A 115,343-nucleotide genomic window follows, 5' to 3' on the forward strand; every position below is an offset into this window, starting at 1 on the left:
GGTTTTCTACCTTAACCTCGGTCGCGGCGTCCCGTGGATTTTTGGCCTGTTTGTGGTCTTCACCGTGCTGCTTAACTATGCGCTGAAACGAACCAAATGGGGACGCTCGATGTTTGCCGTTGGCGGCAATCGTGAGGCCGCTCGTCGTTCAGGAATCAATGTGCGTGCCATCTACATCAGCGCATTTATGCTCTGTTCAACCCTGGCGACGCTGGGCGGGATCCTTGCAGCCTCCCGATTAGCTTCCGCCAGTCAGCAAGCGGGCACAGGCGACGTCAACCTTAATGCAATTGCTGCCGCTGTCATTGGTGGCACCAGCCTGTTTGGTGGGCGGGGAAATGCCTATTCCGCGCTGCTGGGCATTATCGTTATTCAGTCCATCTCCAACGGCCTGACACTGCTTAATCTGCCCTCATCACTGCGCTACATGATCACCGGCGGCGTGCTGGCCATTGCTGTCATTGTCGATTCTCTCGCCCGGCGCTCTCGTGTTAATCACGGTCGCGCTTAAATAACGCATTCCTACAGGAGAAATAACCATGCTTAATTCACTTGAAAATAAAGTTGTCGCCATCACCGGGGCGGCTTCAGGAATCGGTCTGGAATGTGCCCGAACTTTTTTAGCCGCTGGCGCGAAAGTGGTACTGATTGACAGGGCGCGTGAGCGGCTAGAACAGCTGACAAATGAACTGGGTGAAAACGCGTTTCCGTTGGTAATTGATCTGCTTAAGCCGCAAGAAATATCAGGCATGTTGCAGGGCATTTTGGATGCGGCTGGCGGCCTGGATATTTTTTACGCCAATGCCGGAGCCTATGTGGGGGGCCCGATTGAGGAAGGCAACCCCGATGAATGGGACCGCATGTTGAACCTGAATATCAACGCGGCCTTCCGTACCGTTCATGCAGTACTGCCGCACATGATTGCGCAAAAATCGGGTGATATTCTCTTTACCAGCTCGATTGCCGGCGTTGTACCCGTGATCTGGGAACCGATTTATACGGCGTCGAAATTTGCCGTGCAGGCTTTTGTTCACACCACGCGTCGGCAGGTAGCGAAACATGGCATCCGCGTTGGCGCCGTTTTGCCGGGCCCGGTTGTCACCGCGCTAATCGATAACTGGCCAAAAGAAAAGTTAGAAGATGCACTGGCGAACGGCAGCCTGATGCAGCCGAAAGAGGTGGCAGATGCGGTACTCTTTATGGTGACTCGACCACGTAATGTCACAGTACGCGACTTGGTTATCCTGCCAAACAGCGTTGATCTTTAACCCTGTGATTCAGGAAAAGGAGAGCGTATGGGCAGCAAATTACAGGATAGCGCAGCGGATAATCGCGTCATGATTGGAGTCGATGTCGGCACCACCAGCGCGCGTGCTGGCGTGTTTGACCACTCCGGCGAAATGTTGGCAACCGCAAAACGCGAGATTACCCTTTTTCGCGCGCCCGGACATATCGTTGAGCAGTCGAGTCGCGAGATTTGGCAGGCTGTTTGTGCCGCAGTGAAAGAGGCGATCCAGCGCGCGGCCATTGATCCTCAGCGGGTTGCCGGTATCGGTTTTGACGCCACCTGCTCGCTGGTGGTGTTGGATGCCGCCGCTAAACCGCTGGCAACCAGCGACAGCAACAATGACGATCGCAATGTCATTGTCTGGATGGATCATCGGGCCACCGCTCAAGCGGAGCGTATCAATACGCTGCAACATCCGGTATTGCGCTATGTCGGGGGTAAAATCTCGCCAGAAATGGAGACGCCAAAGCTTCTTTGGTTGAAAGAGCATCGCCGCGAAACCTATGACAAAACCTGGCAATTTTTCGATCTGGCCGACTTTCTCACCTGGCGCAGCAGCGGCGATCTGGCGCGTTCCACCTGCACCGTGACCTGTAAATGGACCTATATCGCCCACGAAAAGCGCTGGGATGCAGACTATTTTCGCCAGATCGGGCTTGAAGAGCTGGCCGATGAGCAGTTTTCCCGCATTGGTCAGCAGATTGTCGAACCGGGCACTTGTTGTGGTAAAGGGCTGACACAAGAAGCGGCGGATGAAATGGGATTACCGGTCGGCACGCCTGTCGCTGCCGGGATGATTGATGCCCATGCCGGCGGTATCGGTACGGCAGGCGCCAAAGGCAGCGCCAGCCATAATCTTGCCTACGTATTTGGTACTTCATCCTGCACCATGACCACCACCGAAGCGCCGGTATTTATTCCTGGCGTTTGGGGACCTTATTTTTCTGCAATGGTGCCAGGAAAGTGGTTAAACGAAGGCGGGCAGAGTGCCGCTGGAGCAGCAATTGAACAATTGTTAGCGTTTCATCCGGCAGCTCGCGAAGCAGCAAATAGGGCGAATCAGCGTGCTGTTTCGTTACCGGTTTTCCTGGCCGACTTAGCGCTGGAAAAGTACGAGAACGCCTCGGCAGCGGTAGAACATACCCAAGGCATTCACGTTGTTCCTGAATTCCTTGGCAACCGCGCACCCTTCGCCGATCCTCACGCGCGTGCATTGATTGCGGGTTTAGGGATGGAAAACGATCTGGACAACCTGTTGTCACTCTACATTGCGGGCATTTGCGGCATTGGTTACGGGTTGCGACAGATCATTGATGTTCAGGATCAAGCCGGGGCAACCATCGAAAATATTGTCATCAGCGGTGGCGCAGGCCAGCATCCCTTCATTCGACAACTGCTCGCAGATGCCACCGGACACAAAGTGATTGCCACTAAAGCCAGTGAACCAGTGCTACTGGGTGCTGCTATTCTCGCGGCTTTTGCGGGCGGCATGGTTTCATCAGTCAGTGAAGGCATGTCACGTTTTACACACGTCGCCAGTGAATACATACCAGAAACGCATTATCGCGAGCGCCACCAACTTCGCTATGCTACCTTTCAACGCCTTCAGGAAAATGCACGGCAGTTGGAAGGTTAGCGGTGTGTATCTCTACGCGTTATTAGCCAATCATTCATGCCGTCTTGCTGGAGTTTAGCGCCAACCTCAGCGTGGCATCAACAAGCCTGTTTGCCCCGCTTCAGTACCTACTACAGTGAGACACACATGTTATTACGCCCCATGACAGCGGATGAGTTTGCGGTTTACCAGTTACTGTTTATTGATGAATATGCCAATGACCTCGCCGCCAGCCGGAACTATTCACCCGAGGAAGCCTTACAGCGTGCAACCGAATCCATTGATTTTTCACTGCCTAAAGGCGTAGAGACCGCAATGAACCGGCTTTGGTGCCTGGCGTTATCAGCAAGCGACGACCCGCCAGTAGGTTACTTATGGCTGGCAATGAAGGGTCAATCCGCCTGGATTTGTGATTTCTTCATCTACCCTGAAGGGCGCGGAAAAGGCTATGGCCGTGCTGCATTAGAAAATCTGAGCCACCAATTAGCGCTGGAAGGTATCGCGGAGATCGGTTTACGTGTTGCGCCGACCAATGCAGCGGCCAAACATCTTTATGAGAAACTGGGATTTTCAATAACAGGCATTAATATGTCGAAGCGATTGACGTGTTAAGCTATTTTTCACCCGACTCAGCATCATCATTCCGCTAAACCATAGCGCTTATTTAGGCCAGGACACCGATGATAATTGTCCAGATCTCCGATATTCATGCAGCGCCCAACAACGACAACTTGTCACGATTGGAGCGTATTCTGATGTGGTTGGATTGTATTGATGTAAAGGTCTTGGTTATCACCGGTGATTTAATTGATGACGACTGGACGGAGGGTTATGAGCAAATTTCAGCCCTGCTTAAAAATAAAAATTACGCCATACTCATCTTGCCCGGTAATTCTGATCACCCTGCGCTCATGCGCGCTGTTATTAAATCACCCTATTGGCACGATGATGTCGAACCCCTGCATTTTGCCGCGGATTTTGATGCGGTACGCCTCATCGGGCTTGATACCACCCTTTCCGACTCCGCTGCAGGTGGCTTAACCGAGCATCTCCCATGGTTAGAAAAAAGCTTATCAGCCGAAGGTCCTGCGACATCAATAGTGTTTATGCACCATCATATTTTCCCCAGTGGTATTCCAACGCTGGATCAGATCATGTGCCGCGATGCAGCAAAGCTTGAGGCCTGTTTACGCACTCATCCTCGAAAACCTGTCGCCCTATCATCAGGACATGTTCATCGTCCTGTCGCCGGCATTTTTTCAGGTATACCTGCTTATATTTGTGGCTCGGTTTGCCCGGCAAATCCAGTATGGTTTGGCTCCGAAAAAGTTCCTCCCGTTACCGACTCTTCCTCTTTTATGCTGCATTGTTTTACCGATGGCACGTTAGTCAGCCATTTTATTAATTTTTAAGTCTCCCGTTTCGCTACCGGCTATTTTTTAATCTTAAGTGGCACGTTGGTTATAAGTTATATCCGAAGCAATGTGTGCAGGTGTGAACACTTATATTACTATTCAGCGATTACCCAAACTGAAGGAAGTTGTTAAACATGAAAGGTCTGATATCAGCGTTGCTCGCCTGTTCCGTTGTGCTGCTGTCTGGTTGCTCGCCGGATAAAGATAATAAAGTTAAAGTGGCGATTAATACGGGGCCCGATCAGGCAATCTGGGAAGAAGTACAAAAAGTTGCCAAAGATAAATACCAGCTGGATGTCGAGGTGACTTCGTTTAACGACTATGTGCTGCCCAACGAAGCGCTGAATAACAAAGATGTTGATGCGAACGCCTTCCAGAGTCTGCCTTATTTAGAAGATCAATCTAAAGAGCGTGGTTATAAGTTTGCTGTCGTGGGTAAAACCTTTGTGTTCCCGATTGCAGCTTACTCGCACAAAATCAAAAACATCAGTGAACTGACAAACGGTGCGACCATTACCATTTCCAATGAGGCCACCACGCTGGGCCGCAGTCTGCTGCTATTACAGGCGCAGGGTTTAATTAAACTCAAAGACGGTGTGGGTTATTTGCCAACTTCACTGGATATTATTGAAAATCCAAAAAACCTGAAGTTGGTTGAAGTGGATACACCGCAGTTGACCCGCACGCTTGACGATCCAAACGTTTCCTTGTCGATTATTAATACCAACTTTTCGGCGCAGGCAGGCTTGTCCGCCACTCGCGATGGATTATTTATGGAAGGCCCAGATTCACCTTATGTGAATGCGCTGGTGTCACGTGAAGACAATAAAGAGAGTGACAAAATTCAGAAATTGAAAGCCGCGTTGCAATCTCCAGAAGTGTTAAAGAAAGCAGAAGAAGTCTATAAAGGCGATGCTATCAAAGGCTGGTAATGTTGTATTACGGGTGAGCCTTAGCTCGTGATGAATGGCCGCAGCAGAGATGCTCGCGGCCATTTTTTATGCACCAGACAATGATTCACACAGAAGCGAGCCATGCAACGAATAATTTTTAAACAACCCTCAGCCTATTATTCTGCGAATAAGCTTGGTTATTCTTTCCCATGAGGTTTTTCACGTCTAATCGCAGGCGTTAGCTCTTTTTTAAGGACATTTATAGACAAAACGGATGAGGCTTCTGTTAATGTAGGCGACTAAAGAACACAGATTCTGGAACAGAGCATGCTGTCAACAATCATCTATCGCAGTCATCTCAGTGATGACGTTGCCATTAAATCTCTCGAAGCGTTAGCCGTTAAAGCCAATAAAGTTAACGAGTCGTTTGGTGTCACCGGCATTTTGCTCTTTAACGGCACCCACTTCTTTCAAGTATTGGAAGGCCCAGATGCAGCAATAAATAAAATTTACGATCGCATCTGCGAAGATCCTCGTCATCATAATCTGGTTGAATTGCTGCGTGATTACGCACCCTTCCGTCGCTTCGGTAATGTCGGCATGGAACTCTTTGACTTGAGAGAGCATGACAAAGCGACCGTGCTTCAGGCGGTTTTAGATAAAGGCACCTCAAAATATCAACTCACTTATGAAGATCGTGCGCTGCAATTCTTGCGCACTTTTGTCGAATCTCGAGAAAAAGAAAACTACTTCGAGATCCCACCGGCGAGTGCCTGGGAGTTTATCGTTGATGATCAACCCGCAATAGAAAGAGAGATACCGCTTTCCATTGCTGAAAATTACAGCTTTGCCTTCCAGCCTATTATCGATCCGCTTTCACAGCGTATCGTCTCGCTTGAAGCCTTAATGCGAAACGCCACTGGCGGTTCTCCGCGTGAATTTTTTGCTCAACATTCCCAGGAAGCGTTTTATCGGTTAGATCTCGAATCTAAAAAACTCGCTTTTGCGCTGGCTAATAGGCTAGACGTTCAAGGACTGACGCTTTCTATTAATTTGCTGCCGATGTCGTTGGTTATGGTGCCCAACGCCGTTGATTTCTTGCTAAATGAAATTGCAGCAAATGGCTTAGTCCCAGAGCAAATTGTGGTTGAAGTGACCGAAAACGAAGTCATTTCACGCGCCGAAGAATTTGACTCTGCTATCAAGCAACTGAAAGCGGCGGGCATCAGCCTGGCAATTGATGATTTTGGTGCGGGATCTGCCGGGCTGTTATTGCTCGCACGCATTCAGCCGGACAAAATCAAAATTGATCGTGACATCATCTGTGATGTACACAAAAGTGGACCTAAACAGGCTATCGTCCAGGCAATTTTAAAATGTTGTTCTGCACTGGAAATATCAGTGATTGCGTCAGGCGTTGAAAAGCCCGAAGAGTGGATGTGGCTGGAAGCGGCAGGCGTCTGTTATTTCCAGGGTTCACTCTTTGCTCCACCAAAATTAACCGGCATTTCAGCGGTGGCCTGGCCTGAATTAAAATAATGTTCATTGCCCTTGTCAGGATATCGGATGCGCTGACAAGGTTTTCCGCTTATGACTCAACTATTTTGAGCATAGTGAAAAAACATTTCCTTTCTCTTCACGCTTCCCTTAAAAATTTCCATTCTTGTTTTGACTCTCTCGCCTCGCTTATTTAAACCATGTTCATTTCCTGACCAAATAAATGCCGAATCGAAGCAGCACCTTATTTCTTACACTACGCTTTAACTTCATCGCCTGTTACGCAACAGCTTGTCTGTTAATCAATCAATATACGTGTGCGATAAACAATTCGCTTTATTTGAACAGCGCTGATTTGCTTGTGCTGCCACGAAAAACAATTTAACCCCTGTAAAAGGAGACCTTATGTCAACGAAAAATCGTCCACAGCCTCCCTTTCCAGAGCAACAGCTGAGCTGGCCGGGTAACACCGCCGAGATGCAGCCGCTGCCCGATCACGGTGAAAACAGTTACAAAGGTTCTGGTCGCCTGGCTGGCAAAAAGGCAATTATTACCGGTGGTGATTCCGGTATTGGCCGTGCGGTTGCCCTTGCTTATGCACGAGAAGGCGCAGATGTGCTGATTTCCTATCTCGATGAACATGAAGACGCGCAGGAAACCGCCCGTTTGGTCGAACAAGCGGGGCAAAAAGCGGTATTGGTGCCGGGTGATATTACCGAAGCCGAAATCTGTAAGAGCATTGTCGATAAAGCGGTTGAAGCCTTTGGTGAGATCAACATTTTAGTGAACAATGCCGCCTTTCAGATGACGCGCCAGTCACTGGATGAGATTAGCGATGAAGAATTTGATCGCACCATGAAAACCAATATTTACGCCATGTTCCGTATTACCAAAGCTGCGGTGCCGCACATGCCGCCGGGCGGCTCGATCATCAACACAGCTTCTATTAACGCCGATCAGCCCAAACCACTGTTAATTGCCTATTCAGCCACCAAAGCCGCCATTGTTAATTTTTCGGGCAGCCTGGCCGCGCTTTTGGCTGAAAAAGGAATCCGTTCGAATGCTGTGGCGCCCGGCCCCATCTGGACGCCGCTGATCCCAACCACCATGCCGACTGAGAAAGTTAAAGATTTTGGCAGTGAAGTTCCCTTAAAACGGCCTGGTCAGCCCGCAGAACTGGCTTCCAGTTACGTCATGCTAGCAAGCGATGAGGCAAGCTATATTTCAGGTGCAACGATTGCTGTAACCGGTGGCGTCGCGGTGATCTAATGCCACACGTTCAGCGCCTGCTTAAGGCAGTAAGCAGGCGCTTACAGAAGGAGCTGAACCATGAAAGCCTATCCTTTGTCACTCTCTTTACCGCTGGCTTATCACGTTTTTGGCGGTGATCTGATTCAAACCCGCTTGGGTAAAACAGGCTTGCCCGATAAACGAATCGCTGAAACCTGGGAAGTCAGCGATGTTGATGGCATGAACGCTATTGTAACCAACGGCGAGTACGCCGGACTGACCTTACGCGAGCTGACGCAGCGCTATCCCGATGAAATGGTCGCACCCGGCTGGGTTGGGCCTCATTTCCCCCTGCTAACCAAATTTATAGATGCGTCACATAGGTTGCCGGTGCACCTCCACGCTAACGACACCGCCGCGCAGCAGCTTGAGCAGCAGCCCAATGGTAAAACCGAAGCCTGGCATATTTTATGGGCAGCTCCGAATGCGTCATGTCTGGCTGGCATTAAACCCAATCTTACGCCTGAAGAGGTTCGCTCCGCCTTACTGGCTGAAAAGTACGATGAGGTAATGGTGCGTAAACCGGTCAAAACCGGCGATACCTTTTACATACCCGGCGGCATGCTGCATTCATTCGGACCCGATACGCTGATCTATGAAATAGAACAAACCTCCAATATTCAGCAGCACGCCATGCCGTGGCGAATGGAAGATGGCAGCGAAATTTCTCGGCCAGAGCGAGAAAAAAATATTGATGCGCTAATGGCAGAACTTCGCCCGACGCTGACAACTGAACCGCAGCCCGGTTTAATCATTGAAGAAACAGCAAACATCTCCCGTCTGATGTGCTGTGCTGGCCCCTACTTCGCACTTGAGCGGTGGAAAATTGCCACAGCTTATGAATATGCATTTAACGGGACGCGCATTTTTTCCAACCTCGGTGATCCTCTTCATATTGAGGCCGCAGGCGAAAGTTACACCTTAGGACGCGCGGAGACGCTGCTCCTGCCCGCTGCTTTAGCCAATATTCGCTTGCAAGGCACAGGTGAACTTCTGGTGGGTTATCTGCCGAACATGCAACGTGATGTCGTTGAGCCGCTAAGCAGGCAAGGTTACGACCAGCAAACCATTGAGCGCATGGGTGATATTTTGGGCAAAAAGCGCTAACGAGATACGCGGGCTCAAATCAATCGGTTCCAAAATAGCGATCACTTATGCTATGGGCCGAAAAAAGTTATCCACAGAAAATGGGGATAGCCTGTGTATGGATGCGTATGAATGGTAACGCAGCAGGCACAAACAGGCTTTATGCATGCCCCAAAACCGCGTTTTTTACGGGGCTGTATTCAAAGCACCTCAAGATTTAACGTCAGCGCCTGCACTTTTCAATGCGCTCACTTCTTAACCAGTCTCGCCGTGGGTTTTACGGTTAAAAAACCGAACCAACCTCTGTAACTCGCTTCTCAGGCCGCCTTTGTAATGAAGTTTTACTCTTTTTTCGAACCCTCTTTTCCGTTCTCCGCCTTCTCTTTATTCAACACAGTAAACCTAACGCTGTAAAAAACCGCTTATAACTAAAAATTCCATTAACATATTGGTATTAACAAAATCCGCTAACGCGTTGTTATGAATCAAAAAGAAATGGAGCCTTCGAATTTAAGGCGCGCTTTTCGTGCTTTATTAATAAGTACATAACATAAATTTGACATTTTTTACGGTCAAATACTCAGCAACATATTGATTCATAATAAAAACTCATAAAACTGCGCCCGCAAAATTAATTATTGAGTCCCACAACAAAAAGTCCTATATTGGCCGCGCTTTTTTAATGAACGGTTCACTTTTTATTCAATTATTCAACTGAGACCTAACCTGACGTCTTGGTTGTAGGAGAGATATGATGACGGATAAAGTCCGTATTGACAGTGTAGATGCGCATTCATTAAACCGTAATAATGAGACTTATTTGGCCAGACAGGCTGAATTTGAATCAAACGTCAGAAGTTACCCTCGCAAATTGCCCTTAGCCATCGCCAAAGCACAAGGCGTATGGATTACTGACGTTGAAAATAAGCAATACCTCGATTGTCTGGCCGGCGCAGGAACACTGGCGCTGGGTCACAATCATCCTGATGTATTGCAAAGCATCCAAAATGTCATTACCAGCGGCTTGCCGTTACATACCCTCGATTTAACAACACCGTTAAAAGATGAGTTTTCAGCTTATCTGCTCTCGCTGTTGCCAGGCCAAGGTAAAGAGTATTGCCTGCAGTTCACCGGTCCATCGGGTGCCGATGCGGTTGAAGCAGCGCTGAAGTTAGCGAAAAAACACACTGGCCGTACGGGTGTGATCAGCTTCTCTGGCGGTTATCACGGTATGACGCACGGCGCACTTTCCGTGACCGGTAACTTGTCACCGAAAGAAGCCATTAACGGCATGATGCCTGAAGTGCAGTTTATGCCTTACCCGCACCTTTACCGTTGTCCGTTGGGCATTGGCGGTGAAGCAGGCGTGAAAGCCTTGACCTACTACTTCGAAAACCTGATCAACGACGTGGAAAGCGGCGTTCGTAAACCGGCTGCCGTCATTCTGGAAGCGGTTCAGGGCGAAGGCGGTGTGAACCCAGCACCTGCAGAGTGGTTGCAACGTATTCGTAAAGTGACTCAGGAGCACGGCATCCTGTTGATCATTGACGAAGTACAAGCGGGCTTTGCGCGTACCGGTAAACTGTTCGCCTTTGAACACGCAGGTATTGAGCCAGACATCATCGTGATGTCAAAAGCGGTGGGTGGCGGTTTGCCATTAGCGGTTCTGGGCATCAAAAAACAGTTCGATGCGTGGGAGCCTGGCCATCATACCGGTACTTTCCGTGGCAACCAGTTGGCCATGGCTACCGGCCTGACCACGCTGCGCTACCTGAAAGATAACAACGTTGCCAGCAAAGTCGCTGAGCAAGGCGAATGGCTGAAAGGCAAACTGGCGGACCTGCAGAAACGCTATCCAGTGCTGGGTAACGTGCGCGGTTTGGGCTTGATGATCGGTATTGAAATGGTCAAGCCAAACGAAGCGAAAGATCACATGGGTTGCTTCCCGGCTGATGGCGAACTTTCCGCGCTGGTGCAGAAGAAATGTTTTGAAAATGGCCTGATCCTTGAGCGCGGCGGCCGTCACGGTAGCGTGCTTCGTCTGCTGCCATCGCTGCTGATCACCAATGCAGAGCTGGAAATCTTTATCGATAAGTTTGAAAACGCCCTGCTTTCCGCTGGCGTCAAACCGGTTTGAGTGGAGTGAATTCGATGTCCCGGTTAAATCCCATTCTGGCTGCCTCAGCGCAGAGTACCGAAGCGTACCAGCAAGCGATTGAGCAGAGCAGCCAGGCCGTGGTTAAGTGGCTGCAACAGCCTGAAATGTATCAGGGAAAATCTGTTGCAGAACTGCGCGACCGCATTACGCTGGATTTCAATCCGCAAGGCCTGGGCAACCAGGCCGCCATTGAGCGTGCGATTGAATACTTCCTGAAAGACAGCTTGTTAGTGCACCATCCGCAGTGCGTGGCGCATTTACATTGCCCAAGTCTGGTGGTGAGCCAAGCCGCTGAGGTGATGATCAACGCCACGAATCAGAGCATGGATTCCTGGGATCAAAGCCCTTCCGCTACCATCATTGAGATGAAGCTGATTGAATGGATGCGTACTCAGGTTGGTTATCAGCCTGGCGATGCAGGCGTGTTCACCAGCGGCGGTACGCAAAGTAACCTGATGGGTTTGATGCTGGCGCGTGATGCGTTCTTTGCGCGTCAGGGTCACTCCATTCAGCAGGATGGGTTGGTTGGTAATCTGCGTAAGATCAAAGTGTTCTGTTCTGAGAACGCACACTTTTCGGTGCAGAAAAACATGGCGCTGCTGGGTCTGGGTTATCAATCCGTCACGCTGGTGAAGACCGATCGCTTTGCGCGCATGGATCTCAACGATCTTCGCGAAAAAGTGGCGCAGGCGAATGCCAACGGCGAGCAGATTTTGGCTATCGTTGCCACCGCAGGCACCACTGATGCTGGCGCGATTGATCCGCTGCGAGACATTGCTGCGCTGGCTGCTGAACACAATATCTGGGTACATGTTGATGCAGCATGGGGCGGCGCGTTGTTGCTGTCTGAAAAATACCGCGATTATCTGGACGGCATTGAGCTGGTGGATTCCATTACGCTGGACTTCCACAAGCAGTTCTTCCAAACCATCAGCTGCGGTGCTTTCTTGCTGAAAGAGGCGCGCCACTATGAGTTGATGCGCTATCAGGCGGCTTATCTCAACTCTGAGTTTGATGAAGCACAAGGCGTACCTAATTTGGTATCCAAATCTTTGCAGACCACCCGCCGTTTTGATGCGTTGAAACTGTGGATGGGCCTGGAAGCGTTGGGACAAAAGCAGTACGCCGAGATCATCGATCACGGCGTTACGCTGGCGAAGCAGGTTGCGCATTACGTTGCTGAGCAAGCTTCACTGGAACTGGTGATGCAACCGCAGTTAGCCAGCGTGCTGTTCCGTTATCGTCCCGCTTCACTGGCAACGGCTGACGACGCTGCCATTGCCTTGCTGAACCAACGCATTGGTGATGCGCTGCTGGACTCTGGCCGCGCGAATGTCGGCGTAACTGAATTTGATGGCGTAACCTGCCTGAAAATGACGTTACTGAACCCGACAGTGACCTTAGAGGACATTCAGCTGCTGTTGGCATTAGTAGAGAAGACGGCTGAGCAGCTGCAAACCGCGTAATTTGCGTTAACGAAGAGATAAATAAAAAGCCGATAACGTTTTGTTATCGGCTTTTTTATTGCTGTGTAAGTGCGTTAAACGCGCGTCCTATATTTCATCATCCAGATCACGCAGATGGTCATCTTTACGTAGCGTCATCAATGCCGTAATGCTGACCAGCGCAGTTGCCATCACATACCAGGCAGGAATATCCAGATTACCGGTTTGTTTAATCAACCCGGTGATGATCAGTCCCGCGCAGCCAGAGAACACCGCATTTGAGAGCGAATAAGCCAACCCAAGGCCGGTGTAGCGTACACGCGTGGGAAACATCTCCGCTAACATAGCCGGTCCCGGCCCCGCGAGCAGACCAACAATGGCACCCGCAATAAAAACCACCACGCTTTTGATCAACAGCGTGGAGGATTGATCCTGCAATACGTGTAACAACGGCAAGGCCAACAGCAGTAATAACACCGCAGCGAATACCATCACCGATCGCCGGCCTATTTTATCGCTCAGCATGCCAGCGGGAATAATAGTGGCAGCAAAACCCAAATTAGATATTACCGCGATCAACAATGCTGTATTGAATCCGGTATGTAAGGACGATTGCAAATAGGTAGGCATGATCACTAAATAGGTATAACCCGCTGCTGACCAAACCATAACGCGGCAAATCCCGATCATAATCGTTTTTAGCGTATCGCCAAGATTGGCTTTTTTCTGCGTCAAAACAGGCTCTGTTTTTTGCTTAATAAAAGTAGGCGTCTCTTCCATATTGACGCGCAGCCATAACGCCACCGCACCCAGAGGTAAAGCAATAAAGAAAGGAATGCGCCAACCCCAACTTAGCATCTGCTCAGGGCTTAACAGCACGGAAAGCAAGGCGACAATGCCCGCACCCGCCAGCAAACCTAGCGCAACGGTAAATGATTGCCACGCACTAAACAGACCGCGTTTACCGCGTGGCGCAAATTCTGTCATCAATGAAACTGCGCCGCCATATTCTCCACCCGCAAACAAACCTTGCAGGATACGCAAACCGGTAATGATCAACGGCGCAGCGATACCGATGCTGGCATAGGTGGGAATGAGACCAATAGCCGCCGTGGCCAGCGTCATCATGATCAGCACCACGATTAAGGTTGGTTTTCGCCCTATTCGATCGCCGATGCGGCCAAAAACAATGGCACCAAGCGGTCGGAAGAAAAAGGCAATCGCAAAAGAGGCATAGGTAAGAATAATGCCGGTTAGTTCCGCTTCTCCCGCCAGGCGAAAGAAGTTTTGCGCAATAATTGTGGCCAGGAAGCCATAAACCGCAAATTCATACCATTCAATAAAGTTACCGACCGAACCGGCAATTAATGCGCGCTTTTGTGATGCGATAATATCAGCAGGTTGAAGATGAGAACTCATGGTGAAGCGATCCCTTTCGACAATTCATCAGTGCCTTACCAATACCACAACCCAACGATGAATGCCTGCCAGCGAATGACAGGGTTTTATTTCACTCTAGCCCCGTGGGTTGGCTGCAAGACGTTTTGGGGCAACCCGTGACGCGTGCGGTTTACAGCGTTTAGCCAGCCATATTGTGCCTGTCCGGCCAATTGACATTGATTTAAACCTGCTATCAAATGCGCCATCCTCTTTGCTGAACCGTTGTTATGAACAAACCGACTCTTCCTGGCTTTCTCTTTAGCTTGCTGATGCTTTCCACCAGCGCCTCTGCCACGCAATATAATGTCTGGTATGAAAGCAACGGTGTGCGTACCGGCATGACGCAAACCCCTGATGAACAACCCGTGATGATTAGCATCGCTTTTCCCGGTCATGCGCAGTCAAATATTATGATTTCGTATAGCGCGAATGAAAAATGCACCAACAGTGCCAACACCTTTTCTTTGCCGGTTGATCACACCACTTTTGAGGTCGATTACCGCTGTACCCTAATCGATGAAAAATCGAGCGTGCAGCATTTCACTATTACTAATGCCAAAGCCGTTGCTTACCTCTACGGAAGGTTACAGGCGGGATTTACCGTGGTGCTGCAACGCAGCATCAAAGTTTATGTCGCTAATTTTACCTATCCAAAACAGGGTTCCTCACCCGATTTTTAAGACTTCTCCTCACGCTTTTAATCGCAAATCTTGCACATCCGCACGCTGACCGTTAGGGTGTGCAAAATTTTCTGACATCGCTGGATACACCATGACTTCTCACACTTCAAAAGATCCCTTGCACGGCGTTACGCTAGAAATGCAGGTGAATAGCCTGGTTGCGCATTATGGTTGGGTTGAGCTGAGCAAACGCATCAACATCAACTGCTTCAAAAGCGATCCCAGCGTGAAGTCCAGCCTGAAGTTTTTACGCCGAACACCTTGGGCGCGCGCAGAGGTTGAAGCGCTTTATCTCGCTTCGCTGGATGAAGTGGATGATGTAAAAGAGGATGCACCGGATGAATCGGCTGAGGATCCTTGGTCGAACTGGCGCGGCAACCAAGAGTAATTGCGGGATAAAGACAAAAAGGGCTGGTTTAAAACCAGCCCTTTTACTTTTTAATTCGCGGCATCAGCAATGATTTATCATCCGCGTATCCGCATCATTAATGTTTACGCGAGATTACAGCGCCATGTCGTGTTGCGCGTCTGCCGCTTTATGCTCAGTGGCTGGGGCAGCTGGCGCGTCCGCGGTTTTGCCCGTCATGTTAATCACCGGCGGTTTGGTCAGTTGCAGCGTTGCTGCGGTGTCATCCCAAACGCTTTGCGCCAGTGCCGCATCGTCGTTCAGCTTTTTGCCGTAGCTCGGCACAAACTTGTGCACTTTTTCCTGCCACTCTGGCGTTTTAAACTGTTCTGGGAACAGTTTCTGAACCACGCTCAGGGCGATCGGTGCTGCAGTTGAAGCACCCGGTGATGCACCCAACAGTGCCGCAACGGTTTTCTGCTGATCGGTCACAATTTCGGTGCCCAATTTCAGCACGCCGCCTTTGTCTGCATCTTTCTTGATGATCTGTACGCGTTGACCCGCCTGGATCAGTTTCCAGTCTTCTTTCTTAGCGTTTGGATAGTACTCTTTCAGCGCCTCGAAACGATCTTCTTCGCTCAGCATTACCTGACCAACCAGATATTTGACCAGGTCAAAGTTATCCAGACCCACGTGCGTCATTGGCACGACGTTTTTGGTGGTGGTCGTGCTTAATAGATCAAACAGCGAACCATTTTTCAGGAACTTGGTTGAGAAGGTCGCAAACGGCCCAAACAGCACAACCTTTTTGCCATCCAGAAAACGTGAGTCCAGATGCGGAACAGACATCGGTGGCGCACCTACAGAAGCCTGGCCATACACTTTTTGGTTGTGGCGGTTAGCCAATACTGGGTTTTCTGTTACCAGGAATGAACCACCGACCGGGAAGCCCGCGTAGTTATCCGCTTCAGGAATACCGGTTTTTTGCAGCAGCTTCAGTGCACCGCCACCTGCGCCGATGAAGACATATTTCGCATCAACCTCACGCTCTTCACCGCTCTTGCCATCTTTGATGGTGACATGCCAGGAGTTGTCGCCGTTGCGTTTGAAGTCGGTAACTTCAGAAGAGGTTTCCAACTTGAAGTTTTCATTCTTCTTCAGGCTACCGATCAGCTGACGGGTGATTTCACCGTAGTTGACGTCGGTACCTACTGGCGTCCAGGTTGCGGCCACTTTTTGTTGCGGATCGCGGCCTTCCATAATCAGCGGAGACCATTGCGCGATCTGCTTATGGTCAGTAGAGAATTTCATGCCCTGGAACAGCACAGTTTTCTGCAGTGCTTCATAGCGTTTGCTCAGGAATTCAACGTTATCACCCCAAACAAAACTCATGTGTGGCGTTGAGTTGATGAAAGAGTGTGGATTATTCAACACACCGCTTTTCACCTGCGCAGTCCAGAATTGACGAGAAATCATAAACGCTTCGTTGATTTCCAGCGCTTTGCTGACGTCGATTGAACCGTCTGCACGCTCTGGCGTGTAGTTCAGTTCCATGTTCGCTGAGTGGCCGGTACCTGCATTGTTCCAGCCATTAGACGATTCCAGCGCAACACCGTCGAGTTTCTCAACCATTACCTGTTTCCAGTCTGGTTGCAGCTCTTCAAGCCAGGTGCCTAATGATGCACTCATGATGCCGCCGCCAATTAACAGGACATCGGTTTTTTCTGGTGTGGTTGCAGCTTGCGTGGCAGATGTCACTAATAAAGCCAAAAGGGAAAGCGAAGGAAGTACTTTTGTTGATTTAATCATTACGGTCTGCAATTTAACGGTTGTGGTTAAAAAAAGTCCGCGAAGTTTAAAATATTGTTACTTATTAGTTGATTTGTTTTTAGTTAATTAATTAAAAAACAATGCCACTTATTTATTTAGTTACAAAATAATGTACGCTGTAATGCGTCACTTTCTTTGGTTAAGACGAGTCTTATCCCTGTTAAGCTGCAACGCAAGCCTATACTGATGAAGGTTCATCGCGTATGTTTCACAACGTTAAAATGAACTCACCCTTTTACTTTGAAGCATTGCCATGAACCCCTCTTTGCCGCGTAAACCGGGACGTAAACGTCCAATGAAACTTAGCACCCTGACCACGCTAATGATGGTGGCAGTGATCTTTACGGTGCTGCTTAGCGTTCATCTGCTCTATTTTATTCAGATAGATAATTTCACCCGCTCCCACGTCAAAGATAAAGCGCTGGCCGTTGCGCGCACCTTAGCTGACGATCCGCAAATCCAGCGAGGGTTAACACTATCTGCTGACCAGAGCATGATTCAACCTATCGCCAAAGCCGTACAAAAGCGCAACGATTTATTGTTTGTGGTGGTGACTGACATGAACGGCATTCGCCATTCGCACCCCAACACAGCCTTAATTAATCAGCGTTTTAAGGGCGCTGATTTGCTACCCGCCTTGGGCGGTCATGAAAATATCTCGGTCAATCACGGCACGCTGGTGGAGGCATTACGCGTTTTTACGCCCGTCTTTAACGCGCAGCATCAGCAAATTGGCGTGGTGGCGATCGGTATATCGCTTAGCGATGTGTCGGCGCAGATCTCTAAAAGTCGTTGGAATATCTTCTGGACCATTTTGCTTGGCGCTTCGGTGGGATTACTTGGCGTGCTCATTCTTGTCAGGCGACTGAAAGGTATTTTGCTGGGTCTGGAGCCTCATGAGATTTCCAGCTTGTTTGAGCAGCGTCAGGCGATCCTCGATTCGATCAAAGAAGGCGTGATTGCCGTTGATGAACAGGCGCGCGTTACGTTGATCAATCAGGCCGCGCAGCAATTGCTACGTGAAACAGCCATTGAAGCCCCGCTTAGCGGCGATCGCGTGCCCGAAAACTCCCTGATGCTGAATCATTTGCGAGACGCGCTGCATGGCGGCAAAGCCTGGCACGATGAAGAGTTGAACGTGCGGGGTCGGATCATGATCAGCAATACCGTGCCGGTTCGTAGCCGTGACCGCATTATTGGCGCGGTGTGTACCTTCCGTGACAAGACCGAAATCAGCCAGCTGATGCAGCGTCTGGACGGCATGGTAAACTATGTCGATGCGCTGCGGGAACGCTCCCACGAATTTATGAATAAGCTGCATGTTATTCTTGGCCTGCTGCATATGAAAAATTATGCGCAGATGGAAGCGTACATTTTAAAAACCGCGAATAATTATCAAACGGAGATTGGTTCGCTGCTACAACGCATCAAATCACCGGTCATTGCTGGCTTTCTGTTAAGTAAAATAAATCGGGCCTCGGATCAGGGACATCGTTTGATGCTCAGCGATGCCAGTTATCTGCCTGACAGCGGCAGTGAACAGCAGGTAGCGGTATTGATTACTGTTATCGGGAATTTGATCGAGAATGCGCTCGAAGCGTTGGATCAACAACAGGAAGGTGAGATACACCTGCTGTTGCATTACCAGCGTGGTTGGTTGTCGTGTGAAGTGAGTGACGATGGGCCGGGCATCCCGGCTGAGATTGAAACCGCTATTTTCGAGAAAGGGTTCTCCTCAAAAGGCGATGATCGTGGCGTGGGCCTGTTTCTGGTTAAACAGCAAACAGAGAGCCTTGGCGGGAATATCAGCGTCGAATCAGAACCGGGCGTGTATACCCAATTTTTTGTACAACTCCCGTGGGATAAAGGAAATAAAGTTTCATGATCAATGTGTTAGTGGTTGACGATGATGCGATGGTCGCAGAGCTGAATCGCTGCTATATCGGCCAGGTTGCAGGGTTTACTTGCTGTGGAACCGCGTCGACCTTACAACAAGCGAAAGATCGATTAATGCAAACCGATCCACCCGTGGATCTCATCCTGCTGGATATTTATATGCAGCAGGAAAACGGTCTGGATCTGCTGCCAGAATTGCGCAGCTCTCAGCGCCCGGTTGATGTCATTATTATCTCTTCAGCGGCCGATGCAGCGACCATTAAAACATCGCTGAACTATGGCGTGGTGGATTATCTGATAAAACCGTTTCAGTTTTCGCGCTTTGAAGAAGCGTTAACCAACTGGCGGCAAAAACGTGTGCAGATGGACAACCAACACTATTATCAGCAAGCAGAGCTGGATCAGCTGATTCATGGTAATCCTCCCGCCACCAACGAACAAAAGCGCTTGCCCAAAGGGCTTACCCCGCAAACGCTTCGCACGTTATGTCAGTGGATTGATGCGCATCCCGGAACGGAATTTTCCACCGATGAGCTGGCAACGGAAGTCAATATCTCGCGCGTATCTTGCCGTAAATATCTGATCTGGCTTGCTGAAATAAATATTCTGTTTACCACTATTCATTACGGTGCCACCGGCAGGCCGGTTTATCGCTATCGTCTGCAAGCGGAATATCACTCTTTACTCAAGCATTATTGTCAATAAAACAGCTCAACTGATATTGATGATCCAGCAGCTCAAAATTGAAGTGGCGTTGTGATGAGCAGATAACGCGCTGATCACGGGTGACGAAAATGGCTTCTATGTCAGCGTGTTCGGCAAGATACGCGATGCCCTTTTCGACACCCATGCCATACAACAGCGTGGTATAGATATCGCCATCAATTGAACGATCAGAGATTATGGTCACGCTCAGTAATTCATTGTTCAGCGGATAGCCCGTTTTAGCATCCAGAATGTGATGATAAATTTGGTCATTAACCTGGAAATAACGCTCATACACGCCTGACGTCACCACTGATTTATTCACTACTGTGATCACACCAATCAACGCATCGGTTGCGGCAAAAGGTTTTTTGAGGCCAATCGCCCAACCTTGTTGATCAGCCGGCTCGCCCAGGGTTTGTACGTTGCCGCCCAGATTAATCAATCCGCGCGTAACGCCTTGCTGGCGCAGAAAGCCCTGCACGCAATCGGCGATATAGCCTTTTGCAATCGCGCCAAGATCAATCTCCATTCCCTCTTTCGCTAAAAATACGGAATGCGTTGATTCATCCATTATCACGTCATGCGGCTCACAGCGCGTCAGACAAGCCGACAGTTCGCTTTCTGGCGGTACACTGTTGCCCTGAAAACCAATCTTCCAACATTTTACGACCGGGCCGATGGTGAAGTTAAAAATGCTGCCGGGTAGCAAGCTGACTGCTTTGGCACAGCGAATCAGCTCGAAAACACGCGGGTTAACCTGAACCGGATGCTGACCTGCAGCCAGATTGATATTCATCACTTCCGAGGGCGTGCGGTTTACCGTAAGCAGATTTTCCTGATGCTTGATTAAACGGAAAACATCTCTGGCCAGGGCTTCATTATGATCGAAGAGTTTGAGCTGAATGGGCGAGCCCATTAATACAGCGGAGTAAGCATAGACTGCGTCGCTTGTTGACATGATCGCCTCTGCTTAAGCGTTGAAAAGCGCTGTGCCCATATTGTCATGGGCACAGCTAACGTTTAACGTCGGGCGAAAGCCGCAGCGTTACGTCCCGCCAGAATACCGAAAATGATAATATCTGCCACCGCGTTACCGCCAATGCGGTTAGCACCGTGGATACCACCGACCACTTCACCCGCAGCCCAGGCACCGTTGATCACCTGTTTTTGGCTGTCCAGCACGGCGGTATCAGGATTGATCGTCACGCCGCCCATCGTGTGATGCACACCTGGCGCGATGCGAATCGCATAGAACGGGCCTTCATTCAGCGGATGGCGCAGCGCAGTAGTACGGTTGAAGTCTTCATCTTTCTGCTTAATCACAAACTGATTGTAGCGATCCAGCGTCGCTTTTAAGGCGTTTTGATCCATATTCAGCTTCACCGCCAGCTCTTGCACAGTTGGCGCGCTGTTCACGAATCCTTTGGCAATGTATTCGTCAGCGGCTTTATTGTTTTGACGAACCTGTTCATCAAAGATAATCCAGGCACTTTTTTCCGGTAACGCGATGATCTCTGCAGAGACTTTGTCGCGCGTTTCCATCTCATTGAAGAAGCGTTGCCCCGCCTGACTGACTAAGATGGCCCCGCCGCCACGAATGGACTCAGAAATCAGATAAGACGTGGTCTGCTCAACGGTAGGGTGTATTTGGATTTCGCCCATGTCCACGGTATCTGCCCCGATGCGTTGCAACATAGCGATACCGCTGCCGGTGGCGCCTTTATGGTTCGTTGTAACAAAGCCATCCAGCTCAGGACGATACTGAACCACCATTTCGCGGTTTGCGCTGAATCCGCCCGTCGCCACAATCACGCTTTTCGCATACAGGATACGGCTGTCGTTGTACTCATCAACAACCTTCACCCCAGCAACCGCGCCGTTTTCATACAGGATTTCAGCGACTGACGTTTCTAACAGCACTTCAATGTTACGTTTATTAATGTTTTTAACCAATCCGCTGATCAAGAAGCCACCCACCGCAGAGCGGTCAGCAGGACGGTGCGTACGGTCAATACTCATACCGCCTGTGATGGTGATATCGTTCAGTTCGATGCCGTGATCAGCTAACCAGTCAATCGCTTCAGGGGCCAGTTCAACAAATTCTCTTAACAACACCGGATTGTTTTTGAATTTGCCGCCTTTAAGGGTTTCTTCATAGAACAGCTCTTTGCTGTCTTCAATGCCCCTGAGTTTCTGATAACGGGTTTCCGCTGCGTTCATGCCAACGGATGCTTTGATGGTGTTGCCCCCGATGGTAGGCATTTTTTCAATAATGACGACGCGCGCGCCTTCATCACACGCCTGAATCGCCGCAGCCAGACCTGCACCCCCGCTGCCGACAATCACCACATCATAGTTTTGTGGTGCCGCAGGATTACCGCCCTCCTCAATCACGTGCTCTTTGCTGGAGGTGGCCATGGCGCGAGAAACCGCTTTTTTCAACGCTTCACTTTGCGTAGTTGCCCCGGTGATGGCATCCACATGTGGGCTGTTTGCCACCAACATGCGGGTACGCAAGCTTTCAAAGGTGGTGGTGAAATCAACATCCAGCGAATCATCAGGCACCAGCGAAATATCGGTAATACGGTCGGTATCCAGCGTGACGTTGATTTTCAGCTTCAGCGCTTCCGCCTCAACTTTTTCCTGATAAACGCCCGCTTTGTATTTGCGACCGCTGTCGCTGACGTCACGAATCATCGCGTCCACCAGCGAGAAGCGCCACAGCGGCTCAGGAATGTTCAGTGCCTCGCGCTGGGTGCTGTCGATGTAAAGTTCAAGCTGCTCATTATTGATAATGCGGTCAGCCCAGTTGGGATAGGCGATGCAGGCTTTACCCACCGCGACCAAATCAAAACCGTGTTCCAGCGCAGATTCCGCATCCGCTTTGTTCAACACGCCGCCGACACCGATCACCGGCACTTTCGCCAGCGTTTCAGAACGCATGGCGCGGAACTTGGTGATCAATGGTGTAGGATCGCTGGTATCAACAATGGAAGGTCGCAGCAGCTGTCCGACGGAGAAATGCACATAATCCAGCCCGCGCGCCGCCAGTTTTTCCAGCAAATACATCGTGTCGTCAAAACGAATGCCGGGCACTTCGAGCTCTTCTGGCGAGAATCGATAGCCAATGATGAAGCCTTTGTGCGCGAAGCGGTCTGCCATTTTGTGAGTAATGTCGAGTACTTCCAGCGGAAAGCGGGCGCGATTGTCGCGACTGCCGCCCCACTTGTCATCACGCTGGTTGGAGTTTGGCGAGTAGAACTGCTGGATGAGATAAGTATTTGCGCCGTGAATTTCTACGCCATCAAACCCGGCCTTGATGGCGCGGTTAACGGCATCACCAAATTTGGTGATCATCACGTCGACTTCTTCTGCTGTTAACGCTTGTGGCGTCGTCGCCCCTTCACGCGGTGCGGCGATGGCGCTTGGCGCTACCGGCTTTTTGCCGCCGATCAGCTCGGGTTCGACCATGCGGCCGCCGTGGTAAATCTGCAAAATGGCGAGTGAACCTTCCGATTTGATCGCGTCAGCAATGCGCTTTAATCCAGGTATTTTGTTGTCGCTATCAATGCCGATAGCGCCGGGAAACGCAGGGCCTTTGGTGTCAATAAAACAGCATTCAACGATCACGGTACCAATGCTGCCTGCGCGGCAACGATAATACTCCACTAATTCGCTGGTGACGGTTCCATCATAAAAACCGGTGCAGGTCGTCATGGGTGCCATGACAAGACGATTTTTAAGCACGGCACCGTTTGGCAACGTAAGAGGATTGAGGATCGGGGTGAGCGTATTCATTTATGATCGACTCCAAAAATTAAAAAACCTTGAATTCTTTTGCGGACGCTATTTCTCAAAGAATAAAGTGGTCCGATGTCATGCTGTAAATATACCAATTTCTTTAGCTATATAATCGATAAATTTAGTTTTTTAACTTTTTAATTATTTGGAGTTAATTATTGCTGTTTTGCTAAAATAATATTTGACTTAATTGTTAACCATAGGTTGACAAAAATCAACCTTTCATTTACAATTTAAATATATACTTATAAAACAATAAGTTATAAATAAGTAAGACCATACAAAAATAAAGTCTCTGGCTAATCTCAGCCTGCAATAGATTTAATGCATCTAAAATTCACGTTATAAAGAATGAAGCCTGTTAAAAAAGAAAACGTCATTAATTATTTCTTGATCTAGATCAAAATCATTAATTATATAAATCGCAAAATATTCTCATCCACCCAATAAAGAGCTTCGCAGCAATTGGGAAATAAAAAATGAAATACTTCACCTGTCGCGATTAAACCGCTAAATAATCAGAAAAGAAACTAAAGTAAATGTTAGCGAACTATCGTGGCGTAAACCGCATCCTTATCAACTTGTAGACCAAAACTATGAAACCACTATCAACGATGAGTGAACCCCCAAAAGCAGCACCTGCTGCAACCGGGCAAAAAAAACGCTATATCATGTTGTTTCTTCCTGTCTTAGTCGCTGTTCTGTTACTCCTCGTTCCGGTCCCTGCGGGACTTGAACCTCACGCCTGGCATTTCTTTGCTATTTTCGTAGGCGTCATTATCGGTTTGATCTTTGAACCGCTGCCCGGCGCGGTCATTGGGTTAACCGGTGTGGTGGTCATCGCCCTGTTTAGCCAATGGCTGCTGTTTAGTCCGGCAGAACTGGCTGATCCGACATTCAAAACGGCAACGCAAGCCTTTAAGTGGGCGGTCAGCGGATTCGGCAACTCAACCGTCTGGTTGATCTTCGGTGCCTTTATGTTCGCTGCGGGTTATGACAAAACGCAGTTTGGTCGTCGACTGGCGTTGATTTTAGTGAAGTATCTGGGACGTCGCAGCCTGACATTGGGTTATGCGATTACCTTCGCTGACCTGCTGCTCGCACCGTTTACGCCGTCTAACACCGCACGCAGCGGCGGCACTATTTATCCCATTATCGCTAACCTTCCTCCGCTTTACGGCTCTAAACCCAACGACCCAAGCGCCCGTAAAATTGGCTCTTACCTGATGTGGGTTGCTATCACTGCCGCATGTATCACCAGCTCTATGTTCTTATCCGCCTTAGCCCCTAACCTGCTGGCGCTGGCGCTGGTAAAAAGCATTATTGGATTTGAAATCTCTTGGGGAACCTGGTTCCTGGCCTTCCTGCCGCTGGGTATCTTGCTGATTTTAACCATGCCTTTACTGGCGTACTTGTTCTATCCGCCAGAAGTCAAAATCAACGATGAAGTACCGCGCTGGGCCAGCAGTGAACTGGAAAAACTGGGTCGTCTGTCACGCAACGAAATTCTGTTACTGATCTTCGTCGTCTGCGCACTGCTAATGTGGATTTTCGCAACAGCATGGATTGAACCGGCTATGGCTGCGCTGCTGGTGGTAGTACTGATGCTGTGGACCGGCGTCCTGAACTGGAACGACATCACCAGTAACAAACCGGCCTGGAACACCTTTGCCTGGTTTGCCACGCTGGTCGCGTTAGCGGATGGTTTAGCACGCGTTGGATTTATCGCCTGGCTGGGTAAAGAAGGTGGGCATTTGCTGAGCGGCTTCGACCCACAAGTCGCGGCGGTAATGCTCATGATCGCCTTCTTCTTACTGCACTACCTGTTCGCCAGCACCACTGCACATACCACCGCGTTGTTACCCGCCATGTTGACCATCGCGGCCTCAATTCCAGGTATCAACATGCCCGTCTTCTGTCTAATGATGGTTACGTCGTTGGGTGTGATGGGCATTATTACCCCATACGGCACCGGCCCAAGCCCGATTTATTACGGTAGCGGCTACCTGCCAACCAAAGATTACTGGCGCCTGGGCACTATTTTCGGTGCTATCTTCCTGGCCGCCATGATGCTGATTGGTTATCCGTGGATGGTGTGGATGTTCTAAAAGCGCGATACAAAAGCGTGTAGATCAACGGCTTGTATTATACCATTCCAACACTTGCCAGCCCGTCGTCTCCTCGGCGGCTGGCAAGATAATAAAAGATTTCATTCTGCCAATGGTGTTGTTTCTTCTCCGACAAGAGGGAGAACGAAGCTGCAGATCATTAAGTGAGCATAAAATGTCGAATAAGCCTTTCTATTATCAGAACCCTTTTCCACTTACCCATGAAGAAACTGAATATTATCTGCTGAGCAGCGATCACGTTTCAGTTGCCGAATTTGATGGTCAGGATGTATTGAAAGTCGATCCTCAGGCGCTTACCCTGCTGGCCCAACACGCGTTCCATGATGCCTCCTTTATGTTGCGTCCTGCGCATCAGCAGCAAGTTGCCTCAATCCTGCACGACCCGGAAGCCAGCGAAAACGATAAATATGTGGCGCTGCAGTTTTTGAAAAATGCTGAGATTGCCGCCAAAGGTATTTTGCCCACCTGTCAGGACACCGGCACCGCGATCATCATGGGTAAAAAAGGTCAACGCGTCTGGACCGGCGGTGGCGATGAAGCCGCGCTGTCGCAGGGCGTTTACAACACATTTATTGAAGACAACCTGCGCTATTCACAGAATGCTGCGCTGGATATGTATAAAGAAGTGAATACCGGCACCAACCTGCCCGCGCAGATTGATCTCTACAGCGTGGATGGCGATGAGTATAAATTCCTTTGTATTGCAAAAGGTGGCGGTTCGGCCAACAAAACGTATCTCTATCAAGAAACCAAAGCGCTGCTTGCTCCGGGCAAGCTGACAAATTATTTGGTCGAAAAAATGCGTTCGCTGGGCACCGCAGCCTGCCCGCCTTATCACATCGCGTTTGTGATTGGCGGCACTTCCGCTGAAAGTACCCTCAAAACCGTGAAACTGGCCTCAACGCATTACTACGATTCTCTGCCCACTGAAGGTAATGAGCACGGCCAGGCATTCCGTGACGTGCAGCTTGAGCAGGAATTACTGGAAGCGGCGCAAGGTCTTGGTTTAGGCGCACAGTTTGGCGGCAAATATTTTGCTCACGATATTCGCGTGGTGCGTTTACCGCGTCATGGCGCATCCTGCCCGATTGGCATGGGCGTATCCTGCTCTGCCGACCGTAATATCAAAGCGAAGATTAACCGCGACGGTATCTGGATTGAAAAACTCGAAGACAATCCCGGCCAATATATTCCCGCAGAACTGCGTCAGAAAGGCGAAGGCAATGTGGTTAACGTTGACCTTAATCGTCCGATGAATGAGATTCTGGCCCAGCTTTCTGAATACCCGGTTTCTACCCGCGTATCGCTGACCGGCACCATCATCGTGGCGCGTGACATTGCTCATGCCAAGTTGAAAGAGCGTATCGATAACGGTGAAGGTTTACCGCAATACATCAAGGATCATCCGGTCTATTACGCGGGTCCAGCCAAAACGCCAGAAGGCTATGCTTCAGGTTCGCTTGGCCCAACAACCGCAGGTCGCATGGACTCCTACGTTGACCTGCTTCAGGCGCATGGCGGTAGCAAAGTGATGCTGGCAAAAGGCAATCGCAGCCAACAAGTGACGGATGCGTGTCATAAGCACGGCGGCTTTTACTTAGGCAGTATTGGTGGCCCGGCAGCGGTGTTGGCTCAGCAAAGTATTAAAAGCCTGGAATGCGTTGAATACGCAGAACTGGGAATGGAAGCGATTTGGAAAATTGAGGTGGAAAACTTCCCTGCCTTTATTCTGGTCGATGATAAAGGCAATGATTTCTTCCAACACATTGAGCGCAATCTGTGTGCGAAATGCGTTAAGTGAAGGAATGAAGCCGATGCTGTCTAAACGTCACCTTTGACGGCAGACGGCACAGCCTGATTTGCTAAAAAGGTCTGAGTCCAACTCAGACCTTTTTTATTTCTTCCTGATCATTCATCGCTATTGAGCCATCTCATGACCCGAGGGTGTTCAGCCGCAGTCAGACGCTGAAAAGCGGGCAGCAGCGCTTCAGCGGCATCTTCCAGCGCACCAATCAATGCTTGCGCTGCGACCGGTAGCTGTCGATTTTGCTGCGTGATAACGCCAAAGAAATAGGGAATATCCTCTTCCAGCGGAACAATCGTGACGCCTTCCAGCGGAATACCCCATGCCGTTACCGGTTCAAGAATCGCCACGCCCAGCCCGGCGCGAACGCAGGCAAGAATATTGGCCGACGAATTGGTTTCAATCATTTCATGAGGCGCAACCTTGAGTTTTTTCAGCGCCTTTTCGAAACGGCCTCGCAAACGTAGCGGATTCAAGGGTGCAATGAGACGACGTCCTGCCAGGCAAGTCAGCGTAAGCTGCGGCTCTTTCGCTAAAGGATCATCATGGCGTAGCGCAACCACACAGCGCGACTGCCCAATCCAGTGTAAATCCATCGCATGGTGTTCCAGCGGCAGGCTGCAAAGGCCGATATCCGCTTCGCCCGTAATCACCGCGTGCGCCGTTTGCTCGGCAGATTCGCTAATAATCTGCACTTTGTTTTGCAGATCCAATGTTGCCAACGCCTGGGGCAGCAGCCCGGCGGCCAAGGCAGGTGTCGCAGCAATACTCAACGGGCGATGCTGTTGATGACCAATTTCTTCCGCACGTAGCCGAATTTGTTGCAGTGATTGCAGCGCTTTTTGCACATATTGATGCAGTTGCAACGCTTCTTCACTGGGGTGAATACGCGGTCCATTACGGATAAAAAGCAGATATCCCAGCGACTGTTCCAGCTCTTTAATCAAGCGCGTAACAGCGGGTTGAGAGCGGTTTAACGCTTTGGCCGCAGCCGTGACGCTGCCGGTAGAAATCACTGCGGCAAAGGCTTCCAGCTGTTTCAAATCCAAATCATGTAACGTTGTCATTCAGAAAACATGTCCTGACGAAAAGAATTCACGGCAATCATAGGGTAAACCATCATTTTTGTAGAAATCCTGCGACGACCCTTACCGCTTGATGGCGAAAGAATGTGAGTTTACCGCTGAAAGCGTTACAGCCCGACACCTGCCGGGCTGTAACAACGTTGCGTTAAACAGGGGTTAACCCCATCAGGTTCTGACCCTGAGCGCTGCTTCAATTTTATCGGCGGCTTTTGTCACGATGTAAGCGATAACCATGTAGAACACCACCGCAATCGCAAAGGCTTCGAGATAATAGAAATTTAATGCTGCAGTCAACTGTGCCTGCGCAAAGATATCAATCACCTCAATGGCGAATGCCAGCGAAAGTGCCTTCATGATCACCATGAATGCGTTTGCCAGGTCAGGAATAGCCGCGACGATAATTTGTGGAAATAGCACGCGTCGAAACAATTGCGCTTGGGTATAGCCTAAAGAGTGAGCTGCATCAGCCTGACCAGCGTCAAAAGAGTTCAATGCGCCCTTCACCACTTCAGCCTGAAACGCTGCAACACAGGCTGTCAGCGCGACAATAATGATCACCCAGTTCGGCAACGAATGCGCATTCACATCAACGCCAAACATCGACGCCACAAAATGCAGTGCGGGCGGCAAACCGTAGTACGCAAGGAAAATCACCACCACCATCGGAACGCCTTTAAAGGCGATCTTGTAAGTGATGACCAACTGTCGCAACACCACAATGCGTTTGTGTTCAATGAACGCAAACAGGCCGCCAACCAGCGTTGAGAAGAGAAAAATCGTCACCGCCATCGCCAACGTGACAGGCACCGCCTCCATAATGCTGAGGAAGTCCGGCAGCAAAACGTCAATATCGAACATAATTATGGCTTCCCCTTTAGACGTTTGCGGTGAATGTGATCTTCGCTGACGCGGTTTTCGAGGTGTATTTCGCATGGCGAAGCTCGAAGAAACGCACAATGATCCAGGCGATCAAGCACAGCAATGAGTAGATACCAGCCAACACCAGATAAGTACCAAACTGATATTGGTTGTAGTCGCGTTCCATAATCAAATGCGCCGTTGCCATCACATCCGCCGCGCCGATATACATCACCAACGCCACATTGTGGATCAGGTAAATAATGGCGTTGCCGTAACCCGGTAAAGCAATGTGTACCGCCTGCGGTCCGATAACACGGGTAAGCTTTTGGCGAAAGGTATAGCCGAGGCTGTCGGCGGCATCATGCTGACCGCGCTCAACCGCCAAAAATGCTGGACGCATCACCTCAGACAAATAGCCGCCGTGGTAAAGACTCAATCCCACCATTGAGGCTGTTGTCGCCGAGAGGAAATCGTCCATCCCAAACAATCCTGTCACCAGCGGTAAACCGTAAAACGCCACAAACAGTTGCAGCACCACGGGAACACTTCGGGCATAGGAGACATAGAGATCGGCCAGCTGGCTAATTACCGCAATCCTGCGTACCCGGAATGTTGTCGCCACCAGCGCCAGCACAAAGCCGACGAGTAAGGCGACAAACATAATGGCGAGCGTCAGCGGCAAAGCCGAAAGTAGCTCGGGAATCATGGAAGAGAGATCCACTTGAAACACTCCTGATTAAAAATTCAGCGTTTACCTGTCATCATCGACTCTGTGATGTTAAGCGGATCGATTACTTCATGTACCGAACAACGTCTTCGCCAAACCATTTCTGTGAAAGCTTATCCAGCGTGCCATCATCTTTCAGCTCTTTAAGCGCCTTGTTAACGTCATCGTTCAGCGCTTTGTTTTCATCTGATTTATGAATCATCACGTAGGTGTTATTGATTGATACCGGTTCGCTCGCTTTGATCGCCAGTTTCTGATTATCAATCACCGTCTGCTCACCCAGGTTAGAGGGCAGAATCAGGGCATCATATTTGCCGCTTTGCACTTCTTTCAGGCGATCTGGATAAGGAATACCGGCGCTTGAGGCTTTAATAGTAACTTCATCGCTTGGGTTCTCTTTCTGCCACTGAGTAACAAATTTATAGACGCCGCCACCTGCAGTTACCGGCACGATTTTCTTGCCTGCCAGATCTTTCATCCCGTTGATGTTGCTGTCTTTACGGCTGTAGATCTTCATCAGACTGGCACCGATTGGGCTATCTGGGATCAGGAACTGTTTGCTGCGCGCAGGCGCTTTGTAATAACCGCCGGAGACCATGTCATATTTGCCGGTAACAAGGCCGGTTTCTTGTGCCAGATCGGCGGCCCCCTCCATTACAAATTTGTACTGCGGCAGTTTAGCGTTGACCGCTTTAAGTACATCCGGCTCATAGCCTTGTGGCTCAACGCCGATAGCGCCCCATGACAGCGGCTTAGATTCTGCCGCCGTGGCAATTTTAATGGTACGCACGCTATCTGCGTAGCTAAACCCAGCGGTGGTCATTGCCAGGGCAACGATGCCCGGCATAGCGAGGCGACGTAATGTGGTTTTGATTGCAGGCATGTCTGTCTTTCCTTTTTAGTTTTTAGAGTACGCGTTCTGAACTGAGGAACTGAGCCAGTCGCGGTGTCGCAGGGTTGTCGAAAATCTCGGCTGGGCTGCCTTCTGCAGCGACCACGCCCTGATCCATAAAGACAATGCGGTTTGAGATACTTTTTGCGAACTGCATTTCATGCGTGACCAGCAATGACGTGATGCCTGAAGACGTCACTTCTTTGATCACTTTAAGCACTTCACTGACCAGTTCAGGATCCAATGAGGAAGTCGGCTCATCAAACAGGATCACATCGGGGCGAACCGCCAGCGCACGCGCAATACCGGTGCGCTGCAACTGCCCGCCAGAGAGCTGAGAAGGATAGTGATCTTGTTTGGCAGACAACCCAACGCGCTCCAGCTCCTGCATCGCAATGTCGCGCGCCTCTTCTTTAGACTTGCGTTGCACCACGACCAGCGGATCCATCACGTTTTGAATCACCGTCATGTTCTTGAAGACGTTGAATTGCTGAAACACCATCGCCGTTCGCAGGCGAATAGCGTTGATTGCCGCTTTGTTGGTGGATTGATAATCCATGCGGATTTGATCCAAGGCGATGGTGCCGGACGTTGGCTTCGCCAGATAATTGATACAGCGCAGCAGCGTGGTTTTCCCGGTTCCGCTTGGGCCGATGATTGATACCACATCACCGCGTTTTACCGAAAGATTGACGCCTTTGAGTATCTGGTTGCTGCCGTACGACAGTGTAATGTCATTGAGTTCAAGCATGGTTATTGACGCCCTTTTGCGTGAGAAACTCTGTTTAACGCGACTGAATTTGCCCTACCTGGCCTAAATAATGCGAATGGCAGAGAGGCGGCCAGCGTGTTCACCCTTAGGAAGGGGGTCAGATGCGTAGCCAGCGCCTTCGCGATTCGAACGGTGACGGGAAGAAAGATCACTTTTCGATCTCTGCATGACCGAGCACATGCATCAGGCGATTAGCCCAACCGAAAATCGAAATAGCATGAATCAGGTCGAGTATTTCGTTGTCGTCCAGGCCTTCTGCTCGCAGCGCGTGAATATCTTCTGGCGTTGCCTGTGACGGTGTCACCGAAAGGCGACGGGCAAAACGGTAAATAGCCGCATCGCGTGCGTTAAGCGTTTCGGGTTTATTGAAATAGAGCGCGCTGACCACTTCATCGCTTTTGGTCAGTTGTGCATGACGGCGGGCGTGAACAACCGCGCAATATTTGCAACCATTGACGATGGAAGCGCCTAACGCACCCAGCTCACGGTCAGCGCGCGCCAGGCCGCCTTCGACATACATGATCGCGTTAAATAACTCGGTGCGGGCCACATAGCTGTCCGGGTCATGTGCCAGCGTGCGCACATATTCTGAGACCTTCTTGTTAGAAGGCGTCACCTTCATCGCATTAAGTTGCTCGGGCGTGGCCTCGGCAAGTTCAACCGGCGCGATATAGGGATGCCAGGTCAACGGTTTCAGGCTAACTAAGGGGATCATGCTGACCTCATCAGGCGTAAGCCAGCCGCAACGCGTGTCTGGAAATTCACAAATGCAATCAGTTCAGAGAGCGCGACAATCTGGGCATTATTCAGGCCCGCCTGCTCGAGACGCGCAATATCATCTGCTGCTGCCTGATCTGGCGTCACCGTCACCAAATCAACATGGCGCGCAACGGTTGCCAACGGCTCAGGTAATTCTTGCGTGCCTGCGGCCAGCGCCTGCAATGTTTCTGTCGGTGACAGCGCGGTAAGCTGCGCGCCATATTCAGCGATCAACGCCTGATCTTCATTAAGAGCAGCAATGCGATGCGCTAACGCAATACGCAGATCGGGCGCGAGTCCGTGATCATTTGCGGGTTCAAGCACTGAAAGCCGACATTGCTCTGCGCCCGCTACAAATTCTGGGCGGAATCGGCGTGCACGGAAAAGCGCGTCTTCCAGTGAAAGCCCAGCGGCCTTATCAATAGCGTCGATCACAACGCATTCTCCTGTTTAATTAAAAGGGTTGAATCAGTCCATTCGTCGCCCTGAAGTTCAGGGATGTCGTAAGCGACCAGGTTGGAGAAATGGGTTTCGACATCTTCGGCAAACAATGAGGCGGTGATGCCGCGCACTAACCGCTCGGCTCCGGCACTCACAGCGGGAATATCACCTGAAACCTTGCCGTGTGTGAGCATCGCCGCATCGTTAAAGCAGTAGACGTGCGCCAGCAAGGGGCAGGAATCTGCAACGCGTTGCTGGAACTCAAATGCCGGGCCGAGATCGGGCGCTTCCAGCATATTGCTACGGGGCTCGCCCATATCTGGCGTGTAGCGACCATCAGCCCAGGTACGAATGTGCGGCGCAAGGGCAGCGAACTCCGCACGTCCGCTGAAATCATTTGAGAAACCCGTAGCTGCAATGAGAAAGTCGTAATGCATCGCCCCTTGTGTGGTTTCGATCAACAGACCTTTCTCATCTTGGTGAACCGCAACAATGCCGCAATCCAGCAAGAAACGGGCATTGGCATGGCGAGATACGCGCAGCGTCGAGGCGCGAGGCGGCGGCGTTTGCGTTGTCGCGGTGTAGTCGACAAATTTCCATTTCCACTCATCAGGCAATTGATGCATTCCGTGCACCACGCCCTGGCTACCAATGCCGGTCATTTTATTGATACGCGGCATCGCTTTTCGGCGGATCAGCATATCAACAGAACCTGCCCCCGCTTCAAGTGCAGTGGCCGCATTGTCCATAGAAGAAGCGCCAGCGCCAATGACGGCGAGACGCTTACCTTTCAAGGCAGCGAAATCGATCTCATCGGCTGAGTGCGCCCAGAACTGATGGTCAATGCCTTGAAGGAATTCAGGCACAGCAAAGCCGCCTAAACCCGAGCGGCCTGTCGCCAGAACCAATCGACGGGTATAAACACGCCCGGTTTCTGCGCCTTCAATATCTATCGCAATCAGATCGTCCACGAAGGCAATCGCGGTCATGCGCACGTTGTTCTGTACCGGCAGATCCAGCACGTTGCGATACCAAATCAGATAATCCATCCACTGATCTTTGGGAATTTTGTCCAGTGCTTGCCAGGCTTCCGCTCCCCACTGCGCGGTAAACCAGGCGCGAAACGTGAGTTGAGGTAAACCCAGCGCGGGGCCATGCAGGCTTTTGGGTGAGCGTAGCGTTTCCATGCGCGCAAAAGTGATCCACGGGCCTTCGCGACCCGCAGGTGCGGCATCATAGGCAACCACATTGTTAATGCCGCTCAGCACCAGCTTTGCTGTGGCTGCCAACCCGCACATGCCAGCCCCAATAACCACAACATCACGCACCGCATTGCCTTGGTAAGTCCGCTCGGGCACCCACGCTTTGGCGGGCAGTTCAAGGAATGTCAGGTCTTGCTGGAGCTGGGCTTCAAGCGTGGCAAGGCCACTTTGCCCTGCTGATGTTGTATGCGTCATTGAATGGGATCCCTTTCTAAACTGACATTGGTTAAGCCAGATCGCGTTAAGTAAAACAGCGAATAACCTACTGATAGTGAGGTTTTTTATTATTGATAAATTGCATTATCAAACACTCAACATCCAATAAATGGATAGTAAACAGCAAGGTTTTGGATAATCCTCTTCGCTATTAAAAGAGTCAATAATGTCGGTCACTTATCAACCAATGAATTTCTTATATCTTATTGCGAAATTGATATAACGCCATTTTACTCGCTTGAGCTTTTATAATTTGCAGTTAGCAGGTTGAGCTGAAAAGATGACGGAATAATTAGCTGAGGTAATATCTTTTAAGAGAGGAAATCGGCGTTAGCCGTAAAGCGTGGGGATGAAATCAGGAGTAAACGCACGGTATTCAGCGCAGAATAAAGCAAAACGGGTAACGCATAATGCGTCACCCATTGCGCTATATATCAACTGCTTATAGGACTATTAACGTCATGACAGCTTGTCAGGCACGCTGCCAACAGACAGCCCGCGAATAACGTCATTACTGCGGAATCACTTTCTCTTCTTTCAGCTTATCGAACAGCTCGGTGAATGAATCCAGCGAGCTACGATAACCGGTAAAGCCCGCTTTCCGGCTTTTGCTCATATCAGTGAACGCTTCCATTGGTCGGCCTAGATCTGCATCGGTGTGCCACCACGAAACCAGTTTGTTGATATCGGTTTCACGCAGCTGATAACGGGTAGCGATCTCTGTCCATGCCGCTTCTGCTTCCTGCATACGGTTCTCCAGCGGCATGATCTGCGCCGGATAATCCGCCGCTTCAACACCAAAATAAGCAGCCAGACGCGGCCACATCCAGTTCCAGCGGAACACATCACCGTTCACCGAGTTAAAATCTTCGTTAGCCGCTTCAGGCGATGTCGCGGCCCAAAGCAGCTGCTCTGCCAGCAAACCTGCATCCGTCACATCGACTACACCGTTCCACTGTTCTGGCGAACCCGGGAAGATGAATGGCCAACCTTTCTCACGGCACAGCGTGGCGTAGACGGCCAGCGTCTGACCCATGTTCATCGCATTGCCCAATGCGTAACCTACAATGGTGTGCGGACGATGCACGCTCCAGCGGTAATCATATTTTTCCGCACCCGCAAACACTTCATCTTCCTGCGCGTAATAGAAGTTATCAACCGGCTGACGTCCCTGCTCTTCACGGAATGGCGTGACCGGCACCGCGCCTTTACCGTAGGCTTCGAACGGGCCGAGATAGTGTTTTAGTCCGGTGATCAGTGCAACATGCGCGCCTTTTAGGCGATCGCCTAACGCTTCGATCACGTTACGCACCATCGCACCATTGACGCGGATATTCTCTTTTTCAGTGTCCTGACGTGCCCAAACGCTGAAAAACAGGGCATCCGGCTTCACATCTTTCAATGCTTCGCGAACGGCAGTTTCGTCAGTTAAATCAGCGGTCAGGCTGGCGCAACCTTCTGGAACGGCACCGCGTCCCCGCGAAAGGCCGCTGACCTGCCAGCCTTCATGCAATAATTTTTCTGCCAATGCACGACCATTAACCCCACTGATACCGACAATCAAAGCGTGTTTCTGCATTTCAATTCTCCTCATTTTGCGTATTTACTAGCTTAATAGAGAATTTAAGGCTTATCTGTGTCATTTTTTCACAGCATTCCCAACTTGAGTTCATCAATCTATGCACGATCAGCGTTTAAAAGACATTATCCCGTTCGTTGCCAGCGTAGAGCGCGGCAGCTTTACTGCCGCAGCCCAGCGTTTGCATGTCACAGGTTCAGCCATCAGTAAAAGCGTCAGCCGACTTGAGGCACGACTGGGGTCGCGCCTGTTGGAGCGCACCACACGCAGCCTGCGCCTGACTGATGCCGGAACCGCTTACTACCAGACCTGTATCCGTATTATGGAAGAACTGGCGGAAGCTGAATCAGTATTAGCCGCGCAGCGCACTATTCCATCCGGTCGCTTGCGGTTGGCAATGCCCAATACCTATGGCCGATTAAATGTCATGCCGCTACTGATCCCGTTCTGCCAGAAATACCCCGAACTGGAATTAAGCCTTAGCTTTTCGGATCGCGTTGTTGACCTGTTTGATGAAGGCATTGATGTGGCTATTCGCATTGGTGAAGTACAGGACCTACCGGAATCGTTGGGATTTCGCTGCATCGGCCGGGAACGTATGGTGTTTTGCGCTTCGCCGGATTACCTCATTCAGCAAGGTCGGCCGCAGAACGAAAGCGAATTGCTGCAACATCGCGCCATTCTTTACGAGCGCGTGGATGGCTCCCCCAAGCCCTGGTTGTTTATTAATGAGGAGGGCTATCCCACCTGGCGAACGCTACCGCATCGTATGGCGCTTGGAGACGTTGATGCGCAAGTTCAGGCCGTCTGTGCCGGATTGGGCGTGGCGCAAATGCCATCATGGTTGATTCGCCGCGCGCTTGATAACGGTGATTTGGATGTGATATTACCCGACCTTCAGCCGGATGGATTGATGCTGACATTAGTCTGGCCGCGACGTAAGCAGCTCTTACCGAAAGTGGATGCGCTGTTAGGGACGCTGGCGGCGTTAGTGATTCGTTGAAAGCGCTCTTTTGCGCATGTTGTCAGGCGTGAGGGAGCGTGTTAATCGCTTACCCGCTGTGGGGAGTAATTCCTTCACTATCCCCAATAAAGGGATATGAGTTAACGCTCCCGACAAGGGCAAAAAGTCTTCTATTGATAAAATCCTCCCTCGGCACTTCATCACTTTAGCGGCGGTTTATTGCAGAGAGCGTAATAGTTGCGCTTTACGCTGACGTTGGTCACACCAGACGGTAAATATTCCCGCCAGGGCAACAATAGACGCGCCCATTAACGTTGAAGGCCCAGGCAGGCTATTCAGGAACAGATAACCAATCACCATCGACCACACCAGCGTGGTGTAATCAAATGGCGCTAATAATGAAGCATCGGTGTAGCGCAAACTCATCGTTACCAGAATTTGGGCCATGCCACCAAAGAAGCCGCAGCCAACCAGCAGTAATAGATGAAGCGGTGTAGGCATTTTCCAGCCAAACAGCGCGCTTGCCAGACCAATCATCATGGTCATTAACGAAAAATAGAACACAATGGCACCGGGTTTTTCGATGCCGTTAAGAAAGCGAATTTGTACGTTAGACGTGGCAGAACAGAGAGCAGCGATCAGAGCAAACAGCGCGCCTAATCCAGCACCGGTTGCCTGGCCTTCCGCTGCAAAAAAAGAGCCGCTAGCGGTCAGGTTTGCCGAAAGCATAATAATGATGCCGGAGAAACCGACGAGAACAGCCAACCAGCGGGATAAGCGCACATTTTCCTTCAACAGCAACGCCGCCATAATCACCGTAAATAGCGGCGCAGCGTAGCTAATGGCTGTGGCATCAGCCAGAGAAATATATACCAGTGCCATATAGTTAAAATACATGCCACCGGTACCGGAGAAGCCGCGAATAAGATGACCGAAGATATTTTTGGTTTTTATACTTTCAAGCACATTACCTTGAATCTTTAGCCAAATTAATAAGGGAATTAATGCCACAAACGATCGGAAAAATATCACTTCACCCGTGGGGATATTACCTTGTAATGCTTTTACGCACGCCAGCATTAATGTCGCACACAGGGCTGAAGAGATTTTCAGCAAAACCCCAAATCTGGCATTCATTTTATCCCCTTCAATAACGTTCATTCTCAGGCGCAGCCATTTCCCACACCAGGATCGGGATTACCATAGGGCGCAGCCGCTAAGAGCCGATAAGATAATTTTGTTCTGCCCGGATAGTTTTTGCTTATCACGGCGGCGTGAAGCGCGCTTTGATGGTCATATAATTAGCCTATCTCCCGACACTGTTTACCTCTTACCCTCCACCAGACAAAGTCGATATAGTCCAGAAATGTCGTCATAACCGAACTAATAACAGTGACGTTTTACGCCGTCAGGCTATATCGCCTGCTGCGCAACATCAGCCATGGGAAATGCACAATGACTTTGAAAAAATACGTCTGTTTGGCAATGGCCTTACCGTTAACCTTATCGGTCTTACCGGCCAAAGCCGATCTGTTGTCAGACATTCAATCTCAGGGCGAACTTAAATGTGCCGTCTATTCCGATGTGCCACCGTTCTCCGCTCCCGATCCTAAGACACGTCAACTCGTCGGCATGGATGTTGATCTCTGTAACGCGCTGGCTAAACAGATGGGCGTGAAATTGCAACTGATGCCAACCTCAATTGAAGCGCGTATTGCCGTCATTGCCACCGGCCGCGCGGATGTCTTGATTGCCAACCTTGCTTATACCAAGACCCGCGGTAAGCAGATTCAGTTCAGCGACCCGTATTACGTTGCCAAAGAAATGTTGCTGGTGAAAAAACCCAACGCAGACAAAATGCTGGCAGATTTCAAAAACAAGCGTATCAGTGCCACCAAAGGCACCACCTCTGAGCAATCCATTGTGCTGAAAGGCGGCAAACCGCTGACTTTCCAGGATGCAGCTTCAGCTTTCCTGGCGCTGGAACAGAACAAAGCGGTCGGCTTTGTGACCAACACCATGACCGGCATCAAGATGATTAATCAGGCGAAAAAAGAGGGTATCGACCTGGCGATGATCAAAGAGCCGATGGCGCTGGAACCAATTGGTATCGGCATGAAGCGTGATGAACCGGCGCTGCTGGCTAAAGTCAATGACAGCCTGAAAGCCATGGACGATGACGGTACTATTGATAAGATTTGGGCCACCTGGATTGGACCAAACACTGAATACAAAATGGTGCGTGAGGAGCGCGTACAACCGCTTGCCAGCCTGAAATTCGAAGCCCTGGAATAACCGATGGATCGCTTGTCCAGAGAAGTGGCGTATTCCGCAACGGATAGTCCGGCAACCCTGTCAGAAAGCATCCGGCTCTCGACCATGGGCAGTCGCGCCTGGCTGATAGAAGCGCCAGGTGCGTTTGACCTCCCCGCTCAGCGTCGTATCTGGTCGTTGGCGCGTATCCTGGCGAGCAGTGAAGATGTCGAGTCGCTGATCCCAGGCGTAACCAACTTACTGGTGCTGTTTCGCGCCACGCCCGCCGATCCCGACGTCATCCACCAGCGCTTGCGGGTCAGTTGGCAAGCGGCGCAGGCGATACATCCGCAGGGAAAATTAATCGAGATCCCGGTCTGCTATGGCGGCGAACACGCTACCGATCTGGATGCGGTTTGCCGTCATACGGGGTTGTCAGCGAAAGAGGTTATACGCCGTCATTACCAAGGCAGCTACACCGTTTTTGCCTTGGGTAGCGCACCTGGCTTTGGTTATCTGCATGGCCTGGATGCTTCCCTGGCGACGCCGCGTAAAAAAGTGCCCTCCCTGAACATGCTAAAAGGCACTGTAACCATCGGCGGCCCACAAGCGGGTGTTTCAGTCCTGACCGGACCCAATGGCTGGAATGCAATTGGCTATGCAGAACTCGACGTGTTTGATCCCTTGTCAGACGTTCCGGCCTTAATGGCACCGGGTGACAGCATAAGGTTTGTGCCAGAGAGGATTGAACTGTGATAATCATTGAAAAAACCGGCGCGCTGAACACAGTGCAAGATCTGGGCAGACGTGATTATCGCCACCTTGGGGTATCGGTAAGCGGCGCAATGGATACGCTGGCGCTGCGTGCCGGTAATCTTTTGCTGGGTAATCAAGAAAATGCCGCGGCGATTGAAATACAAGTTTTTCCTTTTCGGGTACGTTTTCAGGCTGACACCGCCATTGCTCTAACCGGCGCTGATTGCCGTGCTCAACTCGACGGCGTTGACTTACCGCCGTGGTGGGGCTGCAACGTTCGAAGCGGGCAGGTACTGGAATTGCGCTACCCGCGCCATGGCGCACGCGGCTATCTCTGTGTGGCGGGCGGCATTGATGTTCCTGTGGTGATGGGATCACGCAGTACCGCGCTGCGCGGTGGCTTTGGCGGTTTTGCTGGCCGTCAGCTCGAACGCGACGATGTACTGACATGGGGTGAAAGCCAGACACCAGGCTTACCGGAGAGCGGGATTGGCATCGAACCCCCCTCTTCTGCTTTGCGCCACGCTTTCCCGTTGAACCGCAGCGGCCAGCGCCTGATTCGTGCCATTCCCTCCGGTGAGTACGCGCTATTTTCCGCAGACGCTGAACGCTTTTGGCAGCAACCATGGCAAGTTTCACTTCAAAGTAACCGCACCGGCTATCGCCTGGCGGGCGAACCGATTTTACCGTCAACGACTGTTGAGATGCGCTCTTACGGTTTGATTCCTGGCATTGTGCAGGTTCCTCCCGCTGGCGAACCGATTATCCAACTCAGTGATGCCAATACGGCGGGCGGTTATCCGAAAATTGCCTGTGTAATTGAAGAAGATCTCTGGCAGCTGGGGCAAGTTCAGCCGGGTCAGTTTATCCAACTCATTCAGGCCACACATCAGGATGCCATTGTTGCCCATGAAGCGATCAATCACTGGCTGGCGCGCCTACGCGTCTGGCTGCTTCCGCTCAAACGCGTCGTGGGACATTAATTTTTAACAGGAGAACAGCATGAAGATCGATGTGAATTCCGATATGGGCGAAGGTTTTGGCGTCTATCAGCTGTGCGATGATGAGGCTCTGATGAAGGTGGTCTCTTCCGCCAATATCGCCTGTGGATTCCATGCGGGCGATCCGGCCATCATGACGCGCATGGTGCGGCTGGCAAAAGCGCGCGGGGTGGGTATTGGTGCGCATCCCGGTTTGCCAGATCGCCAGGGTTTTGGCCGCAAAGAACTGCCTTTTTCACCCGATGAAATTTGCCAACAGGTGATCTATCAGCTGGGCGCGCTGAGCGCCATTGCCCGCGCTGAAGGTACGCGAGTTTCGCACGTCAGTTTCCACGCAGCGATGGGCAATATCATTAACCGCGACGAATCGCTGGCGATGCAGGTCATGCAAGCCATTGCACGCCTCGATGCTGAATTGATCATTTTTTCACAACCCGATACCCATACCGAACGCGCGGCTCTCGCCGCTGGCTTAAAAAGCCTGACGCTGTTTCTTGCCGACCGCGCTTACGATAAGCACGGCCAATTGGTGCCGCGTAGCATTCCCGGCTCGGTGATCAAAGATGATGCAGCCGTGCGCGCTCGTGTGCGCCAATTTTTGCAAGAAGGCACGGTAAACACCTTTGACGGCACGCTGCTACCGCTTCGCGCACGTTCAATTCTGGTACACAGCGACACGCCGGGTTCGGTCGAACTGGCCACGCTGGTACGCAGTGAAATTGAAGCCAATGGCGCAGAAGTTGCCCCAGCGGCGTCCGTTTTAGCGGAGTAATTTATGAATATTCGGCGGCTGAAGTCTTTTATCACCATTGTCGATATGGGCAGCATAACGCGTGCCGCCGATGCCTTACACATCGCGCAACCTGCACTGAGCCAGCAACTGGTTGCGCTTGAGGAGCATTTCAAGCGCAAGCTGCTGATTCGTAGCCAGCAAGGCGTGGTTCCGACTGAGGCGGGTAACGTCCTTTATGGCCACGCTAACGTCATGTTACGCCAGTTTGCTCAGGCCGAGCTGGATGTGCTGGATGCTGGACAAGCCCTTTCGGGTCGCGTTTCGGTAGGGCTTGCTCCTTTCAGCATTGCCGCCACGCTGGCAATGACGTTGCTGACAGAGATGCGCCAGCGCCATCCTGGCATTTTGCTGCATTTGGTGGAAAGCGTGGGTCAGGCTTATAGCGAACTCGTCGCCAATGGGCGGTTGGAAATGGCGCTGCTGCATGGTCGAGGCGGTATCAAAGGGCTGAATTACGAGCCGCTGGTTCAGGAAGAGTTTTTCTTTGTGGCACACGCTAATTTTGACTTTGATGATGATGGCGGCCCGCTTCAGGTTAAACAGCTCAGCACTTTGCCGATGCTGCTTCCGCCTGCGTATAACTTTGTCCGACGCGCTATCGACGAGGCTTTCAGCCTGAATAATATGTCGATTAATGTGGTCGGTGAACTGGAAGCGGTGAAAAGCATTGCCCGCGGCGTCGACGCCGGTCTGGGTTGTACCATCATGCCAAAAGCCATTGCAGAGCGAATTCAATCAGAATCACGTGACGTGGTCATCCGTTCTTTGGCTGGCCCGGCGATTAACGAAACGCTGTCGCTGTGCATCTCCGATCGCACGGCACTTTCTGAGCCGGCGGCAGCGGTGCGTGAGCTGCTGCTGGAGTTAACGGCAGGATTGAATTAATGGGGCACATTATGTGCCCCGACAGAATTACAGCATCGCCTCTTTGCGGCAGTTAATCAGCAGCTCCGCTACCGACAAGTTGTTTGGCAGCCGCAACAACAGCTCCACCATCTCAGCAAGATCGTCCGGTTGCGTCATCTCTTCACGACTGATTTCTGTCTCGCCCAACGTCATATCAGTCGCGATATAACCGGGGCAAAGTGCGGTGGCGCGTACGCCGTGATCCCAACACGCCTGACGAATACCGTGAGTGAGTGCCACGACGGCAAATTTGGTCATGGCGTAACCGACATTACTCCCTACTCGACGTCCGGCCAGCGAAGCGACATTAATCACTCGCCCTTCGCCGCAGTCGATCAAAAATGGCAGCGCAGCACGGCTTAGCCGCAGCGGGCCTTTGACATTGATCTGCCACATATCATCCAGCGCCGTTTCGTCCTGATCCATCACCTGTACGCGCGGGTTGATCCCGGCACAGTTAACCAGCGCATCCAGCCGTCCCCGTTGTTCAAGCGTGTCAGCTACCCACTTTTCACCGGAGCCGGCCACGCTGGCGTCGTAAGAAAAGAGATGCAAATTAGGCTGTGGCGCTAACGCAGAGGGATTGCGGACGCCAGCAGATACAATAAAACCGGCCTGAAGCAGGCGCTGTGTAATGGCTAAACCGAGGCCGCGCGCGGCCCCAGAAACCATCACCACACGTGATGATGCAGTCAACATGCAAACTCCTTAGTGGCAACCGGTACAGAACGTAGTAATGCGATCACAGCCTGTTTGCAGACGCTCCATGCTGGTGGCATAAGAGAGGCGGAAATAGGGACTCATGCCATACGCCGCGCCTGGCACCGTCACCACATGCTGTTCTTCAATTAGCGCCATCACAAAGTCGGCATCGTTACTGATTGCCCGGCCACCCGCCGTGGTTTTGCCCACGAAGGCAGCAATATTAACGAAAAGATAAAAGGCGCCCTGCGGCGTATGGCAATGCACACCGGGAATGCTATTAAGGCGACCCAGCACATAATCGCGGCGTTGACGGTAAATCTCAGCGCGCTCTTTAAGCAGATCCTGCGGGCCATCCAATACGGCCACCGCCGCAGCTTGCGTAAGCGTGGTAACACCGCCACTGTTTTGTGTGTTGACGTTGCTCATCGCCTTGATCAAGGGCAGCGGGCCGCCGCAAAAGCCTAAGCGCCACCCCGTCATTGAATAGGCTTTTGAAACACCGTTAACGGTAAGTACCCGGTCATACAAACGCGGTTCTACCTGCGCCAGCGTCCAAAATGTTACGCCGTCGTAGATCAGATGCTCGTAAATATCGTCGGTGAGGATCCACACCTGTGGATGACGCAGCATCATATCGGCGATGGCCTGCATCTCTTCACGCGTGGCCACTGAACCGGTTGGATTGCTGGGGTAATTGATCAGCAGCCATTTGGTATTTGGCGTGATGGCAGCATCAAGATCGGCAGCCAGCGGCTTGAAGCCGTTCTCTTCATGGCATGCCACCGGCACAGGTGTTCCACCCGCAAATTTCACAATATCGGCATAGCTGATCCAGGATGGCGTGGGGATCACCACTTCATCGCCAGGATTGATGGTCGCCATCATCGCATTGAAGATGATTTGTTTAGCCCCACCCGCCGTCAGAATCTGGCTGATATCGTATTTTAATTCGTTATCACGCAAGAATTTACGTTGAATCGCGGCACGCAGTGCGGGTGTGCCGTCGGTAGGAGGATAACGCGTATCACCTGCTTTAGCGGCGGCGTAGGCAGCGTCGATCGCATGGTCTGGCGTCGGGAAATCGGGTTCTCCGGTAGAAAGACCGACGACATCAACCCCTTGAGCGGCAAGATCGCGCGCCTTTTGGGTCATTGCCACCGAGGCAGAAACGGAAACATTTTTTAAGCGATCAGCGATATCAGGCATGGTAGCGGTATTCCAGGTTGCAAAGTCGGCTTGAAACCGCGCGGAATATCCGCCTGGCAGGCATTCGCGCAGTGTGATGTTGTCAACAAAGAGGCAGAAGGTGACTTCCGCTGAGCATAAGTTGCAGGGGGCGGGCACAGTTAATAGTGCTTTGTTGTGGCGACATAACACAAAGCAATAGTTAACTTGCGATGCAACGTCACTGTGATTTTTATCGTCAAAGCGACGGCGAGAAAGGCGAGCAATGAAAATAGCCATAGCGGGAATGCATAGGCGTATCGCGAAAATGTATTGGGTGTTTATGGCGTAATCATATTAACGTTTTGTGACGCCCAAAATAGAAATTAAGCCTTTTAATTTCAATAAATTATAATTCCACGCAATTCTCTACCCTACATAAATCCTTATTGCCGTCTTGCCTTCACCTGACGGCCTTAGCGCCCTTGTCTGGAGGAAGTATGATGGCTGACATCTCGACGCCGTTGGTGCAGGTTAGAAAATTCCGGGTTTGGCAGTCACCCGCGTTGTTAATTATTCCGTTGCTCGCCTTTCAGTTGTTTTTCTTTTTCGCACCGGCTATCCGGTTAATGTTATTTAGCCTGATGACCCAAACGCCGGAAGGCAATATAGGTGCCCCGCTCACGTTCAGCCATTACCTGCACTTTTTTAGCGTCGCGCTGTATAGCGATGTGTTGTGGAATACCTTGCGTATCAGCGTCATTACCGCGCTGATCGCCTCAATACTGGCTTATCCGGTTGCTACCGTACTGGTGCGAGGACAAGCCTGGGTAGCACGCATCATGACGTTAGTGATCATTGCGCCGCTGGCGGTCAGCGTTGTGGTGCGCGCGTATGGCTGGCAACTGATTTTAAATAATGGCCCAACCGGTTTACTCAATTACGTGTTACTGCATTTAGGACTTATCGATCGGCCAAACGCCCTGATGTTCACCGACTGGGCGGTGATTATCGGTTCACTGCATATTTTCTTTCCGATGATGGTGCTGCCGTTGGCCTCGGCACTGGGCAAAATCGATGCCAATCTGCCCTTTGCTGCCCGCACGCTTGGCGCACCTGCCTGGCAAGTTTTCTTTCGCATTACTCTACCGCTGAGTCTGCCCGGATTGGTGGCAGGCATGACGTTGGTGTTCTCACTGGCGGCAGGTTCCTATGTCATTCCTGCACTGATTGGCGGGCCGCGCGCGCAAATGCTGGGCAACCTCGCCGAGCAGCAGATTGTTGCCGTGTATGACTGGCCGTTCGGCGCCACCATCGCCACCATTTTGGTATTTATCGTCATCGCCGTGAACACCTTGTCGATGAAGCTATTGGGTGGGCGTCGTCTGCCGGGAGCCAATACATGATCCCTCGCCTGCAAGGATTAAGCGGTTGGCTGCTTTATGGTTTTGCTGCCGCCATGATGGTGTTCATCCTGACGCCAATCTTACTCATCATGGTTATCTCATTCTCTGATGGCTATTTTGTCAGCTTTCCGCCGACCGGTTTCACGCTCGACTGGTATAGCAAGGTTTTGGGAAATCAGGAGTTTATCGATGCGCTGTTGTTCAGCACGCTGCTCTCTTTAGGCACTACCGCGTTATCGCTGCTGCTCGGTGTGCCTGCTGCCATCGCGCTGGTAAGAGGCAACCTGCCGTTTGCCTCGTTAGCCAAAGGGTTGCTGCTTTCGCCGCTGATCTTCCCGGTATTGATTACGGGCCTGGCGCTGCTGCAGCTCTTTACCGGTTACGGCTGGGGCAACGCCAAACTCAACCTGCTGCTGGCGCATACCGTAGTGACAACGCCCTATGTGGTACGCACCGTGATCACCAGTCTGGAATTAGTCAATCCCAGTCTGGAAGAAGCTGCCCGCACGCTCGGCGCGACGCGCTGGGCGACATTTTATCGCGTGGTGTTGCCGCAAATTGCGCCTGGCGTGGTCTCCGGCGCCATTTTTTGTTTCATGGTCTCCTTCGATAATTATCCCGTCTCCATGTGGTTGGCGGACTCCGAAAACACGCCAGTGCCGGTGGTGCTTTATCGCCAGATTGGCACGGTATTCGATCCGTCGGTGGCCACCATGTCGACGTTGATCATCCTGCTGGCCACCGTGGTGGTGGTCATGCTGGAAAAAATGGTTGGCCTGCGTCGCGCGATGGCCGCGTAACTGTTCACCTCAGAGGAATCACTATGACATCCATGAAACGCCGGACGTTTATCAAAGCCGTGGCAGGCGCAGCGCTGCTGCCTTACATCCAGGTTAAAGCCAACGCCGCCGATCGTGTATTGCAGGTTGGCGTCTATAACTCCGCGCAGGGCGCACTGATCAAGCAAAAAGTCCTGCCTGATTTCGAAAAAGAATATCATTGCAAAGTCTTGACCACCGAGGGCGCGACGCTGGCGAACATTGCGGCTTTGCGCGCGACCAAGGCGAAGCCGGTGTTCAGCGTGATGTCGATGGATGATATCGGCATACCGCAGGCAAAAGCGGAAAACCTGATTGAGCAATTGCCCGCAGAAGGCATCCCAAATCTTAACAACGTCTTTGATCGGTACGTACTCAGCGACCGCTATGGCGTCGGCTTTTCGGTCTCAATGGCTGGTCTGTTTATTAACCCACAGATGAGCCAGCCGATTGCCAGTTACAACGATATTTTCAATTCTCACTATGCGCATCAGATGATCCTCAACACGCCAAAAAATACCCAGAGTATTTTGATGCTCATCGTGGCGGCGTCGCTGGCGACCGGCAAACCGTTTCAGGAAGCGCAATACGATATCGATAAAGCCTGGGACAAACTGGCAGAGCTGAAAAACAACGTCATGACGGTGTATGACGGCGAAGCGCAGGTCATGATGGTGGCGCAAGGGCAAGCCATGATCGGCGGCATCGAATACTCCAAAGCCATTTACCCACACACCAAAAAGGGCATTCCGCTGGATATGATCTTCCCCAAAGAGGGCGCGTTTACCGGTATCAACGGCCTGGCCTTGGTGAAAGGCGCTCCGCAGCGGGAGTTGGGCCTGGCGTGGATCAATCGTCTTTTGGAACCTTCGGTACAGAAAATGTTGGCAGAGGTGACACTCAGCGCGCCAACCGTGCGTGGCATTGAGTTTGACGAGGCGACACTGAAATATCTGGCTTATCCCGAAGCCAAAATGCAGCAACTCAACCTGTTTACGCCTGACTGGACCTCTCTCATCCCGCGCCGCGCCGAGCTGCTTGAGCGTTACAACCAGACCTTTAATGCGTGAGGATGACAATGCAACGATCTTTTGACGTTCAACTCGACAATCTCAGTAAGTATTACGGCAAAAGCATGGCGGTTGAGAACGTCTCATTGACGGTCAATGCTGGTGAAATTCTTGCCCTGCTGGGACCCAGCGGCTGCGGTAAAACCACCTGTTTACGCATGGTGGCGGGATTAGTTACACCGACCTCCGGCGACATTCTGGTCGGGGGTCGTTCGATTCTGGACACCGCCGTCCATCGCCGTAATATCGGCCTGCTGTTTCAAAACTATGCCTTGTTTCCCCACATGACTGTGGCGGAAAACGTCGCATTTGGATTGAAAATGCGTGGCATGTCGCGCAGTGATTATGACGATCGGGTAAGGAAAGCGTTGGATATGGTCCAGCTCACCTCTTTTTGCGATCGTTTCCCGGCGCAGCTTTCAGGCGGTCAACAACAGCGTGTTTCACTGGCGCGAGCACTGGTGATTGAACCCGATATGCTGCTGCTCGACGAACCTTTGGGTGCACTGGACAAGAGTTTGCGTGAAAGCATGCAACTGGAAATCCGCCAACTGCAACAGCGTCTCGGGCTTACCACAATCATGGTAACGCACGATCAGGATGAAGCCTTGACCATGGCCGATCAGATCGCCGTGATGCAGGGCGGCCGACTCGAGCAGCTGGCCTCGGCGACCGAAATTTATCAAAAACCGGCCACCGCTTTTGTCGCGGGTTTTATCGGTGCTTCGAATTTCCTCTCTGCCCGCCTGGTGCGCCGTGACGCTGAAGGTAGCGAGCTACAAACAGCAGATGGCCTGAAACTTTCCGTAGCAGGCGCACCCGCTGCCGACAGCGCATTGACGGTCACTATTCGTCCAGAAGCGATTCGCCTACAACCGCTGACACCGCAGACCGCCCGCGCTTCCCATAACGGCGTAATAGCTGAAGTGGCGCAGGTGATTTATCGCGGTTTCATGTTGCATTACGATCTGCGATTACCCAGCGGAGAAAAACTTATCGTCTGGAAGCAGACACAAGGCGAACCGGGCAATCCCGCATTTGCTCCTGGCGAACAGGTTTATGCGCATTGGTCACGAGAAAGTAATCATGTCATCAGTGGCTGAGACAGGGGTTTTGCACTTAAAGAGTGCATGCCGCCGCTGTGGTCAAAACGGGCCGCTGCGTTAAGCACGTAATGCTACTGATGCTTATGGATAAATAAGCACTCATTTGCACACGTTGGCACTGATCTTGCGTGTATCAAGCTACACGTTATGAAATGAGTATGTGCTTATGAATCTTCGCCGCTTGAAATACTTCATTAAAATCGTGGATGTCGGCAGCCTGACGCAAGCTGCTGACATTCTGCATATCGCGCAACCCGCTTTAAGTCAGCAGTTGGCGACACTGGAAGGCGAGGTCAATCAACAACTGCTGATTCGCACCAAACGTGGTGTGACGCCTACCGAGGCCGGTAAGATTCTGTATGCCCATGCGCAGGCGATATTGCGCCAATGCGATCAGGCGCAGAGCGCTATCGACGGCGCGGGCCTGGAACTATCCGGGCATGTTTCCGTTGGTCTCGCGCCGGGAACGGCGGCACAACAACTGGCGCTGCCCTTGATGGCCGAAGTGAACCGTCAGCATCCCGGCATCGTGCTCTATTTCAATGAGAACTTCGGCACTACGCTGAGCGAACTGATTATGAATGGACGCATGGACATGGCAGTGATTTATGACAACCGCAATATTCATGGCCTGCGTTTTATTCCCTTGATGAAAGAGGATTTGTACTTTGTTTGTCCTAACAGCATGGGCAAGCCGGTAAAGGAAATGACGCTGGCTGATGCAGCGCGTGATGATCTGTTCCTACCGCGCATCTATAACATCATGCGTAAAGTGGTGGACGATGCCTTTATTCAGCAAGGCCTGAGCTACCGCGTTAAATGCGAGATAGAGTCGCAAACCACGCTCAATGCCGCGCTTGCAGCGGGTATGGGTTGTACCATCATGCCTGAATCCGCGGCACGCGGTATGGTGAAAGCCGCTGACGCCTGGATGGCAAAAATTATCGAGCCCGATGTTCAGACCTCGCTCTCCTTCTGCATGTCCGATCACCTGCCGCTCTCGCAACCTGCCGAAGCGGTGAAAACCATTCTGCTGTCACTGATGGCGCGACGCACCACCGACAACCGACCCTTGACGCTGGTGGGATAATAAGACGCGCTTATTGCCGCAAAGCGAAACCCTCTTACTCGCGGTGATGGACATCGCGCTAGAGTGGCAATATTGCGCATCCCGGCGCGTGCTGCCGGTGAGGCGCTGTATCACTAAAATCGCCTGCGATGGAATGGATATGGAAAAAAACCTACTTGCCCTCAAAGAATTACGCCAGGTTGCGCAGAAAATGCGCACCTCTGGTTTGCGTCTGATTGAACTGAACGGCAAAGCATGGTCCGTACGACTTAAATTCGACGAAACCTGCGCTCAATTACCCCCTACGCCCCAGCCTGTTTTGTCTGCAACAGATGTTGCACCAACCCGTGTCTGCGCTCCGATGCCGGGAAAAATTATCTTGCAGCATCCGCTTCAGAATGTGGCCTATGCCCAACCGGGACAAACGGTGAAGCAGGATGAAGTATTGGCGCTGCTGAGTGTTGGTGGCTTCTACTTACCGCTGCGCAGCCCGATCAACGGAACGGTGCTGGCCGTCTCCGTAGATCAGGAACAAGCAGTGGAATATGGCTGCGAGATAGTCAGCGTGAGCGCGTCAGCCGGGGTTTTTGCATGATGCCCTCAAAATAAGTCAACGGGCAGAAAGACGGCAAGTGCGTTCTCTCCAGGAGATTACATAAAACAGTGACTGGGATGGGCGAACGCAGCAACGTGAAGTATGGCGGGTCTATAAGAGAGCCTTATTGCCTCACACCTTTAATGTCTTATACCCGCTGCGCATAACTGAATAGAGTCAGAAAACACCACAAAAACGGCAGCGCGATAAGCCACGCTGCCTTAACAGGAGAGGCACAATGCCATTTTCAGATTATAAAGTTGCGCTGGTGACTGGCGCATCCGCCGGTATGGGCGAAGCCATCGTTGAGCGTCTGTGTCAGGAAGGCATTACCGTTCATGCCGTGGCGCGTCGTAAAGAGCAACTGGCCGCGCTGGCCGATCGCACCGGCTGCATTCCTCATGCAGTTGACGTTAGCAATTTGGCAGCCCTGACTGAACTGTGCCGTGACTTGCAGGTTGATATTCTGGTGAACAACGCAGGCGTCTCTCATCCAGGTTCGATTCTGGAAGCGGATGAAAACGTGATTAATACCCAAATCGACGTCAATTTGCGTGCCGTGCTGCATCTTTGCAGCCTGTTAGTGCCAGGTATGATGAAGCGTGACCGCGGGCATGTCATCAACATCACCTCCATCGCTGCTATTTATAACTTCAACGGTAATTCGGTCTATCACGCCACCAAAGCGGGCGTACATGCGTTGTCTCGCCAGTTGCGCGTTGACTGCTATGGCAAACGCGTTCGCGTAACAGAAATTTGTCCAGGTCGCGTCGCCACCGATATTTTTGGCAACGTTTCTGGTGATCATGAAGAAGCACATCGTCGCTTTATTGAAGGGTTTGAACTGCCGCAAGCTAAAGACATCGCCGATTGCGTGGCGTTTGCCCTGTCAGCACCGGTGGCGGTCAATATCGGCAACATTGAAATTACGCCAACACTTCAGGTGCCGGGTGGACTCTCAACCATGCGCCCAGATGATGCAGTCGCTTGATTGACTGACTAAGAGGAACAACCATGGCACTCGATTTCTCCGCCGTAATGACGGGCCAATTTGGCCAGATGATCGTAAAGGGTGCGGTAGTCACTCTGGAGCTGGCGTTGGGTGCCTGGCTGCTAGCCATGTTCGTTGCGCTGATTCTGGTTGCGGTGCGCCTGTCGCCAAGCCGGTTAGCACAATGGGTAGTCGCTGCCTATGTTTCGTATCACCGTAACGTGCCCACGCTCATTCAATTAATGATGTGGTATTTCGCTATTCCTACTCTGCTGCCGGAATCGGTGCAGATGTGGATCAACGACTTCAACGCTGAGTTTCTCTTTTCACTGTTTGCGCTTGGACTGTGTCAGGCGGCCTATTTCTCTGAGGATATCCGCAGCGGTTTGCGGGCCATTCCAGACGGTCAAAACGAGGCCGCTCGCGCACTGGGAATGGGTTACGTCCGCGCCCTGCGTTCGGTGATCCTGCCACAAGGCATCCGAAATGCGTTACCCGCCATCATCAACCACACCGTATTGCTGTTTAAAAATACCAGTCTGGCGATGGTGATTGGCGTGGCAGAGCTGACCTACGCGACAAAAGATATCGAAAATCAGACCTTCCGTACCTTTGAAGCTTATCTGGTCGCCACGGTAGGTTATCTGGCCTTCTCACTGATGTTGATGGGCGCAGGTGCGCTTCTGGCGCGTCGCTTCCAGCGTGTGTATGCGAGGTAATCACGATGTTTGACGTTTTCACTATCCTGCACGACAACGGCATGCTGTTACTGATGGGACAGTATCCTAACGGCCCGCTAGGCGGCGTACTCTGTACTTTGCTGATCTCCTTGCTAGCGGTGTTGTTTGCCTTTCCGGTCGGTGTCCTTCTCGGCTTAGCCCGGCTTTCGCCGTGGCGCTGGCTGCGTTGGCCCGCTGCCTGCTGGGTTTACCTGCTGCGCGGTATCCCGCTGATGATGGTGGTCTTCTGGACCTATTTTTGCGTTCCTTTATTGATTGGTCACAACATCAGTGGCTTCACCACCATGCTTTGCACGCTGGTTATTTATGAGAGTGCCTATATTGCTGAAATCGTCCGCGGCGGTATTCAGGCCCTGCCACAAGGGCAGTATGAAGCCTCTCGTGCGTTGGGGATGGGCCACATTAAAGCTTTGCGAATGGTGATCCTGCCTCAGGCCTTATTCAACACGCTGCCAAGCCTGGTAAGCCAACTGGTTTCAGTCATCAAAGACAGTACCTTGGGTTATGTCATCAATGTTCCTGAGCTGACGTATGCCGCTAATCAGGTGAGTAATCAGTTGCTGACCAAGCCTTTTCAAGTCTTCGCTATTGTGGCGGTGAGTTACTACATCATCTGCTTCAGTCTGACCTGGCTGGCAAACCGGCTGGAAGCGCACATTGCCGATAAACGCCGTAACGAACGCTCGGAACGTGGCGACCTCGCTGCACCGAGGGTTCTCACTCATCCTCATCTCAATAAGGAGCTGTCATGAGACCCATGATTATGTTCAACCAAGTGAACAAGTGGTACGGCGAATACCAGGCGTTAACCAACCTCAGCGCGGAAATTAAAACCGGTGAAGTGGTTGTGGTATGCGGCCCATCAGGTTCGGGTAAATCAACCCTGATTCGCACCGTGAACCGCCTGGAACCGATAGAGCAAGGTGAAATACTGTTTGATGGAACGGATATTCACGGCACCAGCACACGGTTGAATCAGTTACGTACGCGTATCGGTTTTGTCTTCCAAAACTTCAACCTGTTCCCTCACGTTTCCGTTATAGAAAACATCATGATGTCGCCGATGAAAGTGTTAGGCGTTAAGCGTTCTGAAGCTAAAGAGCATGCGGGAGAATTGCTGGAGCGCGTGGGACTTTCCCATAAAGCTAACGCCTACCCCGCGCAGCTTTCTGGTGGTCAGCAGCAGCGCGTGGCGATTGCGCGCGCATTAGCCATGAAGCCGCCGGTCATGCTGTTTGATGAACCCACCTCTGCGCTCGATCCCGAAATGGTCGGCGAAGTGCTCAATGTTATGCGCGGTCTGGCGCAGGAAGGCATGACCATGATGTGCGTCACGCATGAGATGAATTTTGCTCGCGACGTGGCGGATACCATTTGGTTTATGGATCAGGGGCAAATTCTTGAAAAAGCCACACCAAAAAATTTCTTCACTGCTCCACAACATCCCCGCGCGAAAATGTTTTTAAGCGATTTGTTAGCGCATTAAGGGATAAATCCTTGTCTGTCATGATGTGCAGTTTTGATATTCAGAACTGCACATCAATAAAAAAATAGATAGATTTGCCTCCCGTCATACATTCCGTCTTTCATTCTACATTCCTCCCGGTGGCAAATAATACCAATGAAGAATAGTTCCCGTTGTTTATTAAAAGGGTGAAAATAAAACACGCTTTTATGATTTATAAATAAACCGCTCAAACGCTTATTTATTATTCACTTCGCCATATTTCGTAACAAACTGACCTATCTTTTTACCTGTTAAACTTATTACGGCCTTCTCTGAAGCTTATGCTGCACTTTTTTCTGCACCTAGGTGCAGAAAGTATTTGCATACGCCTGCTCGAGTTAACATAATCTCAACACGGTCTTAATGGTTGTCGAAAAGTCCATACGAATACATAACGTCAGTCACGTTGTGAGCAGTATGCGCTACAGAAAGTTTCTTTTCGTTTTCGTTTGACGTTCAATGTCGGTAACGGATGCAAACATGACTCAAGCGAATCTATGACAAAAGAAACCAAAACGCCGAAAAAAACGAAAGCCAATGCTAGCGCAGTGGCAAAACTCGCAGGTGTATCAAAATGGACAGTATCGAGAGCATTTACACCCGGTACCTACGTTGCGCCGGAGACCAAAGAGAAAGTGATGAAAATTGCGGCTGAGTTAGGATATCGCCCTAATTTACTGGCGCGCAGCTTGACCAAAAAAAATACGCATATCATTGGTATTGCTATAGATGAGTTGAAAAACCCTCATTCAATGCAGGTGCTAAATGCGGCAACCAAGGCGCTACAGGCAAGAGGTTATCTTGCGCTAGTGCTGAATATTACTGCCGGTGAGAATTATCAATCGGTGATACAAATGGCCGATCAGCTACAGGTTGATGGCATTCTGTTTGTTGCAAACGATCTGAGTAATGAGCTTCTCGATATCGCTCAAAGCCTTCACTCTGTTCCGTTGGTGCAGATATGCCGTAACAGTGAAGATCACCGCAAAATTGAAGTCGTCAATGTTGATGGTTATCAGGCGGGTCGTGAAATAGCCGCATTGCTGCTTGCTCAAGACTATACGCGGTTTGGCTATATGAAAGGGCCTGACACTGAATCCAGTCATCTGCTTCGTATGGACGGGTATCAAACAGAACTTGAAGCACATAACTGTAAAGTCGATGTTTTGCTCATTGCTGGCGGGTATGAGCGTAAGCTCGGTTATCAAATGATGGTGGATTATTTAAACAGCACACCCGTAGATAAGCGTGTTGATGCCTTGTTCTGTGAAAACGACATTTTAGCTATTGGCGCATTGGAAGCGCTTTATGAAACTGGCAATTTCCATAGCATCGCTATTGTCGGTTTTGATGGTATTGAAGAAGCCGATTCACCTGTGTGGGCGTTAACGACTTATCACCAAAACGCAGAAACGCTGATTATGGAAGCGATCAATCGACTGACTGAAAATAAGTCTTCACCCGCGAGTGAATGGCAAAGAGGAGAACTCATTATCCGGCGTTCTCATCTTAAGCAATAAAAGAGCAAGCCAGCTTGCAGTAGCCTCTAACGCTACTCGCAAGCTGTGTTTACAAAGCAACCCATTACGCACAAATAGGTTTGACTATTATTACGTAATGATCTCAGACCTAAATTAAAAAACAAAGAATTCGTATTTAAACATTACTTTTCATTTTTAACATTTAACACACCAGAGGTATCACCATGCTCAATATCATCGCATTAACCTAAGCCCTTTTTAAAATAATAGACGAAAGCGTTTAAATAACTTTTGGTCCCCCAAAAGCGCTCGCTAACGTCTCAAATAAATGATGACGCGCCTGATTACCGTGTTTTTAACAGGGTTGGTTTTCTATTGCCAATCTTCAGGGAAGTTCACTTATTCATTGGGTGAATATAAGTCGTGCTGGCAAGCATTAAGGAAATGGATATGAATCGTAGAGAAGCACTCTTTTCACTCAGTTCACTTGTGGCGACGGTAACGTTAGCGCCAAAGCTGAGTGCCAAAGAACTGCATAACGTTCCGCTTGAAACTCATTTAACTTCAGATGCTGTACCGTTACCGGCAATGACGGGCGGCTATCGGGTTCTGACCAATGAAACAGACAGAAAAAACCTGACGGCCATTTTTGATCGTCTTATTCCTGCTGACGATCATGGCCCTTCGGCCTGTGAAGAAGGGGCCATCGAGTTTATAGACGATCAGCTGGCTGGCGATTACGGTTCCGGCGCGGCGCTGTATCTGCAAGGGCCTTTGCGTCCGGAAAACGAAGAAAAATTAATGGGTTCGCCACAGTTTTTGTCAACGCCGAGAGAGCGTTATTTGACAGGTCTGCAAGCGTTGGAAGCCTGGTCTCAGGTCAATCATCACGCTTCATTTCATACCCTCAATGCAGAACAAATCGATACCTTTCTCACCATGATGGAAGCAGGGAAAATTTATCTTGGCAAGGAGGTGAACAGCCAGGCGTTCTTTGAATTAATGCTGCAAAACGTACGTGAGAGTTATTTAGCTGACCCGCTTTATGGTGGCAACAAAACCATGGCTGGCTGGAAGATGATTGGCTTTCCCGGTGCACGTTACGACTACCGCCAATATGTTGACCGTCGCGGCGAAAATTTGAAGTTAATTCCTGTAAGCCTTATTCCAAAAGATTGATTGTCGGAGCAGAGTAAATGTCACAAATAAGAAATAAAGCCGACGTCGTGATTGTCGGATTAGGCTGGGCGGGTTCCGTCATGGCAGAAGAGTTAACGCGTGCCGGACTGAACGTCGTCGCGATTGAGCGCGGTGCCTGGCGTGATACGTCAACCGATTTCCCGGTTGCCGTGGATCCTGATGAACTTCGCTGGCATACACGCCGTCAGTTGTTACAGCCGATGAGCGTTGAAACCACCACTTTTCGTAACCATAGCCGGCAGGATGCCGCTCCCGTTCGTGACTGGTCAGCCTATCAGTTTGGCTGGAACGTCGGCGGTGCAGGTACACACTGGGCCGGAATGTCATGGCGCTTTACGCCTTGGGATTTTGAAGTTGCGACGCAGACCCGCGAACGCTATGGCGCCAGTAAAATGAAGGATTTGCAGCTGCAAGACTGGGGTGTGACATATGCTGAAATGGAACCTTATTACGATCGCTTTGAGCGCATTGCTGGCACTTCCGGCATTGCAGGTAATCTAAATGGTCAGCCGCAGCCAAATGGCAATATCTTTGAGGGATCACGCAGCCGCGACTATCCAACGCCCCCCCTCAAAGATACGCACTGGTTGAGAAAGTACCGCACCACCACAGCAGGTATGGGCTATCACCCTTTCACCATTCCGGCTGGCAACCTGTCCCAATCCTATGTTAATCCACTGGGTGTCACCATGGGCCCCTGCACCTACTGCGGTTTTTGTGATTTCCACGGTTGTGGCAACTTCAGTAAATCTTCTCCTCAAGCCTGTATTCTTCCGGTGTTAATGCGTCGTCCAAACTTTAGCGTGTTGACTGAAACCGAAGTGTTGCAGGTCATCAAACATGAAGATGGAAAAACAGCCAAAGGCGTTCGCTTCATCACCAAAGAGGGTGTTGAAGGTTTTCAGCCTGCCGATGTGGTCTGTATCACTGCCTACCAAATGGACAATGTGCGCATGTTGCTGCTGTCGCAAATTGGTGAGCCATATAGCCCAGAAACCGGTCGCGGTACGATCGGACGCAACTACAACTATCAAAGCTGCTCCTCAGTCACCGGTTTCTTTGATGGTGAGTTTATGAATCCCTTTATCGGGGGTGGTGCGTTAGCGGTACAAATTGATGACTTCAATGGCGACAATTTTGATCACAGTCACCTCGACTTCATCGGTGGTGCCGGGATCATGGCCTATAACACTGATGGCCGCCCTATCCAGCATATGAACAGCCTGCGTGAAGGAACAAAACGCTGGGGAAGTGAGTGGAAAGCAGGCTATGCACGTGACTATCAGACCGCTGCCACCGTGTTTTGTCAGGGCACATCAATGCCGGTGCGCGGCGCTTACCTCGATCTCGATCCTGTCTATAAAGACCGTCATGGTCGACCGCTGCTGCGCGTGACCTTCGACTGGAACAGTAACGATATCAAAATGGTGAACTACGTTACCGAAAAAGCCAAAAGCATCATGAAGGAAGCGGGCCCCACCACCACCATCTTTGAACGCCAGACAGACAGCAGCTGGAATCCCTACTTACAAGAGAGTTCACACACCATTGGCGGCGCGGTAATGGGCGCAGATCCCCATACCTCAGCAGTGAATACTTACTTGCAAAGCTGGGATGTCCATAACGTGTTTGTCGTTGGTGCATCAGCTTTTCCTAATAACGGCGGCTATAACCCGACCATTACCGTGGGCGCGCTGGCTGTTCGTGCTGCTCAGGCCATCCATCAGATGTACATCAAAAATCCTGCTCCCTTGGTGAAAGCATAATCATGAGTACAAAAAAGAAAATTGGATACAGTCTGGCGGCGCTGGCCGTTCTGGCGGGGATCGGGGTGTTCGGCAAATTATGGCTGGTGATGGACAGCTCACGCTCTGATGTTGCTGATAATAAAACCGTGTTGGCTGACTATCGCAGTTCAGATGCAGAGGCCATTAAGCGCGGCGAATACGTCATGCGTCTTAGCGATTGCGCAGCCTGTCATGAGCAAAGTTTTGCGGGCGGATACAAAATTAATACGCCGTTCGGGGAGCTTAAAACTTCGAATATCACGCCAGACCGCGAGACCGGTATCGGCAACATGACCGAGCGCGACTTTTTCAATGCTGTACGTCTCGGCCGTGGCGATAAGGGTTTCCTCTATCCTGCCATGCCCTATACCGCATACGCCAAATTAAACGATCAGGACATGCATGATCTCTGGGCCTATGTCTCAACACTCAAACCGGTAAACCATAAGATTGATGAAAATGGTGGGATGAATTTCCCGTACAACATTCGTCTGGCGATGGCGGGCTGGAACCTGCTGTTTTTTGATAACAGCGGTTTCAAGCCTGAAAGCCTTAAAACAGCGTCAAGCAGCGATCAATTGGACCTGATTAATCGTGGAAAATATTTAGTTGATGGGCCAGCGCACTGTAGCGTTTGTCACACGGCGCGCAATGCGCTGGGCGGGGAAATCAGCAGTAAATATTTACAAGGTGGGGCGCTCGGAGATTGGTACGCACCCGACATTACCCCTAATGCACATAGCGGTATCGGAAGCTGGAGCAATAAAGAGATCGCTGAATACCTGAAGACGGGCTCAGATGGCAAGAGCGTCGCAGCCGGGCCAATGGCCGAAGCGGTTGAACACTCCATGCAATATTTCCGCGACAGCGATTTACAGGCCGTCACCGCTTATCTCAGAAGCCTTCCTGCATCCGACACGCCAGCCCCGAAGGCTTTTGTGATGGATGAAACACGTAAGAAGAACGCAGAGCTGAGCTTTGAAGTGAACTGTACCGCTTGCCATGGTGTGCAGGGCGAAGGGATCAGCGGCATGGTACCGGCGTTTGCGGGTAATAGATCAATGCTCAATAATCCGACTAACATGATAAATTCCCTGTTAAACGGTGCACGAGCTGCCAACACCGCAGACCGACCTACCGCAGCCGGAATGCCCTCTTTCGACTGGAAGATGAATGATCAACAGATGGCCGACATTCTCACCTATGTCCGTACGTCATGGGGTAATCAGGGAACGGAAGTGACGGCAGCAGACGTGGCGGCAATGCGTAAACAAACGGCGGCAAAAGAGAAACTCACGGCACCAACGTTAAAATAAGTGGCGCAGCCAGCCGCAATCTCGCTTGCGGCTGGTTTGTTTTGCAGGTGCCGGGTGTGCGTTACGCCTTTCGTCTGGCGGTGTGCTGGTCTAATTCGCGGTTAAATTGTTCCGCGCTCAGGTTATCCTGCAGCGCTTGCAGCAAGAGCTGCTGTTGCGTTTTTGGCACCAATCCACCTACCGGCGGATCGGTATCCAGATTAGTTGGGAAAGAATAGCCGCGCGCCGCAACGGCAATCACGGCATTGCGCGTTTCTTCCGAAAGCGTGCTGCCTTTGAGTGAGGGATAAATCACTTTAAGGATCTGCTCATGATTGACTTCCTCCATGGGAACGCCAAACGCCGATGAGATTTGCAGCAAGTTCGCCGTTCGTACGACATCGTGCGTCGAATTATTGCCTGCGGCATGGAACAGCGCCGGGTTAAAGAATAATCCATCCCCTTTGCGCAGCGGCAGCTGGACATAATTTTCATTAAAGAAATCGACAAACTCTGGGCGACGGTAAGCGATATAGCCCAGTTCATACTGATGCGACCACGGCAATAATCGCGTTGGGCCTGATTCGAGTGGCATGTCCGTATGGGCGACGGCACCCTGTAACGTCAAATATTGCGAAAGAATTTGCGCGGGAACAGGAAATTCAGCGGCAAAGGCGCTTTGTTGAAAACCCAAATGATAATCACGGTGCGCCTGTTGCGCTTCGCCACCAGGACGAACCTGATTAACCTGCGAAGTCATGCGCCAGGCTGGCCCTAACCACGCCTGGCAGATCAAACCCAGCGTGGTATTGGCATAGTAATTCGTGAACACGTGTGGATTAGCTTCAGCCAGTTTTTGCAGAGCATTCCAGATGCGACCATTGTTGCCAGCTTTTGAAAAGTGGTCAGCCTGTACCTTGGACTTAGCCTCCTCGTGCATAATCTCTTCAAAAACCTGAGAGGCGCTGTCAATGATTTCAGTATCGCTATAGAGCCCCCGCACCACAAAAACGCCAGGCCCATAGGAAAGCGCCTTGTGTAACTCACTCAGCACCCGCTTTTTGTCTGTTGCTGCAATTTCGTCAAGCACATGCCGATCGTAAATCAATACATCAGAGGTGACTTCGCTGGCCAGCGGATAGTCGGCGCGGTCGACATGTTGGGCACAAAAAGAACTGAAATCTTCAACTGAAACCTGATCTTCATTCACGAAATATTGAGATGTCATAGCAACCTCATTTTTGACTGTTGTAGGGTACGTTTTCTGCCTCATGCCATTCTAAAGCAGAAGAATTCCTTTCCAGGTTAGCAGTTACATTGCGTTAACAGAACCTCAAAAAAACCTCACAAAACCCTCATGTGATCGCTGCCCTGTTTCATGTCAAAACGGATCGCCACGCAAATGTGCTCTCTTGTGGTGCTACACGTATTTAGGTTTCATCCAGACCGAACCCTGTTCATGGCTGTCCACAACGGCATCGACGAAAGCCACGCCTTTTAATCCATCATAAATTTGCGGTATTACGTGGGTATTCTCTGTGAAATTGCGCTTTTCATCGCGCAGCCGAAGAATTGTCGCGAAGCCTTGGTAGAGATTTGAAAAGGCCTCAATGTAGCCTTCGGGATGACCGGGCGGCGTACGAGTGCGTGCTTTCGTCAAGTCGTGGAGCGTATCCCGGCCACGTTTGATAATCTGGCTATCGCCCTCCAGCGAGGTATAGAGCAACTCGTTAGGCTGCTCCTGAAACCACATCAAACTGCCTGTTTCACCAAAAACGCGCAAGCGTAAAGCGTTAGAGCAGCCGATAGCGACTTGTGATGACCAAAGCATGCCCCTTGCGCCACCTTCGTAACGGATCAGGACGTGTGCGTTATCATCCAATGCCCGGCCTTCAACGAAGGTAGCGAGATCGGCCAGTACGCTTTCGGCCTGCAGGCCAGTGACATAGCTGGCCAAGTGATAAGCATGCGTGCCAATGTCTCCGATTGAACCGCCCCGCCCATTCTTCTTAGGGTCAACACGCCATGCCGCTTGTTGATTGTTTTTAAGCTCAATGCCTGTCGCCATCCATTCCAATGGATATTCAACCTGTACCGTGCGGACTTTGCCAATCAGTCCTGCTTCGATTTTGCTCCGGGCTTCCATCACCATGGGATAACCGGAATATGTATACGTTACCCCTAAAAATCTTCCGGTACGCTGCACGACTTCAGCCAGAGCCTCTGCATCATCAAGCGTGGTGGTCAGCGGTTTTTCACAGATCACATCAATGCCAGCGTCAAGACAGGCGCGGGCGATAGGATAGTGGGTAAAATTAGGCGTGCAGATGGCGATGATGTCCACGCCATCTTCGCGCGTGCTTTCAGCGGCAATCATCGTCTGATAATCCTTGTAAGAGCGCTCTGCTGCGACAAAATTCTGTGCAGCAAAAGCATGCCCACGCTCAGGATCCACATCAAATGCGCCAGCCACTAATTCATATTGATTATCCATTCGGGCAGCGAATCGATGAATACCGCCGATATAAGCGCCTTCACCGCCGCCCACCATGCCGAGCCGGATGCGGCGACCTTTCAATGGCTGTTTATTCATGACACTCTCCCTAAATTCCAATGATTTTTCTGTTTAGCGACTGATCTGCATAGGATTTGCAGAAATCATCAAATGATCGTTCTGTCACATGAATGATCTTATCGTTGATGAAAAGCGCGCCTTCGCGTGCACCATCTTCTGGATTCTTGAAGCAACACTCCCACTCAAGTACCGCCCAGCCGTCAAAGTTATAGCCTGTCAGGCTTGAAAAAATGGCAGTGAAATCAATTTGCCCATCTCCTGGAGAACGGAACCGCCCCGCGCGGCTCGTCCAGGGCTGATACCCGCCATAGGCGCCGGTTTTCCCATTGGGACGGAACTCTGCATCCTTGACGTGAAAAGCTTTAATACGTTGGTGGTAGTGATCGATGAAGGCGAGATAATCAATACTTTGCAGAACAAGATGACTGGGGTCATACATCATATTGCAGCGTGAATGATTGCCCGTTTTTTCCAAAAAGCGTTCAAATGTCAGGCCATCATGCAGATCCTCAGTAGGATGGATCTCGTAACAAACATCGACACCCTGTTCGTCAAATGCATTGAGGATTGGCATCCAGCGTCGGACCAGTTCATCAAATCCCTCTTCAATCAGACCCTCGGGCCATTGCGGATAAGGATAAAGAAACGGCCAGAGCAAGGTGCCTGAAAAGGTCACATGCTTATCCAGCCCTAACCGGCGTGACGCTTTTGCAGCCAGCTTTAGCTGCTCCGTTGCCCAACGTTGGCGCTCCTCAGGATTGTTTCTGAGCGCAGCTGGCGCAAAGCTATCAGCCGGCAAATCAAAAGCAGGATGCAAGGCCACCAGCTGACCTTGCAAATGGCTGGCGAGGTCGGTCAACGTCAGACCATATTCATTCAGGACACCCAGTATCTCATCGGCGTAAGTCTGGCTTTCAGCAGCCCGATGAAGATCGATTAGGTTTGTATTCCAACTGGGGATCTCCACGCCTTTAAATCCTTTTTCTGCCGCCCACGATGCCATGCCAGCAAGCGTATTAAAGGGTGCACTTTCTCCGGCAAATTGCGCCAGAAAAACGCCAGGACCTTTAATTGTTTTCATAACCACTCCCAATTAAAAAAGATGCACCTGCTCTATTAACAGGTGCAAAGACACAGGGAAAAGCATTCAATTTCTTTCACTTATTACGAGTTAAACTCATTTAAAAAACGATGAAATGAAAATTCAACTCCAGGTTGAAAATATAATTACATCGCTAGTCAAAAATCAGCACAGAATAATTCATTGATATTAATTATTGGACGTCAGAAAATTTTTATAATTTTCTGACGTGATAACCTGATAAGGAATCCAGGTGTAGGTTTCGACTTTCTTTTTATCCAGCAGCGCTCGGGTTACTTTAACCGCACCCGTTGCTTGCCCTTTTGCATCCTGAAATATAGAGAGCGCCATTTTTCCATTCTGAACGAATTTCAGGCCATCTGGCGTACCGTCAATTCCTGCAATAAGAATATTTTTCTTTTTTGACTGCCCTAAAGCAAGAATAGCGCCTATCGCCATTTCATCATTATTTGCGGCAATAGCATCAATGGGCGTTGCGTTCAAAAGCCAGTTGGAAACCACATCTACTGCTTCATTGCGTTGCCACTTAGCCGTTTGTTTTTCAATGACTTTCATATCCTTATGCTCTTTAATCACCGCTTCAACGGCACGCGTTCTTTCGCGCGCCTCTTCAGTAGATAACGCCCCCATGATAATCGCGACGTTGCCTTTATAATTCATCATTTTAGCCAACGCTTCCATCTCCATTTTCCCACCCAGCGCTGAATCTGAGCCAACGTAGGCCATATTTTCGGGGAGTTTGACTTCGGGTTTGCGGTTAACAAACACCAGCGGAATATTGGCACTTTCGGCCGCCTTGATCATGGGTGCCACGCCTTGCGTGTCAACAGGATTGAGAATGATGGCATCAACCCCCTGATTGATGAAGTCATCAACCTGCTGTGCTTGCAGGGCAACGTCTCCTTTTGCATCAACAAACTGGCCGTCCAGTTGTTGCTGTTTTAGCTCTTTATCCATCTGCGTACGCAAGATTGAAATAAAGTTAAGATCAAAGTTGGACAATGCAACGCCGACTTTCATCTCTTTAGCTTGGGCAGAAAAAATCATGCCGGCAGCAATACCGGTAATGGCAATGCGTTTAATGAGATTCATTATGTCACCTGTAGGTTGAGGATGTGCTTTCTGTATTTATTTTCCGGTTATAGTGATGCTTCCTGCAAAAAGACAATCCCTGGCTCTTTCCCCGGCAAAAGAAGTTCATTAAATTATCCGATAAAGGATAACGGTAATCGTTTCCTGATAAATAAAGAGTCGCATCACAGCCTAAGGTGCGATTAATTAATCAATCTGTCATAGCATTAGGTGCCGATTTTTACGTTGAAAGTGGCCCACGTTAATCAGTAAAAAGCGCTCATGATTAAAGCGTTATTTAACTAAGACGTCTCAAGTAGATAAACGCAATTTTTATGAAGATTATTAATCCTGCGTTCAAGTTCTTTAACGCCGTAATTTTCAATTTCTTCATACATGCTCAAAATCTCATGTTTACAATGTACCCGGTAACGCTTACTTCGTTTTTGCTCTTCCAGCCAGGAGAGTAGCGCTGCTTTTATCTCAGCTTCATTTTTACGAAGCGGATCGTTTCTTTCTTGCCAAATGGCCAGTAAGAAATGGCGATAGAAACCGGTTATCTCTTCCATCTTCTCTACATTTTGCATACTAAAAAGACCAGACTTTGCGGGCAGCCAATCGAAATCGGCTGCCTGATTTAAATCACAGAGGCTGTGCCGGAGCCGGCGAGTTTTCATAGCCTCCCCAGACGGACTGGTCATAATTGACCACTGAGCCCGTCATGAGTCCTGACTGTTCACTTGCCAAAAAGACGACGGCGCGAGCAACTTCATGCGGATCAATCAAGCGCCCAAAGGGCAGATCGGCTGCCGCTTTTTCCAGCCAGTTATCCTCCGCACCATGATATTGCTTCATAATCCGATCTTCGCCTTCGGAAGCCATCCAGCCAATATTCAGTGCGTTAACCCGAATATTGTTGCGCAGCGTGGCAAACGCGGTGTTGCGCGTCAGTGTCGCCAGTGCACCTTTTGATGCGCAATAGGCTGAAATGAAAGGCTGCCCGGCCAGCCCAGACATAGAGCAGATATTCACAATGCTGCCTTTCACTTCTGTGCGTTTCATCAGCTTCACGGTTTCTTGCATCAGGAAAAACGGCCCGCGTACATTCGTCGCAAACATTTGGTCAAACAGCTCTGGAGAAGTGTCGATAATTGTCCCGCGGTCGGTCATTGCGCCCGCATTGACCAGCACATCAAGTCGGCCAAAATGCGTTTCGGCGGTTTTGATCGCTTTGCGGCAGTCCTCAACGTTTGTCAGATCCGTTTTGACAAAATGTACGGCACACTCTGGGCTGGATAACTGTTCAGCCACTGCGGCTCCCTTCTCGGCATTACGACCACACAAAATCAGGCCCGCTGCACCAGACTGTTTAAACTCTTTTGCAATTGCCGCACCTAAACCCTGCGTACCGCCGGTGATTACGGCAATTTTTCCATCAAGAAAATGAGTCATTCGTCTTCTCCTTCAGTGAGAACATAATTTGCCTGAGCCAATGCCTTTATCAGACTGGCATAGCCGATTCTTGCGTATTCCAGCGGAGGCGCCAGTGCAGGATCCTGCTCAGCCTCCACCACAAACCAGCCTTGATAACCGGTTTTTGCCAGCTCGCTGACGACCTTATCAAAGTTGATGCAGCCATCACCGGGCACGGTGTAAACCCCTTTAAGCACTGCATCCAGAAATGAATCGCGCTGCCAGTCCAGCGCGGCAAGAACCTCGGCACGAACATCCTTGGTATGTACATGGTTAATGCGATTCGCATGCTTTTTCAGGATGCTAAACGGATCGGCTCCGGCGAAAACCAGATGACCGGTATCAAACAGCAGTCCCACTGACGGGCCGGTATGCGCCATTAACAAGTCGATGTCGCGCTCATCTTCAATAGCCGTTCCCATGTGATGATGGAAAGCCAGCGGGACACCAAACTCAGCGCAGTAGTCAGAAAAAGCTGTCAGCTTTTCACCGTAGCGTTGAATTTCGCTCTCGGTTAAGCGACGACGTTGACTGAGAGGAACATCCTGACGGTTTTGAATCGTTCCGGCCGTTTCGCCATACACAAGGCATGCCGCGCCGCAATCTTTAAACAGTTGCAACTGTGGCGTTACTTTCGCGATTTCACTCTCCAGGTCGTTATCCAGCAAAGTGCCGGAATACCAGCCTGACACTAATTGCAGGTCATATTCAGCCAGCTGTGGGCGAAGCTCTGCGCTGCTCAACGGAAATTTCCCGCCTGTTTCAACCCCTGAAAATCCTGCTTCGCGACTCTCTGCCAGGCAAGTCGATAACGGTGTATCACCCCCCAACTGAGGTAAATCGTCATTTGACCAGGCGATGGGAGCAATGCCCAGTTTGGCTTTTAAAATCATGGTTCTCTTTCCTGATTAGGTTAAATACCAATCCGCTGTTTTTTGCGGGCTTCTTCTTGCTCCCGTCTTGCTTCCATCACACTCTCCCGGGCGCTGACTTCGGGTACGCCAACATCCCACCAGGCATCGCCTGGTGTCCATTCATGCGGATGAGTGTCAATGCAGATAACTGTGGTGCGATCGTTGGATTTAGCCCATCCAATGGCGGTTTCCAGCTCATCAAGGTTGCTGACTTTACGTGCCAGTGCGCCCATCGACTGCGCATGCGCGACGAAATCGACGTGAAAGGGTTCTTTTACTTTGCAATCTTTAAGCAGATTGTTGAATGACGCGCCGCCTTTGGCATTTTGCAGTCGGTTAATGACCGCATAGCCGCCGTTATCGCACACCAGCAGAATCATCTTGTGACCGGAGAGCACCGTTGAATAGACATCGGAGTTCATCATCATGTAGGTGCCATCCCCGATCATGACGAAAACATCTCGCTCTTCTTCAATCATGGCGGCACCCCAGCCGGCGGAAATCTCGTATCCCATGCAGGAGAAGCCAAACTCGCAATCAAAGGTACCAGGCGTTTTTACTTTCCACCCTTTGACTAACTCACCTGGCAACCCCCCCGCTGCGCTGATGACATAATCCTCTTTCGCTGCACTGGCATTTACCACGCCAACCACCTGCGCATAAGTTGGAACGCCGTCAGGGGTGATGGCCCGCTCTTGTTTTTCTGCAATTAGATGATTCCACTCGCTGAACCATGCCTTTCCTTGTGGAAGCCACGCGGGATCGGCCTGATAGCTGCCTAATGCTTGATCGAGTTCAGACAAACCTTCTCGCGCATCGCATACCAACGGAATGGCAAAGTGTTTGTTGGCATCAAAGCGTGCTGCGTTGATAGCAATAAATTTTGCTTCATGTGAAAAGACTGACCATGAGCCGGTTACAAAATCCATCAAGCGGGTGCCGACAGCGATAATCACATCTGCTTTTGCTGCCAGCGCATTAGCGGATGTTGAACCCAGGATGCCAATCGGGCCGGCATGTACCGGATGATCGTGAGTGAAAGCGCCTTTACCCGCGATGGTTTCAACCACGGGAATGCCGCGTTCTTTAGCGAGTTTTTCTAATGCCGCTTCCGCTCGCGAGTAACGGACGCCGCCGCCAGAAATAATCAGCGGATTTTTGGCTTGTTGCAGCAGTGCAACCGCTTTATTCAGCAACTGACTGTCCGGGCGTGGACGTGGAATGTGGTGCACACGGCGCTGGAAGAAGGCTTCGGGAAAATCCCACGCCATCTCCTGAACATCCTGACAAAGACCGATAAAAGCAGGCCCGCACTCGCCAGGATCCAGCATGGTTGCAACTGCCTGCGGCAGCGAAGAGACGATCTGCTCCGGCCAGGTTATACGGTCCCAATAACGCGTTACAGCTTTAAACGCATCGTTAACGGTATGCGTTGGATCGTTAAAATGTTCAACTTGTTGCATAACCGGATCGGGATGGCGTTGAGCAAAGGTATCACCGCAGAGCATTAAAAAAGGCAACCGGCTTACATGTGCCACGCCTGCAGCTGTCAATAGATTCGTCGTTCCCGGCCCGATTGACGCTGTAACCACCATAATCTGCTGGCGCAGGCGCGCTTTGGCGAACCCCGCCGCGGCGAATCCCATTGACTGTTCATTTTGGCCGCGCCACGTTGGCAGCACATCCTGAACACTTTCAAGGGCTTCCCCCATGCAGGTCACGTTGCCATGACCAAAAATGCCAAACACACCAGGAAACAGCGGGACTTCCTGATCATCAATCTCAGTAAACTGGTTACTGAGATAGCGCACAATGGCCTGTGCAGTGGTGCAACGATACGTCGACATAATATCTACCTGCTGTAAGGCCCGTCGGTAAGAACAGGCGGATTGTAGGAATTTATGTTGCTATAAAACTTTATGCGCAACAAATGTTGCATTCCGGGGCGTAGCTTCCCTGTTGGGAAGCGGGTTCGGGCCGGTAATCAGGGAACTATTTTGCTGGCGTCTTTTTAAATTCTTCTACCCGTAAAGTACGCTCAGTGACCGTTTCAATCCTTGGCTGCTCTTCTTCCGGGTGCATCGCCGAAGCCACTGCGAGTGCGATGCACTGAACTAAACACACCGGCGCGGCCAGCGAACGGGAGAAGCTGTACTCTTCCTCTGGAATGGTGAAAAGTACCGAGGCATTTTTGGCTAACGGTGATAGCACGCTGTCGGTAATAGCGATCACGGGTATGCCTTTTTTCTCAGCAATGTCAGCAATATTCATCACTTCTTGCGCATAGTGGCGAAACGAAACGGCAATTAACGCATCGTTTGCTGTCATGTTCATGGCCATATGAGGAGCAAGCCCGCCCGGCATATCCAGTAATACCACTTTGCGGTTAAGCATGGTCAGCAGATAACGCATCAACATCGCAACGGGTTCGGAACGGAGCTGACCCGCAATAAAGATGGTTTCGGCGTTTTTCAGATAGACCGCGCTTTGATCTAAGTCAGCTGCCTTGATGCTTTCCAGCATGCCCTGAAGCGTCGCGATATCTCTAACGACCAGACTGTGCAGAAATCCTAAACTTCCCTGCTGCTGGTTTTTTTCTAAATCATTTTCAAGTGCAACAATACGCTCGTTGTAGCCAGGTGCAGATGTTGCCAGGCGCGTTTGAAATACTGACTGCATCTGCTTGAATCCGCTGTACCCCAGATTTTGAGCAAATCGCACGAGCGTAGAGGGGTGCAGGCCGCATTTTTGCGCTATCGCATTAATCGATTCCAGCGCAACGGCATTTGGATTCTGCATAATAAAACGCGCCACCTGTTGAAAACGCTCTGACAAATGGGGATATCGCTCAGTGATATCGTTTACCACTTGTTCATAATTTTTGTGCGGTGGCCGCTGCAGTTTTTTTTCTGCATCTTTACGACTAGCCATGACAACGTGCCCTCAATACTCAATCAAAAAGTCATTTTAAACTGAGAATCAGGGTGCTTTCTCAGTAAATGTATGTCCTGCTCAGTTGACACTTCTGCCCGCTCACCACATCAAGTTATAGCAACTAAAATTGCATTTCAATTTACCTTGCAATTGAAATTTCAAATTACGTGATCTGATTCTTATATTTAGCATAAACATTCGCCTCTCCAGTGCATCAAAACATCCTTCGCAACAAAAATTGCAAGCAAATTTAATCATTACTTTCAATAACATAAAAATTATTCTCCCTTAAAAACCTGACTCAAAAACTCAAAAAAAGCGCATTGCAATTTTTATTGCAGCGATCTAATCATTGCAACTAGATTGTTAGCTGTAACGCTGAACGGGGCTTCGATTTCGAGGTGTACATTTCATCGGTCTGGAGAAAACGGACCTCAGAAAAGACAGGAAGCGGGTATGTACAAAGAGTTTGGACAATTCATTAATGGTCGCTGGCGTGAAGGCCGCGGCGGCTACCCAATCGTGGTGACCGACCCAGGCCGCGATGAGAAGCTAGGTGAAATCACCTCAGCATCAGAACAGGATACGCTTGATGCCATTGCCAGCGCTGAACAGGCTTTTTCGCTCTGGAAACAGACGCCAGCATGGGAGCGCGCTGAAACGTTACATCGCGTGGCTCAGGAGATGGAAAAAGCCCGCGAGCGCGCCGCAACAATGATCTCACGGGAAAGCGGCAAGCCGCTGGGCCAGGCCAGTCGTGAGTGGACCTTATCCATCGACCAGTTTACCTGGTATGCCGAAGAGTCCCGCCGCATTTATGGTCGCATCGTTGAAAGCCGTGTGGCAGGGGGTCGTTGCGAAGTTTCCCATGAACCGGTTGGCGTGGTTGCCGCTTTTACTGCGTGGAATTTCCCCGTTGTCCTGATTGCCCGCAAAGTGGCACCCGCGTTAGCTGCGGGTTGCAGCGTCGTGTTGCGCCCCTCAAGCGAGGTTCCCGGTTCTGCGATGATCATTATGGAATGTCTGCAGAAAGCGGGCCTTCCCGCTGGCGTAGTGAATATGGTGGTTGGCGGTACTGAACAGACTTATAAACCCCTGATTAATTCGGCAGCGGTGAAGAAAGTCACGCTGACCGGCTCCACTGCGATTGGACAGCAAATGATTCGGGATTCAGCAGCCACCATCAAACGTCTGAGCATGGAGCTTGGCGGCAACGCACCCATGATTGTTTTTGACGATGCTGATATCGAAAAAGCACTGGACCTGGCCGTGCCGACCAAGTTTGCCAACTGCGGGCAGGTTTGTGTCACGCCAGACCGTTTTTATGTTCAGGAATCAGTTTCTGCAGCCTTTATTGAAGGGTTTGCCCGTCGCGCAGCCAACATAAAAGTGGGTTATGGACAAGACGAAGGCACTGAAATGGGGCCGTTAATCAACACACGCAGACTGGAAGCGATTGAAAAAATCGTTGAGGACGCGCGCCAAAAAGGTGGCCGTATCGTTACTGGCGGTCAGCGTATTCAAGATAAACCCGGTTTTTATTTCGCACCCACGGTTATTGCTGATGTTCCAGATGATGCGCTGGCGTTGTGCGAAGAGAATTTTGGTCCCATCGCCGCTATTACAACCTTCAGTGATGAAAGCGAGGTCATTGAGCGTGTTAATCGCTCCGAGTTCGCTTTATCTGCTTACGCATTCACCCGCGATGCAGCACGGATCCGCCGCGTTTCTGCCGCCCTTCAGGCTGGTATGGTCGGCATCAACAGTTTCGCACTCGCGGCGGCAGAAGTGCCTTTTGGCGGAATCAAAGCCAGCGGTATGGGAAGTGAAGGTGGGAGCGAGGGGATCCTCGAATACATGAACGTCAAACTGACTCAAGTTGTGCTGTAAGGAATACGCGATGATCAACAATAACGTTAAACGATTATGGGAACGCGGGTCGCCAGCGCTTAATGGCTGGCTTTCTATCGCCAGCCCTTTCACGGCTGAAATCATGTCGGCGCAAGGTTATGACGCTGTCACCATCGATATTCAGCATGGCTTTGTTGGTTATGAAACCGCCGCCACCATGTTACAGGCCATGCGTGCAAGCGGTGTGACACCGATGGTGCGTGTGCCGTGGCTTTCGCCAGGTGACATCATGAAAGCGCTGGATGCCGGTGCGTACGGCATCATTTGTCCGATGGTGAATAATGCCGAAGAAGCACGGCAGCTGGTTTCCTGTGTACGTTACCCGCCACTTGGCAGCCGCAGTTTCGGCCCTACCCGCGTCACCTTCTCTGCGGGTCAGGATTATGGTCAGCATGCTGATAATGAAATTCTCTGCTTCGCCATGATTGAAACGGCAGAAGCCGTCAAGAATATCGATGAGATTGTCGCGACTCCCGGCCTTGATGGTATCTACATCGGCCCGGCAGATCTCACGCTGGGGATGACCGGCAGGAAATACCGTACCGGTTTTGATCGCGATGAGCCGGAGATCGTTGACTGCATCAGGCACATCATTGAACGCGCCCATGCTGCGGGTATTCGTGCAGGCCTGCATAACGGCACGCCGGAATATGCAGCCAAAGCGGTGGAATGGGGATTTGATCTGGTAACGGTATCCAATGACGTTCAGCTGTTACGCGGTGCCGCAGCGGCCAGCGTCAGTCGCTTTCGCCAGTTGACCGGCCAGCAGTCTGAGAAAGAGATTCCCGCCCAAAAGGGAGGATATTAAAATGCCCCATGTCCTTGTAGCCGGAAAAATTCACGATGCCGGACTCGCTATTCTGAAAAATGCGCCAGGTTTTACCTTTGACTTGGTTCATGAAGTCAGCGTCTCCAGCTATGCCCCTTTTATTCAGAACGCTGATGCCTTGCTGCTGCGTACGCAACCTTTGACCAGCAAAGAGATCGCGCAGGCTGCAAAACTGAAAATCGTTTCACGGCACGGCGTCGGATATGACGCGGTTGATCTGCCCGCGCTGAATGAAAGGTCGATTCCGCTGACGATTGTCGGTGACGTCAATTCACTTTCCGTGGCAGAGCACACCCTTTCAATGCTGATGACACTGGCGAAACAGCTGCGCGTATACGATGAGAATATGCGGTCAGGGCAGTGGAATTGCAGAAACAGTTTTTCAGCCATTGAGTTAGCGGGTCGCACGCTTTTTATTCTTGGTTTTGGCCGTATCGGACGTGAAGTTGCTCGAATGGCACGCTGCTTCAATATGAAGGTAGTGGCTTACGATCCCTTTATTCCGGCTGATCTATTTACTGATTCGGGTGTACAGCAAATAGAACAAATTGAAGAGGGTCTTAAAATCGCCGATGCCGTTACGGTGCATTTACCGCTGAGCGACACCAAGCCGCTGATAGGTCGAAAAGAACTGGCATTGTTGAAGCCGAGCGCCATTGTCATTAATACCGCACGCGGCGGAATTGTCGATGAAGCCGCTCTGATTGAAGCGTTGAACAATGAACGTTTGGGGGGAGCCGGACTGGATGTATTTAGTGAGGAACCGCCTCCATCCTCCTCACCTTTATTACATGCTTCTTATCGCTTATTGCTGAGTCCGCACTCTGCTGGGTTGACACAGGAAGCGGCAATGCGGATGTCCGTCTCTGCGGTGAATAATATAATTAATTACTTCAACGGAACGCTCGAAGAGAATTTAATTGTCAATCATCGAGAAATAAATAAAGCCGGCATTGTTTAAGTCCTTTTAATTAGTCTGAACATCACTGACCTTACAGGAAATAATATTATGAAAATTGCCGTATTAGGTGCAGGTCGCATCGGGAATGTCCATGCGTCAAATGTCGCTGCACATTCAAAAGTCGAGTTAGTTGCCATTGCCGATCCTTTTATTGAGAACGCCATTAAATTAACCGAAATATATGGCGGAAAAGCGGTTAAAGATCCGATGGAGTTAATCGAAGATGATTCCATTGATGGCATTGTTATCGCGACGCCGACCGATACTCACGTTGATTTAATGCTGAGTGCTGCCCGAAAAGGGAAAGCCGTGCTGTGCGAAAAGCCGGTCGATCTGAATTTAGAAAGGGCTAAGATTGCGTGTGAGGAACTCAAAAATCTCGATGCGCCAGTGATGATTGCGTTTAATCGCCGTTTTGATCCCAGCGCCAGCGAAATTCATCAAGCCATCACCAACGGTGAAATTGGTGAACTGCATCAAATTATGATTTCAAGCCGCGATCCCGGCTTCGCCTCAATGGATTATTTGCGTCACTCTGGCGGTATTTTTCGCGACATGACCATTCACGATTTCGATATGGCGCGCTGGTTATTGGGCGAAGAGCCGATTGAAGTGTATGCCTCCGCCAGCCGCATGTTGGAACCTGCGCTGGAAGCGCTCAATGATTACGACACGGTGATGGTGCAGATGACGACCCGCTCTGGCAAACAGTGCCATATCAACTGTAGTCGCCAGGCCGTTTACGGCCATGACCAGCGTATCGAGGCATATGGATCAGCAGGCATGTTGATGAACGATAACCTGCGCCCTTCTACTGTTCGTCGTTACAACCAAAATGCCACCGATTCTCGTTCACCTTTGGTGCATTTTTTCCTGGAGCGTTACGCCGATGCTTACCGAAAAGAGATGGATGCTTTCGTCAATATGATCGGTCAGCCAAAAGCCGTTCCGATTACGCCTTTCGACGGTTATATGGCACTTAAACTGGCTGAATGCGCTCAGCGCTCGGTGGAAAGCGGTAAGCCTGTAAAAGTCGAAGTGTAAAAAGAGCGAACTGCGAGAAACATGATGAAAAAGATAGGCGTAGGGATTATCGGAACCGGATTTATGGGGCTTTCGCACGCGCTTGCCTACCGGGCAGCTGCGGGCATCTTCCCCGGTGAAGTCTCACCGGAGTTGATTTGCGTGGCGGATATTGAGGGTGCTGCGGCAGAGAAAGCGGCTCAGCGTTTTGGCTTTCGTCGCCATACCGATGACTGGCACACATTGATTAACGATCCTGATATTGATGTTGTCTCCATCACAACACCCAATCGTTTTCATCTTGAACAGGCGCTGGCCGCTATCAAAGCCGGAAAACACGTGCATTGCGAGAAGCCGATAGCGCCGGGCAGTCAGGATGCGGCAATCATGACGGAAGCGGCGGAAGCAAAAGGTGTCGTTACTCAGGTCGGTTTCAATTATCTGAAAAACCCCATGCTCAAATTGGCGAAAGAGATGATTGAGCAGGGTGAGCTGGGCGATATTGTTAGTTTTCGCGGCATTCATGCAGAAGATTTTATGGCATCACCGCTTACGCCTTGGTCGTGGCGCCTTGATCCTTCTGGTGGAGCAGGCGCGGTGGCGGATCTCGGTAGCCATATTGTCTCAATGGCACGCTTCCTGCTGGGGCCGATCGTCGCCGTCAATGCTGACCTGGAAACCGTTATTAAAAGCCGCCCAACGTCATCCGGTGCAGCGGAAAAGCGTGCGGTCGAAGTAGATGACATTGCTCGCCTGACGGTTGAATTTGCACGGGGTTGTAAAGGCAGTATTGAAGCGAGTTGGGTGGCAACCGGCCGCAATATGCAGCTGGGTTTTGAAATTTACGGCACGCGGGGTGCACTGCATTTCACTCAGGAGCGCTTTAACGAGTTGCATTTTTACCGTTCAGAAGGCAATAGCGGTCATCATGGTTTTCAACGAATCGAAGCTGGGCCAAAACATGCCCCTTACGCGGCATTCTGCCCTGCTCCCGGACACCAACTCGGCTTTAACGATCTTAAAACCATCGAGATCGCTGAGTTTCTGCGTGCCGTTGCAGGTCAGCCCGTTGCCGGGCCCGATTTCCGTGAGGCGTGGGAAATTCAGAAAGTGATTGATGCAGCTGTAGCCTCATCCAGAGAAAAGCGCTGGATGATTTTGTAAACGTTGCCCGTGTAAACCTGCCTCCTGTTGTTTAAGGAGGCAATTTTATAACTCCTCACATTACTTCACCTTCGTGTGGCTTTAGGAGTGAGCGATATGAATAAGTCCTGCGCGACAGAAATCGAGACTGCCAGTGATGCACTGATTCGGCATTTCAAACTTATCGCCCGAATTGAAGGCGTCTCGCAGCGAGATCTTCAGTGGCATTTAATGGAACGCTATGTAAATACCTGGCTGACCCAGCAAGGTCGCTTCCATATTCTGTGTGATGTCTTGCCGAGCCTTAACCCATCGCGCAAAAGCGTGAGCTTCAATATCTCTTTGAAGATTATCGGCCTTGAACTCTCCTCAACTTTTTTTCCGCTGACATTCCTGTTACCGGTGCCAGATGAGCCTTACGAAGCCTGGCGAATTTACCCGCAATCCCGCTTCGTTGATCCTGATAATGGCGCTGGGCAAACAACAAAACGTCAAAGCCTTTTGTTGCCTCACACTGTTTCAGACCGGTCTATTCTCTGCTGGGAAGGTCACTGTTTTATCTTTGACCCGCAGTTTCTACAACCGCGAGCGTTTCAGGCAAAACAGAAAGAGATTAAACAAAAAGTTGAATACAGGGTTCGTCAAGGTATTGAGCTATGGGCTAACACCAGTTGCAGCGCATTGTCTGCTTGAGACTTGTCAGGCAACACATTAATGCCCCGACAAACCACGCGAAAATTAAAACTAACGCACCTGCCAGCCTACAAACATTCATTTTTAAACAGGCTTCTGGCGCATTTAATTAGGGGTTAAAGCGACGGAATCTCTGCCATCGACAGCGGGTCGGATTAACACTGTTCAGCAACAGCAGTGCGTAGAAGATGGCTCGGTGGTGTTTTTCCGAGCCATTTTTCAAATTAATTCAGTGATTACCAGCGCTGATGTACCCAAGGGGCGATCTTTTGCTGATAGAGCGTTTTAAGGGCTGTCATTGTTTCCTGATCCAGCGGGGCAAGATTGCTGGCCTGCGCGTTGGCCTCAGCCTGAGTCGGATTTTTTGCGCCGGGGATCACAACACTGACCGCGTCATCCATCAATATCCAGCGAAGCGCAAACATCGCCATGGTGACATCGCCTTTCACTAACTTACGAATATCCTCTACAGCATCCAACGCTACGTCATAAGGCACCCCAGAAAAGGTTTCACCCTTGTCAAACGCTTCGCCATTGCGGTTAAACGCCCGGTGATCGTCTGCGGAAAAAGCCGTATTCGCGTTCATTTTTCCCGTTAATAAACCTGATGCCAGCGGCACGCGAGCAATCACCGCAACATTACGCTTACGCGTTTCACGGAAGAAAAGTTCAGCCGGACGCTGCCTGAAAATATTATAAATAATCTGAACTGACGAAACGTTGGGATAGTCGATGGCCTTCAATCCTTCTTCAACTTTCTCAACGGAAACACCGTAGCTGCGAATTTTTCCCGATGCCACCAGCTTATCCATGACGTCAAAGACCTCCGGCGTGTAATAGATTTCAGTCGGAGGACAATGCAGTTGAACAAGGTCTAACGAATCGACTTGCAGATTATTTAAAGAGCGCTCGACGAACGCCTGCAGGTTGCTCTCTGTATAACCTTCGGCAACATGCGGAGAAAGACGTCGCCCGAGTTTGGTCGCCACAAACGGACGCTTGCCGCCACGTTCGTTCAGGACTTCAGCAATGATTTTTTCAGAGCGGCCATCGCCATACACATCCGCGGTATCGATAAAGGTCATGCCCGCATCTAAAGCTGCATGCAGCGCGCTTTTTGCATCTTCATGAGAGACTTCGCCCCACGTTCCCCCAATAGCCCATGCGCCAAATCCAATTTCAGAAACGCGTTGTCCGGTCCGTCCAAAATTTCGATCTTTCATGAATCGTGTCCTCGTGATGTTCAGCTGAAGATGGGGAGGCGTTTTCCCACATGCGTAACGCCAATGAAAAAATCGACGTACTGACAGCAGCATAGCGTTAGCGCGTCGGGAGCGCCGGAGATAAAAAAGAGAAATGCGATGAAAGGTCGCAACAACGAAAGATGTTTTTCCCCAGGCGAACTTACCGCGCCTATCAGGCCACTCTATAGCGGCTATTTCACCCTGCGCATAACCTTAGCGGGATCATTTATTAGCCTGGGGATAGCGGAAAAATTAACCTGAGTTCTTTTTACAGGGAAAGAGTCATGAAGATCCGTTATTTATCGTTGTCACTGATGTTAGCGCTACTCTCAACTTCTGCGCTGTCTGCCGAATTGATTGTTGGCGACCAAAAAGGGAATGCTCGCGCCGTCATGGAAGCCGCAGGCCAGTTGGAAAACCTCCCGTATAAGCTGAGCTGGTATGAATTCCCGAATGCTGCGCCCTTGCTGGAGTCGCTTAATTCCAACCACCTGGATGCAGGCTTGGTGGGAGATGGCCCGCTTTCCTTTGCGGCGGCGGCTGGCGCAGAGATCAAAGCTATTCAGGCATCACAGTATCTGGGCAATGCCATCATTGTGAAAAAAAGGAGCGGGATAAAAAATGCTGCTGATTTAAAAGGTAAAAAAATCGCTACCGTCAAAGGATCTTCCGGGCAGAACCTGGTGCTTAATGCCTTGAAGCAGGCAAACATTCCTGCTGACTCGGTTTCATTTATTTTCACTACGCCGGCAGAAGCCACGCTGGCGCTAGATAGCGGCGCAGTTGATGCCGTTGCCAGTTGGGAACCCTATGTTTCCTTCGCCGTCGCGCAATCTGGCGACCAGATCGCGGTGGATGGACGCGCCTTCCCTGTATCTAACTATTTAGTCGCGACTGATACCGCGATTGCCGACAAACGAGACTTACTGCAGGATTTTCGTCAGCGACTGGTTCTCGCCCGTGAATGGGGTGTTGCTCATCCTGAACAGTATGCGGCGGGAATCGCTAAGGTGCTGCGACTGCCTGAAAACGTAGCATTGAGTAAAGTGCAACGAGAAAATAATGCGCCCATCAGTGACATCGCCACTGTGCGCAGCCAGCAGCAAAACGCCATTGACACGTTTACGCGCACAGGGTTGATTAAGCCCGGCCTTAAGGCCGATCAGTTAATTGATGCCAGCTTTTTTGCCCAGCAATAAGGAAAATCAGCATGATGAATTTGGCGCTTTATCTGGATGCCGGTATTCACCAAGGCGGCTGGCGTCACCCGGATGCCGTCGCGAGCGGCGGCACCAACTGGCCACTCTATCGCACCGTGGCACAGCGCGCTGAAGCGGCGAAGCTAGATATGATTTTTGTCGCCGACAAGCTGGCGATCGATGATATCTACGGCGGCGATCTGAGCAAAACCGTTCACAGTCGTCAGGTAGGCTGGGCCGAGCCCTTGACGCTGCTGGCAGCGCTGGCGGCTGTTACTGACCGCATCGGCTTAGGCGGCACAGTTTCATCCTCCTATTCCGTGCCTTACAGCACCGCCAGAATGCTGGCGAATATTGATCATATCAGCGGAGGCCGCGCCGCCTGGAACGTCGTTACTTCGTTAAGTGATACCGAAGCGCGTAATTTCGGCAGGGAAAAGCACTATTCTCACGTGGAGCGTTACGCGCGCGCAGAAGAGTATATTGCGCTGATGAAAGCGTTGTGGGACAGCTTTGAAGAAGATGCGATCATCATTGATAAAGAGAATGCACAGTTCGCTTCACCTGAAAGCTTTCACTATATCAATCACCACAGCGACGCGTTTGATGTGCGCGGTCCGCTGAATGTACCCCGCCCACCGCAGGGACATCCGGTGTTGATTCAGGCGGGGGTATCAGAAGCTTTCACTGAGCTGGCAGCAAAACAGGCTGAAGTGTTGTTTGTGGTGCAGCCAACCCGCGAGCGCGCCCAACAGTTTTACGCCACACTGAAAGAGAAAGCGCAGACAGCGGGACGTCAGCCCGATCAATTGCGCATCTTGCCGGGCATGGTTCCAGTGGTTGGCGAAACGCGCCGTGAAGCGGAAGAGTTGGATCGATATTTAAAATCGCTGATCACCACCGAGTCGGGACTGAGCTTCGTCTCTGCCAGCATGAACATTGATCTCTCGCAGTATCCTGCCGACGGACCGATGCCAGATTTGCGCGACCATATCACCGGCAGCAAAGGCCGTTTTCAGTATGTTATCGCTCAGGCGATTGAAGAAGGATTAACACTGGGAGAAATGGCGCGACGCTACGCAGAAAGCCTTTCTTTCCCTTCGCCGGTAGGCACACCCGATGATATCGCCGCGATGATGATCGACTGGTATCAATCCAAAGCCTGCGATGGCTTTGTCATATTACCGACCTATCTGAATAGTTCAGGCGATCTGTTTTTGGAGGAAGTGGTGCCACGCTTGCAACAGGCTGGCGTGTTCCGCAAAGCGTATCCCGACGGCACGTTGCGCGATACGCTGGGGCTGGAAAAGCCGCTGAATCAGTTTAGCGTTTGATATTTGTAACCGTTTCGTCGCCGGGAAGCAGAGTCGCTTTGCCCGGCGCTGTTGTGACGTTGAATGGAATATCACGACGCCCATGGCTTGTCATCTTCATTCCCCGTAATGCATGCCTTCCAGTTTCATGCCGTCTGGATCGAGAAAAAACACCGCGTAATAATCGGGATAATATTCACCGGCGGCATCAACAATGGTGACATTATTCTGCTCCAGCCACGTCTGTAACTGATCAACATCCTGACGGCTATTAAGAGACCAGGCATAGTGATGAAAACCGGGATTACCCCGGCGATAGGGATTTTTCAAGCCCGGTTCATCAGCCTGATAGATCCACAATCGGGTCGTTCCGTCGCTCCATCCCATCGCCTGTGGCTTTTTATCCAGCACCTCAAAACCCAGGAAGGTCATTAATCCGTGATAGAAGTGTTGTGACGAAGCAAAATCGCTGACCGATAACACAATATGATCGACTGCGCGTACACGTGACATCTTACCTCCGTTCTTTTCTGACGCTTGATATTTAAGCGTAGACAATCACCCGCCATTCTTCATGAGGCGGCGCGGCTCGGTGTGATTTTAGCGTGATGAGATGTCAACGATGTGCAGTTTTTCACCGTATTGCGCGCGCTGTTTAATCGGCTGGCTGTTATCGGTAATGATGTGATCAATGCCTTGTAAGTCACAAACATGCGAAAGCGCGCGGTAGCCAATCTTGCTGCTGTCAGCCAACACCACGGTCTGCTCTGCCGCGCGGATCATCGCCTGCTTCACTGGAATTTCCACGGTGTTGATATTGGTCAAGCCACGTTCATAGTGCACGCCTTCGGCACCCAAAAACGCCCAATCAACATGCATGCTGTCGATTTTACTGATCGTGTCCTGTCCAACCAGCGTATAGACGTTGTCCAGCATCAATCCGCCGGCAACGTGTAACGTAATGTCTGGATATTGGCTAAGCGTAAACGCGGTATAAATATCGTTGGTCAATACCGTCAGGTTCTTCTTCTCTTTTAACGCCAGCGCAAGTTCGTATACGCTGGAACCGTTATCCAAAATCAACGACTGACCATCCTGAACCAGGCTGGCAGCGTAATGACCAATAGCGCTTTTTGCCTCGCCATTCATCTGCCGCCGCACACTGTAGGGCGTGTCCGCATGGCTGGATGAAGCCACAGGCAGCAAACCACCGTGCGTGCGCATCACTTGTCCACTCTGTTCCAACCGTGAAAGATCGCGGCGAATAGTAGAGCTATCAACCCCAAATTGCGCCGACAGTTCACCGGCGTTGAGATATCCCTTCTCGTTGATCATTGCAAGAATCTGGTTACGTCGCTCAGCCGCTGTCACCTGTTCACTCCATTAAATACACACATTCGTGCATATCATGCCTGTTTTTAACTTTCACGTCACTACGCTCCGCACTCCTGACGCCTGCCAACGGCTATTTTTTCATAGCCATAAGTTTTTCGCTTGAAAACAGGCATTGACTGCACGAATTCGTGCAATGTATGTTGTCTCCTGTCTCATTAACCAGGAATGACGTATGACCACTCTGAGTGAATACGAAAAAGATATTCTTCAGCAACCGGACGCGCTGCGCGATCAGCTCAATTACCCGCTACCCGCAGAGCTTCACCAGCTTGACCTGCATCGCTATGACCGAATTGTATTGGCTGGCATGGGCTCATCTGATTACGCCTTGATCCCCATTGAACGCGCATTAATTGCGCGCGGTTTACCGGTATGGCGCATTGATGCCGGTCGCCTGCTGGATATGCCCGATCTGATAACCGCCAACACGCTGCTGTGGATGACATCGCAATCGGGTATGAGTGGTGAAGTGGTTAAGCTGCTGGATATCATCACGAAACCGCTGACGCTGATTTCAGTAACCAACGACATCACCAGTACGCTGGCTCAGCGCGCTGACATTTTGGTGGAGTTGCGCAGTGGCGATGAAGCCACCGTCAGCGCGAAAAGTTACCTCAACACGCTGGTCGCCAGCTATCGCATCCTCGCCGCTCTGACGGGCGAAGCGGAGCAGCCGCTAACAGACAAAGTGGCTGCGCATCTAAACAATATTGCTGAGCGGGTGAGTCAACAGGCGCAAATCCAGCCGATCGTGACCCCTTTCTTTCTGCGTACTCAGCCACGTTTGGCCATGATTGGTATCGGTGCCGATGCGGCAACCGCCATGACCGGTGCGCTGATCACCAAAGAATCGTCAAAAGTCAGTGCAGAAGGCTTTATCGGCGGCGAGTTCCGGCATGGTCCGATGGAAACCTCCGGCAAGCAGATGACTGCCCTGCTGTTTGGTAATGGCAGCGAACCAACGCTGATTCAGTTAGCTGAAGATTTGCAGCGCAACGGCACGCACGTGGTCACTGTCGGTCCACGCGCTTACGCAGGCAGTGAACTGCTGGAAACGCCTGACGATGAGCTGCTGCGTTTAGTGTGCGCCATGCTCTTTGTGCAGCACCTGACCGTCGCGCTGGCACGCGGCAACGGCATGGTGCCCGGCGAATTCCTCTACGGTAAAAAAATAACGGTAACGTTATGACCAATTCTGCTCGCCTGCTGCGCGCAGGCATTGATATGGGCGGCACCGGCACACGATTCATCCTGCTGGAGGGTCTGCGCGAGGTGGCGGCGTTAACGGTGCCTACCGCAGAGTTTGATGCGATCCCGCAATCCAGACGCAGCGATGAACTGGTCAGTCGGTTGCGGCAGCTCTGTCCGGCGGACGGGCAGATTATTTCGCTGGGCATCGGTGCCAGTGGACCGGTTAATAACCGCAGCGGTGTGATTGAAAACAGTGACACGCTGGCCTGTTTCTCTTTTTTCCCGCTGCTCGACGAGCTGCAGCAGCGTTTAAACGTGCCTGCCGCCATCGATAACGACGCGGTGGTTGCGGCACTGGGCGAGTTTCACGCCGGGGCGGGTGTGGGAAGTCAGCGCATGTTGATGGTCACACTCGGCACCGGTATTGGCGTGGCGTTACTGGATAAGGGCCAGCCGTTTCGCACAATCGATGGCCGCCATCCTGAAGCGGGTCATATTCCTGTCTCAGGCAGCACGCATCGCTGTTACTGCGGCGTCACGGGGTGTTGGGAAACGGAGGCGTCACGCGGTTGGCTACAACAGGCTTTGCTGCAACTGCTGCCAAATCTTCACTGGCCACAACTCACTGTTAAGCGACTTGATGCACTTAGCGCGGACGATCCTCGCGTAGCCGCAATTTTAAGCGAGTACGGTGGCCGCGTGGGACGAGGGCTATCCACCCTGCTGGCACTTTATGGCCCCGATCTTACCGTGCTTAGCGGCAGCGCTGCGCGTTTGCTGCCGCTGTTTCGCCCGAGTTTAGATACGGCTCTGCAACGCGCCAGCGGCTACCACCTCTATCCACAGATTATTTCATCTTCTCTCGGCGATGCGGCGGGCGCGCTGGGAGCGGCATTACTGCCAACGATCAGGGAACCCGTTAAACGCTCGTAAAACCATAATCGCGCACCATAGCGCGGCCTGGGCTGATGGCGTTCACCTGCATCAGCCATTATTTCACCTGTTTTTGGAGTGTCAGAATGAAAAGACGCGTCACCCTGCAGCTCAGCGGATGTCTGGCCGCGCTGCTGATTTCCGGCTATGCCAACGCCAAAACGGAATTAAGCGCACTGTTTATGTCACAGTCTGCTTACAGCGAAAGCGATATTCGCGCCATGACCGCCGATTATGAAAAGGCGCATCCTGATGTAACGATCAATCTTGAATTTGTCCCGTACGAAGCGCTACATGACAAGATCGTTGCCGCGCGTGGCGCGGGCAGCAACGGCTATGACGTGGTGTTATTCGACGATATGTGGCCAGCAGAATTTAACCGTTTTAACCTGTTGAAAGATGTCTCCAGCCACTTCACGCCAGATGTCAAAAACAAGATTTTTACCGGTGCCCTGAATACCGTTACCTGGAAAGATAAGCAGTACGGTATGCCGTGGATCCTCGACACCAAATACCTTTATTACAACAAAGCGATGCTGGCAAAAGCGGGGATTACCACGCCGCCAAACAGTTGGCAGCAGGTGATGGAACAATCGCAGCTGCTCAAGCAGAAAGGCATTGTTAAGTATCCGCTGGTCTGGAGTTGGTCACAGGCGGAAGCCTTGGTCTGTGATTACACCACCATGGTTTCTGCCTTCAAAGGCGATTTCTATCAAGATGGCAAGCTGACCTTTAACGCGCCGGGCGCCTTAAAAGCCGTGACCTTTATGAAAGATTCGCTGGATAAAGGCGTGACCAACCCAAACTCCAACGAGTATCTGGAAGAGGATGTGCGCAAGGTCTTTTCCAACGGCGATGCCGCCTTCGCGCTTAACTGGACTTACATGTACAACCTGGCCAACGATCCGAAGCAGAGTAAAGTCGCTGGCGATATTGGCATCATGCCTGCACCGGGTGATGCGCCAGGTGAAGTGGCGTCCATGAACGGTTCCATGGGTTTGGGCGTAACCCAAACCAGCGGACATCCCGATCAGGCGTGGGATTACATAACCTATCTGACCTCGCAACCGGTGCAGAACCATTATGCCCGTCTGAGCCTGCCTATCTGGAAATCATCCTATCAGGATCCGGCGGTGCGTCAGGGCCAGGAAGCGTTAATTGATGCGGCTGACAAAGCGCTAAACGTGATGTTAATGCGCCCGATTATTCCTGATTACTCGCGCCTTTCGAACATGCTGCAGCAGCATCTTCAGCAGGTTTTGCAAGGTCAGGAGACGCCAGAAGCGGGAATGCAGGCATTGACACAAAGCGCGTCGCGCCTTCGGTAAGGACTTTTCATGCTCAGTTTGCAACAACGTGAGCAGCGTCAGGCATGGGTGCTGTTGGCACCCATGTTACTGGTGATGTTTCTGCTCACCGGTTGGCCGCTGTTCCGCACCATCTGGCTTAGCTTCACCGATGCGGCACTGATCGGGAGTGATGGCGCAGCTAACCTGATTGGCTTCGATAACTATTTATATGCACTGACCGACCCCGATTTTGTCGCCTCTATTGGCCGCACGCTTTATTTCACTGTGGTCTCAGTGGTGATTGAAGGCGTGATCGGCGTGCTGGTCGCGCTGCTGCTCAACCAGCGCTTTTATGGCCGTAATGTCTTGCGAGTGCTGGTGATTCTACCGTGGGCGCTGCCGACCATCGTCAATGCAATGATGTGGCGACTTAATTTCAATCCCGATTACGGCAGTATCAATGCCCTGCTTACGCAGCTAGGCGTAATGGATCATTACCGCAGCTGGCTCGGTACGCCTACCTCGGCGCTCAATGCCGTGATGCTGGCGGATATCTGGAAAAACTATCCGCTGGTTACGCTGCTGGTGTTGGCAGCAATGCAGTCGATTCCTGAAGATCTTTATGAAGCTGCACGTCTGGATGGCGCATCGGCGCTGCGGCGGTTTCGGGCCATTACGCTGCCCGCTATCGCTGGGCCGCTAAGTGTTGCGCTGGTATTGCGCACTATCGACGCCTTCAAAATCTTCGACATTATTTATGTGATGACGCGTGGCGGCCCGGTGGACAGCACCAAGACCTTGAGTTTCTTTGTCTATCAAGAGTCTTTTAGCTATCTGCGTGCTGGCAGTGGTGCGGCTTATGCCATTTTAATGACGTTGATGTGTAGCCTGCTGATCGCCATTTATATGTTGATGCTGCTGCGTCAGCGCCGCCGGAGTAAAGTCAGTGAAACGTAAAATCCGCGCTGTTTTGCGCTATGCAGCCGCCTTGCTGGTGGCGCTCTCTATCCTCGCACCGATGGTCTGGCTGTTTTTAATGAGCGTCAGCTCAACCGCCGATTTAACGCGCCTTCCGCTGGAGTGGTTGCCACGTCACTGGGACTTCTCGCGTTACGCCCGGCTGGTGTCACTGGCACCCGACCAGCCTGGTGCGCTTTTTTTACACGCGCTACTCAACAGCCTGCTGGTGGCGTGTGGCGCAACGGCGGTATCGCTGTTACTGGCGATCCCGGCAGCATTCAGCTTCTCACGCTATCCTGGCCGTGACGGCTGGTTGTTCGCAAGTTTGGCGATCTACATGGTGCCGCCGGTGGCATTTGTGCTGCCGCTCTACTTTGTATTGCAACATCTCAACCTGTTGAACACGCATATCGGCCTGATTCTGGTCTATTGCTCATTGATACTGCCGTTTCTGACCTGGATGTTGAAAAATCAGTTCGACACCTTGCCCCAGGATATTGAGCAAGCGGCACGGTTAGATGGTCTGCGCTTCTGGCAGGTTTTGCTGCGCATCACGTTACCGTTAGCAAAACCGGTGCTGGGCGCGTCGGCTCTGTTTGGCTGGCTGCTGGCGTGGGACGAATTTTTCTATGCCCTGTTCTACACCAGCAGCATTGATGCACAAACGCTACCGGTGACTATTGCCGGTTTCACCGCCGGGCGTGCCACCGATGACGGCCTGATTGCCGCTGTGGGCATCCTCGCCTCATTACCTCCGTTGTTGATCGCCATCGTGCTACAAAAATCGCTGGTCAGTGGGCTAGCGAGCGGCGGCAGTAAAGGTTAGCGAAACATTTTTTGGAATCTACGATTATGGCAAGAGTTGAACTGGTACAAGTTTCCCGCCGTTACGGCAAACAGACGGTATTACAGCCGCTGGATCTGACCATTCCCGACGGCAGTTTTACGGTGTTGGTTGGCCCGTCTGGCTGCGGAAAATCAACGTTACTGCGGTTGCTGGCTGGACTGGATAGCGTCTCTGATGGCGCAATCTTGATGGATAATCAGCAGATAAACGATCGCGATCCAGCCGATCGTGATATCGCCATGGTATTTCAGAGCTATGCGCTTTATCCCCATCTGACCGTGGCGGAAAACCTGGCGTTTCATATGCAGGTCAAGAAGATCAAACGCAGTGAGCAACAGGATAAAATTACCCGTATTGCCGCTATTCTCGGGATAGATAAGCTGCTGGGTCGTTATCCGCGCGCGTTATCGGGCGGTCAACGTCAACGCGTGGCGATGGGTCGCGCCATGGTGCGTAATCCGCAGGTTTTCCTGTTCGATGAGCCGCTCTCTAACCTGGATGCGCAACTGCGCATGGAGCTGCGAGCAGAGATTAAATCCCTTCATCAGCGATTCAAGACCACCATGGTATATGTTACGCACGATCAGGTTGAGGCGATGACGCTGGCAGACCAAATTGTGGTCATGCGTGAAGGTGTGATTGTGCAACAGGGCAGCCCGCTGGAAATTTACGATCGCCCAGTAGACACCTTCGTGGCACGCTTTATCGGCTCACCGCCCATGAACTTGCTTGAGGCACAGCTGGTTTCTCGTGAGGGGATCCCGGGCGTTGCCTGTGGCGAATATTGGTTGCCTTTACCCGCCAACTGGCGTGACGCCGCCATGCGCCAGGGTGATAAACCGGTGCTGATGGGGGTTCGCCCTCATCACTTTCATCTGGCAGATTCGCCCGCCTTACCCGCCACCGTGAAGCTGGTGGAAGTCACAGGAGAATCCAGTTTGCTGCATCTTGACTGGCAAGGCTTGCCGCTGCATGTCCAGCTCGCTGGCCGCATAACCGCACAGCCGGGTGAAAAACTGTCGTTGGCGATTGATCTCTCACATTTGCATCTGTTCGATAAAGAAAGCGGTAAACGGTTGTAGCCCAGGCGGCAGCGAGCGACGGAGGCGAAAACCGCTCGCTGCGCCCTTTCGAACCTTTACTTCATTCCCTCGCTCGCCGCTTTAGCGATGGCGATTTCATTCGGATTAGCGGATCCGCTGACGCCCACCGCGCCGATAATCTTTTCCTGCCACACCACCGGCGAGCCGCCGCCCAGCGGGATCACGCCCGGTAATGTCGCGATAGCCGGTTCTTTGCCATTGGCGCGATCCATATATTTGTCTGTTGGGGTGCGATACAGCGCGGCGGCGCGACCTTTTAAGATTGAAGAATCAATACAGCCTGCGGGCGCGTTGTCCATGCGCTGAAAGGCCAAAAGTTGACCGGATTGATCCAGCACCGCAATGCAGACATTGGCATTCAATGCGTGCGCTTTTTCCTGAGCGGATGCGATCAGCTTTTGCACATCGCTTTGCGTCAAAATGGTTTGCGTCGTGGTCGCCTGCGCCGCAAAGCCACTCATCACACCCGCGCCGAGCAGCAGCGCAAGGGCAAACTTTTTGTTCACGATACGTTTTAAATTTCTGGTCATAACAAAACTCCTGTCTTAACGAGGGGGCCGGCTGCGGCCCGTCAGATTATGCTCGCCGACGGCGTAGCGGAAAGAATGCCCATAACAACACCAGCACTATCCCTGCCACCCCGATCCAGGCAAGCCCGGCGGCGTGGCGTACAATCCAGCTGCCGCTCTCGCCATGAAGCGTTTCTTCAACCTGTTGCAGGGTAATGACGTGTTGAGGATTGCCAAACGTGACGGAAACATAATTCGCCACTTTCGCCAGCTCCTGCTGAGTGAACTGATGTTCAAAAGCGGGCATAAAGGCATGACCCGCAGGCATGTCACGGTTGATGCCTTCAGCGATAATCATGATCAAATTGGCGGGATCGTCAGCGGCCACCGAGGACAATCCCACCAGCGACGGATAAGCGTGTTGATCATCGCGTGTGCCACGTCCATCACTGGCATGACAGCTGGCACAAGCGCCATTATAAAGCTGTGCGCCACTCATCTGCTGACTCGACACGTAATCCTCGATGCTGTCACGCATGCCTGTTTCAATGGCCGAAACAGGCGTAGCGGCAGGGGGTTTTAAGGGCTGCCGATTAATACCGCCTGTTGCAGGAAGCTGCTTCAGGTAACGGGCCATTGCGTACAGATCGCTGCTCTGTAAGCGTGAGAAGGATTTTTCAATCGCGGTGCCCATTTCGCCTCCCGCTACGGCTTTACCGTGCAACACGCCGGTGCGCAGATAGGTCACGATCTCCGCTTCGCTCCAGCTGCCGATGCCAGCTTCTGCGTCTGGTGTGATGTTCGGCGCGGTCCAGCGGCCCACCTTGCCGCCAGCCAAAAAATGTTCGCCCTGTTCGGCCATCATGCCGTTGCGTGGCGTGTGGCAGGTTGAACAGTGCGCCAGCGTTCGCACCAGATATTCACCCCGATCTATGCTGCCCGCGGCGGCATCGCTGCCTTTCACCGCAGACTGATCGAGGAACATCAGATTCCACAACGCCATCACCGGGCGAAATGAGAAGGGAAAGGGCAAGTCGGTTTTTGTCGCGGGATGATCGTCAGCGGCTACGCCATTCATGAGATAGGTGTAGAGCGCCCGAATATCGTCATCTGACATCCCGGCAAAGGCGGTATAAGGCATGGCGGGGTAAAGATAATGATTGCCGGGCGCTTTACCTTCGCGCATCACGCGGGTGAAATCCGCCAGACTGTATTGACCAATGCCAGCGGTTTTCGACGGCGTAATGTTGGAACCATAAATCATGCCCATCGGCGATTGAATGCCGAAGCCGCCGGAGAAGGGTTTGCCGTTTTCAGGGTTGTGATGGCAAGCCGAGCAATCACCTGCAATCGCCAAATACTCACCGCGCTGAATCAACGTTTGCGTGGCGTCGGCCAGGCTGGCAGCGCTGAAAAGCAGTGAACAGACCGGGAAAAGCGCGTAGATGACCTGTTTCATCGCGTCAGATCTCCCGAATAATGGTATCAGCAAGGCGAAGCGCCAGCGCGATACCTGTTAGCGTTGGGTTGACCGTTGCCGACGTCGGCATTACGCCGGTGGTGGCCAGAAACAGATTGGGATGATCCCAGCTGCGGCACTCGCTGTTGACCACCGAGTTTTTGGCATCGTCGCCCATGATGGTGGTACCCATGATGTGATACTGATTACGCCAGCCGGTTGGCGCTTCAATAACCTCGCCGTTGAATGCCTGAAGGAAGTTAGCGAAATCGTGGTAAGCCTGAGGGCGCATGCCGCGCACGTAGCTGTCGAGCTGGTAATTGACTTTTAACATCGGCAAGCCGATGGCATCCCTGCGGTCGTAATTGGGCACGACGCGGTTAGTGGGAACCGGTAAGGTTTCACTCATGGTGCTGATATTCATGATGCGTGAAGCGCGGTCAAAAATGGCGTCATCCAGCGCTTTGCCCATCAAGCCTTGCTTCAGCAGCGGAGCGGTGACATCCACGTTAGGCACTAAATTACGCAGTGAATAGCGAATAGCAGAGTGCTGTGCACGGCTCGGTTCATCGCGACGATTAGCGATAGTGCCGTGTTGCACCGAACCGCGCCCAGTCCACAGCGGCTCATCAGCGAGAAACGTCAGGCTTAAACCGGTGTGATCCATCAGATTACGGCCAACCTGATCGGAGCTGTTGGCTAACTCGTTCATCAGCAGCAGCTTCGGCGTTTCAAGGCCATGCGCCGCAACGATAAACACTTTCGCGGTTAATCGGGTATTGCTGCCATCTGGCTTGCGATAATGCAGCGCCTCAATACTGTTTTTTGCGCCCTGCTCAAATTTCCAGGCTACGCATTCAGTACGCAGCTGCGCGCCCAGCGCCACCGCTTTATCAACGTGCATATCGCCGGAATACATCGCGCCAATCGGGCAGATCGGTTCGCAATTGTTATTCCCTGCGCAGGCGGGACGTCCATCATAAGGGCGTGAAACGCGACCATGCGGCTCGTGGATCACCTGATAACCCATCGGGCCAAGTTTGGCCTGCATGCGTTGCACCATATAAGGCTTGGCTTCAGGCGGCAGCGGATAGGCTGCGGATCGAGGCGGATAGTGACCGCGCCCTTGCCCGCTTTGATCTTCATCAGCGGTGCCCACCACGCCGACTTCGCGCTCGGCTTTCACATACCAGGGTTCCAGTTCGCTGTATTCAAAAGGCCAGTCACGCCCGACGCCATAGACACTTTTCAGCTTGAAATCATTGGGCAGTAATCGCCAGCAGGCCGAGGCCCAATGCCGTGTACTGCCGCCTGCCACCCGCAGGGTGCTGGTGACATACTGAAAATCGTCGTCACCCTGGGCCTCAACGTAACCTTCGGTATAGCTGTTTGGTGCCCAAGGCAAATTGGGATACGGCGCACACCAGTTGCGTTTACTGGCGCCGTTGCGGTAATTCTCTACCACTTTCCAACGAGGAATGTACGGCCCCGCTTCTAACATAATCACTGATTTCCCGGCTTTAACCAGTTGGTAGGCCGCATTTGCGCCCAAGGCTCCCGAGCCGATAATCACGACATCAGCATCAAATTCACGCATCTTTATTCCTGGTTTTGTCTGTTCTTATTGTTTGGCAATCATCGCTTCGGCTTCTGCCAGCGTGCTGGCTTTTCCCTGTACCATTAATAACCACGGCGCTTCCGGCTCTCGAATATGATTCGCTGCGGCGGGCGAGCGATCGCCCCAGTCACGAATCGCGGCGGGCATCGCAGGGGCCGTTACGCCAGCCGGCACCTCGGCCCAGTAATCCTGGCCCGAACGCGCATAGCTGGGCCGAAGGGTGTGATTGCGGGTTGGCTCATACATCAGTGCGGAAAGAAAAGTCACGAAATGCGCATCGTCCACCGCTTTCACGGTGGAGGGTTGACCGGTGTAGCCGAGATACCAAGGTGAAACGATGCTGAGCGCCGTTTTAACATCCTGATCGTCCAGGCTCGCCACCAGCCGCTCGCGATCGTCACTTTTCAATGTCGTTAGGTTAGAGAACAGCCGGGTAAGATGAGCCGGAAAGTTTTTATCCTGCTGACACAGTAACGCCCCCAGCCGCGCCGTAATATTGGCATCAAGGCCACGACGTCCGGTGAGTAATTCACTGACACGTTGCAGTTGCGCGACGTGGCTATCTGGCTCGGAGGCGATCAATTCGGCGTTCAGCGGCATCGACAAGATCACCGGAGCCGCCACCATTAGCTGTAAAAAATGCCGTCTGTCCATTTCGATCTCCGCTATCCGGCGTTCAGGACGCTGAGGGCACCTTTCGCTGCTTCTGCATCCACGTTGCCGTCTGGCGTACTGACACCAATCGCACCCACCAGCACGCCCTGAATGATCACCGGCTCGCCGCCTGGCAGCGGAACCACCGCCGGATTGCCCAGCAGCGCGACATTACCGGCCACCACTTTTTGCTGGAAGCTTTCAGTCGGCACACCAAACGCAACCGCGGCATGCGCTTTCTTCGGTGCCAGTTCACTGTTAGCCAGCGTTGCGCCATCCAATCGGTCGTAACTCAGCGTTTGCCCCGCCGCATCAACCACGGTGACAACACCGCCCAGGTTATGGCTGCGAATAATCTGTTCGGCTTTGCCGATCAGCTGTTGCGCCTGTTGGTGATTCAGGGTTGATATTTGCGTAATAGGTTGTGCGGCGTGAGCGACAGCACAAAGCAGCCCGCCGCACAGCAATGCTAGCGATTTCATATATTCACCTGCGAAGTAGAAAGGGAAATTAAGCGCGCCTGGTCAGGATCTGGCGAAGCGGCGTTGGATAAGGTAATCGAGGCTCCATTTGCCGCTGCCGTTGAGATAAAGCAGCAGGAACGCGGCGGCGCAGGAGATGTTTTTCAGCCACACCATCAAATGGGCATGGCTGAATCCCTGATAAAACAGAAACCCCGCCACGACGGAGAAGATCGCCATGAAGACTGAGGTAAAGCGGGTAAGAAATCCCAGTGCAATGGCGGCGCCTCCGCCGACTTCAAGCAGAATCACCAGCGGCAAGAAGAAACCCGGCACCTGGTTGTCTGCCATCTGTTGCAGGTTGTCGCTGTAGTGCGAAATTTTGTCGAGGCCAGACGTAAAAAACAGCCCCACGGCCATGACCCGGCACACTGCATTTAAAAGATCGTTTGAACATTTCATGACGTGACCAATTTGATGCAAAGTTGTTAAATTTATGCACGAATGAGTCTGTGCAATTCGTTTAATCCACCTTGTGCGTTAACGGTCATATAACCGTTTTTCGCTGGCGGCGATGCATAACCTAACGCATAACTTGCTGAGAAAAAGAGTAAAATATTTTCCTCAGATTTTATGGCTTCGGTTTTATTTGAAGAAAGTCACAAAAAATTTGGATGTTAAAATCAGGATCAAAGCCGCTCGAATCCACTGCTAAATTTTTAACAAATCGATCGACCTCGCGTCGTCAGTGCCTTTCGCTGCTGTTTAGCAGATACATCAAGCGCGATGAAACGGCGCATAAGCCCTTCGTTGACCCAACCTATTCCCGTGGGGAATATATTGATAAGTAAATGGGAATACTTTTTATCGTTTGAAGCTGCCAGGATGAGGTAAATCTATTCGGGAGAGACAACATGGCTTATCGGTTTTTAGTCACCACCAGCGCGCTCGGCCAAGGTGGCGTTACGCTGCTGGCTGAAGCGGGTTGTCAGGTGGATTACCTCGACAATCCCAACGATGCACAGGAAGTGGAACAGCGCATGGCCAACGTGCCTTACGATGCCGTGATTTCGCGCACCGTTAATTTAACGGCTAAAGCAATCAACGCCTGTGCTTCGCTGAAAGTAATTTGCAAACACGGAGTTGGCGTAACCAATATTGATGTTGCTGCCGCCAGCGAGCGTGGCATTCCGGTATTAACCACGCCCGCAACCAACGCGCAATCCGTCGCTGAATTAACCCTTGCGCTGATGCTCAATGCCGCGCGTCGCTTGCCCTATTTTCAACACGAAGTGAATGCCGGACGCTGGACACGCAGCGGCGACGGTGAAGAGCTGCACGGCAAAACCCTGGGTTTAGCCGGATTTGGTGAGATTGGTCGCCGCGTTGCCCGCGCTGCGCAAGCTCTCGGCATGCAGGTGGCTTTTTTTGATCCGGGCGTTAAGGCTGAAAATGGGGCAACCGCTGTGACGCAGTGCGCCACGCTGGATCAGCTGCTGGCCTGTTCTGATGTGCTGAGCCTGCATTGTCCGGTAAATGATAAAACGCGCAACATGATCAATGCACAAACGCTGGCGCGTCTGCCGCACGGTGCCATTTTGATCAATACCGCCCGTGGCGAGCTGGTGGACGAAGTGGCGCTGTGTGAGGCACTGAAAAAGGGTCAACTGCGGGCCGCCGCGCTGGACACCGTGGCCAGTGAACCGCTGGCGGCCGATCACCCGTTTCGCGAACTTCCCCAACTGATTATCACACCACACATTGGCGGTTCCACTCCGCAGGCGCTGGATGCAGTGGCCTACAGCGCGGCGCATCAATGTCTGGCCTGGCTAGATGCACAGCAAATTAATGCGGCTGCCTGTGTAAATCCGCACGTTCTCAACAAGGAGTAAATCATGACACATCGTAGCGACTGGCCTGCTGGCTATTTCATTGGCGAACGCGGCCCACAAGCGGACGCCGCCCTGGTTGATGCCTTCCGTAAACTGCCGGTGCCGAACATTGGTGATTGCATGGGTCGCAGCACCGGTGCAATGGGGCTAACCGCCTATCATAACGATGCGAATTTAGTGCTATGCGGTCCGGCATTAACGGTAAAGGTGCGTCCGGGCGACAACCTGATGATTCACAAAGCCATTGAGATGGCGCAGCCGGGCGACGTTATTGTCGTCGAAGGCGCAGGCGATCTGACGCAGGCCTTGATAGGTGGCCTGATGCGCACCTCGGCGCAAACGCGCAAAATCGCCGGTTTTGTTATTGATGGTGCAATACGCGATCTGAATGAGTGGGCTGAAGGCGGTATTGCGGTTTGGGCGCGGGGTAATACGTTGCGTGGTCCGTCGAAAGAGGGGCCAGGAGAAGTCAATTCACGGGTGAGCTGCGCCGGTTTAGTGGTTTCGCCAGGCGATTTAATTGTGGGTGATGCCGACGGTGTGATTGCCATTCCGTACGATCAGCTCACCACCTTGCTGCCGCGTGTAGAAGCACATGCCCTGCGTGAAGCTAAAATTCGTGCCAGCAATCAATCTGGCACATCCGATCCTGAACGCTTTAATGCCATCCTGCGTGCCAAAGGCTGCCCAGTGTAATCGCCTAAAAACCCGTTTTTTACTGCGACAAGGCTTCTTAACCCTCAACGCCCCACTGCAACTACAGGAGATTTACCCATGCGGAGATTACTATGCAACGCGTTGCCCGTGTTAACCGTCGGATTATGGCTCAGCCAGCCGGTACTTGCTCAGGATGTGCTGCCCACGACATTACCGACCCAGGAAGATGCGCGACTCCAGCAGGTCGCAACCTCTAATCACGTCTGGAATGGCGTTACTGTCAGTCAGGATGGTCGGATATTCGCTTCGTTAACCCAATCCGAAGGCGCCGGCCCGCAACTGGTGGAAGTCGGTCAAAACGGTAAACTTACGCCGTTTCCTGATGAAGCGTGGAATCGCTGGGATGAGAAAGATCCTGAGCATCATTTCCTGCACGTGAATGCCGCACGCTTTGGCCCGGAGGGTTATCTCTGGGCGATGGATGCGGGGAATAAAGGCATTGGCACCGGTGCACAAGCCGTTACTGGCGGTGCCAAGCTGGTCAAAATCGACATTAAAACGAAGCAGGTCGTGGCGAGCTGGGTGATTAAACCGCCCGTATTGAAAGCCACCAGCTATCTTGATGACGTTCGTTTTAATGGCGATTTCGCCTATATCACCGATCCAGGCGCGCCGGGATTGGTGGTGTTGAACCTAAAAACCGGCCAGGCGCACCGGGTACTGGACGATCATCCTCTGGCGATTGATCACTTGCCGCTTTACGCCGACGGTAAAAAGCTTTATCTCCCCAGCGGCAAAGAGAAACGCGTGGGTATCGATCAGTTAGAGGTTTCACCTGACGGTAAATGGTTGTGGTTCCAGGCCATTCCTGGGCCGCTGGCGCGTATCGAAACCCGTTATCTTGACGATGCCACACTGCCCGCCGCAACGGTGGCGAAACAGGCGCATAAAGTCGTGGATACCTGGACGACCGGCGGCACAGCGATTGACGCGGAAGGCAATATCTACGCTTCTGAATTGAATACGCGTAGCATCAAGCGCATTACGCCGGAAGGGAAAATCAGCACGGTTATCAGCGATCCCCGATTGGTTTGGGTTGATGCCATGTGGATTACCAAAGGCGCATTGTGGATGCCTGCCGCACAGATTAACCGCACGCCAGCCACCACCGGCGGCAAAGCGTCGACCGTTGAGTATCCGGTCAAAATGTATAAGTTAGCGCTGCCGATTGCGCCCGCCGATCGCGATCATCATTAAGCGGTGAAACCCCACCACGGTGGGGTTTTTTAATGCCTGATTTAACGGCGATAGGCTAATGAACGTACTAGTCGATCGCCAAGTTTTTGAATGATCTGCACCATAATCAGCAGCACGATGAGGGTCGCCGCCATGATCCGGTTATCGAAGCGTTGATAGCCGTAGCGAATGGCTAAGTCGCCTAATCCCCCGCCGCCTACCACACCCGCCATGGCTGAGAAGCCAATCAGCATTACGATGGTCAGCGTCATTCCCGCCACCAAGGCAGGCAGCGCTTCAGGTAACAAGACGCGGCTCACGATGTGCCAGAGATTGCCGCCCATTGAGATCACCGCTTCTATGCGTCCGCGATCAACCTCATCCAAGGCATTTTCAACAATGCGCGCAAAAAAGGGAAACGCACCCAAAGTGATCGGCACGATGGCGGCGGTGCTGCCTAAAGTGGTGCCTACCAGCAATCGGGTAACCGGGATCAGCGCAATCAACAACACCACAAATGGCAAGGCGCGTCCGATGTTAACCAGCGTGTTCAGCGTCAGGGCAACGGCGCGATGCGGCAATATCCCATCCTGTCGCGTTAGGAAAAGCAGTACGCCCACCGGCAAGCCAATGGCAACGGTAAATAGCGCGGCAAAAAAAACCATGTAGAGCGTTTCATAGCTGGCTGTCAGCAGTAAATCCTGAAAGCGATCCCAGTTTACGCTACGCATCGGGTTAACTCCGCAGGCAGATATTTGGCGAGGAAGGCGCGATCGGCTTCACCTTCCTTCAGTAATAAATCTCGTAAACGGCTCTCTTCACGCTGCATGATTTGCGCCAGCGTGCCGCTTTCTATCAGCCTTCCTTTTTCGAGCAAGGCTGCGCTATCACATATCCGCTTTACTACCGACATTTCATGGGTGATCAGCACAATCGTGATGTTGAGCTGATGTTGAATAGAGGCCAGCAAATCCAGAATCGTCACGGTCGTTTCTGGATCCAGCGCGCTGGTGGCTTCGTCACACAGCAAATAGCGCGGTTGAACGGCCAGCGCACGCGCGATGCCGACACGCTGTTTCTGGCCGCCCGACAACTGCGAAGGCCAGGCGTTAGCAAAACTTTCCAGCCCCACCAGTTCTAACAATGCAGCCACGCGCGCGCGCCGTTGTTTTACCGGAAGTCCGGCAATCTCCAGCGGCAAATCGATGTTGTCGTGAACATTACGCGAGTGCAGCAAATTGAAGTGTTGGAAAATCATGCCCATTTGCTGGCGCTGACGTCTGAGCTGAGCAAGCGAGAGCGTTGAAATCTCCTGGCCATCAATCGCTATCGAACCGGTTGACGGACGCTCCAGCAGATTCAAACAACGTAACAAAGTACTTTTACCCGCCCCGCTTCGTCCGATAATGCCAAAAATTGAACCGTCCTGAATGTCCAGCGAGATTTCAGCTAAAGCCGGCGCAGCTGCGCCGGTATAGTATTTGCTGACCTGTTCGATTTTAATCATGCGCGGCATCCGCAACCGGAATCACCGACCCGTTGTAGTTTTTGCGGATAAAGTCTGCCACCTGCGGCGAGGTCAGATCTTTTGCCAACTCAATCACGCGCGGATCTTTTGCCAGCTGCGGCGTAGTGACCAACAGATTGGCGTAAGGATTGTGCTTCGCTGATTCCAGTCCCAGCGCATCTTTCGCCGGTGACAATCCCGCTTCTAAGGCGTAGTTGCCGTTGATAATGGCCGCATCGACATCATCAAGAGAACGCGGCAGCTGCGGCGATTCAATCTCTACAATTTTGATTTTCTTGGGGTTTTCTGAGATATCTTTCGGTGTTACCAAGGTGGTACCGGCTTCACCGCTGGCGTTAAGACGCAGCACGCCTTTATCCTGCAATAACCACAATGCGCGGCTCAGGTTAGTGGTGTTGTTTGGCACGGCAATCGTCGCCCCTTCTGGCAGCGCATCCAGGCTTTTTACTTTGCGGGAATAGATGCCGAGCGGCTCGATATGCACACTGGCCACCACGTCGAACGTTTTACCCAACGCTTTTTCCTGATCTTTTAAATACGGCAGATGCTGGAAATAGTTTGCGTCCACATCACCCGATGCCAGCAGTTCGTTGGCATTGATCCCACCGCTTAACTCGACGATTTTTAAATCGAGTTTGGGATCGAGCGTTTTAACGTACTCCAGTATTTCGGCATGCGGTACCGCATCAGCGGCCACGCGCAACGGTGCAGCATAGAGGTTTTGTGCAATCAGCAACGACAGTCCAGCCAGGCCTAATAGCGTTTTCTTCATGATTTTTCTCAGTGTCATTATTGTTGGGCGTATTCAGGATAAAAACGTTGTGCAACTTCGGGGTGCGAGCGCAGGCGTCCTTTGAGGTAATTCCAGCCCACATCACGCAGTAAAGGATTTTGAGGATCGCTGCTCGGCCCCTGCGCTAATTGCGAAAGCGATTCTGGAAGCGGGTAAAGCGGCACCACCGCATCAAGCTGTGCACCCAGAAAGAAGGCAATGGAAAGGCGTTCGCGCTGCGCTTGTGGCGATACCACGCGGTGCACGGTGGCACGCAGATAACCGTTGGTGGCAAGCTCCAGTAATTCACCAATATTCACCACAAAAGATCCAGGCAACGGCGAGGCGGCAATCCATTCTCCGGGATTAACTTCAACCTCTAATCCGGGCTGATCGTCCTGAAGCAGCAAAGTCAAAAAGCCGGAGTCCTTGTGTGCGCCAACCCCCTGACGTGATTGATCATCTGCACGGCCAGGATAGCGAATGAGTTTGATGTGCTCGTTGGGATAACGCCCGTAAAGGTTATCGAAAGCATTACGGGGTAATTGCAGCGCTTCGGCAAAGGCGCGTAGAAGCTCAAGGGCAACGTGAGTCATTTCCTGTTGCCAGCGCGTTAACAACGTTTTCAACGCTGGCAACGCGTCGGGCCATTGATTGGGGCCTTGCAAGCGTTGCCAGGCGGGTGCGTCATCTGAGTGAGGCAGCGCCTCTCGTTCAGCACCAATATCAAATTGCTCTCGATGGTCGGGTTGATTGCGGGTTATTTCTGCACCCGCGAGGTTATAACCACGAAAATGTGGAGAGTTAGCCATTTTAACTTTGCGTTTTTCATCTAAGGGCAAAGCAAAAAAAGCCTTTGCCACGCGCTGCACGTCATCTAATAAAACCTGATTAATACCATGGTTAATAAGATAGAAAAAACCCACTTCACGAGCGGCGTGACCTAATTCATTTATTGATAACTGGCGCTGTTCTTCATCGCCATGTAATTTCGCGAAATCAATAATCGGAAGCTGCACTTTATTTAGCGATTGCATGATTAACATCCTGCCTGACCGTAATGACACAACATTGCCATTGGCTTGTCTGGTTCACTACTAAGTTATCCTGCTATCGATATGCCATTCCCGGAAATAACGCGAATTATTAGGGTACTGATTTTTATAATCTTTTAATTAAAGTAATAATCCTGAGTAGGGATTGATTGTGGGATTAAACAGAGTATTGCGTTATTGGAAAAATACAGATGAGAATGAATAAGACATTATTAATGCGTAACAAAATGTTTGAAGGTGTGATCCGCTATTAATACGGCGTGCCCTGCTGGATTTGTCAACAATTGCGGTTATTCCGGCTATAAACTTGCAAAAACTGACAATAATAGTCTAAGGTTGGGCGGCTGAGGTGCTTACCGCTTCACTTACCCACAATTTGGGCTTCTTATAGCTTTCATTTCCTTCGTTCTTCTCGATCATATTTGCGGCTGCGAAAGCTATAAGACTCCCTCAATTAAGCTGTATGAGGAGAATATGACCACCAAAAACCAATCATCTGAACATCCGAAAAAACACTTCTGGAATAAGAAGCAGAAAGAACTGACCGTTGATGACATCACCGTCATTGATAACGGTATGCTGAAACGTGCTGTCGGTGCGGCTGCCTTGGGTAATGCCATGGAGTGGTTCGATTTCGGTGTTTATAGCTATCTGGCGGTGATTATCGGGAAAGTCTTTTTCCCGGATGCCAACAACGCGGTGCAGCTGATCGCGACCTTCGGTACATTTGCCGCCGCCTTCCTGGTACGCCCCATTGGCGGCCTGGTCTTTGGGCCGCTTGGCGACCGTATTGGACGGCAGAAAGTGCTGGCGATGACGATGATCATGATGTCTATTGGGACATTCTGTATCGGGCTCATTCCCGCGTACTCCTCCATCGGTATCATGGCGCCGATTCTGCTGCTGGTAGCCCGACTCATTCAGGGCTTTTCTACCGGGGGTGAATATGGCGGAGCAGCAACCTTTATAGCGGAATACTCCACTGATAACCGCCGTGGCTTTATGGGCAGTTTTCTTGAGTTCGGTACTATCGCCGGTTACCTGCTCGGCGCGAGCCTGGTGACGGCCATGACGCTGCTGCTCTCTAATGACGCCATGATGTCGTGGGGCTGGCGTGTCCCGTTCTTTATCGCCGCACCGTTGGGCTTGTTCGGCCTGTATGTACGCCTGAAACTGGAAGAAACACCCGCATTCCAGCAGCACATGGAAAAACAGGAAGCGTTGGAGCAGAGCAAGCCGCGTCTTACTTTGATGCAGATGCTGAGCAAATACCGCGCGCCGATGATGAAATGTATTGGTCTGGTACTGCTGTTTAACGTGTCCAACTACATGTTGACTTCCTATATGCCGAGCTACCTGACGGGTGTGCTGGGTATGAACGAGATGAGCGGTTTGCTGCTGGTAATGGTAGCGATGTTTGTGATGATGCCGCTGACCTTGTTATGGGGTCGCTGGACCGACAAAATTGGCCGTCGCCCGGTGATTGGCTTTGGTGCCGTAGGCTTGATCCTGCTGTCGATTCCCAGCTTTATGCTGCTCGGCACCGGCAACATGTGGGCGGTTTTTGCTGGCCTGCTGATTCTGGGGGTATTGCACACCTGCTTTAGCGGCACCATGCCTTCAACGCTGCCTGCGCTGTTTACCACCGATATTCGTTACAGTGCGCTGGCAATCGGCTTTAACCTTTCCGTTTCACTGTTTGGTGGTACCACACCACTGATTACCGCCTGGTTGGTGGACACCACCCACAACGTGATGATGCCTGCTTACTATATGATGGGTGCAGGCGTCATCGGCCTGGTGACTATCCTGACAGTACGCGAAACTGCACGTCAGCCACTGAAAGGCTCTTCGCCTGCTGTGGCCACTAAAGCAGAAGCACATAAGCTGATTGATAAGTTACGCTTGCGGAACAGTAAATCGAAGCCGGTTCCGGCACCGTCAAAATAATGCGTTAATCACTAAGCAAGCCGGGATAATCCCGGCTTTTTTAATGCGAGATTAGCCCCTCTCTCGACGCACCATGAACATCGGCTTTATTACGTAGAGCATCAACCCTTCTTAGTTAAAAGCGATCAAAACGGTAAGGATGCGGATCAATAATCGGCGTGTGGTTAATCACAAGATCTGCCGCCAACTGCCCTGCTGCAGGCGAAGTGCCAAATCCATGACCTGAAAATCCTGTTGCCAGCGTTAAGCCCGAAAGCCGGTCAACGGGTCCGATAACCGGATTGGAATCTGGCGTTACATCAAGGGTTCCTGCCCAGGCTTCAGCGATTTCCGCACGCTGGAAAGCAGGCCATGCGGCTTGCAGATTATTCATTGCATCCTCATTAAGAGAAGATTTAGCTGATAAGAAGAGTGCGCTGTAGGGATAAGCGCGCTAAATGCGGGTTTGTAGCATCAAAGAGTCAGGCGAATTGCCGCGTTAAGCGACAATCTTCTGGGATTCGCTTTAACGAAAAAAGGCCGCCGATAGGCGACCTTTATAAAACGCGTACCCCACCCGGCGCTTATCTCCGGCACTCGCAATGGCTTAGCTCTTGAAGGGGCAAAAGGATTCTCTCATCAAACACGGCGTCAGATTTAACCGTTATTGCTATCGTTATTATTAGCTTGCTACCTTTTTACCAGGTGTGTTGTGCCACATCGCAATACGACTTCTGTGAAACCGAAGCGCTGTAAGCGATATTCATTGTCAGTTCTGGTAAATATGGGTAAAGAACTAAGATGAGCGATCAATAACGCCGGTTTGATTATCAGAATATATTTACCGCAATCGATATGAATCCGCATTTTTCATATTGCGTACATATTAAATTTTTATTTGACCATTAATTATACAAATTTAAATATAATGATTTCTATTTTTTAGAATAAAGAGAGGCTCTACTTAGCACGCGCCTACTTTCAGGCCGAGTTCTATATGTTGTGGGCGGGCAAAAATAGCGGGGAAATACAGGCATAAAAAAACCCGCTCGAGGCGGGTTTTTTAATCATCAGGTATTTTATCTGCTCAGGCTGTTGCCTTCATCGCTGTTGTAAACGTACCTGAAGATGCAAATTAGATTGCTACAACGTTTGCCGCTGATGGGCCTTTAGCACCACTTTCGATGGTGAATTCAACGCGCTGGCCTTCATCTAAGGTTTTGAAATCGTTGCTCTGAATGGCAGAGAAGTGTACGAATACATCTTTGCTGCCATCCTGAGGAGTGATAAAGCCAAAACCTTTACCTGCGTCAAACCATTTTACTAAACCAGTCATTTTACCAGACATAGATACTTCCTTAATTTTTGAGCCACTAATGCGGCGAAGATGGTCTGTTGTGCAGAGAATTACTTACTTGGCACTTAGGAGGAGGCTCTCGAAGAAGGGTATCGCTGGATATCACTTTAACTGAGGACTGCTTTACTAAAACTGCTTTCATAAGGTCTGTATTACAAACCGATGGAGCTATTAAGCCATTGTTCAGAAGATTTAGCAATGCCTTATTTTAATTATTTTCACAGGGCTTGCTGAATGAGATAGCGAGAAGAAACTTTCGCATGAGTACCACGTTACCGCGATTAAAATATCCCGCCTCGCTAATGAACCCTCACGCTTGAAATATTATTTTCCTGCCTTTTATTTATTCCTGCCGGTTTCATCCGCTGCCTGTTTTTCTGCTCGGTCTTTTAGTCAGACAGTTTTAACGTCATGCACTCAGCAGGGCGATGAAGAGGGTTCCCTGAATCGCCCTGCCCTGTTACTTACGCAATGTCTACCCGATTAAAAGCTTTGCCAGTTTTCCTCAGCCGCGCTTTGACTCGGTTTAGGCAGCAAATTTTTCACTTTCTGAATTGTGCCTGATTCAGCAAGTGACGATTTGCTCGCAAGGGCGTGTTTGCTTTCTCTGTTATCAATGCGGAACTCGCCAACCATTCTGGTCAGCGCGGCCGCCTGTTCCTGAAGTGACTGTGACGCAGCAGAGGCTTCTTCCACCAACGCGGCGTTTTGCTGAGTCACATCGTCCATTTGGTTTACCGCTTTATGAACTTGCTCGATTCCCTGGCTCTGTTCTTGAGCTGCCGCCGCAATTTCATTAACTAACGCGCTAACCTGGCGAATGGCGTCTTTCATTACCGACATGTTTTCGCCCACGTTGCTTGCCTGATCCGCACCGGTTTCAGTTAGCTTGAATGATTCGTTAATCAGCTGCTTAATTTCTCTTGCCGCCGTGGTCGAGCGCTGCGAAAGATTTCTGACCTCGCCGGCGACTACCGCAAAACCTTTGCCGTGTTCACCCGCGCGTGCGGCTTCAACTGCCGCATTCAGCGCCAGGATATTCGTTTGAAAAGCAATGCCTTCAATCAACGCAACAATCTCTGAAACGCGACGCGAGCTTCCTTGTATATCTTTCATCGTCACCAGCATTGCATCCAGCGACGCTGAACTTTTTTCTGACAACTGATTAGCATTAACTGCCAGCAAACTGGCCTGGCGAGTGTTATCTGCCGTCTGACGCACCGTTTCACTCAGCTCTGTCATACTGGCTGCTGTTTGCTCCAGCGAGGCGGCTTGCTGCTCGGTTCGTGAGGAGAGATCTTCATTGCCTGCGGCAATCTGTGCTGAGGCGCTACCCACTGAATGAGACGCCGCATTAACTGACGCCAGCGCATCTGCGACACGCTTCATCAGGGCATTAAATGAGCGTGCCATATTGCCGATTTCGTCCCGACGACTTTCATCAGCACTGACCGTAAGATCAAGGTTATCACTCGAATGCGTCATGATGCTGCCGATAGCAGAGAGATTGTTTCGTATGCGGATAATCGTGGATGCGGCAAAGAGACCAAACACCAGAATCGTGGCGCAAACGCCGGCAATGGTGCCCCAGAAAAGGGTGTTGTAAATGCTATGGTTCGTTGCACGAAGGTCCTCCCCAATCGCGATATTCAGCGCTAACTGCTTCTGATAGCCCGCTACCAGTGTCCGAATAGCATCACCAACGCCCTCTTTCCTCTCAAGAATGGAGCGGCTGAGCTCATCCTGATGCGCGCGAGAGGCTGCAATAAAGTCGGGCAGTCGCTGCTCTATCACATGAAGGTTATCAAAAGCGATGTGGGTCAGCCTTTCATCTTCATCGTTTGAGATGTCGTGCTTCAAATAGTAATCCGTCAGCGTCTTCAGACCGGCAACACGCTGCTTAATTTCATCTTCAATCGCGGGCAGTTTGCTATTATCAGCCTGACTCTGATGTTGATAAAGCGTAAGCGCGAGCTGATTACTTTGTTCAGTCAGCTGACCTAAATCCTTGATGGAGGAGATGGTATTGATCTGGACATACTCGAAGCGATCCTGAAAGCCAGACAGAAAATATATCGCAAGTACTGCCTGGCTAATAATGGCTAAAAACAGCACTGAGAATGTCAGTATGAGACGCTGTGTGATGTTCATGTTTACCCCTGAATTTTTTATACGATCTTCCTGCGTGCAGGTGACCATCCGCAAAGGGTTATCGGCAGGCACTGACAAATAGTTATTACTTATGGTGGGGGGAAGCTGATGTGAGGTGCGGTAACGCTTTTATGTCAACAAACAGGCTTGAAAGAGCGTAATAACCAGGCATAAAAGAGAAGGTTTGGCTAGCGATAGAGCGGCAAGAAATTCGTAGTGAATTTCTCTGTCGAAGAAAGGATGAGTAAGCGATGATCCGCGTATAAAGTTAGACGGGAGCGCAACTGCTCTGACAGACCAAATCTGCGAGCGGGATTTGGCCTGTCAGGAACAGCATTATGATGCTTTTGCGCGTTCAGGCGCTTCACTTTTAACGCATTACCCCATTGCAGCGACTCACTTTCCCCCACACTGCAGGTTTTTCTGAGTCACATTGCTGAAGGTTTTTTCTTTTGAACATCTGCGTTAATGACACTGATGATTCATCATAACTGGCTGCGCTGCTTCTGATCTCCCAAAGCATCTTCCAGGCATTTGCGAATGATGTCTGGCAGGCAACTGTAATCATGGTATTTCTCTGCTATCCGCTGTAACTGCTCTACAAGTGGATCTAATTCATTTCGGGCGATATCTTTTCTGTTCGGATAAAGATAATAAATGTTGCTCATGACGACTCCACGCAGAACATTCTGTCTGATCCCTATCATCATGCTGCCATTTCATTCTAAACAATCGGTCCTGAAACGCCTAAACAAGGGCTGTTTTCTTGCGTTAAAGTTTTTTAACATCTGACGAAAGTACCTAACATACAAGTAGAAATTACTACATCGTTGCTGAATAAGCGGGTACTGATGAACGCAAATCGTACAGAACAGTACCCTTTTTGCTCATTTGAGTTAGTACTGACCGGGTAAATGCCTTATCGGTGTAGGACAATTGGTCAGCCCAAAAGCCGGCTTTTTTCTTGCATGGTTAAAGTTATTCAAACAAAGCGGGCACTGCGTGGCATCAGGATGATGAATTTTAGCAACCGTTACTGCCTGACCCTTGGTATATAAAGAGCCGATAAAAATCCTGTTTACATCTGCCGGCAGATTAACACAACCCGCTTGATGAATTACCCAGTTGCCAGTAATCGCGTTTTTTAACAAATAATAAAATGATGGTTTAAGCATAAAAGTCTCAAGTAGTTTGCTGAAGTAGTAAATGGATCAAATAAGAAAAGTCATTACACACTGAATTTTCATTAATCATATCTGTTTTTTTTATCATCAACTATTAAACCACCGCGCTTTTTTTGAATTTAGGAATTCCCCCTTAGGCAATGTTAATTTATATAAACTATATCCATTCTGGAATTAAATCATTAACGCAAACTCCGCCACCAAACTTAAACACCACTTATCTCTAATGTGGGTGTAATTATGAATACAAATAATATAACTTTAAAATCAAGTGGTTACGATGAGGTGAGCAATCATAAAATTGCATTTTTCTAATGAATTAAGATGTTTATCGCGATCAGAACCTATCAAATAATGTACATAAGTTTTTTCGGGTAATGATTCAAAAAAAAGCCAAACGGCACTTTTCAATTTAAGAAGGTACTAGCGCAAAATCTATTCGTAAAGCAAGTCTGTAGTATGGCTGACCAATTGAATACGCTGAGTGAAATGCTTTAATCGTGAAAGAGGGTGTTCTTTAAACATAAATCGAGGCTTTGCTCCACAACAAGGATTAATTCCAAATATGCTGCGTACTTCACAATCAGAAGCAGCAAAAAAATTTGGCTGTGCCAGGCTTAGCGCTACAGACACCGAAACGGCTGTCTGCCAAAGCAATAAATTAAAAGAAACATTATTAAGGAAAGCGAAAATGAATGAAGATCGAATTGGTGGTAACTGGAAACAGTTCAAAGGAAAAGTTAAGGAAAAATGGGGCGATCTTACTGATGACGACATGACTGTTGTGGAAGGCAAGCGTGATCAGTTGGTGGGCAAAATTCAGGAACGTTACGGTTACGAAAAAGATCGTGCAGAGAAAGAAGTAAAAGATTGGGAAGATTCAAACAAATATCACTGGTAAGCCTGCCAAAGGTGCCGGTAGCCCCCTTCCGGCACCTTCTCCTTCTAAAAACAACAATCCTATTACTTACCGAAACGCGCGATCGTACTGGCTGCACCCAGCGAAGGGTCTTTGATTTGTTCCAATAATTCATTATGCATCAAGCCCAATTTCTGGTGAGAAACGCGCAAATCAGGAATGTGAAAACGAAAAAAAACGGCCATTTCTGACCATTTTAAAAAGCGCTGTTTTTTTGTCAGCGATTAATGTGCAGGACGATTCACTTCAACGGGACGCAGATCGAACAGCAGCACCTCAGCATTATCACCGGCGGTAAAACTAAGCGAAGTTTCATTACGAACCCGCGCACCATCACCTGCGTTAAAGCGAATACCGTTCACTGTGACAGAACCCTGCGCCACGTGAATATAAGCGTAACGATCTTCACCTAACGTCACGGTTTGCTGCTCATCACCATTAAACAAACCGGCATAGATACGCATATCCTGACGCACGCTTAACGCGTTGCCTTGCCCTTCTGGCGAGACGATCAGGCTAAATTTGCCTCGTTTATCCTCTTCAGGCACAGAAACTTGCTGGTAACCTGGCTGCGTGCCGTTTTCAGCTGGCACAATCCAGATTTGCAAAAAATGGACGCCATTGGTGCTGGAATGGTTGAATTCACTGTGCGTGACTCCGCTACCGGCGCTCATCAATTGCACGTCACCGGGAACGATTACCGAACCGGTACCCATGGAATCTTTATGTGCTAACTCGCCTTTCAGCACATAAGAGATGATCTCCATGTTGCTGTGAGGGTGCGCGCCAAAACCGCGAGCGGGTGCCACCTGATCATCGTTAATCACCAGAAGGTCAGAAAAACCCATCTGTTTGGGATCACGGTAGCCCGCAAATGAGAAGGTATGACGTGATTTCAACCAGCCGTGATCACCTAAGCCGCGTTGTTCTGATAATCTTTGCTCGATCATGGTCTGCTCCTAAATTTTTTGGGGAAGTGGATTTGCCCTTCCGATAGAGAAGCAGTATACGTAAACTAATTTGCTCAACAATTAGCTCTGATATGAATCACTGTCACCTTTAAGTGGACAATATGCAAATCGAAGATCTTCGGATATATGTGGCGGTGATGAACGCCGGAAATTTCACGGCAGCGGCCGACCAGCTCATGCTATCGAAACAATATGTCAGTCGGCGCATGGCAGCGCTTGAGGCTTCACTGGGCGCGCGTTTGTTGATACGTAATACGCGAAAATTATCGGTAACGGATGCGGGTAAAGTCTTTGCCCAGCACGCGCAACGCATCCTTGATGACATACAGGAAGCAGAACAAGCCGTTTCTGAGCGACGTCAAGAGTTACACGGTACATTTCGAATCAGCATGCCGATGTCGTTTGGCATGAGCCATCTTTCACCGTTAATCGCGGATTTTTTGGCTGAACATTCCGCGTTGCAATTTCAGGTTGAACTGGCCGATCGCTATGTTGATGTGATTGGTGAAGGCTTTGATATGGCGATCCGCATTGGCACCTTGAGCGACTCAACGTTGATCGCCCGTCAACTTGGCGAGCTGAAGCGGGTAATCTGTTGCAGTCCCGCTTACTTAAAGCGTGCAGGTGAACCCAAGGTTCCTGAGGATCTACTGCAACACGCCTGCCTGCGTTACGGTAGGGAAGGCCAAAACGGTTGGGAGCTAAAGGTCGACGGGAAAAAGAAAGTGCTGGCGGTACAAGGCCCGATGATGAGCAATAACGGTGAAGTGCTGTGCGACGCGGCGATCTCTGGTTTAGGCTTGGTGCTTTTGCCCGAATTTATTGTAGGCCCGGCATTGCAACGCGGCGAGTTGGTGTCGGTGTTAGATGCCTGTCATCCCGACTCACTCTGTTTGAATGCGGTCTACCCGCAGCACCGACAAAGAAGTGAAGTCAATCGGGTGCTGCTGTCGTTCTTACAACAAAGGCTTAATGCGTAAACTCTCCCTGTTTTGATCGACAACAGGGAGAGTGGCGAGCAGGTTAATTCACGGTTTTCAGCGCCGCAAATACGCGCGCAATTGCCACCGCACCAGGATCTTGTACATCTTTCAAATTATCGCTATTGAGGTAAGAAGAACGCCCCGCTTTTGCTTTGGTCATGCTGGCGGTATTTTCCGCGCCTTTATGTGCCGCATCCGCGACGGCGTTGAAATCCTTGCCTGCGATCATCGCTTCGATAGCCGGTTGTAGCGCATCTATTAACGTGCGGTCGCCGAGTTGTGCACCGCCATAATGCTTCATTTTTTCCAGCCCCTTCTGCAAAGCCTCCGCTAATGCGCGCCCTTCTGCCAGCTGCTGACCCGCCGCGGTGAAGAAAATGGCCATTAATACACCGCTGGACCCGCCCATGACTTTTGCCAGTCGCTCGCCAATGACGGCGAACAGATCGGGCAAGGTATTCAGCGGCAAGTGCTGCTCTTTGCACTCATCAAGAATGTGTCGTGCACCGGCGGCGAAGGTCGAACCGGTGTCACCATCGCCCACCTGAGCATCCAGTTTGTTCAGATCACTTTCATTTTTGATCAGCGTGTCGCAAACGGCGCTGAGAATGCGGGCGACATGGGCGTTTTCAGACGCTTCGAAGGCAATTTCGCTCGCCTGCTTTTCAGCTTTATGCGGTTTCAGAGCCTCAACTTTGACCGCTTTACACCAGCCAGCCGCTTCCACGGGCGCGCAAATCGCCTCCTCAAACAATGGCGAAAGTTCAAGGCTGGTGACGGAATAGCCTTTCATATCCAGCGCCGTCATCATTGCTGCAGGGCCAATCAGATACTGCACACTGTTGCTCAACGGTGATTCGATCAAATCGCGCGTGACGAGATTCATTTCCAGCGCTGACATTCCGCCAAGATTGTTCACCAACAAGACGCGCGGCTTGTCGGCATCTCGATTCTGCAGCACGTTTTCCAACAGCTGTTTAGCAATCTGCTGGCTGCTCTGGGATTTAATCACCTCAACGCCCGGCTCACCATGAATACCTAACCCCATTTCCACGCTGCCTTCCGGCACGCGTTCGTCGGTATCTTCACCTGGCAAATGGCAGCTCGACATCGCAACGCCCATCGTTGACATGGCTTGGTTTGCCGCCTCCGCCGCTTTGGTCACGGCGGCTAAATCATCTCCGCGCTCGGCGACGAAACCCGCAATTTTATGCACCAGCAAGGTTCCTGCCACGCCACGCGGCTGTGGGTTATCAGGCAGCGCAATATCATCGCCAACGATAACCATGCTGACATCAAAACCTGCTTTACGCGCTTTTTCTGCCGCCAGGCCAAAGTTAAGGCGATCGCCAGTATAATTTTTAACAATCAACAAACATCCGGCCTCGCCGGTGAGATTAACGATGGCGTTATACACCGCTTCGACGCTGGGAGAAGCAAACAGATCACCGCACACTGCGGCGGTTAACATCCCTTTGCCGATGAAGCCAACATGCGCAGGCTCATGTCCTGATCCTCCGCCAGAGATCAGCGCCACCTTTTTTTTATCCCAGTCATTACGCATCACAATACGTATCCATGGATCGACGTCTAATCGCACCAGATTGCGCCATGGATTGGCATAAATGATGCCATCCAGCGCATCAGCAACCAGATCTTCTTTCTTATTCATCATGAATTTAGCCATTACTTATTCCTCATCTGAATGTTTCGATGTCGATTCCACGAAAAGGAAGTGTTGCACATGGAAACCCACCGCGTGGGCTAAAAGTGGCGAAATCATTCCTAAAGTCGCCATCATTGATGCTGAAATGGTGGCGTGGAATGCGCAGTTTACGGGTGAGAAGTAGCGCGATATCGCCCACGCTGGGCGACATCATTTCGCTTTATCAACAAGGCTAAAAATGGCGGCGCTTTACTTAACCTTGCCGTGAAAAACCCAAAACGCCCACGTGTGATAAATCAAGGTTATCGGCATCACGATAGCCACACCCGTCAGCACAAAAATTTGTGTAACCTGATCCGCAGCACTGTTATGCAGATCAATCTGTTGCGGAATGAGCCACGGATAAATCCCCCAGGCAATGCCTGCCATTACGGCGGCGATTAAAGCCAGCGTTATGGCGATTTGCCACTTGGGACCCAATCGGTAGAGCGCAATCAGCAGCATGAGCCACAATGCCGCAATGAATAAACAGATCGCTTTTCCCCAGCCATGCCACGTTTGTTGCCACGGATCGGGGTTTAATAAGATCAGCGCCAAAAACAGCACCAGTGCAACCACCCAAAAAAACCATGCCAGCGTGTTTGCCCGCTCTTCAACCGATTCTCCAATGCGCCAGCGGATCCAGCAGCAGCCTAACATCAGATAAATAGCCATCAAGCCAAAGCCCGACAACAGGGCATACAGGCTGAAGCCGAATAAACTCTGCCCTTCCATCACCTTGCCCGCGCACCAACCCTGACAAAAAGCGGCCAGTGCGGAGCTTAGCGGCAGCAATTTATCCAGCCAGTGACGCAGTTCGCCAGCGGCCTGAGCACGATACTCCAGTGCTAGCGCACGCAGAAACAGGCAAAGTAGCATAATGAAAACCGGTAAATAGAGTGCGCTAAACAAACTGCTGTAAGCGGCAGGAAACAGTGCCAGCAGGCCACCCGCTACCAGCACCAGCCAGGTTTCATTGGCATCCCATACCGGCAAAATACTGTGCACCATGCGCTGTTTCTGTTCTTCATCGTCAAACCAGAAAAAAAGCATCCCGACGCCAAGATCCGCGCCATCCAGCCAGACATACATCAGCAGTGAAAATAACAGTGTCAGGGCGCAGAGATCGGCTAAGTTCATTGTCCGCTCTCCGAAGAGGTCGTTAAGCTATTCGCAACAACCTCAGTTTCCTTTGGCAGCGGCGCATTAACGTAACGCAACAGATAACGTAGCCCAAGAGCGAAACTGAAACTGTAAATCAACAGCACGCCAATAACCGAAGCCAGCGTCAAGCTCAGGGACAGCGATGAAACACTTTGCGCAGTGCGCAACAAACCATAAACGGTCCAGGGTTGACGCCCCAGTTCTGTCACCAGCCAACCCGACAGCATCGCGACAAATCCGCTGGGCGACATCAACACCAGCCACCACAACAAGCGGCGTGACGTGAGCAACTTATTACGCCAGCGCTGAAGGTTAGTGACACAGGTGGTGATCAGCATTAACGCCCCTAATCCCACCATGACGCGAAAAGCAAAAAACACCGGCAACACCGGCGGCAGCGTGTCAGCGGGAAATTCACTCAGGCTTTTAATATGCCCGGTTAAGTTGTGACGCAAATAGAGCGAACCCAGATTAGGAACGGCGATTTCAGCACGATTACGCTGCATTTGTTGATCGGGTATCGCAAACAGCCGCAGCGGTTCTCCATCTCCCGGCGCAGGTGATCTCCAGCTCCCTTCTATCGCGGCTAATTTGGCGGGCTGATAGCGCAGCGTATTTTCACCATGAAGATCGCCAATAACCAGCTGCAGCGGCACGGCAAATAGACAAAAAGTCAGGGCGCTGGTCAACATGATACGTGCTGCCGCTTCCTTTGGACGGTGCAGAATTCGCCATGCCGCTGCACCTGCCATCATAAATGCCACCGCAATTAAGGTTGCCAACACCATATGCGTAAAGCGCCAGGGAAAGGAGGGCGCAGAAAGCAGAGTCATAACGCTGTTAGCATGAAATACACCTGCATCATCGCGAGAAAAATCAACCGGCGTTTGCATCCAGGAATTAGCGGCCAGGATCCAAAACGCACTGATAAAGGCACCAAGAGCCACCATGCAGGTAACGATAAAATGAATACCGGGGCGGATACGCCCCATCCCAAACAGCATCACGCCAGTCAGCCCCGACTCCAAAAAGAAAGCCACCAGCACTTCATAAAACATCAGCGGGCCGATGATTCCACCTACGCGTTGAGAGAAGGGGGCCCAGTTGGTGCCAAACTGAAATTCCATCACCACGCCAGAAACCGCGCCAATCGCCACCGTCAGCGCGAAAATCTTTAACCAAAAATGCAGCGCTTCGCGCGCGCCGGGCTGTTTACCCCAAAGCCAGCGTGCCTCAAACCAGACCAGAAAAGGGGCAAGACCCAGCGTTAATGCCGCCAGCGTGATATGCATACCCATTGTCAATGCGAACTGCCCGCGTGACAGCAGCAGCACCCAATCAGCGTCACTCACGGGTCGATTTCCCGCTATAACGGGTGACCGGTGGCTCCTCTGCGCGCTGTAACTCTTGAGAGAACGCTTCCATTCCGGCAAACAGAGGCCGCAGGCTTTGCCATAACGCCTCGTCTTTCAGCAGAGACATTACACCTTTCAAGCCCGGTGCAGCTGAGTGCTGTTTCGTCTCTTCGCTGGCGGGTTTTAACGCCATCAGTGCGGCCCGAACTGCCAGAATCATGTGATTAAAGCGTTCAGGCGGAATGGTACCTAGCGCCATCATTAACAATGAGAGGTTTTGAATGGCGTTTTGCGAGCCGGGCCGATTAAGCCCTTCAACCAAAATTTTACCAATGTCGCTGTTGGCCTTTACGACATCGTTGGCGAGACGTAAAAAGCCGTGTTGGTGCAGGCTTTCCAGCAAAGTATCAAGCGATTCTTTTGCGGTAGGTTCGGTGCGCGTCGGCGGCACATCGTATTGCATGCGTTCGGCCATTAAAATTTCTCCGGATGTTTTACGTGCGCGGGTGGCTGTTGATAACCCGCCTGTTGCCATTTATCTTCTACGGGCAAATGATCGAGCGGCGTGCGCTGACCATAACGGAAATTATGCTGAGGCAGAGGGTTCGGTTGCGGTGGATGATCCAGCGCCTGCATTTTTACTGCGATTTCTTTATAGGCGGGCGTGTTCACGTCAGGATCGTGATGATCGCCGGTCAAACCATTTACGCCAGGTTTACCATGATGAATCGGGATAAACAGCACATTGCCCTGAACCCGCTCGGTGATCACCACCGGTACTTCAAGCGTGCCGCGCCGCGAAGTAATCGCAACCCAATCTCCCTCTTTCAACTGACGTTCAGCGGCAAGTTGCGGTGAAATTTCCACAAACCAGTTCGGTGACAGCGAGGATATACGGCCGCCTTGCCCAGTCTGATTGGTGGACTGAAAATGCTCCAGCATGCGGCCATTGTTCAGTAGCAGATCGTACTCACTATCTTCACGCTCTTCCGGCGGACGCCATTCCAGTGGATAGAGTCGTGCTTTGCCATCCGGGAAATGGAAGGATTCGGTATAGAGCAGCGGTGTACTGCTGCCATCGGCCTTCACCGGCCACTGTTGTGATTGCCAGCCCACCAGCTGTTCATAGCTAACCCCGGCGAAAATCTCCGCAATACTGGCTGTTTCTGCCATGATCGCGCCGGGATTAGGATAGCGCCACGGATGTCCCAGCCTGGCGGCTAAATCAGTGAGAATTTGCCAGTCGGGGCGGCTATCGCCCAGCGGCGGCATTGCCGGAGAGAAATGTTGAATACGCCGTTCGGTATTCACAAAGGTGCCCTCCTTCTCAACGCTTGGGCAACCTGGCAATACCACGTCAGCAAATTCGGCGGTACGGCTCATGAAAATGTCCTGCACCACCATAAAGTCGAGCTGTGTAAAAGCTTGGTGAACTTTAGTTGAATCCGCGTCAGAGAACGCGGTCTCTTCGCCAATGATGTACATCGCCCGCACTTTTTTCTCGTACGCTTCCTGCACCATTTGGAAGTTGTCTGCACCAACCTTGTCAGATAACGCTTCAGGCGAAACGCCCCACGCTTTAGCCCACTTTTCACGCGCAGCATGATCCGTGACTTTGTCATAGCCCGGATAGATATTGCTGAGGCAGCCAAAGTCGCTGGCACCCTGCACATTGTTGTGGCCACGCATTGGATAACCTCCAGTGCCGGGACGACCATAATTTCCTGTCACCAACAGCAAGTTAGAGAGCGCGGTGCTGGTATCTGCCCCATGGCTATGCTGGGTAATTCCCATTGCCCACAGCAGGCAGACGCTGCCCGCGTTACCAATCATCTCTGCGGCGGTGGTCAGTTCTTCAACGCTTAGCCCGGTAATATCGCTGGCAAACTCAAGCGTAAAAGGCGCAAGCGAGGCGCGATATTCCTCAACCTGAATCACCCGTTCACTCAGGAATTTGTCATCGGCATAGCCGTGGTCAAACATATAGCGCGCCATGGCTGAAGCCCATACCATGTCGGTGCCAGGCCGCACGCGCAGATAACAATCGGCTCGCTCGGCCATTTCGTGGCAGCGCGGATCAACAACCAGCAACTTTTGACCTTGGTGCTTGTGGCTCTGTTTAATATGGGAAGCGATAACAGGATGGTTTTCAGCCAGAT

General features: G+C 51.1%; 106 protein-coding genes and 1 pseudogene (2 of these 107 cut by a window edge). 58 read left to right on the forward strand and 49 right to left on the reverse strand.

All coding sequences use genetic code 11. The features are described 5' to 3' along the window. From MUG06_RS15715 to MUG06_RS15765, 11 genes are all read left to right on the forward strand, one after another. Window positions 1-511: the 3' end of a sugar ABC transporter permease gene (locus tag MUG06_RS15715; protein WP_243079171.1), read on the forward strand. It extends 740 nt beyond the left edge of the window; only the last 511 of its 1,251 coding nucleotides appear in the window; the start codon falls outside the window, past its left edge; it ends in the stop codon at window positions 509-511. Window positions 512-539: 28 nt separating this feature from the next. After that, on the forward strand, window positions 540-1,268 hold the full coding sequence (locus MUG06_RS15720) for an SDR family oxidoreductase (protein WP_243079172.1): 729 nt from the start codon (window positions 540-542) through the stop codon (window positions 1,266-1,268). 27 nt (window positions 1,269-1,295) lie between these two features. Further along, window positions 1,296-2,924 carry an FGGY-family carbohydrate kinase gene (locus MUG06_RS15725; RefSeq protein WP_243079173.1) on the forward strand — a complete coding sequence of 543 codons (1,629 nt, stop codon included), beginning with the start codon at window positions 1,296-1,298 and terminating at the stop codon, window positions 2,922-2,924. 126 nt (window positions 2,925-3,050) lie between these two features. Then, the gene (locus MUG06_RS15730; RefSeq protein ID WP_243079174.1) at window positions 3,051-3,515 is read left to right on the forward strand and encodes a GNAT family N-acetyltransferase; all 465 of its coding nucleotides are present in this window, start codon (window positions 3,051-3,053) and stop codon (window positions 3,513-3,515) included. A gap of 68 nt (window positions 3,516-3,583) precedes the next feature. Next, the gene (locus MUG06_RS15735) at window positions 3,584-4,315 is read left to right on the forward strand and encodes a metallophosphoesterase (protein WP_243079175.1); all 732 of its coding nucleotides are present in this window, start codon (window positions 3,584-3,586) and stop codon (window positions 4,313-4,315) included. A 137-nt stretch (window positions 4,316-4,452) separates the two neighbouring features. Continuing rightward, window positions 4,453-5,250 (forward strand): MetQ/NlpA family lipoprotein, encoded by a 798-nt coding sequence (locus MUG06_RS15740; protein ID WP_215848652.1) that lies wholly within the window; start codon window positions 4,453-4,455, stop codon window positions 5,248-5,250. A gap of 288 nt (window positions 5,251-5,538) precedes the next feature. Continuing rightward, window positions 5,539-6,750: a diguanylate phosphodiesterase gene (locus tag MUG06_RS15745; protein WP_243079176.1), complete on the forward strand. Its 1,212-nt coding sequence runs from the start codon at window positions 5,539-5,541 to the stop codon at window positions 6,748-6,750. A 363-nt stretch (window positions 6,751-7,113) separates the two neighbouring features. After that, the gene (locus MUG06_RS15750; protein ID WP_215848650.1) at window positions 7,114-7,977 is read left to right on the forward strand and encodes an SDR family oxidoreductase; all 864 of its coding nucleotides are present in this window, start codon (window positions 7,114-7,116) and stop codon (window positions 7,975-7,977) included. Window positions 7,978-8,037: 60 nt separating this feature from the next. Then, window positions 8,038-9,105, forward strand: coding sequence for a class I mannose-6-phosphate isomerase (locus tag MUG06_RS15755; protein WP_243079177.1), 1,068 nt, complete (start codon window positions 8,038-8,040; stop codon window positions 9,103-9,105). A 730-nt stretch (window positions 9,106-9,835) separates the two neighbouring features. Then, window positions 9,836-11,221, forward strand: coding sequence for a diaminobutyrate--2-oxoglutarate transaminase (locus MUG06_RS15760; protein ID WP_243079178.1), 1,386 nt, complete (start codon window positions 9,836-9,838; stop codon window positions 11,219-11,221). Between the two features lie 14 nt (window positions 11,222-11,235). Then, on the forward strand, window positions 11,236-12,708 hold the full coding sequence (locus tag MUG06_RS15765) for an aspartate aminotransferase family protein (RefSeq protein WP_243079179.1): 1,473 nt from the start codon (window positions 11,236-11,238) through the stop codon (window positions 12,706-12,708). Window positions 12,709-12,795: 87 nt separating this feature from the next. On the opposite strand, the gene MUG06_RS15770 is transcribed toward MUG06_RS15765, so the two are convergent. Then, the gene (locus MUG06_RS15770; protein ID WP_243079180.1) at window positions 12,796-14,106 is read right to left on the reverse strand and encodes an MFS transporter; all 1,311 of its coding nucleotides are present in this window, start codon (window positions 14,104-14,106) and stop codon (window positions 12,796-12,798) included. A 248-nt stretch (window positions 14,107-14,354) separates the two neighbouring features. On the opposite strand from MUG06_RS15770, the gene MUG06_RS15775 reads away from it, so the two are divergent. Continuing rightward, window positions 14,355-14,807 (forward strand): hypothetical protein, encoded by a 453-nt coding sequence (locus MUG06_RS15775; protein ID WP_243079181.1) that lies wholly within the window; start codon window positions 14,355-14,357, stop codon window positions 14,805-14,807. Window positions 14,808-14,898: 91 nt separating this feature from the next. Continuing rightward, window positions 14,899-15,195 carry a VF530 family protein gene (locus tag MUG06_RS15780; protein ID WP_243079182.1) on the forward strand — a complete coding sequence of 99 codons (297 nt, stop codon included), beginning with the start codon at window positions 14,899-14,901 and terminating at the stop codon, window positions 15,193-15,195. A gap of 114 nt (window positions 15,196-15,309) precedes the next feature. On the opposite strand, the gene mqo is transcribed toward MUG06_RS15780, so the two are convergent. Further along, window positions 15,310-16,962: a malate dehydrogenase (quinone) gene (gene mqo / locus MUG06_RS15785; RefSeq protein WP_243079183.1), complete on the reverse strand. Its 1,653-nt coding sequence runs from the start codon at window positions 16,960-16,962 to the stop codon at window positions 15,310-15,312. A gap of 274 nt (window positions 16,963-17,236) precedes the next feature. On the opposite strand from mqo, the gene MUG06_RS15790 reads away from it, so the two are divergent. Further along, window positions 17,237-18,868, forward strand: coding sequence for a sensor histidine kinase (locus MUG06_RS15790; protein ID WP_243079184.1), 1,632 nt, complete (start codon window positions 17,237-17,239; stop codon window positions 18,866-18,868). Next, entirely contained in the window at window positions 18,865-19,584 is a 720-nt protein-coding gene (gene dcuR / locus MUG06_RS15795) for a two-component system response regulator DcuR (protein ID WP_215848644.1), read from the forward strand. The genes MUG06_RS15790 and dcuR overlap by 4 nt, the downstream gene beginning before the upstream one ends. Here the strand turns inward: dcuR and MUG06_RS15800 are convergent. Further along, window positions 19,565-20,545, reverse strand: coding sequence for an FAD:protein FMN transferase (locus MUG06_RS15800; protein WP_243079185.1), 981 nt, complete (start codon window positions 20,543-20,545; stop codon window positions 19,565-19,567). The genes dcuR and MUG06_RS15800 overlap by 20 nt on opposite strands. A gap of 62 nt (window positions 20,546-20,607) precedes the next feature. After that, window positions 20,608-23,385, reverse strand: coding sequence for a flavocytochrome c (locus tag MUG06_RS15805; RefSeq protein ID WP_215848642.1), 2,778 nt, complete (start codon window positions 23,383-23,385; stop codon window positions 20,608-20,610). Window positions 23,386-23,984: 599 nt separating this feature from the next. Between MUG06_RS15805 and MUG06_RS15810 the strand changes: the two genes are divergently transcribed. Further along, window positions 23,985-25,496, forward strand: a complete 1,512-nt coding sequence (locus MUG06_RS15810) for an anion permease (RefSeq protein ID WP_243079186.1) — start codon at window positions 23,985-23,987, stop codon at window positions 25,494-25,496. Window positions 25,497-25,671: 175 nt separating this feature from the next. Continuing rightward, window positions 25,672-27,318: a class I fumarate hydratase FumA gene (fumA, locus tag MUG06_RS15815; protein ID WP_243079187.1), complete on the forward strand. Its 1,647-nt coding sequence runs from the start codon at window positions 25,672-25,674 to the stop codon at window positions 27,316-27,318. A gap of 107 nt (window positions 27,319-27,425) precedes the next feature. Here the strand turns inward: fumA and MUG06_RS15820 are convergent, their stop codons facing one another. From MUG06_RS15820 to MUG06_RS15860, 9 genes are all read right to left on the reverse strand, one after another. Beyond that, window positions 27,426-28,388, reverse strand: a complete 963-nt coding sequence (locus MUG06_RS15820; RefSeq protein ID WP_243079188.1) for a LysR family transcriptional regulator — start codon at window positions 28,386-28,388, stop codon at window positions 27,426-27,428. Between the two features lie 183 nt (window positions 28,389-28,571). Then, window positions 28,572-29,264 (reverse strand): ABC transporter permease subunit, encoded by a 693-nt coding sequence (locus MUG06_RS15825; protein ID WP_243079189.1) that lies wholly within the window; start codon window positions 29,262-29,264, stop codon window positions 28,572-28,574. A 16-nt stretch (window positions 29,265-29,280) separates the two neighbouring features. Beyond that, on the reverse strand, window positions 29,281-29,973 hold the full coding sequence (locus MUG06_RS15830) for an amino acid ABC transporter permease (protein ID WP_243079429.1): 693 nt from the start codon (window positions 29,971-29,973) through the stop codon (window positions 29,281-29,283). A gap of 85 nt (window positions 29,974-30,058) precedes the next feature. Next, a complete protein-coding gene (locus MUG06_RS15835; protein ID WP_243079190.1) occupies window positions 30,059-30,877 on the reverse strand; it encodes a transporter substrate-binding domain-containing protein in 819 nt (272 codons plus the stop codon). A 22-nt stretch (window positions 30,878-30,899) separates the two neighbouring features. Next, complete coding sequence (locus MUG06_RS15840) at window positions 30,900-31,637, reverse strand: amino acid ABC transporter ATP-binding protein (protein ID WP_215848639.1); 738 nt, start codon at window positions 31,635-31,637, stop codon at window positions 30,900-30,902. A 169-nt stretch (window positions 31,638-31,806) separates the two neighbouring features. Further along, window positions 31,807-32,373 carry a peroxidase-related enzyme gene (locus tag MUG06_RS15845; protein WP_215848638.1) on the reverse strand — a complete coding sequence of 189 codons (567 nt, stop codon included), beginning with the start codon at window positions 32,371-32,373 and terminating at the stop codon, window positions 31,807-31,809. Further along, window positions 32,370-32,852 carry a hypothetical protein gene (locus MUG06_RS15850; RefSeq protein ID WP_243079191.1) on the reverse strand — a complete coding sequence of 161 codons (483 nt, stop codon included), beginning with the start codon at window positions 32,850-32,852 and terminating at the stop codon, window positions 32,370-32,372. The genes MUG06_RS15845 and MUG06_RS15850 overlap by 4 nt, the downstream gene beginning before the upstream one ends. Next, the gene (locus MUG06_RS15855) at window positions 32,849-34,315 is read right to left on the reverse strand and encodes an NAD(P)/FAD-dependent oxidoreductase (RefSeq protein WP_243079192.1); all 1,467 of its coding nucleotides are present in this window, start codon (window positions 34,313-34,315) and stop codon (window positions 32,849-32,851) included. The genes MUG06_RS15850 and MUG06_RS15855 overlap by 4 nt, the downstream gene beginning before the upstream one ends. A 532-nt stretch (window positions 34,316-34,847) precedes the next feature. Beyond that, the gene (locus MUG06_RS15860; RefSeq protein ID WP_215848635.1) at window positions 34,848-35,915 is read right to left on the reverse strand and encodes an SDR family oxidoreductase; all 1,068 of its coding nucleotides are present in this window, start codon (window positions 35,913-35,915) and stop codon (window positions 34,848-34,850) included. Window positions 35,916-36,015: 100 nt separating this feature from the next. On the opposite strand from MUG06_RS15860, the gene MUG06_RS15865 reads away from it, so the two are divergent. Beyond that, window positions 36,016-36,918, forward strand: coding sequence for a LysR substrate-binding domain-containing protein (locus MUG06_RS15865; RefSeq protein WP_243079193.1), 903 nt, complete (start codon window positions 36,016-36,018; stop codon window positions 36,916-36,918). Window positions 36,919-37,095: 177 nt separating this feature from the next. Here MUG06_RS15865 and MUG06_RS15870 read toward each other — a convergent pair whose 3' ends face one another. Next, window positions 37,096-38,016 (reverse strand): DMT family transporter, encoded by a 921-nt coding sequence (locus tag MUG06_RS15870; RefSeq protein WP_243079194.1) that lies wholly within the window; start codon window positions 38,014-38,016, stop codon window positions 37,096-37,098. A gap of 318 nt (window positions 38,017-38,334) precedes the next feature. On the opposite strand from MUG06_RS15870, the gene MUG06_RS15875 reads away from it, so the two are divergent. From MUG06_RS15875 to nac (MUG06_RS15895), 5 genes are all read left to right on the forward strand, one after another. Continuing rightward, window positions 38,335-39,174, forward strand: a complete 840-nt coding sequence (locus tag MUG06_RS15875; protein ID WP_243079195.1) for a transporter substrate-binding domain-containing protein — start codon at window positions 38,335-38,337, stop codon at window positions 39,172-39,174. Window positions 39,175-39,258: 84 nt separating this feature from the next. After that, the gene (gene pxpB / locus MUG06_RS15880) at window positions 39,259-39,888 is read left to right on the forward strand and encodes a 5-oxoprolinase subunit PxpB (RefSeq protein WP_215848716.1); all 630 of its coding nucleotides are present in this window, start codon (window positions 39,259-39,261) and stop codon (window positions 39,886-39,888) included. After that, on the forward strand, window positions 39,885-40,871 hold the full coding sequence (locus tag MUG06_RS15885; RefSeq protein WP_243079196.1) for a biotin-dependent carboxyltransferase family protein: 987 nt from the start codon (window positions 39,885-39,887) through the stop codon (window positions 40,869-40,871). Before pxpB ends, MUG06_RS15885 begins: the two co-directional genes overlap by 4 nt. A gap of 19 nt (window positions 40,872-40,890) precedes the next feature. Beyond that, window positions 40,891-41,661 carry a 5-oxoprolinase subunit PxpA gene (locus tag MUG06_RS15890; RefSeq protein WP_243079197.1) on the forward strand — a complete coding sequence of 257 codons (771 nt, stop codon included), beginning with the start codon at window positions 40,891-40,893 and terminating at the stop codon, window positions 41,659-41,661. Between the two features lie 3 nt (window positions 41,662-41,664). Further along, window positions 41,665-42,567, forward strand: coding sequence for a nitrogen assimilation transcriptional regulator NAC (nac, locus tag MUG06_RS15895; RefSeq protein WP_215848632.1), 903 nt, complete (start codon window positions 41,665-41,667; stop codon window positions 42,565-42,567). 27 nt (window positions 42,568-42,594) lie between these two features. On the opposite strand, the gene MUG06_RS15900 is transcribed toward nac (MUG06_RS15895), so the two are convergent. Together MUG06_RS15900 and MUG06_RS15905 are read right to left on the reverse strand one after the other, a co-directional pair. Further along, complete coding sequence (locus MUG06_RS15900; protein ID WP_243079198.1) at window positions 42,595-43,287, reverse strand: SDR family NAD(P)-dependent oxidoreductase; 693 nt, start codon at window positions 43,285-43,287, stop codon at window positions 42,595-42,597. Between the two features lie 9 nt (window positions 43,288-43,296). Beyond that, the gene (locus MUG06_RS15905) at window positions 43,297-44,499 is read right to left on the reverse strand and encodes a pyridoxal phosphate-dependent aminotransferase (protein ID WP_243079199.1); all 1,203 of its coding nucleotides are present in this window, start codon (window positions 44,497-44,499) and stop codon (window positions 43,297-43,299) included. 458 nt (window positions 44,500-44,957) lie between these two features. Here MUG06_RS15905 and MUG06_RS15910 point away from each other — a divergent pair, with 458 nt between their 5' ends. The 14 genes from MUG06_RS15910 (at window position 44,958) to MUG06_RS15975 (ending at window position 59,543) form a co-directional block, all read left to right on the forward strand. Then, on the forward strand, window positions 44,958-45,863 hold the full coding sequence (locus tag MUG06_RS15910) for an ABC transporter permease (RefSeq protein ID WP_243079200.1): 906 nt from the start codon (window positions 44,958-44,960) through the stop codon (window positions 45,861-45,863). Further along, window positions 45,860-46,663: an ABC transporter permease gene (locus tag MUG06_RS15915; protein ID WP_243079201.1), complete on the forward strand. Its 804-nt coding sequence runs from the start codon at window positions 45,860-45,862 to the stop codon at window positions 46,661-46,663. The genes MUG06_RS15910 and MUG06_RS15915 overlap by 4 nt, the downstream gene beginning before the upstream one ends. A 23-nt stretch (window positions 46,664-46,686) precedes the next feature. Next, window positions 46,687-47,751, forward strand: coding sequence for an extracellular solute-binding protein (locus MUG06_RS15920; RefSeq protein WP_243079202.1), 1,065 nt, complete (start codon window positions 46,687-46,689; stop codon window positions 47,749-47,751). An 8-nt stretch (window positions 47,752-47,759) separates the two neighbouring features. Next, the gene (locus tag MUG06_RS15925; RefSeq protein WP_243079203.1) at window positions 47,760-48,854 is read left to right on the forward strand and encodes an ABC transporter ATP-binding protein; all 1,095 of its coding nucleotides are present in this window, start codon (window positions 47,760-47,762) and stop codon (window positions 48,852-48,854) included. Between the two features lie 169 nt (window positions 48,855-49,023). Continuing rightward, complete coding sequence (gene nac / locus MUG06_RS15930) at window positions 49,024-49,947, forward strand: nitrogen assimilation transcriptional regulator NAC (protein ID WP_215848626.1); 924 nt, start codon at window positions 49,024-49,026, stop codon at window positions 49,945-49,947. Between the two features lie 139 nt (window positions 49,948-50,086). After that, the gene (locus MUG06_RS15935; RefSeq protein WP_243079204.1) at window positions 50,087-50,521 is read left to right on the forward strand and encodes an acetyl-CoA carboxylase biotin carboxyl carrier protein subunit; all 435 of its coding nucleotides are present in this window, start codon (window positions 50,087-50,089) and stop codon (window positions 50,519-50,521) included. Window positions 50,522-50,759: 238 nt separating this feature from the next. Then, on the forward strand, window positions 50,760-51,512 hold the full coding sequence (locus tag MUG06_RS15940) for an SDR family oxidoreductase (protein WP_243079205.1): 753 nt from the start codon (window positions 50,760-50,762) through the stop codon (window positions 51,510-51,512). A 23-nt stretch (window positions 51,513-51,535) separates the two neighbouring features. Continuing rightward, window positions 51,536-52,231 carry an amino acid ABC transporter permease gene (locus tag MUG06_RS15945; protein WP_215848624.1) on the forward strand — a complete coding sequence of 232 codons (696 nt, stop codon included), beginning with the start codon at window positions 51,536-51,538 and terminating at the stop codon, window positions 52,229-52,231. A 5-nt stretch (window positions 52,232-52,236) separates the two neighbouring features. After that, window positions 52,237-53,004 (forward strand): amino acid ABC transporter permease, encoded by a 768-nt coding sequence (locus tag MUG06_RS15950; RefSeq protein WP_215848623.1) that lies wholly within the window; start codon window positions 52,237-52,239, stop codon window positions 53,002-53,004. Continuing rightward, the gene (locus MUG06_RS15955; RefSeq protein WP_279234028.1) at window positions 53,001-53,738 is read left to right on the forward strand and encodes an amino acid ABC transporter ATP-binding protein; all 738 of its coding nucleotides are present in this window, start codon (window positions 53,001-53,003) and stop codon (window positions 53,736-53,738) included. The genes MUG06_RS15950 and MUG06_RS15955 overlap by 4 nt, the downstream gene beginning before the upstream one ends. Window positions 53,739-54,256: 518 nt before the next feature. Beyond that, window positions 54,257-55,279, forward strand: coding sequence for a LacI family DNA-binding transcriptional regulator (locus MUG06_RS15960; protein WP_243079430.1), 1,023 nt, complete (start codon window positions 54,257-54,259; stop codon window positions 55,277-55,279). Window positions 55,280-55,690: 411 nt separating this feature from the next. Further along, entirely contained in the window at window positions 55,691-56,419 is a 729-nt protein-coding gene (locus tag MUG06_RS15965; RefSeq protein WP_243079206.1) for a gluconate 2-dehydrogenase subunit 3 family protein, read from the forward strand. Window positions 56,420-56,436: 17 nt separating this feature from the next. Continuing rightward, a complete protein-coding gene (locus tag MUG06_RS15970; RefSeq protein ID WP_243079207.1) occupies window positions 56,437-58,206 on the forward strand; it encodes a GMC family oxidoreductase in 1,770 nt (589 codons plus the stop codon). A gap of 2 nt (window positions 58,207-58,208) precedes the next feature. Then, window positions 58,209-59,543 (forward strand): cytochrome c, encoded by a 1,335-nt coding sequence (locus tag MUG06_RS15975; protein WP_243079208.1) that lies wholly within the window; start codon window positions 58,209-58,211, stop codon window positions 59,541-59,543. A gap of 61 nt (window positions 59,544-59,604) precedes the next feature. On the opposite strand, the gene MUG06_RS15980 is transcribed toward MUG06_RS15975, so the two are convergent. From MUG06_RS15980 to MUG06_RS16020, 9 genes are all read right to left on the reverse strand, one after another. Continuing rightward, window positions 59,605-60,750, reverse strand: a complete 1,146-nt coding sequence (locus MUG06_RS15980; protein ID WP_215848620.1) for a phytanoyl-CoA dioxygenase family protein — start codon at window positions 60,748-60,750, stop codon at window positions 59,605-59,607. Window positions 60,751-60,942: 192 nt separating this feature from the next. After that, window positions 60,943-62,115 (reverse strand): Gfo/Idh/MocA family oxidoreductase, encoded by a 1,173-nt coding sequence (locus MUG06_RS15985; RefSeq protein ID WP_243079209.1) that lies wholly within the window; start codon window positions 62,113-62,115, stop codon window positions 60,943-60,945. Between the two features lie 10 nt (window positions 62,116-62,125). Further along, window positions 62,126-63,178 (reverse strand): sugar phosphate isomerase/epimerase, encoded by a 1,053-nt coding sequence (locus tag MUG06_RS15990; RefSeq protein ID WP_243079210.1) that lies wholly within the window; start codon window positions 63,176-63,178, stop codon window positions 62,126-62,128. A gap of 189 nt (window positions 63,179-63,367) precedes the next feature. Beyond that, window positions 63,368-64,291 (reverse strand): substrate-binding domain-containing protein, encoded by a 924-nt coding sequence (locus MUG06_RS15995; protein ID WP_243079211.1) that lies wholly within the window; start codon window positions 64,289-64,291, stop codon window positions 63,368-63,370. A 281-nt stretch (window positions 64,292-64,572) separates the two neighbouring features. Then, window positions 64,573-64,947, reverse strand: coding sequence for a hypothetical protein (locus MUG06_RS16000; RefSeq protein WP_215848616.1), 375 nt, complete (start codon window positions 64,945-64,947; stop codon window positions 64,573-64,575). Further along, window positions 64,913-65,722 carry an SDR family oxidoreductase gene (locus MUG06_RS16005; RefSeq protein WP_215848615.1) on the reverse strand — a complete coding sequence of 270 codons (810 nt, stop codon included), beginning with the start codon at window positions 65,720-65,722 and terminating at the stop codon, window positions 64,913-64,915. The genes MUG06_RS16000 and MUG06_RS16005 overlap by 35 nt, the downstream gene beginning before the upstream one ends. Continuing rightward, complete coding sequence (iolE, locus tag MUG06_RS16010) at window positions 65,719-66,636, reverse strand: myo-inosose-2 dehydratase (RefSeq protein WP_243079212.1); 918 nt, start codon at window positions 66,634-66,636, stop codon at window positions 65,719-65,721. The genes MUG06_RS16005 and iolE overlap by 4 nt, the downstream gene beginning before the upstream one ends. Window positions 66,637-66,656: 20 nt before the next feature. Beyond that, window positions 66,657-68,504, reverse strand: coding sequence for a 3D-(3,5/4)-trihydroxycyclohexane-1,2-dione acylhydrolase (decyclizing) (iolD, locus tag MUG06_RS16015; protein ID WP_243079213.1), 1,848 nt, complete (start codon window positions 68,502-68,504; stop codon window positions 66,657-66,659). 145 nt (window positions 68,505-68,649) lie between these two features. Further along, window positions 68,650-69,588: a MurR/RpiR family transcriptional regulator gene (locus tag MUG06_RS16020; RefSeq protein ID WP_243079214.1), complete on the reverse strand. Its 939-nt coding sequence runs from the start codon at window positions 69,586-69,588 to the stop codon at window positions 68,650-68,652. Window positions 69,589-70,047: 459 nt separating this feature from the next. Between MUG06_RS16020 and MUG06_RS16025 the strand changes: the two genes are divergently transcribed. From MUG06_RS16025 to MUG06_RS16050, 6 genes are all read left to right on the forward strand, one after another. Beyond that, the gene (locus MUG06_RS16025; protein WP_243079215.1) at window positions 70,048-71,481 is read left to right on the forward strand and encodes an NAD-dependent succinate-semialdehyde dehydrogenase; all 1,434 of its coding nucleotides are present in this window, start codon (window positions 70,048-70,050) and stop codon (window positions 71,479-71,481) included. Window positions 71,482-71,491: 10 nt separating this feature from the next. Continuing rightward, a complete protein-coding gene (locus tag MUG06_RS16030; RefSeq protein ID WP_215848606.1) occupies window positions 71,492-72,310 on the forward strand; it encodes an aldolase/citrate lyase family protein in 819 nt (272 codons plus the stop codon). Between the two features lies 1 nt (window position 72,311). Beyond that, the gene (locus tag MUG06_RS16035) at window positions 72,312-73,292 is read left to right on the forward strand and encodes a hydroxyacid dehydrogenase (RefSeq protein ID WP_243079216.1); all 981 of its coding nucleotides are present in this window, start codon (window positions 72,312-72,314) and stop codon (window positions 73,290-73,292) included. Window positions 73,293-73,340: 48 nt separating this feature from the next. Then, the gene (gene iolG, locus MUG06_RS16040) at window positions 73,341-74,336 is read left to right on the forward strand and encodes an inositol 2-dehydrogenase (RefSeq protein WP_243079217.1); all 996 of its coding nucleotides are present in this window, start codon (window positions 73,341-73,343) and stop codon (window positions 74,334-74,336) included. A 21-nt stretch (window positions 74,337-74,357) separates the two neighbouring features. Next, window positions 74,358-75,479 carry a Gfo/Idh/MocA family oxidoreductase gene (locus MUG06_RS16045; RefSeq protein WP_243079218.1) on the forward strand — a complete coding sequence of 374 codons (1,122 nt, stop codon included), beginning with the start codon at window positions 74,358-74,360 and terminating at the stop codon, window positions 75,477-75,479. A 96-nt stretch (window positions 75,480-75,575) separates the two neighbouring features. Continuing rightward, window positions 75,576-76,151 carry a hypothetical protein gene (locus MUG06_RS16050; RefSeq protein WP_243079219.1) on the forward strand — a complete coding sequence of 192 codons (576 nt, stop codon included), beginning with the start codon at window positions 75,576-75,578 and terminating at the stop codon, window positions 76,149-76,151. A gap of 236 nt (window positions 76,152-76,387) precedes the next feature. Here the strand turns inward: MUG06_RS16050 and MUG06_RS16055 are convergent, their stop codons facing one another. Beyond that, on the reverse strand, window positions 76,388-77,374 hold the full coding sequence (locus tag MUG06_RS16055; RefSeq protein WP_243079220.1) for an aldo/keto reductase: 987 nt from the start codon (window positions 77,372-77,374) through the stop codon (window positions 76,388-76,390). A gap of 305 nt (window positions 77,375-77,679) precedes the next feature. On the opposite strand from MUG06_RS16055, the gene MUG06_RS16060 reads away from it, so the two are divergent. Beyond that, window positions 77,680-78,594: an aliphatic sulfonate ABC transporter substrate-binding protein gene (locus MUG06_RS16060; RefSeq protein ID WP_243079221.1), complete on the forward strand. Its 915-nt coding sequence runs from the start codon at window positions 77,680-77,682 to the stop codon at window positions 78,592-78,594. An 11-nt stretch (window positions 78,595-78,605) separates the two neighbouring features. After that, window positions 78,606-79,928, forward strand: a complete 1,323-nt coding sequence (locus MUG06_RS16065) for an NtaA/DmoA family FMN-dependent monooxygenase (RefSeq protein WP_243079222.1) — start codon at window positions 78,606-78,608, stop codon at window positions 79,926-79,928. Window positions 79,929-80,024: 96 nt separating this feature from the next. Here MUG06_RS16065 and MUG06_RS16070 read toward each other — a convergent pair whose 3' ends face one another. Both MUG06_RS16070 and MUG06_RS16075 read right to left on the reverse strand, forming a co-directional pair. After that, on the reverse strand, window positions 80,025-80,420 hold the full coding sequence (locus MUG06_RS16070) for a VOC family protein (protein WP_243079223.1): 396 nt from the start codon (window positions 80,418-80,420) through the stop codon (window positions 80,025-80,027). An 87-nt stretch (window positions 80,421-80,507) separates the two neighbouring features. Further along, on the reverse strand, window positions 80,508-81,278 hold the full coding sequence (locus MUG06_RS16075) for a DeoR/GlpR family DNA-binding transcription regulator (protein WP_215848599.1): 771 nt from the start codon (window positions 81,276-81,278) through the stop codon (window positions 80,508-80,510). A gap of 196 nt (window positions 81,279-81,474) precedes the next feature. Here MUG06_RS16075 and MUG06_RS16080 point away from each other — a divergent pair, with 196 nt between their 5' ends. The 6 genes from MUG06_RS16080 (at window position 81,475) to ugpC (ending at window position 87,604) form a co-directional block, all read left to right on the forward strand. Then, the gene (locus tag MUG06_RS16080; RefSeq protein ID WP_243079224.1) at window positions 81,475-82,491 is read left to right on the forward strand and encodes an SIS domain-containing protein; all 1,017 of its coding nucleotides are present in this window, start codon (window positions 81,475-81,477) and stop codon (window positions 82,489-82,491) included. Next, window positions 82,488-83,426, forward strand: coding sequence for an ROK family protein (locus tag MUG06_RS16085; protein WP_243079225.1), 939 nt, complete (start codon window positions 82,488-82,490; stop codon window positions 83,424-83,426). The genes MUG06_RS16080 and MUG06_RS16085 overlap by 4 nt, the downstream gene beginning before the upstream one ends. Window positions 83,427-83,512: 86 nt before the next feature. Beyond that, complete coding sequence (locus MUG06_RS16090; protein WP_243079226.1) at window positions 83,513-84,754, forward strand: extracellular solute-binding protein; 1,242 nt, start codon at window positions 83,513-83,515, stop codon at window positions 84,752-84,754. A gap of 9 nt (window positions 84,755-84,763) precedes the next feature. Then, window positions 84,764-85,672, forward strand: coding sequence for a sugar ABC transporter permease (locus MUG06_RS16095; protein WP_215848595.1), 909 nt, complete (start codon window positions 84,764-84,766; stop codon window positions 85,670-85,672). After that, complete coding sequence (locus MUG06_RS16100) at window positions 85,662-86,501, forward strand: carbohydrate ABC transporter permease (RefSeq protein WP_243079227.1); 840 nt, start codon at window positions 85,662-85,664, stop codon at window positions 86,499-86,501. The genes MUG06_RS16095 and MUG06_RS16100 overlap by 11 nt, the downstream gene beginning before the upstream one ends. A gap of 26 nt (window positions 86,502-86,527) precedes the next feature. Further along, window positions 86,528-87,604, forward strand: coding sequence for a sn-glycerol-3-phosphate ABC transporter ATP-binding protein UgpC (gene ugpC / locus MUG06_RS16105; protein WP_243079228.1), 1,077 nt, complete (start codon window positions 86,528-86,530; stop codon window positions 87,602-87,604). A 56-nt stretch (window positions 87,605-87,660) separates the two neighbouring features. Here the strand turns inward: ugpC and MUG06_RS16110 are convergent, their stop codons facing one another. The 6 genes from MUG06_RS16110 to MUG06_RS16135 are packed head-to-tail and all read right to left on the reverse strand — an operon-like array spanning window position 87,661 to window position 92,788. Next, on the reverse strand, window positions 87,661-88,155 hold the full coding sequence (locus MUG06_RS16110) for a heme-binding protein (protein WP_215848593.1): 495 nt from the start codon (window positions 88,153-88,155) through the stop codon (window positions 87,661-87,663). 46 nt (window positions 88,156-88,201) lie between these two features. Then, the gene (locus tag MUG06_RS16115) at window positions 88,202-89,593 is read right to left on the reverse strand and encodes a cytochrome c (protein WP_243079229.1); all 1,392 of its coding nucleotides are present in this window, start codon (window positions 89,591-89,593) and stop codon (window positions 88,202-88,204) included. Between the two features lie 4 nt (window positions 89,594-89,597). Beyond that, window positions 89,598-91,190: a GMC family oxidoreductase gene (locus MUG06_RS16120; RefSeq protein ID WP_215848591.1), complete on the reverse strand. Its 1,593-nt coding sequence runs from the start codon at window positions 91,188-91,190 to the stop codon at window positions 89,598-89,600. Between the two features lie 24 nt (window positions 91,191-91,214). Further along, on the reverse strand, window positions 91,215-91,865 hold the full coding sequence (locus MUG06_RS16125) for a sorbitol dehydrogenase family protein (RefSeq protein WP_243079230.1): 651 nt from the start codon (window positions 91,863-91,865) through the stop codon (window positions 91,215-91,217). A gap of 11 nt (window positions 91,866-91,876) precedes the next feature. Then, window positions 91,877-92,347 carry a heme-binding protein gene (locus MUG06_RS16130; RefSeq protein ID WP_215848589.1) on the reverse strand — a complete coding sequence of 157 codons (471 nt, stop codon included), beginning with the start codon at window positions 92,345-92,347 and terminating at the stop codon, window positions 91,877-91,879. 42 nt (window positions 92,348-92,389) lie between these two features. Beyond that, the gene (locus MUG06_RS16135) at window positions 92,390-92,788 is read right to left on the reverse strand and encodes a DoxX family protein (protein WP_215848588.1); all 399 of its coding nucleotides are present in this window, start codon (window positions 92,786-92,788) and stop codon (window positions 92,390-92,392) included. A 452-nt stretch (window positions 92,789-93,240) separates the two neighbouring features. Here MUG06_RS16135 and MUG06_RS16140 point away from each other — a divergent pair, with 452 nt between their 5' ends. The 3 genes from MUG06_RS16140 (at window position 93,241) to MUG06_RS16150 (ending at window position 96,132) form a co-directional block, all read left to right on the forward strand. Beyond that, window positions 93,241-94,218 (forward strand): hydroxyacid dehydrogenase, encoded by a 978-nt coding sequence (locus MUG06_RS16140; RefSeq protein ID WP_243079232.1) that lies wholly within the window; start codon window positions 93,241-93,243, stop codon window positions 94,216-94,218. 3 nt (window positions 94,219-94,221) lie between these two features. After that, entirely contained in the window at window positions 94,222-94,914 is a 693-nt protein-coding gene (locus MUG06_RS16145) for an RraA family protein (protein ID WP_243079233.1), read from the forward strand. A gap of 78 nt (window positions 94,915-94,992) precedes the next feature. Further along, window positions 94,993-96,132, forward strand: coding sequence for a major royal jelly family protein (locus tag MUG06_RS16150; protein ID WP_243079234.1), 1,140 nt, complete (start codon window positions 94,993-94,995; stop codon window positions 96,130-96,132). 41 nt (window positions 96,133-96,173) lie between these two features. On the opposite strand, the gene MUG06_RS16155 is transcribed toward MUG06_RS16150, so the two are convergent. From MUG06_RS16155 to MUG06_RS16170, 4 genes are read right to left on the reverse strand one after another with little or no spacing between them, the layout of a single operon-like run. Continuing rightward, window positions 96,174-96,842 carry a methionine ABC transporter permease gene (locus MUG06_RS16155; RefSeq protein WP_243079235.1) on the reverse strand — a complete coding sequence of 223 codons (669 nt, stop codon included), beginning with the start codon at window positions 96,840-96,842 and terminating at the stop codon, window positions 96,174-96,176. Continuing rightward, a complete protein-coding gene (locus tag MUG06_RS16160) occupies window positions 96,830-97,618 on the reverse strand; it encodes an ATP-binding cassette domain-containing protein (protein ID WP_243079236.1) in 789 nt (262 codons plus the stop codon). Before MUG06_RS16160 ends, MUG06_RS16155 begins: the two co-directional genes overlap by 13 nt. Continuing rightward, window positions 97,611-98,411, reverse strand: coding sequence for a MetQ/NlpA family ABC transporter substrate-binding protein (locus MUG06_RS16165; RefSeq protein ID WP_243079237.1), 801 nt, complete (start codon window positions 98,409-98,411; stop codon window positions 97,611-97,613). Before MUG06_RS16165 ends, MUG06_RS16160 begins: the two co-directional genes overlap by 8 nt. Before the next feature lie 17 nt (window positions 98,412-98,428). After that, window positions 98,429-99,448, reverse strand: a complete 1,020-nt coding sequence (locus MUG06_RS16170) for an isopenicillin N synthase family oxygenase (protein ID WP_243079238.1) — start codon at window positions 99,446-99,448, stop codon at window positions 98,429-98,431. A 492-nt stretch (window positions 99,449-99,940) separates the two neighbouring features. Here MUG06_RS16170 and proP point away from each other — a divergent pair, with 492 nt between their 5' ends. After that, window positions 99,941-101,416: a glycine betaine/L-proline transporter ProP gene (gene proP / locus MUG06_RS16175; protein WP_215848583.1), complete on the forward strand. Its 1,476-nt coding sequence runs from the start codon at window positions 99,941-99,943 to the stop codon at window positions 101,414-101,416. Between the two features lie 115 nt (window positions 101,417-101,531). Here the strand turns inward: proP and MUG06_RS16180 are convergent. The 5 genes and pseudogenes from MUG06_RS16180 to MUG06_RS16200 all read right to left on the reverse strand — a co-directional run. Further along, window positions 101,532-101,807: pseudogene (locus MUG06_RS16180) on the reverse strand (FAD-binding oxidoreductase); the annotation flags it as partial. A 723-nt stretch (window positions 101,808-102,530) separates the two neighbouring features. Next, entirely contained in the window at window positions 102,531-102,743 is a 213-nt protein-coding gene (cspA, locus tag MUG06_RS16185) for an RNA chaperone/antiterminator CspA (RefSeq protein ID WP_215848581.1), read from the reverse strand. Between the two features lie 492 nt (window positions 102,744-103,235). After that, window positions 103,236-104,903: a methyl-accepting chemotaxis protein gene (locus MUG06_RS16190; protein ID WP_243079239.1), complete on the reverse strand. Its 1,668-nt coding sequence runs from the start codon at window positions 104,901-104,903 to the stop codon at window positions 103,236-103,238. A gap of 485 nt (window positions 104,904-105,388) precedes the next feature. After that, window positions 105,389-105,571: a hypothetical protein gene (locus MUG06_RS16195; RefSeq protein ID WP_215848580.1), complete on the reverse strand. Its 183-nt coding sequence runs from the start codon at window positions 105,569-105,571 to the stop codon at window positions 105,389-105,391. 228 nt (window positions 105,572-105,799) lie between these two features. After that, window positions 105,800-106,078, reverse strand: coding sequence for a hypothetical protein (locus MUG06_RS16200; RefSeq protein ID WP_215848579.1), 279 nt, complete (start codon window positions 106,076-106,078; stop codon window positions 105,800-105,802). A gap of 700 nt (window positions 106,079-106,778) precedes the next feature. Between MUG06_RS16200 and MUG06_RS16205 the strand changes: the two genes are divergently transcribed. Further along, window positions 106,779-106,988 carry a CsbD family protein gene (locus tag MUG06_RS16205; RefSeq protein ID WP_215848712.1) on the forward strand — a complete coding sequence of 70 codons (210 nt, stop codon included), beginning with the start codon at window positions 106,779-106,781 and terminating at the stop codon, window positions 106,986-106,988. A gap of 242 nt (window positions 106,989-107,230) precedes the next feature. On the opposite strand, the gene MUG06_RS16210 is transcribed toward MUG06_RS16205, so the two are convergent. Next, entirely contained in the window at window positions 107,231-107,956 is a 726-nt protein-coding gene (locus tag MUG06_RS16210) for a pirin family protein (protein WP_243079240.1), read from the reverse strand. Between the two features lie 122 nt (window positions 107,957-108,078). Here MUG06_RS16210 and MUG06_RS16215 point away from each other — a divergent pair, with 122 nt between their 5' ends. Continuing rightward, the gene (locus tag MUG06_RS16215) at window positions 108,079-108,957 is read left to right on the forward strand and encodes a LysR family transcriptional regulator (protein WP_215848577.1); all 879 of its coding nucleotides are present in this window, start codon (window positions 108,079-108,081) and stop codon (window positions 108,955-108,957) included. Window positions 108,958-109,000: 43 nt separating this feature from the next. Here MUG06_RS16215 and MUG06_RS16220 read toward each other — a convergent pair whose 3' ends face one another. Continuing rightward, complete coding sequence (locus tag MUG06_RS16220) at window positions 109,001-110,647, reverse strand: dihydroxyacetone kinase subunit DhaK (protein ID WP_243079241.1); 1,647 nt, start codon at window positions 110,645-110,647, stop codon at window positions 109,001-109,003. Window positions 110,648-110,673: 26 nt separating this feature from the next. On the opposite strand from MUG06_RS16220, the gene MUG06_RS16225 reads away from it, so the two are divergent. Next, window positions 110,674-110,862, forward strand: coding sequence for a hypothetical protein (locus MUG06_RS16225; protein WP_243079242.1), 189 nt, complete (start codon window positions 110,674-110,676; stop codon window positions 110,860-110,862). A gap of 13 nt (window positions 110,863-110,875) precedes the next feature. Here the strand turns inward: MUG06_RS16225 and MUG06_RS16230 are convergent, their stop codons facing one another. The 4 genes in view from MUG06_RS16230 to fdhF are tightly spaced (each overlapping or abutting the next) and all read right to left on the reverse strand, a layout consistent with a single transcriptional unit that may run on beyond the window. Further along, entirely contained in the window at window positions 110,876-111,805 is a 930-nt protein-coding gene (locus MUG06_RS16230; RefSeq protein ID WP_243079243.1) for a cytochrome d ubiquinol oxidase subunit II, read from the reverse strand. Next, window positions 111,802-113,181: a cytochrome ubiquinol oxidase subunit I gene (locus tag MUG06_RS16235; protein ID WP_243079244.1), complete on the reverse strand. Its 1,380-nt coding sequence runs from the start codon at window positions 113,179-113,181 to the stop codon at window positions 111,802-111,804. The genes MUG06_RS16230 and MUG06_RS16235 overlap by 4 nt, the downstream gene beginning before the upstream one ends. Continuing rightward, window positions 113,174-113,659: a DUF1641 domain-containing protein gene (locus MUG06_RS16240; protein ID WP_243079245.1), complete on the reverse strand. Its 486-nt coding sequence runs from the start codon at window positions 113,657-113,659 to the stop codon at window positions 113,174-113,176. The genes MUG06_RS16235 and MUG06_RS16240 overlap by 8 nt, the downstream gene beginning before the upstream one ends. Then, a protein-coding gene (gene fdhF / locus MUG06_RS16245; RefSeq protein ID WP_243079246.1) for a formate dehydrogenase subunit alpha crosses the window boundary here: on the reverse strand, window positions 113,659-115,343 show its 3' portion. The gene runs 1,288 nt beyond the window's last position; the window shows 1,685 of its 2,973 coding nt (coding positions 1,289-2,973); the start codon falls outside the window, past its right edge; its stop codon occupies window positions 113,659-113,661. Before fdhF ends, MUG06_RS16240 begins: the two co-directional genes overlap by 1 nt.

Source organism: Pantoea sp. MQR6 (assembly GCF_022761075.1).
Lineage (GTDB): Bacteria > Pseudomonadota > Gammaproteobacteria > Enterobacterales > Enterobacteriaceae > Pantoea > Pantoea phytostimulans.

Bases quoted from the DNA above. Each gene is read 5' to 3' on its own strand.
- MUG06_RS16050 (WP_243079219.1), top strand. From the start codon at position 75,576: ATGAATAAGTCCTGCGCGACAGAAATCGAGACTGCCAGTGATGCACTG.
- MUG06_RS16135 (WP_215848588.1), bottom strand. From the start codon at position 92,788: ATGAAATGTTCAAACGATCTTTTAAATGCAGTGTGCCGGGTCATGGCC.
- MUG06_RS15980 (WP_215848620.1), bottom strand. From the start codon at position 60,750: ATGACATCTCAATATTTCGTGAATGAAGATCAGGTTTCAGTTGAAGAT.
- fumA (WP_243079187.1), top strand. From the start codon at position 25,672: ATGTCGAATAAGCCTTTCTATTATCAGAACCCTTTTCCACTTACCCAT.
- MUG06_RS16150 (WP_243079234.1), top strand. From the start codon at position 94,993: ATGCGGAGATTACTATGCAACGCGTTGCCCGTGTTAACCGTCGGATTA.
- MUG06_RS15890 (WP_243079197.1), top strand. From the start codon at position 40,891: ATGAAGATCGATGTGAATTCCGATATGGGCGAAGGTTTTGGCGTCTAT.
- MUG06_RS15790 (WP_243079184.1), top strand. From the start codon at position 17,237: ATGAACCCCTCTTTGCCGCGTAAACCGGGACGTAAACGTCCAATGAAA.
- MUG06_RS15770 (WP_243079180.1), bottom strand. From the start codon at position 14,106: ATGAGTTCTCATCTTCAACCTGCTGATATTATCGCATCACAAAAGCGC.
- iolE (WP_243079212.1), bottom strand. From the start codon at position 66,636: ATGATTTTAAAAGCCAAACTGGGCATTGCTCCCATCGCCTGGTCAAAT.
- MUG06_RS15995 (WP_243079211.1), bottom strand. From the start codon at position 64,291: ATGAATCTCATTAAACGCATTGCCATTACCGGTATTGCTGCCGGCATG.
- MUG06_RS15825 (WP_243079189.1), bottom strand. From the start codon at position 29,264: ATGTTCGATATTGACGTTTTGCTGCCGGACTTCCTCAGCATTATGGAG.
- MUG06_RS15760 (WP_243079178.1), top strand. From the start codon at position 9,836: ATGATGACGGATAAAGTCCGTATTGACAGTGTAGATGCGCATTCATTA.
- MUG06_RS15735 (WP_243079175.1), top strand. From the start codon at position 3,584: ATGATAATTGTCCAGATCTCCGATATTCATGCAGCGCCCAACAACGAC.
- MUG06_RS15805 (WP_215848642.1), bottom strand. From the start codon at position 23,385: ATGAATACGCTCACCCCGATCCTCAATCCTCTTACGTTGCCAAACGGT.
- MUG06_RS16200 (WP_215848579.1), bottom strand. From the start codon at position 106,078: ATGCTTAAACCATCATTTTATTATTTGTTAAAAAACGCGATTACTGGC.
- MUG06_RS16085 (WP_243079225.1), top strand. From the start codon at position 82,488: ATGACCAATTCTGCTCGCCTGCTGCGCGCAGGCATTGATATGGGCGGC.
- MUG06_RS16005 (WP_215848615.1), bottom strand. From the start codon at position 65,722: ATGACTCATTTTCTTGATGGAAAAATTGCCGTAATCACCGGCGGTACG.
- MUG06_RS16160 (WP_243079236.1), bottom strand. From the start codon at position 97,618: ATGATTAAAATCGAACAGGTCAGCAAATACTATACCGGCGCAGCTGCG.
- MUG06_RS15855 (WP_243079192.1), bottom strand. From the start codon at position 34,315: ATGACGCATACAACATCAGCAGGGCAAAGTGGCCTTGCCACGCTTGAA.
- MUG06_RS16080 (WP_243079224.1), top strand. From the start codon at position 81,475: ATGACCACTCTGAGTGAATACGAAAAAGATATTCTTCAGCAACCGGAC.
- pxpB (WP_215848716.1), top strand. From the start codon at position 39,259: ATGGGCAGTCGCGCCTGGCTGATAGAAGCGCCAGGTGCGTTTGACCTC.
- MUG06_RS16120 (WP_215848591.1), bottom strand. From the start codon at position 91,190: ATGCGTGAATTTGATGCTGATGTCGTGATTATCGGCTCGGGAGCCTTG.
- MUG06_RS16115 (WP_243079229.1), bottom strand. From the start codon at position 89,593: ATGAAACAGGTCATCTACGCGCTTTTCCCGGTCTGTTCACTGCTTTTC.
- MUG06_RS15820 (WP_243079188.1), bottom strand. From the start codon at position 28,388: ATGACAACGTTACATGATTTGGATTTGAAACAGCTGGAAGCCTTTGCC.
- MUG06_RS16230 (WP_243079243.1), bottom strand. From the start codon at position 111,805: ATGAACTTAGCCGATCTCTGCGCCCTGACACTGTTATTTTCACTGCTG.
- MUG06_RS15755 (WP_243079177.1), top strand. From the start codon at position 8,038: ATGAAAGCCTATCCTTTGTCACTCTCTTTACCGCTGGCTTATCACGTT.
- MUG06_RS15940 (WP_243079205.1), top strand. From the start codon at position 50,760: ATGCCATTTTCAGATTATAAAGTTGCGCTGGTGACTGGCGCATCCGCC.
- MUG06_RS15840 (WP_215848639.1), bottom strand. From the start codon at position 31,637: ATGCTTGAACTCAATGACATTACACTGTCGTACGGCAGCAACCAGATA.
- MUG06_RS16045 (WP_243079218.1), top strand. From the start codon at position 74,358: ATGATGAAAAAGATAGGCGTAGGGATTATCGGAACCGGATTTATGGGG.
- MUG06_RS15780 (WP_243079182.1), top strand. From the start codon at position 14,899: ATGACTTCTCACACTTCAAAAGATCCCTTGCACGGCGTTACGCTAGAA.
- MUG06_RS16145 (WP_243079233.1), top strand. From the start codon at position 94,222: ATGACACATCGTAGCGACTGGCCTGCTGGCTATTTCATTGGCGAACGC.
- MUG06_RS15830 (WP_243079429.1), bottom strand. From the start codon at position 29,973: ATGATTCCCGAGCTACTTTCGGCTTTGCCGCTGACGCTCGCCATTATG.
- MUG06_RS15835 (WP_243079190.1), bottom strand. From the start codon at position 30,877: ATGCCTGCAATCAAAACCACATTACGTCGCCTCGCTATGCCGGGCATC.
- nac (WP_215848626.1), top strand. From the start codon at position 49,024: ATGAATCTTCGCCGCTTGAAATACTTCATTAAAATCGTGGATGTCGGC.
- MUG06_RS15860 (WP_215848635.1), bottom strand. From the start codon at position 35,915: ATGCAGAAACACGCTTTGATTGTCGGTATCAGTGGGGTTAATGGTCGT.
- MUG06_RS16125 (WP_243079230.1), bottom strand. From the start codon at position 91,865: ATGGACAGACGGCATTTTTTACAGCTAATGGTGGCGGCTCCGGTGATC.
- MUG06_RS16035 (WP_243079216.1), top strand. From the start codon at position 72,312: ATGCCCCATGTCCTTGTAGCCGGAAAAATTCACGATGCCGGACTCGCT.
- MUG06_RS16225 (WP_243079242.1), top strand. From the start codon at position 110,674: ATGTCGATTCCACGAAAAGGAAGTGTTGCACATGGAAACCCACCGCGT.
- MUG06_RS15865 (WP_243079193.1), top strand. From the start codon at position 36,016: ATGCACGATCAGCGTTTAAAAGACATTATCCCGTTCGTTGCCAGCGTA.
- MUG06_RS15960 (WP_243079430.1), top strand. From the start codon at position 54,257: ATGACAAAAGAAACCAAAACGCCGAAAAAAACGAAAGCCAATGCTAGC.
- MUG06_RS16000 (WP_215848616.1), bottom strand. From the start codon at position 64,947: ATGAAAACTCGCCGGCTCCGGCACAGCCTCTGTGATTTAAATCAGGCA.
- MUG06_RS16155 (WP_243079235.1), bottom strand. From the start codon at position 96,842: ATGCGTAGCGTAAACTGGGATCGCTTTCAGGATTTACTGCTGACAGCC.
- MUG06_RS15985 (WP_243079209.1), bottom strand. From the start codon at position 62,115: ATGAATAAACAGCCATTGAAAGGTCGCCGCATCCGGCTCGGCATGGTG.
- MUG06_RS16065 (WP_243079222.1), top strand. From the start codon at position 78,606: ATGATGAATTTGGCGCTTTATCTGGATGCCGGTATTCACCAAGGCGGC.
- MUG06_RS16215 (WP_215848577.1), top strand. From the start codon at position 108,079: ATGCAAATCGAAGATCTTCGGATATATGTGGCGGTGATGAACGCCGGA.
- MUG06_RS16190 (WP_243079239.1), bottom strand. From the start codon at position 104,903: ATGAACATCACACAGCGTCTCATACTGACATTCTCAGTGCTGTTTTTA.
- MUG06_RS16165 (WP_243079237.1), bottom strand. From the start codon at position 98,411: ATGAAGAAAACGCTATTAGGCCTGGCTGGACTGTCGTTGCTGATTGCA.
- MUG06_RS16060 (WP_243079221.1), top strand. From the start codon at position 77,680: ATGAAGATCCGTTATTTATCGTTGTCACTGATGTTAGCGCTACTCTCA.
- MUG06_RS15990 (WP_243079210.1), bottom strand. From the start codon at position 63,178: ATGAAAACAATTAAAGGTCCTGGCGTTTTTCTGGCGCAATTTGCCGGA.
- MUG06_RS15935 (WP_243079204.1), top strand. From the start codon at position 50,087: ATGGAAAAAAACCTACTTGCCCTCAAAGAATTACGCCAGGTTGCGCAG.
- MUG06_RS15875 (WP_243079195.1), top strand. From the start codon at position 38,335: ATGACTTTGAAAAAATACGTCTGTTTGGCAATGGCCTTACCGTTAACC.
- MUG06_RS16140 (WP_243079232.1), top strand. From the start codon at position 93,241: ATGGCTTATCGGTTTTTAGTCACCACCAGCGCGCTCGGCCAAGGTGGC.
- MUG06_RS15750 (WP_215848650.1), top strand. From the start codon at position 7,114: ATGTCAACGAAAAATCGTCCACAGCCTCCCTTTCCAGAGCAACAGCTG.
- MUG06_RS15740 (WP_215848652.1), top strand. From the start codon at position 4,453: ATGAAAGGTCTGATATCAGCGTTGCTCGCCTGTTCCGTTGTGCTGCTG.
- nac (WP_215848632.1), top strand. From the start codon at position 41,665: ATGAATATTCGGCGGCTGAAGTCTTTTATCACCATTGTCGATATGGGC.
- MUG06_RS15965 (WP_243079206.1), top strand. From the start codon at position 55,691: ATGAATCGTAGAGAAGCACTCTTTTCACTCAGTTCACTTGTGGCGACG.
- iolD (WP_243079213.1), bottom strand. From the start codon at position 68,504: ATGTCGACGTATCGTTGCACCACTGCACAGGCCATTGTGCGCTATCTC.
- MUG06_RS15925 (WP_243079203.1), top strand. From the start codon at position 47,760: ATGCAACGATCTTTTGACGTTCAACTCGACAATCTCAGTAAGTATTAC.
- MUG06_RS15870 (WP_243079194.1), bottom strand. From the start codon at position 38,016: ATGAATGCCAGATTTGGGGTTTTGCTGAAAATCTCTTCAGCCCTGTGT.
- MUG06_RS16130 (WP_215848589.1), bottom strand. From the start codon at position 92,347: ATGAAATCGCTAGCATTGCTGTGCGGCGGGCTGCTTTGTGCTGTCGCT.
- MUG06_RS15920 (WP_243079202.1), top strand. From the start codon at position 46,687: ATGACATCCATGAAACGCCGGACGTTTATCAAAGCCGTGGCAGGCGCA.
- MUG06_RS15745 (WP_243079176.1), top strand. From the start codon at position 5,539: ATGCTGTCAACAATCATCTATCGCAGTCATCTCAGTGATGACGTTGCC.
- MUG06_RS15720 (WP_243079172.1), top strand. From the start codon at position 540: ATGCTTAATTCACTTGAAAATAAAGTTGTCGCCATCACCGGGGCGGCT.
- MUG06_RS15905 (WP_243079199.1), bottom strand. From the start codon at position 44,499: ATGCCTGATATCGCTGATCGCTTAAAAAATGTTTCCGTTTCTGCCTCG.
- MUG06_RS16195 (WP_215848580.1), bottom strand. From the start codon at position 105,571: ATGAGCAACATTTATTATCTTTATCCGAACAGAAAAGATATCGCCCGA.
- MUG06_RS16095 (WP_215848595.1), top strand. From the start codon at position 84,764: ATGCTCAGTTTGCAACAACGTGAGCAGCGTCAGGCATGGGTGCTGTTG.
- ugpC (WP_243079228.1), top strand. From the start codon at position 86,528: ATGGCAAGAGTTGAACTGGTACAAGTTTCCCGCCGTTACGGCAAACAG.
- MUG06_RS16205 (WP_215848712.1), top strand. From the start codon at position 106,779: ATGAATGAAGATCGAATTGGTGGTAACTGGAAACAGTTCAAAGGAAAA.
- MUG06_RS16220 (WP_243079241.1), bottom strand. From the start codon at position 110,647: ATGGCTAAATTCATGATGAATAAGAAAGAAGATCTGGTTGCTGATGCG.
- MUG06_RS16020 (WP_243079214.1), bottom strand. From the start codon at position 69,588: ATGGCTAGTCGTAAAGATGCAGAAAAAAAACTGCAGCGGCCACCGCAC.
- MUG06_RS15800 (WP_243079185.1), bottom strand. From the start codon at position 20,545: ATGTCAACAAGCGACGCAGTCTATGCTTACTCCGCTGTATTAATGGGC.
- MUG06_RS15900 (WP_243079198.1), bottom strand. From the start codon at position 43,287: ATGTTGACTGCATCATCACGTGTGGTGATGGTTTCTGGGGCCGCGCGC.
- mqo (WP_243079183.1), bottom strand. From the start codon at position 16,962: ATGATTAAATCAACAAAAGTACTTCCTTCGCTTTCCCTTTTGGCTTTA.
- MUG06_RS16030 (WP_215848606.1), top strand. From the start codon at position 71,492: ATGATCAACAATAACGTTAAACGATTATGGGAACGCGGGTCGCCAGCG.
- MUG06_RS15725 (WP_243079173.1), top strand. From the start codon at position 1,296: ATGGGCAGCAAATTACAGGATAGCGCAGCGGATAATCGCGTCATGATT.
- MUG06_RS16025 (WP_243079215.1), top strand. From the start codon at position 70,048: ATGTACAAAGAGTTTGGACAATTCATTAATGGTCGCTGGCGTGAAGGC.
- MUG06_RS16055 (WP_243079220.1), bottom strand. From the start codon at position 77,374: ATGAAAGATCGAAATTTTGGACGGACCGGACAACGCGTTTCTGAAATT.
- MUG06_RS16170 (WP_243079238.1), bottom strand. From the start codon at position 99,448: ATGCAATCGCTAAATAAAGTGCAGCTTCCGATTATTGATTTCGCGAAA.
- MUG06_RS15845 (WP_215848638.1), bottom strand. From the start codon at position 32,373: ATGATCCCCTTAGTTAGCCTGAAACCGTTGACCTGGCATCCCTATATC.
- MUG06_RS15810 (WP_243079186.1), top strand. From the start codon at position 23,985: ATGAAACCACTATCAACGATGAGTGAACCCCCAAAAGCAGCACCTGCT.
- proP (WP_215848583.1), top strand. From the start codon at position 99,941: ATGACCACCAAAAACCAATCATCTGAACATCCGAAAAAACACTTCTGG.
- MUG06_RS16110 (WP_215848593.1), bottom strand. From the start codon at position 88,155: ATGACCAGAAATTTAAAACGTATCGTGAACAAAAAGTTTGCCCTTGCG.
- MUG06_RS16210 (WP_243079240.1), bottom strand. From the start codon at position 107,956: ATGATCGAGCAAAGATTATCAGAACAACGCGGCTTAGGTGATCACGGC.
- MUG06_RS15955 (WP_279234028.1), top strand. From the start codon at position 53,001: ATGAGACCCATGATTATGTTCAACCAAGTGAACAAGTGGTACGGCGAA.
- MUG06_RS15775 (WP_243079181.1), top strand. From the start codon at position 14,355: ATGAACAAACCGACTCTTCCTGGCTTTCTCTTTAGCTTGCTGATGCTT.
- MUG06_RS16240 (WP_243079245.1), bottom strand. From the start codon at position 113,659: ATGGCCGAACGCATGCAATACGATGTGCCGCCGACGCGCACCGAACCT.
- iolG (WP_243079217.1), top strand. From the start codon at position 73,341: ATGAAAATTGCCGTATTAGGTGCAGGTCGCATCGGGAATGTCCATGCG.
- MUG06_RS15950 (WP_215848623.1), top strand. From the start codon at position 52,237: ATGTTTGACGTTTTCACTATCCTGCACGACAACGGCATGCTGTTACTG.
- MUG06_RS15765 (WP_243079179.1), top strand. From the start codon at position 11,236: ATGTCCCGGTTAAATCCCATTCTGGCTGCCTCAGCGCAGAGTACCGAA.
- MUG06_RS16070 (WP_243079223.1), bottom strand. From the start codon at position 80,420: ATGTCACGTGTACGCGCAGTCGATCATATTGTGTTATCGGTCAGCGAT.
- MUG06_RS15910 (WP_243079200.1), top strand. From the start codon at position 44,958: ATGATGGCTGACATCTCGACGCCGTTGGTGCAGGTTAGAAAATTCCGG.
- MUG06_RS15970 (WP_243079207.1), top strand. From the start codon at position 56,437: ATGTCACAAATAAGAAATAAAGCCGACGTCGTGATTGTCGGATTAGGC.
- dcuR (WP_215848644.1), top strand. From the start codon at position 18,865: ATGATCAATGTGTTAGTGGTTGACGATGATGCGATGGTCGCAGAGCTG.
- MUG06_RS16090 (WP_243079226.1), top strand. From the start codon at position 83,513: ATGAAAAGACGCGTCACCCTGCAGCTCAGCGGATGTCTGGCCGCGCTG.
- cspA (WP_215848581.1), bottom strand. From the start codon at position 102,743: ATGTCTGGTAAAATGACTGGTTTAGTAAAATGGTTTGACGCAGGTAAA.
- MUG06_RS15975 (WP_243079208.1), top strand. From the start codon at position 58,209: ATGAGTACAAAAAAGAAAATTGGATACAGTCTGGCGGCGCTGGCCGTT.
- MUG06_RS15730 (WP_243079174.1), top strand. From the start codon at position 3,051: ATGTTATTACGCCCCATGACAGCGGATGAGTTTGCGGTTTACCAGTTA.
- MUG06_RS15945 (WP_215848624.1), top strand. From the start codon at position 51,536: ATGGCACTCGATTTCTCCGCCGTAATGACGGGCCAATTTGGCCAGATG.
- MUG06_RS15915 (WP_243079201.1), top strand. From the start codon at position 45,860: ATGATCCCTCGCCTGCAAGGATTAAGCGGTTGGCTGCTTTATGGTTTT.